Source organism: Balneola sp. EhC07 (assembly GCF_001650905.1).
GTDB lineage: Bacteria > Bacteroidota > Rhodothermia > Balneolales > Balneolaceae > Balneola.
The window spans coordinates 461373-576715 of the sequence record NZ_LXYG01000017.1 but is presented as its reverse complement, the minus strand read 5'-3'; the positions used below and the strand labels follow the sequence as shown (position 1 = coordinate 576715).

At 39.1% G+C, this 115343-nt stretch carries 89 protein-coding genes and 1 tRNA gene (2 of these 90 cut by a window edge); 58 read left to right on the top strand and 32 right to left on the bottom strand.

Annotated elements, in window-relative coordinates; genetic code table 11:
• On the bottom strand, window positions 1–1091 hold the beginning of the coding sequence (gene pbpC / locus A8B79_RS11780) for a penicillin-binding protein 1C (RefSeq protein ID WP_066222941.1). It extends 1225 nt beyond the left edge of the window; the window shows 1091 of its 2316 coding nt (coding positions 1–1091); its start codon is at window positions 1089–1091; its stop codon lies beyond the left edge, outside the window.
• 217 nt (window positions 1092–1308) lie between these two features.
• Window positions 1309–6861, bottom strand: coding sequence for an Ig-like domain-containing alpha-2-macroglobulin family protein (locus A8B79_RS11775; protein WP_066222814.1), 5553 nt, complete (start codon window positions 6859–6861; stop codon window positions 1309–1311).
• Window positions 6862–7113: 252 nt separating this feature from the next.
• Between A8B79_RS11775 and A8B79_RS11770 the strand changes: the two genes are divergently transcribed.
• The gene (locus A8B79_RS11770; RefSeq protein ID WP_066222810.1) at window positions 7114–8829 is read left to right on the top strand and encodes a DEAD/DEAH box helicase; all 1716 of its coding nucleotides are present in this window, start codon (window positions 7114–7116) and stop codon (window positions 8827–8829) included.
• A gap of 185 nt (window positions 8830–9014) precedes the next feature.
• On the opposite strand, the gene A8B79_RS11765 is transcribed toward A8B79_RS11770, so the two are convergent.
• Window positions 9015–9623: a transposase gene (locus A8B79_RS11765; RefSeq protein ID WP_066222807.1), complete on the bottom strand. Its 609-nt coding sequence runs from the start codon at window positions 9621–9623 to the stop codon at window positions 9015–9017.
• Window positions 9624–9879: 256 nt separating this feature from the next.
• Here A8B79_RS11765 and A8B79_RS11760 point away from each other — a divergent pair, with 256 nt between their 5' ends.
• The 3 genes from A8B79_RS11760 to A8B79_RS11750 are packed head-to-tail and all read left to right on the top strand — an operon-like array spanning window position 9880 to window position 13687.
• The gene (locus A8B79_RS11760) at window positions 9880–11490 is read left to right on the top strand and encodes a glutamate synthase-related protein (protein ID WP_066222805.1); all 1611 of its coding nucleotides are present in this window, start codon (window positions 9880–9882) and stop codon (window positions 11488–11490) included.
• On the top strand, window positions 11487–12860 hold the full coding sequence (locus A8B79_RS11755) for a DUF805 domain-containing protein (RefSeq protein ID WP_066222802.1): 1374 nt from the start codon (window positions 11487–11489) through the stop codon (window positions 12858–12860). The genes A8B79_RS11760 and A8B79_RS11755 overlap by 4 nt, the downstream gene beginning before the upstream one ends.
• Window positions 12860–13687, top strand: a complete 828-nt coding sequence (locus tag A8B79_RS11750; RefSeq protein ID WP_066222798.1) for a hypothetical protein — start codon at window positions 12860–12862, stop codon at window positions 13685–13687. The genes A8B79_RS11755 and A8B79_RS11750 overlap by 1 nt, the downstream gene beginning before the upstream one ends.
• Before the next feature lie 89 nt (window positions 13688–13776).
• On the opposite strand, the gene A8B79_RS11745 is transcribed toward A8B79_RS11750, so the two are convergent.
• Window positions 13777–14658, bottom strand: coding sequence for a LysR family transcriptional regulator (locus tag A8B79_RS11745; RefSeq protein ID WP_066222938.1), 882 nt, complete (start codon window positions 14656–14658; stop codon window positions 13777–13779).
• 82 nt (window positions 14659–14740) lie between these two features.
• Between A8B79_RS11745 and hutH the strand changes: the two genes are divergently transcribed.
• The 5 genes from hutH (at window position 14741) to hutG (ending at window position 20634) form a co-directional block, all read left to right on the top strand.
• On the top strand, window positions 14741–16303 hold the full coding sequence (hutH, locus tag A8B79_RS11740) for a histidine ammonia-lyase (RefSeq protein ID WP_066222795.1): 1563 nt from the start codon (window positions 14741–14743) through the stop codon (window positions 16301–16303).
• A complete protein-coding gene (gene hutU / locus A8B79_RS11735; RefSeq protein WP_066222792.1) occupies window positions 16281–17951 on the top strand; it encodes a urocanate hydratase in 1671 nt (556 codons plus the stop codon). Before hutH ends, hutU begins: the two co-directional genes overlap by 23 nt.
• Window positions 17952–18058: 107 nt before the next feature.
• Window positions 18059–18421, top strand: a complete 363-nt coding sequence (locus A8B79_RS11730) for an endonuclease domain-containing protein (protein WP_066222936.1) — start codon at window positions 18059–18061, stop codon at window positions 18419–18421.
• A 4-nt stretch (window positions 18422–18425) separates the two neighbouring features.
• The gene (hutI, locus tag A8B79_RS11725) at window positions 18426–19664 is read left to right on the top strand and encodes an imidazolonepropionase (protein ID WP_066222789.1); all 1239 of its coding nucleotides are present in this window, start codon (window positions 18426–18428) and stop codon (window positions 19662–19664) included.
• Window positions 19642–20634 carry a formimidoylglutamase gene (hutG, locus tag A8B79_RS11720; protein WP_066222787.1) on the top strand — a complete coding sequence of 331 codons (993 nt, stop codon included), beginning with the start codon at window positions 19642–19644 and terminating at the stop codon, window positions 20632–20634. The genes hutI and hutG overlap by 23 nt, the downstream gene beginning before the upstream one ends.
• A gap of 228 nt (window positions 20635–20862) precedes the next feature.
• Here the strand turns inward: hutG and A8B79_RS11715 are convergent, their stop codons facing one another.
• Genes A8B79_RS11715 through A8B79_RS11705 form a run of 3 tightly spaced genes read right to left on the bottom strand, consistent with a single transcriptional unit; the run spans window position 20863 to window position 22407 of the window.
• Window positions 20863–21822 (bottom strand): DMT family transporter, encoded by a 960-nt coding sequence (locus A8B79_RS11715; protein WP_066222784.1) that lies wholly within the window; start codon window positions 21820–21822, stop codon window positions 20863–20865.
• 23 nt (window positions 21823–21845) lie between these two features.
• Window positions 21846–22040, bottom strand: coding sequence for a hypothetical protein (locus tag A8B79_RS11710; protein WP_066222781.1), 195 nt, complete (start codon window positions 22038–22040; stop codon window positions 21846–21848).
• Window positions 22041–22074: 34 nt separating this feature from the next.
• The gene (locus tag A8B79_RS11705) at window positions 22075–22407 is read right to left on the bottom strand and encodes a TraR/DksA family transcriptional regulator (RefSeq protein WP_066222778.1); all 333 of its coding nucleotides are present in this window, start codon (window positions 22405–22407) and stop codon (window positions 22075–22077) included.
• 66 nt (window positions 22408–22473) lie between these two features.
• On the opposite strand from A8B79_RS11705, the gene A8B79_RS11700 reads away from it, so the two are divergent.
• The 7 genes from A8B79_RS11700 to A8B79_RS11660 all read left to right on the top strand — a co-directional run bounded on the left by A8B79_RS11700 (window position 22474) and on the right by A8B79_RS11660 (window position 37131).
• Window positions 22474–24486 (top strand): alpha/beta hydrolase family protein, encoded by a 2013-nt coding sequence (locus A8B79_RS11700; RefSeq protein ID WP_066222775.1) that lies wholly within the window; start codon window positions 22474–22476, stop codon window positions 24484–24486.
• A 290-nt stretch (window positions 24487–24776) separates the two neighbouring features.
• Window positions 24777–27005, top strand: a complete 2229-nt coding sequence (locus A8B79_RS11690) for a tetratricopeptide repeat protein (protein WP_066222771.1) — start codon at window positions 24777–24779, stop codon at window positions 27003–27005.
• 157 nt (window positions 27006–27162) lie between these two features.
• Window positions 27163–29409, top strand: coding sequence for a tetratricopeptide repeat protein (locus A8B79_RS11680; protein WP_066222765.1), 2247 nt, complete (start codon window positions 27163–27165; stop codon window positions 29407–29409).
• Between the two features lie 157 nt (window positions 29410–29566).
• The gene (locus A8B79_RS11675; RefSeq protein WP_066222763.1) at window positions 29567–31813 is read left to right on the top strand and encodes a tetratricopeptide repeat protein; all 2247 of its coding nucleotides are present in this window, start codon (window positions 29567–29569) and stop codon (window positions 31811–31813) included.
• A gap of 157 nt (window positions 31814–31970) precedes the next feature.
• On the top strand, window positions 31971–34226 hold the full coding sequence (locus A8B79_RS11670; RefSeq protein WP_066222761.1) for a tetratricopeptide repeat protein: 2256 nt from the start codon (window positions 31971–31973) through the stop codon (window positions 34224–34226).
• 157 nt (window positions 34227–34383) lie between these two features.
• On the top strand, window positions 34384–36636 hold the full coding sequence (locus A8B79_RS11665) for a tetratricopeptide repeat protein (RefSeq protein ID WP_066222758.1): 2253 nt from the start codon (window positions 34384–34386) through the stop codon (window positions 36634–36636).
• Between the two features lie 54 nt (window positions 36637–36690).
• Window positions 36691–37131, top strand: coding sequence for a hypothetical protein (locus A8B79_RS11660; RefSeq protein ID WP_066222755.1), 441 nt, complete (start codon window positions 36691–36693; stop codon window positions 37129–37131).
• Here the strand turns inward: A8B79_RS11660 and A8B79_RS11655 are convergent.
• Window positions 37108–37584 (bottom strand): DUF456 domain-containing protein, encoded by a 477-nt coding sequence (locus A8B79_RS11655; RefSeq protein ID WP_066222753.1) that lies wholly within the window; start codon window positions 37582–37584, stop codon window positions 37108–37110. The genes A8B79_RS11660 and A8B79_RS11655 overlap by 24 nt on opposite strands.
• A gap of 143 nt (window positions 37585–37727) precedes the next feature.
• On the opposite strand from A8B79_RS11655, the gene A8B79_RS11650 reads away from it, so the two are divergent.
• Window positions 37728–39257, top strand: a complete 1530-nt coding sequence (locus tag A8B79_RS11650; protein ID WP_066222749.1) for a peptide MFS transporter — start codon at window positions 37728–37730, stop codon at window positions 39255–39257.
• A 577-nt stretch (window positions 39258–39834) separates the two neighbouring features.
• Here A8B79_RS11650 and A8B79_RS11645 read toward each other — a convergent pair.
• Window positions 39835–40545, bottom strand: coding sequence for a hypothetical protein (locus tag A8B79_RS11645; protein ID WP_066222745.1), 711 nt, complete (start codon window positions 40543–40545; stop codon window positions 39835–39837).
• A gap of 29 nt (window positions 40546–40574) precedes the next feature.
• Here A8B79_RS11645 and mnmE point away from each other — a divergent pair, with 29 nt between their 5' ends.
• Window positions 40575–41966, top strand: coding sequence for a tRNA uridine-5-carboxymethylaminomethyl(34) synthesis GTPase MnmE (gene mnmE, locus A8B79_RS11640; RefSeq protein ID WP_066222742.1), 1392 nt, complete (start codon window positions 40575–40577; stop codon window positions 41964–41966).
• A 58-nt stretch (window positions 41967–42024) separates the two neighbouring features.
• On the opposite strand, the gene secG is transcribed toward mnmE, so the two are convergent.
• Entirely contained in the window at window positions 42025–42423 is a 399-nt protein-coding gene (gene secG / locus A8B79_RS11635) for a preprotein translocase subunit SecG (protein WP_066222740.1), read from the bottom strand.
• Between the two features lie 95 nt (window positions 42424–42518).
• On the opposite strand from secG, the gene A8B79_RS11630 reads away from it, so the two are divergent.
• The 3 genes from A8B79_RS11630 to A8B79_RS11620 all read left to right on the top strand — a co-directional run bounded on the left by A8B79_RS11630 (window position 42519) and on the right by A8B79_RS11620 (window position 45222).
• Window positions 42519–43442 (top strand): mechanosensitive ion channel family protein, encoded by a 924-nt coding sequence (locus A8B79_RS11630; protein WP_066222737.1) that lies wholly within the window; start codon window positions 42519–42521, stop codon window positions 43440–43442.
• A 193-nt stretch (window positions 43443–43635) separates the two neighbouring features.
• Window positions 43636–44292, top strand: coding sequence for a YitT family protein (locus A8B79_RS11625; RefSeq protein ID WP_082894160.1), 657 nt, complete (start codon window positions 43636–43638; stop codon window positions 44290–44292).
• 15 nt (window positions 44293–44307) lie between these two features.
• Window positions 44308–45222 (top strand): MBL fold metallo-hydrolase, encoded by a 915-nt coding sequence (locus A8B79_RS11620; RefSeq protein WP_066222734.1) that lies wholly within the window; start codon window positions 44308–44310, stop codon window positions 45220–45222.
• A 364-nt stretch (window positions 45223–45586) separates the two neighbouring features.
• On the opposite strand, the gene A8B79_RS11615 is transcribed toward A8B79_RS11620, so the two are convergent.
• Both A8B79_RS11615 and A8B79_RS11610 read right to left on the bottom strand, forming a co-directional pair.
• Window positions 45587–50128: a translocation/assembly module TamB domain-containing protein gene (locus tag A8B79_RS11615; protein WP_066222732.1), complete on the bottom strand. Its 4542-nt coding sequence runs from the start codon at window positions 50126–50128 to the stop codon at window positions 45587–45589.
• Window positions 50128–52110 carry a BamA/OMP85 family outer membrane protein gene (locus A8B79_RS11610; protein WP_153038429.1) on the bottom strand — a complete coding sequence of 661 codons (1983 nt, stop codon included), beginning with the start codon at window positions 52108–52110 and terminating at the stop codon, window positions 50128–50130. The genes A8B79_RS11615 and A8B79_RS11610 overlap by 1 nt, the downstream gene beginning before the upstream one ends.
• Window positions 52111–52207: 97 nt before the next feature.
• Here A8B79_RS11610 and A8B79_RS11605 point away from each other — a divergent pair, with 97 nt between their 5' ends.
• From A8B79_RS11605 to A8B79_RS11590, 4 genes are all read left to right on the top strand, one after another.
• Window positions 52208–53458, top strand: coding sequence for a M14 family metallopeptidase (locus A8B79_RS11605; RefSeq protein ID WP_066222723.1), 1251 nt, complete (start codon window positions 52208–52210; stop codon window positions 53456–53458).
• Window positions 53459–53496: 38 nt separating this feature from the next.
• A complete protein-coding gene (locus tag A8B79_RS11600; RefSeq protein ID WP_066222720.1) occupies window positions 53497–53955 on the top strand; it encodes a hypothetical protein in 459 nt (152 codons plus the stop codon).
• A gap of 136 nt (window positions 53956–54091) precedes the next feature.
• Window positions 54092–54676 (top strand): SCO family protein, encoded by a 585-nt coding sequence (locus A8B79_RS11595; RefSeq protein WP_066222718.1) that lies wholly within the window; start codon window positions 54092–54094, stop codon window positions 54674–54676.
• 5 nt (window positions 54677–54681) lie between these two features.
• The gene (locus A8B79_RS11590; RefSeq protein ID WP_066222716.1) at window positions 54682–55131 is read left to right on the top strand and encodes a copper chaperone PCu(A)C; all 450 of its coding nucleotides are present in this window, start codon (window positions 54682–54684) and stop codon (window positions 55129–55131) included.
• Between the two features lie 268 nt (window positions 55132–55399).
• Here A8B79_RS11590 and A8B79_RS11585 read toward each other — a convergent pair whose 3' ends face one another.
• Entirely contained in the window at window positions 55400–55903 is a 504-nt protein-coding gene (locus tag A8B79_RS11585) for a DUF411 domain-containing protein (protein WP_066222713.1), read from the bottom strand.
• 233 nt (window positions 55904–56136) lie between these two features.
• Between A8B79_RS11585 and A8B79_RS11580 the strand changes: the two genes are divergently transcribed.
• From A8B79_RS11580 to A8B79_RS11535, 10 genes are all read left to right on the top strand, one after another.
• Window positions 56137–57003, top strand: a complete 867-nt coding sequence (locus A8B79_RS11580) for a hypothetical protein (protein ID WP_066222706.1) — start codon at window positions 56137–56139, stop codon at window positions 57001–57003.
• Window positions 57004–57008: 5 nt separating this feature from the next.
• Window positions 57009–57671, top strand: coding sequence for a CDGSH iron-sulfur domain-containing protein (locus A8B79_RS11575; protein WP_066222703.1), 663 nt, complete (start codon window positions 57009–57011; stop codon window positions 57669–57671).
• Window positions 57664–58035 carry a DUF423 domain-containing protein gene (locus A8B79_RS11570; protein ID WP_066222700.1) on the top strand — a complete coding sequence of 124 codons (372 nt, stop codon included), beginning with the start codon at window positions 57664–57666 and terminating at the stop codon, window positions 58033–58035. Before A8B79_RS11575 ends, A8B79_RS11570 begins: the two co-directional genes overlap by 8 nt.
• A 6-nt stretch (window positions 58036–58041) precedes the next feature.
• Window positions 58042–58326 carry a DUF427 domain-containing protein gene (locus A8B79_RS11565; RefSeq protein ID WP_066222697.1) on the top strand — a complete coding sequence of 95 codons (285 nt, stop codon included), beginning with the start codon at window positions 58042–58044 and terminating at the stop codon, window positions 58324–58326.
• 73 nt (window positions 58327–58399) lie between these two features.
• Window positions 58400–60688, top strand: a complete 2289-nt coding sequence (locus A8B79_RS11560; protein ID WP_082894159.1) for a TonB-dependent receptor — start codon at window positions 58400–58402, stop codon at window positions 60686–60688.
• Window positions 60689–60704: 16 nt separating this feature from the next.
• Entirely contained in the window at window positions 60705–61769 is a 1065-nt protein-coding gene (locus tag A8B79_RS11555; protein WP_066222691.1) for an HmuY family protein, read from the top strand.
• A gap of 126 nt (window positions 61770–61895) precedes the next feature.
• On the top strand, window positions 61896–62942 hold the full coding sequence (locus tag A8B79_RS11550) for a hemin-degrading factor (protein ID WP_066222687.1): 1047 nt from the start codon (window positions 61896–61898) through the stop codon (window positions 62940–62942).
• On the top strand, window positions 62939–63826 hold the full coding sequence (locus tag A8B79_RS11545; RefSeq protein ID WP_066222684.1) for a heme/hemin ABC transporter substrate-binding protein: 888 nt from the start codon (window positions 62939–62941) through the stop codon (window positions 63824–63826). The genes A8B79_RS11550 and A8B79_RS11545 overlap by 4 nt, the downstream gene beginning before the upstream one ends.
• A gap of 5 nt (window positions 63827–63831) precedes the next feature.
• Window positions 63832–64923 (top strand): FecCD family ABC transporter permease, encoded by a 1092-nt coding sequence (locus A8B79_RS11540; RefSeq protein WP_066222681.1) that lies wholly within the window; start codon window positions 63832–63834, stop codon window positions 64921–64923.
• Entirely contained in the window at window positions 64920–65720 is an 801-nt protein-coding gene (locus tag A8B79_RS11535; RefSeq protein WP_066222678.1) for a heme ABC transporter ATP-binding protein, read from the top strand. Before A8B79_RS11540 ends, A8B79_RS11535 begins: the two co-directional genes overlap by 4 nt.
• Here the strand turns inward: A8B79_RS11535 and A8B79_RS11530 are convergent.
• Together A8B79_RS11530 and A8B79_RS11525 are read right to left on the bottom strand one after the other, a co-directional pair.
• Window positions 65717–67048, bottom strand: coding sequence for a PhoH family protein (locus tag A8B79_RS11530; RefSeq protein WP_066222675.1), 1332 nt, complete (start codon window positions 67046–67048; stop codon window positions 65717–65719). The genes A8B79_RS11535 and A8B79_RS11530 overlap by 4 nt on opposite strands.
• A gap of 167 nt (window positions 67049–67215) precedes the next feature.
• Window positions 67216–68079, bottom strand: coding sequence for a TrmH family RNA methyltransferase (locus A8B79_RS11525; protein WP_066222670.1), 864 nt, complete (start codon window positions 68077–68079; stop codon window positions 67216–67218).
• Window positions 68080–68171: 92 nt separating this feature from the next.
• Here A8B79_RS11525 and amaB point away from each other — a divergent pair, with 92 nt between their 5' ends.
• From amaB to A8B79_RS11510, 3 genes are all read left to right on the top strand, one after another.
• Window positions 68172–69680 (top strand): L-piperidine-6-carboxylate dehydrogenase, encoded by a 1509-nt coding sequence (amaB, locus tag A8B79_RS11520; RefSeq protein WP_066222666.1) that lies wholly within the window; start codon window positions 68172–68174, stop codon window positions 69678–69680.
• A gap of 552 nt (window positions 69681–70232) precedes the next feature.
• Window positions 70233–70760 (top strand): RidA family protein, encoded by a 528-nt coding sequence (locus A8B79_RS11515; RefSeq protein WP_066222663.1) that lies wholly within the window; start codon window positions 70233–70235, stop codon window positions 70758–70760.
• Between the two features lie 86 nt (window positions 70761–70846).
• Window positions 70847–72589 carry an ATP-binding protein gene (locus A8B79_RS11510; RefSeq protein ID WP_066222661.1) on the top strand — a complete coding sequence of 581 codons (1743 nt, stop codon included), beginning with the start codon at window positions 70847–70849 and terminating at the stop codon, window positions 72587–72589.
• 25 nt (window positions 72590–72614) lie between these two features.
• On the opposite strand, the gene A8B79_RS11505 is transcribed toward A8B79_RS11510, so the two are convergent.
• Genes A8B79_RS11505 through A8B79_RS11495 form a run of 3 tightly spaced genes read right to left on the bottom strand, consistent with a single transcriptional unit; the run spans window position 72615 to window position 75342 of the window.
• The gene (locus A8B79_RS11505) at window positions 72615–73955 is read right to left on the bottom strand and encodes a pyridoxal phosphate-dependent decarboxylase family protein (protein ID WP_066222658.1); all 1341 of its coding nucleotides are present in this window, start codon (window positions 73953–73955) and stop codon (window positions 72615–72617) included.
• A complete protein-coding gene (locus A8B79_RS11500) occupies window positions 73955–74827 on the bottom strand; it encodes a DUF3078 domain-containing protein (RefSeq protein ID WP_066222656.1) in 873 nt (290 codons plus the stop codon). The genes A8B79_RS11505 and A8B79_RS11500 overlap by 1 nt, the downstream gene beginning before the upstream one ends.
• Window positions 74828–74841: 14 nt before the next feature.
• Window positions 74842–75342, bottom strand: coding sequence for a phosphoribosyltransferase family protein (locus tag A8B79_RS11495; protein WP_235603677.1), 501 nt, complete (start codon window positions 75340–75342; stop codon window positions 74842–74844).
• Window positions 75343–75470: 128 nt separating this feature from the next.
• Here A8B79_RS11495 and A8B79_RS11490 point away from each other — a divergent pair, with 128 nt between their 5' ends.
• From A8B79_RS11490 to A8B79_RS11455, 8 genes are all read left to right on the top strand, one after another.
• Window positions 75471–75737 carry a YtxH domain-containing protein gene (locus A8B79_RS11490; protein ID WP_066222651.1) on the top strand — a complete coding sequence of 89 codons (267 nt, stop codon included), beginning with the start codon at window positions 75471–75473 and terminating at the stop codon, window positions 75735–75737.
• The gene (locus tag A8B79_RS11485) at window positions 75730–76884 is read left to right on the top strand and encodes a DUF2851 family protein (protein WP_066222648.1); all 1155 of its coding nucleotides are present in this window, start codon (window positions 75730–75732) and stop codon (window positions 76882–76884) included. Before A8B79_RS11490 ends, A8B79_RS11485 begins: the two co-directional genes overlap by 8 nt.
• 50 nt (window positions 76885–76934) lie before the next feature.
• Window positions 76935–77005, top strand: a tRNA-Gln gene (locus A8B79_RS11480).
• A 78-nt stretch (window positions 77006–77083) separates the two neighbouring features.
• Window positions 77084–78016 (top strand): ribose-phosphate diphosphokinase, encoded by a 933-nt coding sequence (locus A8B79_RS11475; RefSeq protein WP_066222645.1) that lies wholly within the window; start codon window positions 77084–77086, stop codon window positions 78014–78016.
• Window positions 78017–78039: 23 nt separating this feature from the next.
• Entirely contained in the window at window positions 78040–78732 is a 693-nt protein-coding gene (locus tag A8B79_RS11470) for a 50S ribosomal protein L25 (protein WP_066222641.1), read from the top strand.
• Between the two features lie 37 nt (window positions 78733–78769).
• Window positions 78770–79327: an aminoacyl-tRNA hydrolase gene (gene pth, locus A8B79_RS11465; RefSeq protein ID WP_066222639.1), complete on the top strand. Its 558-nt coding sequence runs from the start codon at window positions 78770–78772 to the stop codon at window positions 79325–79327.
• 31 nt (window positions 79328–79358) lie between these two features.
• The gene (locus tag A8B79_RS11460) at window positions 79359–81569 is read left to right on the top strand and encodes a sodium-translocating pyrophosphatase (RefSeq protein WP_066222636.1); all 2211 of its coding nucleotides are present in this window, start codon (window positions 79359–79361) and stop codon (window positions 81567–81569) included.
• A 300-nt stretch (window positions 81570–81869) separates the two neighbouring features.
• Window positions 81870–82538 (top strand): hypothetical protein, encoded by a 669-nt coding sequence (locus tag A8B79_RS11455; RefSeq protein WP_066222633.1) that lies wholly within the window; start codon window positions 81870–81872, stop codon window positions 82536–82538.
• Window positions 82539–82616: 78 nt separating this feature from the next.
• On the opposite strand, the gene A8B79_RS11450 is transcribed toward A8B79_RS11455, so the two are convergent.
• The gene (locus A8B79_RS11450; RefSeq protein ID WP_066222631.1) at window positions 82617–86000 is read right to left on the bottom strand and encodes an amidohydrolase family protein; all 3384 of its coding nucleotides are present in this window, start codon (window positions 85998–86000) and stop codon (window positions 82617–82619) included.
• Between the two features lie 148 nt (window positions 86001–86148).
• The gene (locus A8B79_RS11445; RefSeq protein WP_066222628.1) at window positions 86149–87984 is read right to left on the bottom strand and encodes a Xaa-Pro dipeptidyl-peptidase; all 1836 of its coding nucleotides are present in this window, start codon (window positions 87982–87984) and stop codon (window positions 86149–86151) included.
• Window positions 87985–88140: 156 nt separating this feature from the next.
• Here A8B79_RS11445 and pyrF point away from each other — a divergent pair, with 156 nt between their 5' ends.
• Together pyrF and rnhA are read left to right on the top strand one after the other, a co-directional pair.
• Complete coding sequence (gene pyrF, locus A8B79_RS11440; RefSeq protein WP_066222625.1) at window positions 88141–88980, top strand: orotidine-5'-phosphate decarboxylase; 840 nt, start codon at window positions 88141–88143, stop codon at window positions 88978–88980.
• The gene (gene rnhA / locus A8B79_RS11435) at window positions 88973–89428 is read left to right on the top strand and encodes a ribonuclease HI (protein ID WP_066222622.1); all 456 of its coding nucleotides are present in this window, start codon (window positions 88973–88975) and stop codon (window positions 89426–89428) included. The genes pyrF and rnhA overlap by 8 nt, the downstream gene beginning before the upstream one ends.
• A gap of 324 nt (window positions 89429–89752) precedes the next feature.
• Here the strand turns inward: rnhA and A8B79_RS11430 are convergent, their stop codons facing one another.
• Both A8B79_RS11430 and tsaD read right to left on the bottom strand, forming a co-directional pair.
• Window positions 89753–90064, bottom strand: coding sequence for a hypothetical protein (locus tag A8B79_RS11430; protein WP_066222619.1), 312 nt, complete (start codon window positions 90062–90064; stop codon window positions 89753–89755).
• Window positions 90065–90107: 43 nt separating this feature from the next.
• Window positions 90108–91091, bottom strand: coding sequence for a tRNA (adenosine(37)-N6)-threonylcarbamoyltransferase complex transferase subunit TsaD (gene tsaD / locus A8B79_RS11425; protein ID WP_066222613.1), 984 nt, complete (start codon window positions 91089–91091; stop codon window positions 90108–90110).
• A 137-nt stretch (window positions 91092–91228) separates the two neighbouring features.
• On the opposite strand from tsaD, the gene A8B79_RS11420 reads away from it, so the two are divergent.
• Together A8B79_RS11420 and A8B79_RS11415 are read left to right on the top strand one after the other, a co-directional pair.
• On the top strand, window positions 91229–91687 hold the full coding sequence (locus A8B79_RS11420) for a hypothetical protein (protein ID WP_153038428.1): 459 nt from the start codon (window positions 91229–91231) through the stop codon (window positions 91685–91687).
• Window positions 91688–92044, top strand: coding sequence for an MmcQ/YjbR family DNA-binding protein (locus tag A8B79_RS11415; RefSeq protein WP_066222607.1), 357 nt, complete (start codon window positions 91688–91690; stop codon window positions 92042–92044).
• Here the strand turns inward: A8B79_RS11415 and A8B79_RS11410 are convergent.
• Window positions 92028–92348 (bottom strand): DUF6787 family protein, encoded by a 321-nt coding sequence (locus A8B79_RS11410; RefSeq protein WP_066222604.1) that lies wholly within the window; start codon window positions 92346–92348, stop codon window positions 92028–92030. The two genes, A8B79_RS11415 and A8B79_RS11410, sit on opposite strands and share 17 nt — an antisense overlap.
• Window positions 92349–92494: 146 nt before the next feature.
• Here A8B79_RS11410 and A8B79_RS11405 point away from each other — a divergent pair, with 146 nt between their 5' ends.
• Window positions 92495–93154 (top strand): MIP/aquaporin family protein, encoded by a 660-nt coding sequence (locus A8B79_RS11405; protein WP_066222601.1) that lies wholly within the window; start codon window positions 92495–92497, stop codon window positions 93152–93154.
• On the opposite strand, the gene A8B79_RS11400 is transcribed toward A8B79_RS11405, so the two are convergent.
• Window positions 93135–94535: a sensor histidine kinase gene (locus A8B79_RS11400; RefSeq protein WP_066222598.1), complete on the bottom strand. Its 1401-nt coding sequence runs from the start codon at window positions 94533–94535 to the stop codon at window positions 93135–93137. The two genes, A8B79_RS11405 and A8B79_RS11400, sit on opposite strands and share 20 nt — an antisense overlap.
• A complete protein-coding gene (locus tag A8B79_RS11395) occupies window positions 94532–95233 on the bottom strand; it encodes a response regulator transcription factor (protein ID WP_066222591.1) in 702 nt (233 codons plus the stop codon). The genes A8B79_RS11400 and A8B79_RS11395 overlap by 4 nt, the downstream gene beginning before the upstream one ends.
• A 95-nt stretch (window positions 95234–95328) precedes the next feature.
• Between A8B79_RS11395 and A8B79_RS11390 the strand changes: the two genes are divergently transcribed.
• The 3 genes from A8B79_RS11390 (at window position 95329) to A8B79_RS11380 (ending at window position 97611) form a co-directional block, all read left to right on the top strand.
• Window positions 95329–96126 carry an SDR family oxidoreductase gene (locus A8B79_RS11390; RefSeq protein WP_066222588.1) on the top strand — a complete coding sequence of 266 codons (798 nt, stop codon included), beginning with the start codon at window positions 95329–95331 and terminating at the stop codon, window positions 96124–96126.
• A gap of 75 nt (window positions 96127–96201) precedes the next feature.
• Window positions 96202–97059 (top strand): TolB family protein, encoded by an 858-nt coding sequence (locus tag A8B79_RS11385; protein ID WP_066222586.1) that lies wholly within the window; start codon window positions 96202–96204, stop codon window positions 97057–97059.
• Between the two features lie 12 nt (window positions 97060–97071).
• Window positions 97072–97611 carry a hypothetical protein gene (locus A8B79_RS11380; protein WP_066222584.1) on the top strand — a complete coding sequence of 180 codons (540 nt, stop codon included), beginning with the start codon at window positions 97072–97074 and terminating at the stop codon, window positions 97609–97611.
• 4 nt (window positions 97612–97615) lie between these two features.
• Here A8B79_RS11380 and A8B79_RS11375 read toward each other — a convergent pair whose 3' ends face one another.
• A complete protein-coding gene (locus A8B79_RS11375; RefSeq protein WP_066222579.1) occupies window positions 97616–98536 on the bottom strand; it encodes a DUF58 domain-containing protein in 921 nt (306 codons plus the stop codon).
• Between the two features lie 92 nt (window positions 98537–98628).
• Between A8B79_RS11375 and A8B79_RS11370 the strand changes: the two genes are divergently transcribed.
• Window positions 98629–99186 carry a hypothetical protein gene (locus A8B79_RS11370; protein ID WP_066222575.1) on the top strand — a complete coding sequence of 186 codons (558 nt, stop codon included), beginning with the start codon at window positions 98629–98631 and terminating at the stop codon, window positions 99184–99186.
• Between the two features lie 99 nt (window positions 99187–99285).
• Here A8B79_RS11370 and recQ read toward each other — a convergent pair whose 3' ends face one another.
• The 5 genes from recQ to A8B79_RS11340 all read right to left on the bottom strand — a co-directional run bounded on the left by recQ (window position 99286) and on the right by A8B79_RS11340 (window position 109562).
• The gene (gene recQ, locus A8B79_RS11365) at window positions 99286–101922 is read right to left on the bottom strand and encodes a DNA helicase RecQ (protein ID WP_082894158.1); all 2637 of its coding nucleotides are present in this window, start codon (window positions 101920–101922) and stop codon (window positions 99286–99288) included.
• A 113-nt stretch (window positions 101923–102035) separates the two neighbouring features.
• On the bottom strand, window positions 102036–104864 hold the full coding sequence (gene carB / locus A8B79_RS11360; protein ID WP_066222572.1) for a carbamoyl-phosphate synthase large subunit: 2829 nt from the start codon (window positions 104862–104864) through the stop codon (window positions 102036–102038).
• Between the two features lie 206 nt (window positions 104865–105070).
• Complete coding sequence (gene carA, locus A8B79_RS11355) at window positions 105071–106186, bottom strand: glutamine-hydrolyzing carbamoyl-phosphate synthase small subunit (protein WP_066222569.1); 1116 nt, start codon at window positions 106184–106186, stop codon at window positions 105071–105073.
• A 564-nt stretch (window positions 106187–106750) separates the two neighbouring features.
• Window positions 106751–107092: a hypothetical protein gene (locus A8B79_RS11345; protein ID WP_066222564.1), complete on the bottom strand. Its 342-nt coding sequence runs from the start codon at window positions 107090–107092 to the stop codon at window positions 106751–106753.
• Window positions 107093–107153: 61 nt separating this feature from the next.
• Window positions 107154–109562 carry a penicillin acylase family protein gene (locus A8B79_RS11340; protein ID WP_066222561.1) on the bottom strand — a complete coding sequence of 803 codons (2409 nt, stop codon included), beginning with the start codon at window positions 109560–109562 and terminating at the stop codon, window positions 107154–107156.
• Between the two features lie 152 nt (window positions 109563–109714).
• On the opposite strand from A8B79_RS11340, the gene A8B79_RS11335 reads away from it, so the two are divergent.
• Window positions 109715–110080, top strand: coding sequence for a four helix bundle protein (locus A8B79_RS11335; RefSeq protein WP_066222557.1), 366 nt, complete (start codon window positions 109715–109717; stop codon window positions 110078–110080).
• 76 nt (window positions 110081–110156) lie between these two features.
• On the opposite strand, the gene fsa is transcribed toward A8B79_RS11335, so the two are convergent.
• Complete coding sequence (gene fsa, locus A8B79_RS11330) at window positions 110157–110816, bottom strand: fructose-6-phosphate aldolase (RefSeq protein ID WP_066222554.1); 660 nt, start codon at window positions 110814–110816, stop codon at window positions 110157–110159.
• Window positions 110817–110993: 177 nt separating this feature from the next.
• Here fsa and A8B79_RS11325 point away from each other — a divergent pair, with 177 nt between their 5' ends.
• Window positions 110994–112388, top strand: a complete 1395-nt coding sequence (locus tag A8B79_RS11325; protein ID WP_066222551.1) for an efflux RND transporter periplasmic adaptor subunit — start codon at window positions 110994–110996, stop codon at window positions 112386–112388.
• Between the two features lie 3 nt (window positions 112389–112391).
• Window positions 112392–115343, top strand: partial view of an efflux RND transporter permease subunit gene (locus tag A8B79_RS11320; RefSeq protein WP_066222547.1) — the 5' portion only. 177 nt of this gene lie beyond the right edge of the window; the window shows 2952 of its 3129 coding nt (coding positions 1–2952); the start codon lies at window positions 112392–112394; its stop codon lies beyond the right edge, outside the window.

Genomic DNA, 115343 nt, shown 5'->3' with positions numbered 1-115343 from the left:
TTCTGTGGAGAATAATCCGTGAATTTTGAGGGAATATCCTGCACTAAAGAATTCGGCAACATCTCTCCTTCATTTAATTTCAACATATATAATAATGGCTTGAGAATACTCCCTGTACTTCTCGGAGAACTGATCACATCTACGCTTTGTCCGTGTTTTCCTGAGTTACCTTTTGTATTACCAACATAAGAGATCACCTTTCCCGAGTTTACATCCAGCACCAATACCGCTGCATTTTGAATGCCATTCGATCTCAGCTTCTCATGATGACTGTCTACAATTTTGTTGATCCTGATCTGCAGGTTATTTTCTATCGATGTCTTTACTCTGCTCCCTTTTTCAGAGCCTGTATAAAATTTCGAAACCAAATGAGGAGCAACATTTGGCAGATCAAGTGGCTGTTCGGGTAATGGCTCTAACACTGAAAGTTCATATGTAAGAGAATCGATCTGCTCCTCTTCCATTAATCTTTTCAGTAATCGATCTCTTTTGGCTTTAAGCGCTTCTCTGTTTCTTCCCGGATGAATAAGCGCCGGACTATTCGGAAGAACGGCAAGTGTGACTGATTCCGCCCAAGAAAGATCCGCAGGAATTCTTCCGAAGTATCTCCACGAGGCTACTTCCAGTCCAACTACATTACCGCCGAATGGAGCATGGGCTGCATAAAGAGATAATATTTCGTCTTTTGAGTAACTGAACTCAAGTCGGGTAGCCTGAACCATTTCTTTCAACTTTTCCCAAACAGTGCGATCTGGATTTTCTTTTGCTAATCTGATGACCTGCATGCTTAACGTACTGGCTCCGCTTACTACTTCTCCGGCTTCATAATTCTGTTTAAGCGCACGTGCTATCGCAAAGGGATCTACTCCCAAATGAGATTCAAAATTCTTGTCTTCAAATTCAATAATTGCCGTTTTAAATTTTTCAGGCACTTCTTCTGAAACCGGAAATCGCCATTGTTCATCATCTGCAATTTTTGCCCCAATCAGAGTTCCGTTTTTGTCTTCCAATATCGTAGAATAAGAAGGATTGAATAATGGATCTGGGAGGGAGTTGTAGTAGAGGATTCCTAAAATTAGGATTATCGCCATGACCAACCCTCCTCTTGTTCTCCTCCCAAGAGGAGAAACTCGTTGGCTCGGTTCAGTATCTGAGCAACGAGCTTCCCCTCCATCGGAGGGGATTGAGGGGAGGGTTGGTGCTCTCATCGATATTAGATTCTTAAACCACTTCATCATTCAATATTTAAGTCCCCTCTTGAGAGGGGATTTAGGGGTGTGTCAATATGATTGAAAGTTTTCTTCATGTTTATTCTTCAACAGGAACTACATTCACCCACTTTCCGGCATTACGGGCACTGATAGTTTCATCATACATTGCATAAGTAGTTAGCGAAGGCAAATAAAACTTCCCGGCATAACTCGCATTTAATTGTACACGAAATGTTTTGGATTGCTTTGCTCTCAGATCAAAATAAGTGTAGATGCGGTCATCTCTGATATCCTGATATTCGAAACTTGCAGTAGGCTCACTGAAAGAAGCGTCGTCCATTCGAGTATTTCTGATCTCCCAACCGGATGGAAAGATCTGACTCAACGCCATTTCTTCATAATTACCACGAAGTCCCGGATTTGAGATCGTAACCTCAGCTATAAAATCGCTCCCTTGTTCAATATTATCAGTATCTATCGAATTCCTATCCAGATCTGTATATCTGATCTTTTGATTCAAACTATTTGAATTGGTGATATCATCACCCAAAAGCGGGGTTCCTTTCAAAATCAATCGGGCAAACAAAGTTCCTTCAGATTCATTTTTAAACACCAATTTGTTTTCTGAAAGCTCATTCATTTTCAAATTGATCTCAGTGATGAAAGCCTGAGATCCGATCTTTCCTTCTCTCCTTCCGTTTAAAGTGTATGAAGCATTTATATTTCCTGACGAACCGCTTTCTTCCAGAAACTTAGATATCGCAATTAATCCGTAAGCCGTTGTTTGAGTGCTGAGCCATCTATGTGAGCTTAATTCCTGAGAAACACTTCTCGCCACCAGAGATGCATCCTGATTCCTCTTCAGCAAACTCAATGCTTCAAGGATCATGGCACGATCCCGGAGTGAAGAACCATAACTTCTGGAAAGCTCTCTGTAATCTTCCACTTCAGTGGATGCTCCTTCAACAATATCATTCCCGGCTTCGGGCTGACCGGCTAAAACATAAGCTGCAGCCAATCGCCATTTTGCTTGAATAGATAGGTTTTCTCTTTCTCTCAAACGATTCATGGCTCCGAGATCCGCGGAATTAGCTAGAGCCAGTGTATATAATCTGTACGATTGAATCAGATCTGAACGATAATACTCATTGTTCTCCGTCCAGGTTCTGGCTCTTTGTCTTTGAAACCGATTGATGCGATCCATCACATTTGAAGAAACATAATATCCTTTCTTTTGGGCTTCCAGAAGAAAGTGATATCCGTAATTTGTTCCCCAAGAGTTGGCATCTTCATGTCCGGGCCAGTAAGATAAACCTCCACTTGATGTTATAAACTTTTCAATTCTTTTTATCGCCCCATTAATATTGGTTTGAATATTCTTTTTGCGCTCCTGGTCCAGTTCCATCACATCACCAACAAACAACTGAGGAAATGCAGAAGAAGTGGTTTGCTCAATACAACCGTGAGGATAACGGATCAAATAATTCAATCTCTTCCCAAAATCCACAGGCGGAATTCTGGAGATCTCCAGTGTCGCTTCATTCGTTCCTGCCATTCCCTGCGGATCAAATATCACTTCCCAGTCAGAATCAGATTCCACAGTTTCGGATCTTATATCCACGAAAGGTTGATTGGGATTTCTTACCGCGATCTCTATTTCATGATAAGCACTTTCGTTTCCGCTGATAACTTCAACCCGAACTTTACCAACACCAATAGCAGGTTTTGTTTTCAGTTTAAAGGTAACCAATTCATCGCCCGGTTCAGAAAATTGAACTGAAGTTGTTGATGAGCTTTCAATAATTTCAAAAAGTTCATTGGTCTCAACTTTTACCTGAACGTCTTTAACAGATTCCTTCATCGCAAAGACATTTACCGGAAGATCTACCGTTTCTCCGGGACCTAAAACTCTCGGTAGCGTTGCCAAAACCATAACCGGTTTCCGAACCGGAGTTGTGGTTTCCGTTTCTCCGTATGCGCCGTCTTGTCCGGCGATGACCATAGTTCTTACTGATCCAACATAATTCGGAACTGAAATTTGATGTCGATTCGTTTTCCCTTTCTCCAAATAAAAAGGACCTAGAAATCGAACCATGGGCTTAAAGCGATTTGCTTCGTTAAGCGGATCTTCAGATGCTTTGAGTTCTCCATCACCTCCAACAGCCAAAATTCTGGATAATGATCCTGCATAAACATCACTTACCGAACCAAAAATATCCCAGGTTTTTATTCCCAATGCTTCTCTGGCATAGAAATAGTCATGAGGTTCAGGAGTACTGAAATTAGTGAGATCCAGCAAGCCTTCATCCACTACGGCTACGGTGTATGTCATCGCTTTTTTGTTCGATTCCGAAACTTCAATTATTGCATTGGTTTCAGGCTTCAATTCTTCAGGGAGCTTGACTACCGGTGACAGTTTAGTAGTCGGATCTTCTACTTTGATTGGAATTACGCCATACATTCTGATCGGAAGATCGTTTTCTGTTTGACCGTGAGATTGCACATGCATAACATGAGCATAAATCGTGGGACTCATATCTCCCGAGGTTTCAAAACGATACTCGGTACTTCCCTTTCTCCCATCTATCCATTCTGTGCTGAGGATCTTTGATCCGGTTTCTAAGCTGACTAGAATCTTACTTCCTTCGCTGCTTGGAATATTAAGCACTGCCTCATCTCCAACATCATATATTTCTTTATCAGAACTGAAGGTCAACCTCGCTGGACTCACACCCGAACCACTTCCTCTGTACCAACTGAAGTAAACGATCTGACTGGCTGAATGTCCTCCGTCTTTATTCTTAACACGAACTAAATATCTTCCGCCACCATCATTATTGGAGATGTTGACATCAAAAGATCCTTTTCCCTCTGAGTTAGTTGCAACCGTTCCTGATCTTACTTTTCTCACATTTCTTCGTTCAAAGTAATTACTCAATTCTTCCCGACTACGCTCCCACCACCATCTCCATCTTATATTATAAACTTCAAACTCGAGCTGTTGATTTGGAATTGTATTTCCATCCTTATCCAGAGAAACAACTTCAAAACTGTGATCCTGATTTCTTTCCAACCAATTTGAATACCTGTCCTCGCTCGTTCGGGGTGTTCTTAAACCAATCAATGTTTCAAACGGATAATAATAAGTAGTAGAACTCCCGACGCTAAAATTACCTGATGGTTCAAATACTCTTGTTTTCAGATTTACTCTGATTCGGCTCGGCCCTTCGTTCAATTTTTTAAAAGTATAATCCAATTGTGCTTCGCCTGACCGATCTAAATTTCCATTAAATATCTGGGTTGGAGAACCTGAGAAGGAAATGGATTCATCAGAAAAAGAGAATTGAGGATATTTTGAAAAAGTAGCTTCAGATCGACTCATACTCATTTCAACATCTGCTTTCAAATTTCTAGCTATTGCACCGTGTAACCAGCGTGAATTCAAAGTTGCGTTCAATTCCGGATCATCAGCGGTGACAACATCATTGTCGAAATCAACTTCTACTTTTAAACGATTTGGTTTAACAGTTTCAATTTTGATGGTTTTGGCGAAAGTAAGCCCTCCAACTTTTGCAGAAATTCTCCAGTTACCTGTTGGTGCCTGCTTCTCGGTTGATGTTTCATAAACATAAAATCCATTTAGTGACGTCGTGAATGTTTTGCGATTCACTACTTGCCCTGATGGATTTCTCAACTCAAAACTTACCGGATGATCTTCAGGCAACACATCATTTTCATCTTCCAGAATAAAAGAAACAAACAAAGTGTCTCCCGGTCGCCAAACACCTCGCTCTCCGTATAAAAATCCTTTAACACCTTTCTGTACCTGTGCTCCGGAAACATCGAAATCACTCACTGACAGAGAGGTCCCATCATCTAGTCTCAAATATCCTTTTTGATTTCCTGAAGTAGCTACTAAGTAGTATGGATTTCTTGGAGATGATAATTCAACTTTTCCGTTTTGATCTGTATTAGCTGACGCCAGCATTTGTTGCTGATAATCAAACAATTCAACTTTTACTCCTGCTTTCAGATCTGTGGTCTTGAGGTCCGTCACAAAAGCTGTAAGACTTCCCTGATCTCCGCTTTTTGCAATTATCCCTAAATCAGAAGCGAGAATATTTCTGACTTTACTTCTTTGATTATAGTAGTAACTGACATCACATGGATTGTCACGTTCTCTCCAATTATAACCTCTTGGATAAGAATTGCTTCTGTAGTTGTTCCAGAATTGCTCTTCATCAGTGGATGAATACGTCCAGCTTCTATCCGTAACTTGAGCAGTTGTTTCAGAATCATTTTCCCCACACTCATAAACCGCCTGATGTTTTCTGAAATCAACTTCTACCTGATAGAGCGCTCCGGGTTCGGGTTCAATGATTTTTGACAGATCAAGTGCATAGTTATTCCAGTTCCCGGCCTCCACTGTTCCTAAACTTGAAAGTGGAATTGCTCCGCCAAATACCTGACGTCCAACACGTTCAATTCTATATTGGTCATTCGCTGAAATACCATATTCCTGCAGGTATTGGCCCATATTATTCTCGAAAATCCTGATGATTCGAACATCTACGGCTCCTAAGCTCACCGCTTTAAACGGAAATAACAGATTATCAGAACTTGGGATAATGGTGCCTTTTCCAAGTAATTCCAGTTGTGGTTTAGGCTGATTGAATTGAATTTCTCTTGTGATCTCAGTTTCTAATCGTCTTCCGGCTTCGTTTTTGATTCCTGAATTAATGGTAAGTGTTTTAACTCCTGTTCTTCGTTGTCTTGGAGTGATCACCAGCGTATTCCCGTTAATGATGGTGTTGATCTCATTCATGTCCTGAACCTGAATCAATCCCTGTAAATTTTGTGTGGCATCTAAACGATCAGAAAAAGTAAGTTCAACCCTTGGATTGTTATCCGTAAAAACCCGTGTAGCTAAAAGTTCAAATACAGAATTATCTGTAATTTCTATGACCTGATTTCCTTTTGTGTCTGTTCCTATCGGTTTGCCATCCCAACTTAATTTCAATTCACTTTTTTGGTCGTCTCTCCGTATTCCCGAAATCTCAAAATCATGAACCGTTCCTGAATTGTTTTGAGTCCAACTTAGTTCGAGATCATTATTTCCTTTTTGAGATATGGATAGCACACGATCTATATTTTTTTTCCAGGCTTTATCTGCTGTATAAATTGTACCTGAAAGCTTCATGCTCGTTTCCGTTACTATTTCCAGTTCGCCTAAAACCACTTCCATCTGCTGTTTCATTGTATTTACAACAAATGAAAACTTTTTCTTGTCATCGGGTACTTCAAACAACTTTGACAACTCAAAAGAAACCTGATATTCCTGTCCCTGCTTAAATGGGTCGTTAGGTTTAAACACAATTGTTCTATCGTTCACCAATTCTGAGTAGCCATTTACTGATGGGGAAAGATCAAAAAGTCTCAACGAGCGGATATTGATCTTCTCAGAAACAGGTTTAGTAAATGTAACCGCGATCTCGCTATGCGAACTAATTTCGCCGGAAGTATATCCCTCAATAAATTCTGCAAATTGTTCCGGATCTGAGATCTGTTCTGGCGATTCCGGTTCTGAACAAGCGATGAATAAAGAAATTAGCAGAAACAGGGATAGTAAGCATCGGCGATGGTGTGGCATAGCAGTAGTAATTTAGGTTTTAAAAAGATAGGTCTAATTTTAGGTATGTTAGTTTCCCAAAAAAGTTCCGTAAGGGCAAATAAAGAAATTGATAAATCTGATTTTATGCACTCTTTTTAACTAAAACCGCTTTTTAGAAACGAAGCTTATCAACTCTCCTTCACATTTTGTATATTTGGGCTTGCTTAGGGACGATCTAAGCATTTGATCTTTGAAAATTGAATTATAACGCCAAACGAACGAGGTGGAACATTGTCTTTTGAACAATATGACCTGAGTCCTGATCTATTGAACGGACTGGTTGATACACGAATTGAAAATCCAACCCCTCTCCAGCAAGAAGTTATTCCACAGGCCTTAGAAGGCAAGCACCTGCTTGTTAAGAATGAAAGTGAGGATAACGGAGCATTTTTGATCCCTGCACTGCAGAAGTTGATAGCAAACGGAGAGGTAAGCGGCACGCGAATATTAATTTTAACACCATCTATAGAGCGAGCGAAAGCGATTGATGAAATGATTTGGGCGATGGGGTATCATGCACAAGTGAGCAGTACTTCATTATCCATGAAAGGTGACAAAGTCGCACAAGAACAAGCTGTTTTAGATGGAGCGCCCGTGATTGTAGCAAATCCCGGTCGATTAGTTGACATACTGGAAAAAACCAAAAAAACCTTTACCGATCTCGAATGTGTTGTGATCGATGAAGCGCATAATATGGAAAACTTTAGCCTGGTAGGTAGGGTAAAGTCTATCTTTGAATTTATTGAGAACCAGCCACAGGTACTCATTTTTTCCGGAACTATGAATAATGCTACTAAGCAGCTAGCCGAAAATGCGCTTAAAAATCCTGAATTAATTGGATTTCAGTCTACTGATATTGAAGAAAAGAAAGCCGTTGAGCCTGCTGAAATCAACGAAGAAGAAGTAAAGGAAAAATTAGAGCAAGCTTCTGTAAAAGTGGTTCTGAATCCTGAAGAGAAAAATACAAATGAAGAATCTTCTGAAAACGAAGATTCAGCTCAGGAAAAAGCAGAAGATAAAAAAACAGAACCGGTAGAAATTGATCAGAAAGAAGTTGAAGCTAAACTGAAAAAAGCTTCTGTTAAGGTCGTTCTGAATCCTGAGAAAAAAGAGCCTGAAAATAAAACTGATTCTGGTTCTGACTCTAACTCTGACAAAGCTCCTGTCGAAAAACTTAAAGAGGCATCTGTTTCCGTGGTCTTGAAGAAAGATCAAACAGATGAGCCTTCGGTTCCAAAAAATCTGGAACAAGGTTATATCAATGTGCCGCCAAGAATGAAAATTTCTACCTTGATGGCACATCTGGAAAACAGTAAGGTTGAACGTATCGTTGTTTTTACGGCTTCAAAAAGAACTGCAGACCGACTTTTCAGAATTATTCTTAAAAAGAGCTGGGGTGTAGTAAGTGTTGATGAAAGCATCAACAAAGAAACTTTTAACGAACGCTTCCAGAAGTTCACTTCAAATGAGATGAAGATCCTGATCGTTGGTGGTATGTCCGCAACTGATATCGAAATTGATAAAGTCACTCAGGTAATCAATTATGATGTGCCAAATGAAGTGGAAGAATACCGTTACCGGGCTGAACTGGTAGGTTCTAAAAAAGCCGGACAAATGGTTTCATTGGTTTCAAAAATGGACAGAGACGACATTGAGAAGATCACTAATGAAGTTGGATACGCTCCTGAAGAAATAAAACTTCCTGAAGAAGTTAAAAAGAAGAAAAAAGGAAAGAGCTCCAACAATAAGAAAAGAAATAATAAACAGAGCAAACCCCATAATAAAACTCGTCGCGGTTCTTCAAACAACAAAAGAGCTAAAAAGAAGAAAGAAACTGCCGATAAGAGTTATGGATTACCCAGACCTAGTTATGATGGACTTTCGGGTGGACGCGAAGGCGACCGCTCCGGTGGCGTATTCGGTTGGGTGAAAAAATTATTTAATTAAAACAGAATTATCTGTTAACACTTTGTACCCCTAAAGCCTCTCGTGATTGATTTCCGAGGGGCTTTTTTTGTTCCACCATCTGTTGGGCTTTGCACGGCTGATGGTTCGTTGATCTAGCCACTCCTTGGTTTCTACTCAAGTCCATCTCCCCGCTTTCAACGAAATGATGGATTGATAACAATTTATTAGAACATTTTTTGAGAATAGTATGGAGGTATAGTTTTGTAAGATAGCTTTTCAAAATCTTTTTGAGACTTCGGTAGATGAAGTAGCTCTTTTGTGAATCCTATGTCACATAAATTTCCATTTCTTAAGCCACCATAATCTCTATACGAAGAATACGCCCAATCTTCTAGATTCTTTACAAGTCCTGCCCTTAAAGGATTTTGATGAATATAAAGAAAGCAGTTTAACAGGTAATCATCATGCTTATCTCTTTCTTCATCCATAAGCTTTGCTTTTGTTCTTTTTCGAAACAAAGATCCTGTTCTTCCAATTCTTCTATTTATATCCTGTGTATAAGAGCTTAATAAGGAACCTATATCTTTATTTATAGCATTCAATTTTTTTGATCTGGTATTCGACTCATAAATCTCCTTATAATTACTATTTATATTAATCAACCAATGAAAATGATTAGGCATCAAACACCAGGCTAATACTTTGCAGTGAGGTAATAAAGTAATTTTCATTTTCTTTAGGAATAGAATGTAGTCGTCTTCTTCAAAAAAGATTGGTTCTCTATTATTGCCTTGGTTGTAAATGTGATAGTTGTGGCCTGCCAAAAATTCCATCTAAAAATAAAACTCAAAAAAGCTAAATCTGCAATTAAATCTATTACCCATTCCACCATCTGTCGGGCTTTGCACGGCTGATGGTTACCTGATCTAGCCACTCCTTGGTTTCTACTCAAGTCCATTACCTCGCCTTCAGCGAAATGATGGATGAACCATAAAGGCTCTTCTAAATTTTATAACATTTACCTTAGTTCCTTTTATCCCTGAGCAAATTTTGGTTTATTCCTCTACTTAAATAAACCAATCTATTTATATGTTGCCTAAATCTATACTGAAGTGGGATGATCTTGAAGAACTTACTCCCGCCTATGCTCTTGTTTCAAATGTTGATCTTGTTATTGTTCGGTATGGCGATGAAGTTTCCGTCCTTTTTGGGCGATGTCACCACAGAGGAGCTTTACTTGCTGATGGACATATCGATGGAGACAACCTAATTTGTGGAGTACATGGCTGGGACTATCGTTACAAAACCGGCATAAGCGAATACAATAATGATGAAGCACTTCATAGTTTCAAATCCTGGGTAGATGATGGACAAGTTTGGGTGGATGAAGAAGAAATTGAAGAATGGGAAAAGGACAATCCTCAACCTTATCAACGCGACCAATATTTAGGAACCTATCAGGATATTCACGGAACAGACGATGAGCCATTCAATGGAGAAATTCAGGGACTGGCAAAAAACCGGATTAAAGAAGGTGCTCATGGAAGCGTAGAAGCCATGGGTGTTAGCCGACAAGAACTTCCTGTTTGGGATGATATTCAGTTTCAAACCGCACAACTCTCTCCTGCTCCTCAATTTGAAGATGTTGAAGTGAAGACTAAGCTGGTCATTGGACCAAAAGCTAAAAAACCGCTCGAATTAGATATACCACTCTTTGTTTCTGACATGAGTTTTGGTGCTTTATCCGAAGAAGCAAAAATTGCACTGGCAAAAGGAGCTGAAATGGCGGGAACGGGAATCTGTTCAGGCGAAGGAGGAATGCTCCCAGAGGAACAAGCCGAAAACTCCAGATATTTTTATGAGCTGGCTTCTGCCAAATTTGGTTTTTCAATGGATAAACTCAAAAAAGTACAGGCTTTTCATTTTAAAGGAGGGCAAGGAGCTAAGACAGGTGTAGGTGGACATCTTCCCGGAGAAAAAGTAAAAGGAAAGATCGCCGAGGTACGTGAACTCGAAGAAGGCACATCCGCAATATCACCACCTAAATTTGATGATTTGGTTACTCCTGATGATTTCAAAAAAATGGGTGATGAGGTTCGGGAAGTAACAGGAGGAATTCCAATTGGCTTCAAACTTTCAGCAAATCACATTGAGGAAAATATTCAATTCGCACTTGATGCCGGAGCTGATTACATCATACTGGATGGTCGTGGCGGTGGAACCGGAGCCGCACCAAGCGTGCTCAGAAATCATATTTCAATTCCAACTATTCCCGCGCTAGCCAAAGCCAGAAAATATTTGGATGGTAAAGGGCTCGGACCGGATGAAATCACTTTGATTGTAACCGGAGGATTACGAACCGCTCCTGATTTTGCCAAAGCTTTGGCTCTTGGAGCTGATGGAATTGCGGTATCAAATGCAGCCATTCAAGCTATTGGCTGTTTAGGAATGAGAGCTTGCCATACCAATAACTGTCCGGTAGGAATTGCAACTCAAAAAGATGATTTACGGGCACGCTTTGAAATTGAAAAATCAGCTGCAATGTTGGATAACTTCTTTCATGGATCAACAGAGCTTATGAAAATTCTGGCAAGGGCATGTGGTCACACCAGTTTTAAAGACTTTTCTCCTTACGACTTAGTAACCTGGAAAAAAGAAATGCATCATCTATCCGGTGTTGAATATGCGGGGGTTTTATGAAAGAAATTCTCTCTCTCTTATTCAAACTAGAAGGACGAGTTGATCGAAAGACTTATTTAATTGCCGGCTTCGGATTGATGTTTGGTAAATACTTAATTGATTCTCTGGTCATTTTCTTCCTTTACGATATCTATTGGTCACCTATTGACTATTTATCGCCTTTTATCTCTATGGATAGAGGTTTTATTTACACACTTAGACCTTCCCAGACCTTTTATATTTTCTTTTTGATATGGACTCTGCCTTTCATCTGGATCGGGGTCAACCTCATGATGAAAAGACTTTTAGATGCCGGAAAATCTCCTTGGTATGCATTATTCTTTTTTGCCCCCATACTCAACTATCTTGTAATGCTCGCATTGACAATGCCTGAGTCTGCACAAATAATTACTAAAAAAATTCAATCGGAATCCAAAGAATTAACAAACTCAATTTCGAATGCATTGTATGGGATACTCGCAGGAATTGTAATTGCTGCCATTGCTTTTGTTTGCAGTATCTATCTATTTGATATTTATAGTACTACTTTATTTATATCCACTCCTTTCTTTGTAGGTATAACGGCATCTTATTTTTTAAATAAAGATGGATTGGTTGGACAAGGGAAGTCTTTTTCACACACAATGTTCACTTTAGCTTTAGCAAGCGGAACTGCTATTTTATTCGCAGCGGAAGGTTTTGTATGCATTCTTCTTTCAGCTCCTATTGCATTAACTGTAGGTGGTATTGGAAGCTTTTTCGGATATCATGTTGCTCGATTACATGCCAACAGAAAGCAACTTTTGGTGTTATTTCCATTGCTTTTACTTTTTGGCCTTAGTGCAGATAAATTATTTACGAATAATAGCACCATGTCCATCACAACTCAAATTGAGATTGAAGCTTCAAAAGAGATCGTTTGGGATGAATTCATTGACTTCAAAACTATTGAAGATGAACCCAGCGGTTTTTTTAAACTTGGATTGGCTTATCCCATTAGTGCTCGTATTGAAGGTGAAGGTGTTGGAGCAATCAGATATTGTGAGTTTTCTACCGGAGATTTTGTAGAGCCCATTACAACGTGGGACTATCCGAATTTAATTCAGTTTGATGTATTAGAGCAACCTCAACCTCTTCAGGAGTGGAGCCCATATGGTAAAATAGTTACTCCCCATCTTGATAATTATTTTCGCTCAATAAAAGGAGAGTTTAAACTTGAAACACTTCCGAACGGAAATACTGTTATTATTGGTACCACTTGGTACAAAAATGAAATGTATCCTGCATTGTACTGGAAGGTTATCGCTGACAAAATTCTTTCTGACATCCATTTAAGGGTTCTGAAACAAATCAAAACTCAATCTGAAATCAGATCAAAAAGGGACAATTAATGAGATTCTCCACGAACATACTTATTGATAAGATCAATACTGCCCAGCTAGCACTTCATCATGCAGTTCAATTTATAGCTGCATCAGGGAAGTATTTGTTGGAAGAAAAGGAAGATGACAGCCATACCAATATGAGTTGGGATTCGGGGAATAAGATCTTCTACGGAGACTCTATTAACAACCGCTCCAGAGTTGGACTCCATGTCCCGACTTTAAGTTTAAAAGTAACCGGCCCAACGGGAATCGAATTGGCTTCACTTTCTTTGTCGGATAAAACGAAGCAAGAAGGATTATTGTGGCTACGTCAAGCACTTCAACTAAAGCAAATTGATTCTTCTGATCTTGAGCTTAAAATGCATTATGAGATTCCTGAAAATCCAACCGATGAGGCTAAACCTTTTCCGGAATTAGATTCTATAGTTCTTGAAGAATTGGCTAACCATAGGAGTATAGCTGATAAGTTTTGTAATGACATTTTCTCTCAGCATGCTAAGTCCTCACCCGCACGAACCTGGCCTCATCATTTTGATCATGGAGTGTATGTTCCTTTTCGGTTTAATGATAATGGTGAAGCGAATCAATCTTTCAGTGTAGGTTATGCCGTTGCTGATTCTGTAATTGGGGAACCCTATTTTTATGTGACCCAATGGAAAAAAGATGAAGAAATAGATTATTCGGAAACTCCTGAACTGGAATGTGGAAAATGGTTACCCGAAAAACTGAAAGGAGCCGGATTATCTCTTTCTGATATTTTGAATATGGATGATCAGGAAAAGCAGATACAAGAATTTATAAACAAGGCTGTGGCATTTAGCAAAGACGTCTAAACAATACCAATTTGTAGGGGCAATTCATGAATTGCCCCTACAAATTGGTATTTAGGTTTGCTAGTTTTGAAACCAGATAAAACTAATCCTCAACCCAATGTCCGGATCACTTTTTCCAGTATCGGATTTCTACTCTCTTCCTTCCAAATGGCTGATAGCGTTGTTCTTTGAGGGATTTTCTTCAAGTCGATGAATTTTATATTCAGATCAAAACCTTGTTTTAAGGAACTCGGCACAATTCCGACTCCCAACTCATTTTCCACCAAACGAAAAATGGTATTTGCATGAACTGACTCGTGCGCTACTTTCGGAGTAAAGCCTTGATCTTCAAAAATACTCATGATCTTATCATAGTAACCATGACTGTATTGGCTGGAAAACAAAATGAAACTCTCTTCTTTCAGATCAGAAATATTTTTAAAGTTTCCTGAAGATATCGAGTGCGACTTAGGCAATACCAAGCAAAAGGTTTCTTCAAAAACATCCAGCTTCTTTAATCCTTCCGGTAATCTCATTGTTCTGATAAAACCCAGATCCAATTGGTCATTTCTGATCTTATCCACCTGATCCTGATTGGTCAGTTCAGTAAGTACAAAATGAATTCCCGGAGAATCTTTGTTGATCTTTTTGAGTAGCGAAGGAATCACACTCTGCATAGCTGATCCGACAAATCCGATTCTTATTTCTCCTTCATCCCCTTTTGCAATGTGACGAATGTTATCTTTTATAAATCCCAGATGATCAAACAGAAACTGAGATTCTTTGAGTAGATATTCTCCGGCTTTTGTCAGCGACACATTTCGTTTATCCCTTTTAAAAAGCTCAACCCCAACATATTCTTCCAATTGCTGAATTTGCCTACTTAATGCAGGCTGAGTGATAAACAGTTTTTCTGCCGCTTTCCTGAAATGAAGTTCTTTCGCAACCGTTTGAAAATAATTAAGATGTCTGAATTCTATTTGATTACTCATAAGCATCAATATATACATATAAAGTATTTTAAAACATCATTTCAAAAATATATTTTCATTCATAATCTTAAATCAGTAGCACATGTTTAATCTCGGAATTGACACCATATCCATCCAAAACGTAATCGATATTTGCGATGGGAAATTACCCTTCCAGCTAAATAATGAAGCGCGAGCTAAAGTTGTAAAAAGCTCTGAGAACGTATCTCAAATTGTTGAAAGTGGCGATGTCGTTTATGGTGTAAATACAGGATTTGGTCCACTTTGCAACACTATAATATCAAAAGAAAATACAGCCAAGCTTCAGGATAATATTTTAAGAAGCCATAGTGTAGGCGTTGGTGATGCTATAGACCTGAAAATCGCCAAAGCGATGATGATCCTGAAAGCTCATAATTTAAGCGTAGGATTTTCCGGGATTCGGGAGGCTACTTTAGATCGAATTATTTTCTTCATCCAAAATGACATAATTCCTGAAGTTCCTGAACAAGGCTCGGTTGGTGCTTCCGGAGACCTCGCTCCTCTCGCTCATCTGTTTTTGCCGCTGATCGGATTGGGGAAAGTACATTATAAAGGCGAATGGAGAGAAACTCCTGATGTATATAGCGAACTGGGATTAGATCCCATCAACCTAAAAGCCAAAGAAGGATTAGCGCTGATCAACGGTACACAGTTTATTGCAGCACATGCTGTTTGGGGAGTGTACAATCTGCATCATTGCCTGAATGCTGCCGATATAATCGGAGCGATGAGTTTGGAGGGAGTTTTAGGAAGTGACAGTCCATTTGATGAACGTCTTCACGAAGTTCGTCCATTTGATGGCTCCCGTTTAGTTGCTCACCGACTTCGAGCTCTACTTCAAAATTCAGAAATGGTGGCTTCTCATGAAAATTGTGGTCGAGTTCAGGATCCGTATTCCATTCGTTGTATGCCTCAGGTTCATGGTTCCAGCAGAAATGCCTGGCTTCATGTTAAACAAATGGTCGATATTGAGATCAATTCTGTAACCGATAATCCGATCATCCTTTCTGCAGAAGAATCTATCAGTGGAGGAAATTTTCATGGTCAACCGCTTGCAATGCCCTGCGATTATCTGACTTTGGCTGCTCATGAAGTTGGTAATATTTCTGATCGTCGTTCTTATCTATTATTGAACGGTGAACATCCCGGACTACCAAAATTACTGATGACTGATATTGGTCTAAATTCAGGCTTCATGATTCCTCAATATACTTCAGCCGCTTTGGTAAGTGAAAATAAAGCGCTTTGTTTCCCGGCTTCCGCCGATAGTGTTCCAACATCTCTTGGACAGGAAGATCATGTAAGCATGGGCTCTATCAGTTCCAGAAAACTAAATCAGGTTATTGATAACGTAGAAAAAATTCTCGCTGTTGAACTCGTGAGTGCGGCTCAGGCATTTGATTTCAGAAAACCCATGAAATCCGGTCCAATTCTGGATACGTGCCATGAGCTGGTTCGGGATCATATCGATCACGCCGACGAAGACCGGGTTTTTGCTAATGATATCAGAAAAGCACTGGATCTTATTCAATCTCACATCATTTCACATAAAGCGGATGAGATCGCAAACAAATTAAATATAGACTTAAACGGATCATACGATGAACAATTCCGAGTTTCTTAAAAAATACGTCCAACATCCTAACTATACAATTCCAACCGGAACTACCCTGAATGCTAAATCTTGGCAGACAGAAGCTCCGCTTAGAATGTTACTTAATAACTTGCATGAAGATGTTGCTGAAGATCCTGCAAACCTGATCGTTTATGGTGGTAACGGTCAAGCTGCACGAGACCGCAAATCTCTGGAAAAGATCGTGGAATGTTTACTTGATCTGGATGAAAACCACAGCTTGTTGGTTCAATCCGGAAAACCCGTTGGGATAGTTCGTACGCACCCTGAAGCTCCAAGAGTTTTGATCGCTAATAGTAATTTAGTTCCTGAATGGGCAACTTGGGATCATTTCAACGAATTGAAAGAACGTGGTTTGATGATGTACGGACAGATGACTGCAGGTTCATGGATCTACATCGGAACACAAGGAATTCTTCAGGGAACCTACGAGACTTTTGTTGCTTGTGGAGAAAAACATTTTAATGGTGATCTACGTGGCAGACTTTTAGTTACCGGTGGACTTGGAGGAATGGGTGGAGCTCAGCCACTGGCAGCTACCATGGCAGGAGCTACATTTTTAGGTGTAGATATTGATCCGGCCCGAATCGAGAAGCGCATCAAAACCCGCTACATCGATAAAATGACTCATTCATATGAAGAAGCCATAAAATGGGTTACGGAAGCAAAATCCAACAAAGAAAACCTTTCGGTCGGATTAGTTGGTGATATCGGAGATGTACTTGAGCGATTGATAGAAGATGGAATAACACCCGATATTTTAACGGATCAAACTTCTGCTCATGATCCGATCAATGGATATGTGCCTCATGGAATTTCTTTGAAAGAAGCACAGGAACTCAGAAAATCTGATTCGAAATCCTACGAAAAGAAATCAATTGAAAGTATGGCACGACACGTTCGTCATATGCTTACTTTACAAGATCGTGGAGCCATCACTTTTGATTACGGTAATAATCTACGTGCTTATGCTCAAAAAGGTGGAGTTGAAAATGCGTTTGATTTTCCGGGATTTGTACCGGCGTACATTCGTCCACTTTTCTGTGAAGGAAAAGGTCCTTTCAGATGGGCCGCTCTTTCCGGAGATCCTGAAGATATTTATGTAACCGATCAGGCTTTAAAAGAAGCTTTTCCTGAAAATCACAATCTGATAAAATGGCTGAATGAAGCTAAAGAAAAAGTAGCTTTCCAGGGATTGCCTTGCAGAATTTGCTGGCTTGGAATGGGCGAACGCGAAAAAGCAGGCTTGATCTTCAACGATCTGGTAAGAACAGGAAAAGTAAAAGCACCTATCGTAATTGGTCGTGACCATTTGGATTGCGGATCGGTTGCATCCCCAAACAGAGAAACGGAAGGAATGAAAGACGGCACCGATGCAGTAAGCGACTGGCCACTTTTAAATCTGATGAGCAACGCAACCGGCGGAGCAACCTGGATCAGTTTCCATCACGGCGGCGGCGTTGGAATGGGATACAGCCAACACGCCGGAATGGTAGTTCTTGCAGATGGAACCGACCGCGCAGAAGCATGTATTCGTCGTGTGTTGTATAATGACCCTGCGATGGGAATATTTCGACACCACGATGCCGGTTACGAAAAAGCAACGGAAGTTGGGAATGAACATCAAATGATAATATAGACCCCTTCTGTCTTCCCCTTATTAAGGGGAAGGACTCGTTGTTTAAATTAAGATATATTTAGAAAGTTCTCCTCCTTATGAAGGAGGAGACAGAGGAGGTCAATAACATGAGTATCAAAAATCCAAGAAATAGCTTAGAACAAAGAAGAACTCTTCGGCGATCGATGACTGATGCAGAGACTTTGTTTTGGGAAAGAGTTAGAAATAAGCAGATTCTGGATACACGATTCAAAAGGCAATATGGAATAGGCCCTTATATCTTAGACTTTTATGTTCCAAAAGCGAATCTTTGTATTGAAATAGACGGTGGTATTCATAATCTGGAGGAAGTAAAGAGAAAAGACTTAAACAGAGATGCTTTTCTTGAAAGAAATGGTATACATGTCTTAAGGTTTAAAAACAGTGAAATTGAAAATGATATAGATAGAGTTGTAGAATCAGTTAAATTAAAAATCCAAACATCACTCTAAATTAATGAGCTCAAAAACTCTATACGGTCCTTTTAAACAGCTTTTAACCATGAACGGGTTACCGTTAAAAGGTCCGTTGAAGGACGAACAATTGGAGATTATAACGAATGCGGGAATTGTTATTCAGGATGGAAAAATTCTGGATTTGGGAAGCTATTCTGATCTCAAAAATATTCATCCTGATTCTGAAAAAAAGTTTAACAACAACTCAGAACAAATAGCACTTCCTTCTTTTATTGATTGCCACACTCATATTTGCTGGGGTGGAAATCGTGTAAATGATTATTCAATGCGTGTTGCAGGAAAATCGTATTTAGAAATTGCAGCTTCCGGCGGAGGAATCTCTGATACCGTTACTGAAACCCGAAAAGCATCTGAAGATAAACTAGTTGAGTTAATTCTTGATAGAGCCAAACAACATTTACAGAGAGGAATTACAACTATTGAAGTAAAATCCGGTTATGGTTTAAATCTGGAAGACGAGTTAAAAATGCTTTGGGCGATCAAGAAAGCGAATGAGAAAACTCCCGTTAGATTGATTTCCACTTTTTTGGGAGCTCATATCAAGCCCAAGGATTTTGATGGAAGTCATGGAGAATACTTAGATTTTCTACTGCAAGAAGTCGTACCAATTATTGTTGAAGAAAAGCTTGCCACACGTGCAGATATCTTTGTGGAAGAAGGTGCATTCGATATTGACGTAGCGAGAATCTACGCAAAGAATTTAAAGCTAAAAGGTTTTGATATAACTATGCATGTTGATCAGTTTCATCCGGGCGGATCAAAACTGGCGATTGAAGAAGGATGTGTTTCAGCGGATCACTTAGAGTTTACTGATGATGAATCTTGTGAACTATTTGGCCGATCCGAAACGGTTGCCGTTGCTCTTCCCGGGGCTTCATTAGGTTTGGGAATGCAATTTACTCCTTGCCGAAAATTATTGGATAATAACGCATGTGTAGCTATTGCCACCGACTGGAACCCCGGTTCTGCACCAATGGGAGATCTGACCACTCAGGCAGCTATTCTTGGAGCATCAGAAAAACTGACGATTGCAGAAACATTAGCAGGAATTACTTTCCGCGCTGCTCGAGCATTAAGAATTGAAGGCGGAATTCTAAGAAAGGGTGATGATGCCAGTTTCACCGTTTTTGAAACCGATGACTTTAGAAATATCTTTTATCAGCAGGGACAACTTAAGCCATCAGCAACTGTAATGAATGAGCAAAGCTTTGAATTTTAGTTCGAAGTTATATCAACCTACAGAACCTGAGATCTGGAATGGCCGGATTGATTCCATATCTGATTTTGACCAGTTCAGATATCACCAAGTTGTACATTGTATAGATCTGAATGATATAAGGACAGAAAATCAAACCGTTCTTTTGGGATTCGCTTCTGATATTGGCGTCCAAAGAAATGGTGGAAGAGTTGGAGCTGCAAAAGGACCAAGTCATTTCAGAAATTCTATCGGCTCACTTTGTTGGCATGGGGATGAAGACGGATTTATTGATGGTGGAAATATTATTCCGGAAAATGAAGACTTGGAAACTGCTCATCAGGAATTAGGAAAAGCTGTTCATCATATTTTAGAATCAAATAACAAACCTTTTGTTATTGGAGGTGGACACGAAACCGCCTTCGGTCATTTTTTGGGAGTTGCCTTATTTCTGAAACAGAAAAATCCAAAAGCTAAACTCGGCATTTTAAATATTGATGCTCACTTCGATTTACGACCACACAACGGAATTCCGCACTCAGGCTCTCCATTCCTTCAGGCTCATGAGCATGCAGAAAAGATCGATCTTGATCTGAAATATTTTGTCTATGGAATCAATCAGGATAACAACACAAGATCTCTGTTCAATAAAGCTGATGAACTTGGTACAAAGTTCTGTTTGAATACTGAGATTTTCAACAATGAGAAAAAGGGTTTAGAAAAAGTTCAAAACTTCATTCAAAGTCGGGATTTCATCTATCTGACTATTTGCCTAGATGTGTTCGAAACTTCATTAGCTCCTGCAGTAAGTGCTCCTGCATGGAATGGGTTGAAGTTGAACCATGCTTTAAATCTTATTCAGGTTTTGAAAGATTCCGGAAAAATGCTCTCGTCTGATATTTGTGAACTAAACCCTGAATATGATTTGAATAATCAAACTGCAAAAACAGCGGGAAGTTTGTTTAGTGCTATTATAAACTCTTCCAAAGTTTAATGAGCAAAAATATTCTTAGATATGCACTAACAACTTTGGAAGAGTTGATTAAAACCAACCAGCTCCCGCAGCCCTAAAGGGCTTGCTTGCATAAACTTTTGCTCTCGTTCCGAACGAGGATCTGAGGTCCTGCCTCAATGAAAGCACAGCTTTCTTAGTTCCGCAGCGGAGCTACGGAACTAGCATAAAGGTCGGTGCAGTTGGAAACTTTTTCTGAGATCTTTAGCTTTATTTTGTCAATTTATCCGGAAGCTTCTCTTCCAAAACTTCGACCGGTACTTCCAGCTCTTGTACTCTTGGGAATGCTTTTTCTTTCTTTTTTGAAGATCGTAAAGCAACTACATTTCCAACCAAGATCATTACAGCTCCGCTTAAGCTGATTGTTGTCCATGTATAATCTTCCAGAAAAGTAGAAATTGTAAGTGCTATGACCGGAGCAATTAAGGAAACATAAGCAGCTTTACTGGCTCCGATGTTTCCGATCAATGTCATGAAAGCGCCAAATGCGATTATTGAACCAAATATTGCCAGATATAACAGTGACAACACATAGCTTTGTGACACTTCAAATCTGATCTCTTTCCCTAAAATAACGGCGATTACAAACATAGCGATCGCACCGTAAACCATTCCAAAAGCGTTGGATTGAATGACCGGTATTCCGGCTTTTTGATTTCTCGCTGATGTAATATTTCCCAATGAAGCCAGGTAAGTGCCTCCCACTGCGAAGCATAAACCGATGATCTTACCATCAGTAAATGAAAAGTGAGAAAGATCTTTCCAGAATACCATTCCTGTTCCAACCAGTCCTAAGAATCCCCCGATAATTACTTTGTTTTCGAAAGGAGTCTTCAGAAAAATCCGCCCATTCAGGATATTCAGGAAAACCAATAGAGAAAAGATCAATCCTACCAAGCCGCTGGTTAAATAAAGCTCAGAGGTATAGACTAACCAGTAATTAAACCCAAAAATGAGAAGCCCTTGCAATAAAATGAATTGGTGTTCTTTTCTGGTGAAGTTCATCTTCATTTTCCACAGAGAACAAACGATCAGCATCAATACACCTGCAATACCAAAGCGATAGGAAACAGACAGCATCGCATCCACATTCCCAACCTGAAATTTGATCACATACCAGGTCGATCCCCAGATGAGGACAGGTGTTATAAACAGGAGAGCGTTTTTCATTTTCTGATTATACGCTTTTTCTCCTAAAAGACTTCAACATCAAAAATATTTTCTGAATGGGATGCTTCAAAATTTACCAATCCTCCAAAAAGATCTAGGACGTTTTCTCTGTTTAGAAATGACTCCTCATCAAAATTACCTGGAGAATAGAACAATCGTTCTTTATTGTTTCCTCTGTTATAAATGTGATAGTATTTATTTGGCTCGAGTTTTAGCATTGCTACCTATTTAACTTTTTCCAGTTAATAATACCTAACCAACACAATCCACACATCTGGTTACATGTGGCATATATTCCAACCTCCCAAATGGAATTTCATTCCCGCATTTTTGGCAATTTCCAAAGTCTTTATCACCTGATCTTTCTAATGCCTTTTCTAATCTTTGAAGGATCTTTTTCTTCTCTCTTAAAGAAGCCTCATTAATGGTTTTGTTGTTGATGGCATCCATTCTGGAAATTCTACCAATCGAAGCATCCAAAGGAATGGGTTTGATCAACTCCTGAAGTTCTTCAATATCAATTTTTATAGATTCAATTCTGTCTTCAATTACCTTGAGTAATTTTGATTTCTCTTCGGAGTTCATCTGCAATACATCTATTTATTATATTCCTTCATGATACTAAAACTAAATAACACAAAATTTGATCAGATGGATATCTTAAAAAGATCTTTATGGTTTACAGCATCAATTATTCTGCTTTTCTCTACTGATGTATTATTCGCTCAATCGGGATTAACTCCTACTCAATTAGCAAAAATTGAATCTGTTGGCAACGTTTATATTTCTGAAGATGGACAATTCGCAGCATACACATTATCAGTCCCGGCTGATCCTTTCAAAGAAAATATTGCTGAAAGTACTCATTTATATCTGTTGGATATCGCCACAAAAAAATCGATTCCATTGATCACCGATAAAAATGTAAGAGGAATTTCTTTTAGGCCGGTTAAGAACACACTCACCTATTTGGTAAATGGAGACCTGATTGAATACTCAGTCGAAGAAAAATCATTCATGAGAATCTTCGATTTTGAACAATCCATTTCCGGATATGAGTGGGCTTCTGATGGAGATCATATTGTGTTCAGAGCATCGGAACCCAGACCGGAAAAAACATCTCCCCTTCCTTATGCTCCAGAGATCTATGAAGAAAACCTCAGTAACACTTGGGCTTATATTCAGAATGTAGCTAAAGAGGGACACACACCTCATCGAATTCCGGTACAGGGAAATGTATACTCTGCTTTCTGGAGTCCCGATCGTTCCAAAATTGCAATGGCTGTAGCACCTTCTTCTTTGGTGGATGATTCATTCATGGAACAAAAGATCCTTGTCGTTGATCACCATTCCAAGGAAATATTAGCTGAAGTTGATCACACCGGAAAGCTGGGATCGTATGTCTGGAGTCCTGATGGCAGCAAATTAGCATTAGTTGCTGCAGCAACCATCAACGATCCGATTGCCGGAAGAATTAAAATTGCGGATACTGAAACCGGAGCAGCTACTCTTCTCCAAAAAGATTACCCCGGAATGTTTCATCAACTGATGTGGAAGGATAACAATGAATTATATTTCCTATCCAGTAAAGGTGTACAATCTGAGTTTGGTACTGTAAATGTTGGATCCGGAAAAATGGATGTCATCAATAATTCAGAAGATGTTATCATCAACGCATTTTCGATGGCCGGAAATGGAACTACTTTGTTGGATGCAGAAACCTCCTCTCATCCTGATGAAGTGTACCTGATGAGCAAAAACATGAAGAGCGCTTCACGAGTAACCAACAGCAACCCTTGGTTAGATGAAGTTGAACTGGGACAACAAAAAGTAGTTACCTACACCACCAAAGATGGAACGGAAATTCAAGGTCTCTTGATGTATCCGGTTGGATATGAAGAAGGAACTCGTTATCCGTTGATCAATGTAATTCATGGCGGACCGGAATCTCATTACGACAACGGTTGGTTAACCACTTATTCAATGGCTGGACAAGTAGCTACCGCTCAGGGGTTTGCAGTTTTCTACCCAAATTACAGAGGAAGTACGGGACGTGGATTGGAGTTCGCAATGAGCAGTCAAGGCGATCTTGCAGGAGCTGAATTTGATGATATTGTAGAAGGTGTTGATCATTTGATCGAAATTGGATTGGTTGACAGCGACAAAGTTGGAGTAACCGGAGGTTCTTACGGTGGATATGCCACTGCATGGATGAGCACCAAATACAGTGATCGTTTTGCCGCGGGAGTAATGTCGGTTGGAATCAGCAACAATATTTCCAAATGGGGAACCAGTGATATTCCTGAAGAACTGTATCACGTTCATGCCCGCAAAAGAATCTGGGATAACTATCAGGGATATTTAGAACGCAGTCCGATCTTTCATGTTGATAATGCCAAAACTCCACTTTTGATCATGCATGGAAAAGAAGATACCCGCGTTGATCCCGGTCAGTCTTATGAACTTTACAGACATATAAAAACCCGAACATCAACTCCTGTTCGATTGGTTCTTTATCCCGGTGAAGGACACGGAAACCGTAAAGCGACAGCTCGTTTCGATTTCAATTTAAGAATGATGCGTTGGTTCAATCAATATTTGAAAGGCGAAAAAGAACGACCGGATACTGAGTTGGATATTGAAACTACGAATATTGAGAATTGATGGGAGTCTATCCTTAAAATGGTTTTTGAATCACGGATTAGTTGGATTAAAAGATGGCACGGATTTTATGCAGATATTAAAAATCCGTGTTAATCCAAAAATCTGTTTAATCCGTGATTCAAACCTATTTACTAATTTCCTGCCCAACCCTCGCTTCGATGCTCTGCGTTAGAGCGTTTTTATTTACGAACTTCGTTAGCTAACTAACCATTTCCATTTTTAATGCTTTAAACAAGCAAGTCATCCATTTTTTTAGTTTATTTACATGATTTAAAATTTGGGTGGGGTATATGGATTTTCGCAATCTTATTGCTGAGCTGAAACGACGGAATGTTATTCGCGTCGCCACTGCTTACGCCATAGCAGGATGGCTTATCATTCAGATCTGTGCTACTACCTTTCCTTTCTTAAATCTGCCGGAATGGTTGATTACTGCCGTTATCATTTTTGTTCTGATAGGCTTTCCTCTCTCATTAATATTTGCATGGGCTTTCGAATTAACCCCCGAAGGGCTAAAAAAATCTAAAGAAGTGGAAATTACCGAATCTGTAACCAACAGAACGGGGAAAAAACTGAATGGGATTATTATCACTGTGCTTTCAATGGCGGTGATCTTTCTTTTGGTGGAACGCGTGTTTTTCGCTGAAGCTGCTTTTATTCAAAACCAATCAGAAATTGAATTTGAAACAGCCTCCATCGCCGTACTCCCTTTTGTAGATATGTCTGCCGGACAAGATCAGGAATATTTTTCGGATGGACTTTCTGAAGAACTACTCAATGCCCTTGCCAAAGTAGAAGACATGAAAGTAGCCGGACGTACTTCTTCCTTTAAATTCAAAGGAAAGAATGAAAACCTGAAGCTCATTGGTGATGAATTAAATGTCCAACATATACTAGAAGGCAGTGTTCGAAAATCAGGAAACCGAATTCGAATTACGGCTCAGCTTATAAAAGCTGACGATGGATTCCATCTCTGGAGTGAAACTTTTGACAGAGAGCTTACAACTACCAATATTTTTGATATTCAGGAAGAGATATCCCGAACAGTGCTAAAAGAACTGAAGGTACGATTGCTCGATGAAGATGAAGCTGAATTGGATAACGTTCCCACTCAGGACATTGAGGCATATCAAGCTTATTTGAGGGCCAATTCCTTTATAGCAGAAAGAAATATCGATAAGATCAATTTGGCAATCGACCTATATAAAAACGCACTCAATTTAGACCCCACCTTTTCTGAAGCTTATGCCAGATTAGCTATCGCTTATAATCTGCAGGGATATTATGGGAATGTTCCGTTTGATCAAGTTCAGGAACAGGTAAAAGAAAATGCTGAAAAAGCGTTATCAATCAACAAGAACGAAGCGAACGCTCACGCAGCTTTAGGTTTGTACTATTCAAACACTTTTGAAACTGATAAAGCAATAGGAAAATATGAACAAAGCATTGGATTAAATCCTAATAATCCTGATGTCTATAATTGGTTATCAATAGCATATAACGAGAAAGGAGATCTAAAAGAGAGCAATGAAGCTTATAAAAAAATGTATGCTGTTGATCCTCTGTCTCCGCTATCAATATATAACAGGGCCAGTGTTCATTTCTATGAAGGAGAATATGATGATGCATTAGCTTTATTCCAGAAGAATATAGACGACAACCCTGAATTTGCACTAACATATGCCGGTTTAAGCGTCTTAAAAGCACTCCCTCCTTATGGACAACTGGACGAGTCCTTTAAGTATTCTACAACTGCAAGAGCGTATGGAAGAGATTCAAGGGCTTTAGGCATCCTCTTATTAAGGGCATTAGATCTTCAGTTAGAGGATTTGGCTGATTATTATTTTACTCAGTTAAAAAATCAATACGGGAGCAGCTATGAGTATATAAGTTATATACCCTATTACTCTATTTTCAAAAAAGATTATAGCTATCTCCGGGAAGATATGTTCGAGTATATTGATGAAAATGATCTAACGATTCCTTCATTCTCTTTCTATATCTCATTATTGCATTATGGAAATAAGACAGGTGATTATGATCGTGTTTTAAATGAATTCAGAAAATTTGAGCCCGGTTTTTTTGAAGAAGAAATCCCTGCGCTTGAAATCCGGAACTTTTCCCAAGCGCGATTACTCGCCGACGTATATAAGAACATGGGAAATAAAGAAAGGGCTACACAATTATACAACGCGCATTGCAAAGCGGTTGAAGCTAATAAAAATGAGCTTGACCTTGGTGAAGATGGTGAAGCATACCTTGTCGAAAAGTATATCTGTTTAATCAATCAGGAAAAGTACGAAGAAGCCCTACCCTATTTTGAACGGGTGTTTTTAGAACTCAATCGGAAGTTAGCTGCATGGTACTTATTTGAAACCTTACCTTCTGAGGTCTATGAAATAGAAGGCTATCAAAAAGTGATCGATGAAGTACATTCTGAACTCGATCAGCAAAGAAGTAATGTAATTCAGTTTTTGAAAGAAGAAGGCGAATGGAAAGAAGAATGGGAAGAGAATTAAAAATGAAGAATGTAAAATTAAAGATTATCCCGTCTTCCAATCTGTCACTTCGAACGGATGTGAGAAGTCTAGAGGTATTGTTCCCTTTTAGTGATCCTTTAGATGTCTCACATCCGTTCTACATGACAATACAAGAATTTTTAATTCGTAAAACGTCATGAACATTTCAAATTTCATACAAGAACTAAAGCGCCGTAATGTTTTTAAGGTTGCGGCAGCCTATGCTATTGCGGGATGGTTAATCATTCAAATTGCTACTTCTGTATTTCCCGCGTTCGAATTTCCTGGTTGGACTACTCAATTCGTTATTATTCTCGTTGGAATTGGGTTTCCACTTGCTCTTATTTTTGCCTGGGCATTTGAGCTAACTCCTGAAGGTCTTAAAAAATCTCAGGAAGTGGATATTACTGAATCCGTAACCAACCGTACCGGTAAAAAACTTAACGGGATAATAATCACCGTTCTTTCGATGGCTGTAGTTTTTCTATTAGTGGAAAGGGTCTTTTTTGCCAAAGCCTCTATTTTGGAAAACGCTTCCTTTGAATCCAATTTTGAAACCGCATCCATAGCTGTACTTCCATTTGAAGATTTTAGTTTGGGTGGCGATCAGGAATACTTTGCCGATGGTTTATCAGAAGAATTATTGAATGCCTTAGCTAAAGTTGAAGAATTGAAAGTAGCCGGACGTACTTCCTCATTCAAGTTTAAAGGTCAAAATGAAAATCTTTCTTTAATTGGGCAAGAACTAAAGGTCGATCATATTTTAGAAGGAAGTGTTCGTAAAGCCGGAAATCGTATTCGAATCACAGCTCAGCTTATCAAAGTTGAAGACGGGTTCCATGTATGGTCAGAAAATTTTGATCGCGAACTAACAATTGAAAACATCTTCGATATTCAGGAAGAGATCTCCCGAAAAGTTATGGAGGAGCTTAAAGTACGCCTTCTACCGCAGCTGGAAGAAGATCTGAAAACAAATCCTACTGATGATATTGAGGCTTATAACGCTTATTTAGCGGCTACCCAACTGGAGGTAACCGACGAATTAGATGATCTCAGAAAAGCTGTAGAAAAGTATAAAGAAGCTATACGTATTGATCCCTCCTTTTCATTAGCCTATGCCAGACTTGCTTATGTATATGGAGATCTGAACTGGAAAGGAAATCTTTCTTTAGAAGAAATGAAAGATCTGATGCGGGAAAATATTGATCGCGCTTTACTGATCGATGGCAACGAAGGTAAAGCTTATGAAGCACTTGGCTACTACTATCTGAATATAGAAGACAATCAAAAAGCACTGGAAACCTATGAACGTGCGATCGAATTATTGCCGGGCGATTCAGAGGTGCTAGTAGGGTATCATGATGTGCTCCATGAATTTTCACGACACGATGAATCACATAAGATACTTGAAAAGGCTTACCAAATTGATCCGTTAAATCCTGATATCGCAGCTCATCTTGGCGGCCATTATGTGAATTTGGGGGAAGCTGAAAAGGGACTGGAACTGTTTGACAAGGTACTGGAACGGTATCCGGATTACAAAGGCGTAAAACTGAGAAAAGCGCAGGCTTATGCTGGCATAGGTGTTGGTGAGATCGGTAAATCTTTTATTAGTACTTATCAATTATATAAATCTGATCCTGAAAATGTTGATTTGATCGTTTCTCTCCATGATTTAGCAGAAAGTTTAGGCTTTGAGACATTTCAGGAGTATATGATCATTAAAATGGGAGAGCTTTATCCTAACAATCAGCAGTATTACTTCATGTATGCCAATTACTATTCAGAGCATGGCAAAATCGATGAAGTGATTGAACTTGTAGATACCCAAAGAGGAATATTCTCTGATAACTTCAATAAAGAGATCGACACCTTTAAGTCCAGACTTATTTATATGAAGGGGGAAAAAGAAAAAGCCTTAGAAATGTATGTTGAGATCAACCCCATTGTTATTCAGGATGAAATTGTATTAGCTGACGATGATGAAGCTATGGATATTGCCGGATATCTATCATATTCCAACGGATTAGGATTAAAAGAGGAAGAAAGGTTTAAAAATCTTACTCGTATTTATTGCGATTACCGGTATAAAGCGCTTGAAGAAGCTGAGTTTGAAGCTTCAAGAAAATACAGAGAATGGGATGTAGCTGAATGCGAATTTTATAAAGGTAATGTGGACCGGTTTTTAGAATTGATCCGAAAACAATATTTCGAATATAAAATTGCTTTTGGCTTTCCTCCCTATTTCAAATACTCCAGAAACATGAATACGCTAAATGGTATTCCAGAATACGAAAAGCTTAAAGAAGAAATTCTAGCTGATATTAACCTCATGAAAAAAGAAGCTATCGACTATCTGAAAAGTACAGGCGATTGGAAAGAAGAATGGGAAGAAGGGAATTAAAAATGAAGAATTTAAAATTAAAGATTATCCCCTCTTCCCTTCTGTCACTTCGAACGTATGTGAGAAGTCTAACGGTTTTATGCGGGTTTAGTGATTCTTTAGATGTCTCACATCCGTTCGACATGACAATAGAAGAATTTTTAATCCGCGAAGCATTATGAACATCTCAAATTTCATAGAAGAACTAAAAAGGCGTAATGTCTTTAAAGTTGCGACTGCGTATGCTATTGCAGGATGGTTGATTATTCAGGTTGTTTCTACCGTATCTCCACAACTTGGTTTCCCTGACTGGGTAGCACCCTTTTTTACCGTTTTGGTTTTAGTTGGTTTTCCTCTGGCCCTGATCTTTGCCTGGGCATTTGAATTAACGCCTGAAGGACTAAAAAAATCCCAGGAAGTGGACATCACTGAATCCGTAACCAACCGTACCGGTAAAAAACTTAATGGGATTATTATCACTATTCTTTCCATGGCAGTGATCTTTCTTTTGGTAGAACGTGTATTCTTTGCGGAGGCTTCTTTTATAGAAAACCAATCAGAACTTGCTGATTTTCAAACAGCTTCCATTGCTGTGCTCCCTTTTGTGAATATGAGTGGAGATGAAAACAATGAATATTTTTCTGATGGTCTTTCTGAGGAACTGCTCAATGCTCTCGCTAAAGTAAAAGAAATGAAAGTAGCCGGACGTACTTCTTCATTTAAATTCAAAGGGAAAAACGAAGATTTAAAAATCGTTGGGGACCAACTTGGGGTTGGTCATATTCTGGAAGGTAGCGTCAGAAAAGCTGGAGGTAGAGTTCGAATAACTGCTCAGCTCATTAAAGTGGATGATGGGTTCCATATGTGGTCAGAGACTTTTGACCGGGAACTTACAGCAACAAACATTTTTGAGATACAGGAAGAAATTTCGCGCACGGTATTAAGTGAATTGAAAGTACACCTGTTGCCTGAAGATGAGTCTGAGTTGGAAAACATTCCAACATCTGATATTGAGGGATACTCTATGTATCTGAAAGCAAACCAGCTTGTGGTAAACCGGGATATAGATGAGATAAATGTTGCGATAGATCTCTACAAACAAGCTCTCAGTATTGATCCCTTTTTCGCTGAAGCACATGCACGGTTAGCTATTGCCTATAATTTACAGGGATATTATGGGAATGTCCCCAGAGAACAACAAATTGAAAACATGACACCTCATGTTGACCAAGCTTTCTCGATAGATGAAAACTTAGCTGAAGCTTATGCTGCCTTAGGCTTGTTACATGACATGAAAACAGATTTTGAAGAATCAGAAAAAGCCTTTTTAAAAAGCCTGGAGTTAAATCCTAACCTATCAGATGTGTACAATTGGTTAGGAAACCTGTACATGGATGAGCTAAATGATTTCCAGAAAGGAAATGATCAATACAAGAAAATGTATAAGGTGGATCCTTTGTCTCCTCTATCTATCTACAACCGGGCCCAAGCCAGTCAATTTGAAGATAAATATGAAGAAGCACTTTCGTTTCATGAAATAAATAAAAAAAACAATCCCGAATTTGTTCCTACATACTTAGGATTGGCATTCCTGAAATCCGACCCGCATTATGGGCGATTGGATGAGGCATTTATGGCCGTACATAAAGCCTACCAACTCGACAATAACTTTACCCGCTCTTTAAATATTATGGCTACGAGGGCTCTGGAACTTGATCTGGAACCAGTTGCCAGACATTATATGGAGATATTGAAAAGAAACTATTCTGAAAGTTTAGATTATATAAACCGCGCAGGAACATTTGCTTCTTATACATCTGATTATTCGTATGTAGAGGATGGACTGTTACCACATATTGAAGAATCTGATCTTGTACCTGGTTCTTCAGGGTTTTATTGGACAATGACTGATTATGCTATTTATAAAGATGATCCTGAATTTGCACTACAGTGGTTCGCTAAATTTGATTCCACTTTATTGACCCCAAAAGACCTGACAATTAGTATGCAAAATCTATGGCATACATTGCCTCTTCGTGAACTTTACAAATTCACAGATGAAAAAGAAAAAGCAGACTTATTATTAGATAAGTTCTGTGCTTTTAGCACATCAAATGTGGATCTCTATCCACAAAAAGAAGAAGATAATTGGTATTTATTCGATCAAGCAACCTGTCTTTTGGAAAGAGAGCAAATTGACGCCGTCATTCCAATCATTACAAAACTTTATCTGGAAAGAAATAATCGCGGAAATGAATACAGGTCACTTAAAAAAGACAAAAAATTCCAACTTGCAATGGAGCACCCTGAGTTCAAGAAAATCATGGACGTTGTATTTGCTGATCTGAGAGATCAAAAAGAAAACCTTATTGCTTACCTGAAAGCTGAAGGCGACTGGAAAGAAGAATGGGATGAAGGGAATTAAAAATGAAGAATGTAAAATTAAAGATCATCCCTTCTTCCAATCTGTCACTTCGAACGAACGTGAGAAGTCTAGAGGTTTTATACCTGTTTAGTGATTCTTTAGATGTCTCACATCCGTACAACAAGACAAAGCTCGAATTTTCAATTCGCCAAGCGACATGAACATCTCGAATTTCATACAAGAACTAAAGCGGCGTAATGTATTTAAAGTAGCTACTGCTTACGCTATTGCCGGTTGGTTGATCATTCAGGTATTTGATACAATTGCACCGCAACTCGGATTCCCGGAATGGGTTGCTCCTCTTGTAACTACGTTGGTACTTATTGGCTTCCCGTTAGCGCTTATTTTTGCATGGGCTTTTGAACTCACCCCTGAAGGAATAGAGAAATCAAAAGACATTGAAATAACAGAGTCAGTTACCGAATCAACCGGAAAGAAATTGAATAGACTCATCATAGGTGCTCTATCTTTTGGATTAGTATTTCTTTTAGTGGAACGGATCTTTTTTGCTCAATCTACCATTTTTGATTCGGATGTATCTAAGATTGAAAATGCATCCATTGCCGTTCTCCCTTTCGTAAATATGAGTGCAGATCAATCCAACGAATATTTCTCAGATGGACTTTCAGAAGAGTTATTAAATGGACTTGCTAATATTGAAGGAATGCAGGTTGCGGGACGTACTTCTTCATTTAGTTTTAAAAATAAAAATGCGGATTTAAGGGTCATTGCTGAACAACTCGGAGTAAAGCACATTCTTGAAGGTAGTGTCCGTAAAGATGGTGATCAGATTAGAATCACTGCTCAGCTTGTTCAGGCTGATAACGGTTTCCATCTTTGGAGTGAAACCTATGACCGGGAACTGGAGGGCATTTTTGCCATACAGGAAGAAATTTCCCGTAAAGTTGTGCAAGAACTAAAAGTACGCCTACTCCCTGTTGATGAAGAAGAAATTGCAAAGCGTCCTACAGATGATATTGAAGCTTATAACGCTTTCCTTAAAGCAACGCAATTAGAAGTAAGTCGTAGCCCGGAAGATCTGGAAACAGCTATCACGCTTTATGAACAAGCAATAGAAATTGATCCAACATTTACAGAAGCCTACGCTCGTTTAGCAATTGCTTATGGCTTGTTAAACCAATATGGAAACTTGTCATTTGCTGAGATGCTTGAAAAAATGGATACCAATATTAATAAAGCATTATTGATCAACCCAAACCTTGGAATTGTATATCGGGCACTTGGTTTTTATCAGAACCAGCGACTTGAAGAAAATGCGCTAATAGCCGCTGAAAATGCATATCGAAAAGCAATTGAATTAACCCCAAACGATGCGTATGCCTATAACAGTTTATATATAGCTATCAAAAGCCGAAGTGAAGAAGAAGCATATAGATATTTAGAAAAAGCGTATCAACTAGACCCTTTAAGCAATCCGATCGCAGTAAATTACGCTTCACTTTTTCTGGTAAGAAAAGAATATGAAAAGGGAATTGAATTGCTGGACAAAGTAATTGCCAGAGCCCCTGACTATACCTCTGCTCACCGCGCAAAAATCTCTACACTGGCATTAATTCCTAATGGAGATCTAGATAAAGCTTTTATAGCCGCACATAAGGCTTTAAAAGAAAACCCTGAATCTCTGGAAATATTAAGTTTAATCGTTGGTCTCTCTTCTGACCTAGATCTGATTCCGGTAAGAAAATACTATTCAGATAAAATGTTAGAGCTTTATCCCAGCAACTTTGAAGCTATAGGTGGTATGTTAGAAACCCAAACATTGATGGGGCAAAGCGAGCTGGCTCTTAGTACAATGGATGCTATGAAAACTCAATTTGGTCCTCAGGTTGAAAAATTTATGACTTCTTCTTATTCCAGCAACCTATTCATACTAGGGAGAAACGAAGAAATTTTAGAAATGATAGATAAACATTGGCCGGAGATTGCAAACAAAACGTTTGACTTTGACTCTTACAACAACGATTTGTTAAAAAGAGATGCATTAGACCTGGTATTTCTTTATGCGACCGTGTTAATTGATGAAGGCAAAGAAAAAGAAGCTCAATTCTTTATTAATAGTATTTGTGAAGACTATAGCGCCAAAAATCAGGGCAAAGAAACCACTGATTCCGATTTAGATCCTAACGATTTATGGATGTCAATGAATTGTAATCTTATTAAGGGAAATGTAAAGGAAGGAATAGATCAACTCAAAGAATATTACTTCGAGCGAAAGGGAAAAAGAGCATATCCTTTTGCTTTTCTTAGCGATGTATTTCTGCTTTATAAAGACCATCCCGAAATGATAAAAACCAAAGAACTCATTTTAGATGACATTCATAAAATGCGGAGCGAAGTGATTATCTACCTCAAAGAAGAAGGCGACTGGAAAAAAGAATGGGAAGAGAATTAAAAATGAAAGATTTAGAATTAAAAATTACTTCCCCTTTCACTCTGTCACTTCGATCGAATGTGAGAAGTCTAGAGGTTTTATGCCGGTTTAGGTATTCTTTAGATATCTCACATCTGTTCGACATGACAATACAAAAATTTTTAATCCGCGAAGCGTTATGAACATTTCGAACTTTATAGAAGAACTAAAACGTCGGAACGTCTTTAAAGTAGCCGTAGCTTATGCTATTGCCGGATGGTTGATCATTCAGATCGTTACTGTAATTGAAGCACCTCTTAACATCCCCGATTGGTTTGATACCGTCGTAATTGTATTTGTTGGAATAGGATTCCCACTCACACTTATTTTTGCATGGGCATTTGAATTAACACCGGAAGGAATCAAAAAATCCAGAGAAGTTGAGATTACAGAATCCGTTACTGACCGAACCGGAAAAAAACTGAATGGCGTTATTATTTCAGTGTTATCCATTGCTTTATTTTTTGTAGTTATCGAAAGAGTTTTCTTTGCCAAAGCTTCCATTTTAGAAGATGCAGGTGCTGTAGCTAAAATTGAAACAGCATCTATTGCAGTACTTCCATTTGTAAATATGAGTAGTGATAAAGAAAATGAGTATTTCTCTGACGGACTTTCAGAAGAATTACTCAATGCTCTCGCCAAAGTAGAAGATATGCAGGTAGCAGGACGAACTTCTTCTTTCAAATTCAAAGGGCAGAACGAGAATCTGACTGAGATCGGGAGTGAACTTGGAGTTGCTAATATTCTGGAAGGCAGCGTTCGCAAGTCAGGAAACCGACTTCGAATTACAGCTCAGTTGATCCGTGTTTCTGACGGCTTCCATATGTGGAGCGAAACCTATGATCGTGAATTTACGGTCGACAATATTTTTGATATACAGGAAGAGATCTCCTTACATGTAATGGAAGAACTAAAAGTACGCTTACTTCCTAAAGATGAAGCTCAGTTAGCCAGTCGTCCAACCATGGACATTGAAGCGTACAATGCCTTTCTGGAGGCTACTCAGCGAGAGATCACCTACCAACCGGATGATATTGAATATGCCATTCAAAAATATAAAGAAGCGATTCGACTCGATCCTACCTTTGCGGAAGCTTATGCTCGTTTAGCTCTTGCATACAATAACCTTCATCAGAATGGAAACATAGGTGCGGACGAAACCAAAGTGCTAATGAGAGAGAATGCGGAAATGGCAATCTCGTTAGACAAAGATCTTGGAAAAGCTCATCAGGCACTGGCAGATTATTATGGTTTTGAATTTCAATTCGAAAAAAGCGAAGAAACGCTCAAAAAAGCTGTTGAACTTGCCCCCAATGATGCTTCTATACGAATGGATTACAGAAGTGCACTGGGAAGAAATAATAAAGTTCAAGAATCCAGAGCTCAATTATTTAAAGCCTATGAACTGGATCCGTTGAGTCCGTATATATCCAATTCCTATGCACGTCATCTGGCAGATGTGGAAAACAGGTATTATGAGGCAATGGATATCATTGATCGCAATATCAAACGAACTCCTGATTATAATGGCTCTTATTATGCCAAAGCATGGTTACTGCGTGATGTTCCCTATGGAGAACTCGATAATGCTTTTACCTTTGCTTATGAAGGACATCTGCAAAACCCGGATGACATGGATTTTATGTGGATGGTCTCAGATATCGCTCGAGATCTTAACATGCTGAATATGGCTGAATATTTTGGGGAGAAAATCTCTGAAAAGTATCCTGAGAATCATGCAGGTCCTCGTAACCTTTTGAAAACCAGCCAGACCAGAGGAGACTTTGAGACCACGAAAAAGATAGTCAATGAACTAATTGAAACATACGGAGAACGAACAGTGGAATTCTTTGTGATTGATCTGTTGGCTTATCATTATGAGAAAGAAGAATATCAGGAAGGCTTAGATTTATTGAAAATGAGATTTTCTGATTTTCTTGATGAACCCGGGAAAGAAATAGTTAATGAGGATCAACAAACTGCTTCGATCTTTTATCTCACATTAGCTGATAAAGCAGGGAAAGTGGAGGAAGTTGAAATGATCGCTGATCGATTATGTGAATATAAAGATAAAAGATTGACCGAAATGGAAGAGAGTGGTCACATAGAAATCTATAACGAATTAGATGTTAAACTATGGTGCCAGATCGCAACAGAGCAATATGACGAAGCTGTAGCTGCGATGGAAAAATTCTATTTCGAATTAAACTCCAAAGCAAATTATCCATTAATTATCACATCCGAGATTCCTTTTTTCCGGATAAAAGAGTCACAAAATTTTGAAGCGTTTGAAAAGAAGATTTATGCTGATCTTGGGATAATGCGTGAAAATGTAGTCCAATTCTTAAAAGAAAAAGGTGAATGGCAGGAAGATTGGGCTGAAGAGAATTGATTATTTTAAGATTCAATTGCTAAAGCAATTACCTGTTATAAAACTATTATCTGAATGAGTACAAAATTAAGTCCGGCAAAAACAAAGTTATTCTCCTGGCTTTTCATTTTGACCGGCTTGTTTTTTATTCTGATTGGCATAGGAATTATTCCTGTTGATGATCCAACACTAAATGCTCCAAAATGGGTGGTTGGCTTATGTGGATTTGTATTTTCATTAGCCGGAGTAATAATACTTATTGGAGAAAAGTCACCAATTAATCACCTGTTATCCGGCTTATTGGTTCTGAGCTTTGGTTGCATCGGGGGTTGGATCGCATTTTATGGTGAAGCAGCTCACTTTTCAGGTGGAACTCCTTTTTTAAGTAATACACAAAATGTTTGGATTGCCCGGACCTTATTTGGAAGTGGTTCTCTTTTGTGTTTCGCTGTTGCCTTCTACACGATACTGCAATATCTCAAAAAAGATAGCTCAGAGAATAGCCTTAAAAAATGAGAAAGCAATCATTGCTGCAACGGTAACTTTGATAGCGGTTCCGGTCAAAAACCCTATAAAAGATCCCCAAGCTGATTTAAGTGCTATTTTAACATCTTGTTTATAGATCATTTCTCCCACAAAAGCTCCAATCAGTGTTCCCAGAAAAAATCCTAATGGAGGAAAGAATAACATCCCTAATATCATTCCAATTGTACTTCCCGTAACCCCATAGACCGTGCCCCCAAACTTCTTGGTGGTGTAAGCAGGAAGTGCGTTCTCAAGTATTAGTATAGTCAAAACAACAATTGCCCAGGCTACTAAGAAGAATGTGCTGAACTGGGCGACTCCGCTAAAGTGAAGCACTAAAAGTGCAGCGTAACTGAAAGGAAGTCCCGGTAGCACAGGAAGAAAAGCTCCTGCTAAACCCATCAGGATTAACACCACACCAAGACCAATAAATAATATTTCCATGAGTTATCAAATTTATGAACTGGAATGTACACGTTATTTATTGTTCTTTGTTGCAGATGTCTGAACAATCGGTTCTTGCACCATTGTAACTCTTTAGGTATCATCATCGGTCTTTTTTATACAAAACTTTAAATAAAGAATTTATGGCAAATGTAGCAGAACAAAATCAGGAAATGATGTTCGGGCATCCTAAAGGGCTTTTTTACTTATTCTTCGCTGAGTTGTGGGAACGATTCAGTTTCTATGGAATGAGAGCTCTGTTAACCCTGTACATGGTTAATGAGGTTTTTGAGGCATTAGCTTCAAGAGATATTGCCGCCGCCGCTGTGTATGCTTCATATGGGTCTTTAGTTTATGCTTCTACTGTTATTGGAGGCAGGGTTTCTGATACCATCTTAGGCATGAGGCAGTCTATCTTTCTTGGTGGAATTTTAATGGCACTAGGGCACTTTGTGCTGGCTATTCCCGGTAACCTCACCTTCTTTCTGGCACTTGCTTTCATTGTGGTTGGAAACGGCTTCTTCAAACCAAACATATCCACTTTTGTAGGTTCTTTGTATAAAGATGGCGATGCAAAAAAAGATTCCGGTTTCACTATTTTCTACATGGGTATTAATATTGGTGGATTTGTTGCTCCACTCTTATGTGGATGGCTCGGTCGAGAATATGGATGGCACTATGGTTTTGGACTCGCAGGCATAGGGATGCTTACAGGTTTGGCTTTCTTTTGGAGCGGGATTAAGAAAAATGTTTTTGGTGATAATGGATTGCCACCAAGTCAGGAAGTATATGAGAAGAAAGTTTTGGGTATCCCTCAAAAATACTTTGTTCCTATCTTAGCTTTTCTATCTGCTCCTGTAATAGCTTATTTATTGTCAGCCTACCAGGATATTGGTGGTGGAAACACCTTTTTAGGTGATCAAAATATTGTGAATGTAATCTTTAAGATTGTTGGCGTTGGAATCCTCTTGTATTTAGGATATATAATGTCTCAATGTACTCCCGATGAAAGAAAGAAACTGATTGTTGCAGTCTTCATTACTCTTTTCATGACAATTTTCTGGGGTTTCCATGAGCTTTCAGGTAGTGTTATTACATTGTTTGCTGCGAGAAACGTAAATCTGGTTTGGATCGATGCTGCACAGACCAATGCTCTAAATTCGATGTGGATCATTATTCTTTCAATTCCGATCTCTCTCTTGTGGGGTTATCTAAGTAAGAAAAAGAAGAACCCACCTACTCCTTATAAATTTGCTACAGGTTTAGCATTAGCAGGGATTAGTTTTTATGTACTGGCTTTGAGTGGAAACAGTGCTGATGAATCCGGAATGGTTCCATTTTCATATTTAATGATCATGTACTTCTTACTTTCGGTTGGTGAATTATTTATGTCGCCGGTCGGATTGTCTAAGATCACTGATCTGTCTCCTAAACGAATCGTAGCTTTTATGATGGGAATTTGGTTCTTGTCATCAGCTTATGCCTTCCAGGTTGTAGGTTTTATCGGAAAACAGCTGGCTATCGAAAGTACAGATATCAATGTGGGTGGACTTCAAACATTAAACACGTATCTGGGTGGTTTTGATCTGATCGCTAAGTACGCTCTTGGAGCTTCTGTGATCGTGTTTATTTTATCCCCAATACTTAAACGCATGATGGGCAACGTTCATTAATTGAATTTATCTATAAATTTAAAAGGCTTCTTTCTTCATGGAGAGAAGCCTTTTTTGTTTCAATGAACCTCTTTATCCCTTTGATTTTAGCAATTTGATCTTCTTTGTGGATGTTATATAATTCGTTGACAAAATCGTCCTTTTTTAAATCCTGACAATTTTAGAAAAAAGCTTCCAGCTATATCGACCTTTAGAATTGTTGGCGAGCAAAGAACGCAATGAAATCGACGGCTCCTCAGGAGCAATCGTTACACTCAGGCTGGTTCTTGAATATGTATCATACGCAGGAAGACCTTTTGTAATGATTAGTCGATGCAATGGAGTTCGCGCCAATAATTCTTGTCGGGAGCTTTTGGTACTGGAGCCTGTGCTGAGGAAGCTCAGTAGCGGTACAAAAGTACTTTAACATGTATTAATTACTAGATGGATTATAGAAACCCGGGGATAAATCCCCTTCTAGCTTATGTTCTTGTCTTAAACTCGTACATAAACAAGCAAGGACTTTAGTCCTGCTAACAAACGAAAAAGGATTGGCTCCTACTTTTGTCTTGATATCCCGTTCGAACGGGACAAAAGATCAAAACCTCTTTGCAACACCTAATGTCAGATAAAGAACATCACCATCAGAATAAATAAATCCGGCATCAAGTTGGAAAGACGGGTCTAAGAAGTGAACCATGCCTGCTTCGATCAAATCACTGGAAAAATTCTCATCAAAAGTAACAGCATATCCGAAATAAGCTGCCGTGTTTTCATTCACTGAAAAGCCCGGTGTGATATTAAAATTGAAAGAACCGTTACTCAGTCCATCAAAAAAATCACCGTACCCGAAATTAGAATTTAATCCCCATGTTTCGTTGATCGAATAATCCGCTAACAACATGAACCGAGTTAAGTAATATTCATAGTCATCATTAAAAAAAGGAAGGTTTGTGCGGCTAAGTAAAGACAGATTCAATTTTTCATTCTGAAAAGAACCCAGACTATATTTAAAAGCTAAGGATTGTACCCCCACTCTTGGTTTATCAACTCCTTCAATGAACAACAACGATCCTGCGTTAAACTGAATTTCAAGATCTTCACTCAATCCCGTTCTTAAAAAGATCTGTCCGATATCAGAAAAGTCACCGCTGATAGAGGCTCCGGATTCTAGATAAACGGTCTTTGCAGGAACAGTGAACGTTCCATAACCTGCTCCCGGACGGTCAGCAGAGATATTTTGTGCTATTGCAGATCCTGAAAAAATAAATACTGCGATAACTAAAAGTGTGACAAGTCGATTATTCATAGTAGATGATTTAAGCTTATATTTGACCTATGAATGATACAAAGAAGAACAATTCAATCATACAGAAATCAGCGATAGCAGCCATTGCAACCCCTGTGGGAGAAGGCGGAATTGCGGTTATTCGCGTTTCCGGAAAAGATGCTATCTCACTAGTAAATAAAGCCTTTCAGGGAAGAGATCTTACTTCTTTAGACTCACATACCGTCCATTTTGGCAAGATCATCGATAAAAATAAACTGCCGGTTGATGAAGTATTGGTCACTCTATTCCATTCCCCAAGATCTTACACCGGTGAAGAAACCGTCGAGATTTCCTGCCATGGCGGAGTTTTAGTTACTCAAAAAGTTCTGGAAACCATACTTAGCCTGGGAGTGAAAGCAGCAGAAGCCGGAGAATTCACCCAACGCGCGTTCCTGAATGGAAAATTGGATCTGGATCAAGCCGAAGCCGTTGCTGATATCATTCATGCAAAAAGTATAAAAGCCGTGGATGCGGCTCATCAACAGCTGGAAGGTAAACTGGGAGATTATGTCCGAACCTTTCGTCAACAGATCATTGATGCCACAGCAATGATCGAACTGGAACTGGATTTTATTGAAGAAGACGTTGAGTTTGCCAATAAAGAGCAACTTCAAAAATTGCTGGAAGACGTGGATGCAGAACTCACAAATTTATTGGATACCTATGAAACCGGACGCTTGGTAAAAGACGGTGTTAAAACCGTGCTGATCGGGCGTCCTAATGCCGGGAAATCCACGCTACTGAATACCTTAGTTGGCTCAGACCGTGCTATTGTAACAGAAATTGCAGGAACCACCCGTGATACCATTGATGTGGATTGGAACTTTGATGGCTTGTTATTCAAACTCATAGATACAGCCGGACTTCGGGAAACTGAAGATCTTGTGGAAGCAGAAGGTGTTAAGCGTTCACAAAAAGCTTTTGAACAAGCTGATCTGGTTATTTACCTGAAAGATCTGTCTCAGGCTTTCACGGAAGATGAGAGAAAGGAAATTGCAGCTTTTCAGAAACGAGCGGGCGAAACTCCTTTTATCCTGATCGGCACCAAAGCTGATATTGAAGCAGATCGGGAATGGCGAACCGAATTTGATCTGAAAATATCAGCGGTAGAAGAAGAAAATATTAAAGCGTTAAAAACTCTGCTGAAAAACCGAGCTCTTGAGAATAAACACTATGATGCTTCCAGTTTATTGGTCACTTCTTCCCGTCACCGGGATGCTCTTCAAAAAACCAAGGAGCATATTCAAGCAGCACTAACCGGTTTAGAAAATGGCTTAACTGGCGATTTTCTTTCTATTGATCTGAGAGCAGCTCTAAACGAATTGGGAACAGTTACCGGCGAGATCACCAATGAACATATTCTGGATTCTATCTTTTCCCGGTTCTGTATCGGCAAATAAAAAAGCCCTTACTCTTTCGAGCAGGGCTTTAAATTCTTTCAAAAAGGAAAACTAAATATTAGTTATCCCCTTCTTCTCCTGAATCATCAGAACTTCCTGCATCATTACTCTGAATAGGAACCGCTGATTGAGTTTGAGAAGGAGCGTTCAGATCCTGAACCGGAGCTCCACCATCCTGAAGGATACTACGAGTTGGTCCGTCTCCTGTACGATCTATAGCAAAATTAGCAAGAATACAGAGCACCAAAAAAGCACCTCCGAAAATTCCGGTCGCTTTAGAAAGTAAATCAGCAGTTCTGCGGGCTCCTAAACCTGAGTTTCCACCGAGAGCGCCACCGCCCCCACCGCCGCCGCTAATTCCGGATAAACCGGATCCTTGACCATTCTGTAATAAAACAACTAATATTAAAAGTGCGCAGATGATAGTTATTACTGCAACTAAAATGTTATATAGCATGATAAAATCTTAAATTTTTCAGAGCATTAAAGATATTCAAATTTCTATATTATCCCAAGCGTGTAACTGTCATTTGATAAGGTTATTATCCATTCATGGAAAATTTTTTTAACAGCATAGCAGATTTTTTTCAAAGCTCACCGGTTCTCACAAGCCAAATCCTTAAAACGCTTGTAGTTATATTCATTTTATGGCTCATTCGTTCTTTAACACTCCGTGTTGTACATAAAAATGTAGAGAGTAAGCGCACTACTTATAAATGGAGAAAAAACCTTACCTATATTTCTGCATTTATCGGAATAATTCTTATTTCTCAGATCTGGTTTAGTGCTTTAGGAGATCTCTCAACCTATTTCGGTTTACTTTCAGCCGGTTTAGCGATTGCCCTTAAAGACCCCGTTACAGACCTTGCAGCGTGGTTATTCATCATCTGGAGAAAACCGTTTGACGTCGGCGACAGAATAGAACTGGGTAAATCTAAAGGTGATGTGATCGATATTCGCCCGTTTAAATTTACCATCCTTGAAATTGGTAACTGGGTGGATGCAGACCAAAGTACCGGTCGGGTCATTCATATTCCCAACCATACCGTTTTCACAGAACAGCTTGCAAATTACACCAGCGACTTCCAGTTTATCTGGAATGAGATTGGAATTATGGTCACATTTGAGAGCGACTGGAAGAAAGCAAAGGAAATTCTGAGCACGATCGCTGAGGAAGAATCCAAAGATTTTATTGAGCAAGCAAAGGAACAAATAAAAAGAGCGGCAAAATCTTATCTCATTGAATACCGCTATCTCACCCCCATCGTATACACCAATGTTAAAGACAGCGGAGTGATGTTGTCCATTCGTTATTTAACGGATCCGAGACGTCGCCGCGGAAGTGCTCAGGCGATCTGGGAGCGAGCTCTGGATGAATTTTCGCAATCCGACTCCATTGACCTTGCTTATCCTACTATTCGGGTTTTTAATAATCCAAAAGAGGGCAAACCGGATACAGGTGGACCTACTGAATAAGTAAATCACAAAAGACAAATCACAAATTTCAAAATACAAAACCAATCTTTTGTGCTTTGGTTGCTTACACTCTTCAAACTTATATTCAAATCATCAACAAAGACTATCTTTGATATAGCATAAAACTTATTAGCCGGGGTTAATTCAAAGTTGAATAAACCTTAACTTTGGAGCTCATTAAACATCAAGAGTAATGGCTCCTCCTAACGACAAGATCACTGAACAACTTATTGAAGAAGGCATCGATCCTTCTATCCGTGAACATACTTTGTTAGAAGATCTGATGGCTATTTCGGTAGCTTCGGTACTTCTTTCTTTTGGGATCGCTTTGTTTTCAGAAATGAATTTTTTGATCGGAGGAACGGCCGGAGTAGCTTTCCTTACTCAGTATGCAACCGGATTTTCTTTTGGTGAGGTTTTCTTTGTGATCAACATTCCTTTTTATGGTCTCGCTTTATGGAAACTTGGATGGAAGTTTACCCTCAAAACTTTTGTCACCGTTTTCCTGGTTTCTCTTTGTTCAGATTATGTTCCCTTAGTTTTCGAATTTGGAGATATAAATCCGATTTACGCAGCTGCACTCGGAGGCTTTTTAATTGGTACCGGTTTACTAATGCTGTTCCGGCATAAAGCCAGTTTAGGTGGCTTGAATATCGTATCTATTTATCTACAGAAATTCCATGATATCAATGCCGGCCGGTTTCAAATGTGTGTGGATGTAATCATTATCGTAGGTGCAATTTTTCTGGTAGATGTGATGGCTATTGTTTATTCTGTGCTAGCATCAGTCTTTCTCAACCTGATTCTGGCTGTGAATCATCGTCGTGGAAGGTATCTGGCTTTAGACTAACCAAACGATATTCTTATGAACAGAAAAGACTTTTTGCTCCGCTCGGCAATGATGGGCGCAGCTACTATGCTTCCTATTCAGAAACTGGCTTTTTTACTTCAAACACCATTTACAACTCTGCGCCGGAATGTCGGCACATTTGTTGGCAGAGGCGGAACTATCGGTTGGCTGGCTACAAAAAATTCACTGGTTGCTGTGGATTCTCAGTTTCCAGACTCAGCACAAACTTGTTTGGATGGCTTAAAAGAAAAGACAGATCATGTGATGGATTATCTGATCAATACTCATCATCATGGAGATCATACAGCAGGAAATCCCGTCTTCAAAGGTTTTGCAAAGCATATAGTGGCGCATCAGAATGTTCCGGACCTCCAGAAAAGATCAGCGGAAAGCAGAGGGCAGGAAGCCGTAGATGCTCTGGTGTATGCTGATTTAACCTACATCGATAAATGGAGTGAAGAAGTTGGAGATGAAACGGTTCATTTGATGCATTTTGGTCCGGCTCATACAGGAGGGGATTCAGTAGTGTATTTCGAGAAAGCTAATGTTGCTCACATGGGAGATCTTATGTTAAACAGGGCCTATCCATTTATTGACACCAATGGCGGAGCCAATATTACCAACTGGATCCAGGTTCTGCGCAAAACCGTTGAGGAGTTAGAAAATGATACCATTTACATCTATGGACACGGAAATTCGGAATTCGGAATAACAGGAAACAAAGATGATCTGATCTTGAAAAGTAATTTCCTTGAAGCGCTTTTGGAATACACTCAAAAAGGGATCAACGAGGGCAAAAGCAAAGAAGAAATTGCTAAAGCTGAAGTGATTCCGGGTTTTGAAGTATTTAAGGCGCCGGGTTGGGGATTAACGCTAAGCAGAAACATTGAGGCTGCTTATACAGAACTCTCATCATCTTATGACCGATAGTTGTTATGGAAAACTCATCCCGTACATTAGCTGAAAAAAACTCACAAAAAGCCTCGACAAGCAAAACCCGTTGTTTGTACTGCGGTCATGAAGCTGAACTGATATGGGTTCATGGTCACGGGCAATGTTCAAATTGTGGAATAAATACCGAAGAATGCTGCCGTGGTGAAAGCTGTGAACCTTTTCGGAATTGAGAATTCTTGAATGAAGGATTAAGAATTATTCTAGTTCTATAACCTAAGAGGTTTTACTTGCCACTAATACACAAAAACACGAATTAATAATTGAAGTTTTGTGCTTTTGTGTTTCCGTGGCATTTTCCTCATTTCGTAACTCTGCTTCCACACAAATCTAAAAAATAAAATCAATAATCATATTGATATCTGAAATCGATACCACGGCGGTTGGAGTCTTCGCCTTCAGTAATGATCAGATCCCAGGTTTTTGAAAGGGCATATTCCAAAATGAATAATGTTTTGGGATCAGAACTGGTGATCTCATTTACAATAGCAAAGAACGTTCGGTCATTTAAGTACCAGCCGGTTTTTATAGACGTACCCGTTTCATTTCCCACTCTGGTGTTGTCGATCTGTACAACATCCACGCCAAGTTCTCTGGTCGCCAGAGCTTCCACTTCATCCAGTAAAACTCCTGTAAGCAAGTCCGTTGGCGAAGAACCTCCATTCTGAACCAAAGCATTCTGCCAGGAATCAAAAGCATAACAAGGTTTATTAAACAAGGTGTAGCAGTAAATATCCTGTTGCTCCATAGGCGGATCACTTTCAAAAACATACTCAGGTTCTTCAGCTGTTCCCTTTATGATATAATACAATGTTACTTCCTGTTCTCCTTTTCTGGATATCGGAACATAGGCGCTTTTTACGTTCAGGTCGGGATTCGCCGGGGGGCCGCTGAATATCAATTCTGCTTCTTCCAGCTCAAAACGTTTTCCTAATGGTCGCACATAACCACTTGTACCTCTGAGGCTACCGAATAATGATAGATCTCCTTTTGTTTCTTTCTGAGCATCCAAATCACCTTCTATCTCAATTTCCAGATCTAAATACCTCCGGTTTCTGACAAAAAAGTTCCGCTCTATCGCAAACTCCATTTCGATCGATAATGAATCATAATAACTCACATTAGTTGCTTCTTCTCCTTCAAGCGTGACATCCTCCACCGTTTTATCACCGAAATCGTCCAGAACTATGAAACCGTTTTTTACTGCAAATCTACCGGTTGCTTTCGGCGTGGATACAGGACCACTCAATCTGGAATCCAGATCTACCACTAAATTGTATTCATCAGTATTGGCAAGCTTGAACTGATTGGCCTTGGCTTCTATATCGAGCGTAGTTGGATATAACCCGTCGAGAGCGATGATTCCGTTTGCATTAAAACTTCCTTTTCCACTTTTAGCCGATAATTGTTTAAGGGATATTTTGTCCTTGGAAAACTCTATTCTGGATTTAATTCCATCAACTTTTATACCGGCTATCGGCGATTCGAACGACGTTTTTGTTAAATCGAAATAGCCGTTTGTGGTGATCTCGTCTTCTGTTCCTTTCAGTGATAATTCTCCATTCAATGAGCCTTTCAGATTTTTGGTGTACTCTTTGTTTACGAAGTCATTGAATACTGCAAGATTGAAGTTTCTAGTTCTTATTTCTGCAGATACAGGTTTGTTTTCATCTACCGTATTGAGCTCAAATGTTTTAAAGTTGTAAGAAAATGGAAAGTCGATATCTATATCAGCGGCTTTTTGCTTGGCGGCCAAAATCTCTGTGTTTATAAAGATATTTTCTTTTTCCTGGCTGTAATTAAACTCCGCAAATACGGAATCCAAACGAACATCTGAAAGCACAGGATCCTGAATATTAAACGAACCTTCAAAATTTGGTGTCCCCGCTGTTCCCGAAAGCGTTCCGTTAAAACTTATAATTCCTTCCGTTCCTGTGATCTCAAATTTCTCCAGGGCTGATTTGAATCTTGATAAAGGGATTGGACGGATAATCAAATTACCCTTCACTGATTGATCATAAAATTCATTTGAGAGTTGTTCCGGATCGGAAAGGTCTAAGGGAACATCCAGACTTCCTGAAATAACTTCTTTGCGATCCCAGATCAATGATAAATTGGATTGTATCCTTTTGTTCTTTGCATCAAAATTGATGCTGAATATATCTGCCTGAACACCCTCGTATTCAATATTCTGCAGTTCCAGATTTCCGTTTCCGGTAAGAGTTGTTGCCGTTTTATTAATATTTGCACGACCTGAAAGAACTCCATCTATATATCTTTCGCTGAAAATGATTTCCTGTAAGATGCCGAAATCGAAATTTTCTCCTACAAACCAGATCTGTTGATTCACACTATCAGCATATGGCACAGCCAGTGAAAGAAAAGCACCATTTGGAGAAACAAGTTCTAATGAGTCTGTTCTGATCTCGCCATTTTTGACCGAAATATTAAACGAGTTCTGAAGTTTAAGGCTATTATCATTCGTTTTAAGATCCAGCTTATCCATAACTACTGCTATATGCATAGAATCAGTAAGTAATTCGTACGTCCCTGCATTATTTATTCTGCCATTTACATTATCCTGAATCTCAATAGAATAACTTCCAAAAAGCGAGTCCGCCGTTCTGGTTGAATTAGTCGTGACTTTTATATCCTGCAATAACGTTTCATAGATCTTGGGGTCTTTAATATCAATTTCAAAACTCCCTTCCTCTCTCTCTTTCAATACAAATTCTCCGCTTCCGGTCATACCGCTTGCAAGAAATAACTCATCCACTACTATATTTTGAAGATCGAACTCAGTTTTACATTCCAAAATACCTTCTTCGTTTTCATAAACATCCGCAGAAAGACGGCCTTGAGCTTGTAAAATTTCCAGATCAGCTAGTTCCGCAAAAGGTTGAGTATTTTTGAGTTCAAGATCAAATGAGAGTACATTTTCGGGATCCTTCTCATCACTTATATTTCTTCGTCCACTGAAACTTGCATTAGCAATATCACTATTCAAAGTGGCTTCAGAAACTTTAAGAATCCCTTTTTCAATAGTGTAGTTACCATTTAGCACATTAATTGCAGCTCCGTTTACAAAGCTTGTATCTACTTTTGCGCTACCCTCTAAAACAAGATTCTCCGGGTTCGACCCACGACCTTTACCCGAGACATCAAAGTCTATATCAGTTGGAAAGTCCGACAGCATCAATAATTCAGATATATCTAAACTTTGGGAAGAGACCTGATAGCTAAACGACGGTAGTTCAGACAGAAATTCCGTTGCGTTAGCTTTAAAATTAATATCCGAAGTTTGTATGCGTGTAAACCCTTCCGCCTTCACAGAGTCTTTTGATACACTCGCATCCAGATAAAGATACTTAATCTCCTCATCACCGATCACCAGTGGGTTTGAGGTACGAGACGCAAATCCTCCACCGTAATTTCTCTGAAATTCTTCGCTCCTCGGATCTCTTATGGTGTTTGCGATCGTAAAGTTCCATGGCGTTTCTGAAAGTTCAAATCCGTTACCATCACCTGTAATATTGATTCTGATATCTGTTCGTGGAGCGTCCTCTGCCCAATACTGTGCATTAAAACTGTCCAGCCATAACCCAAATCTCCAACTCGTTGTATCATTGAAAACATTTTCTATGGTTGTGTTGGCTCGGACATTTTCTTCTCCACTTGTAGTAACATCCAGATTTGCCAGTATTTTTCCTTTTTTCAGGCTACCACTTCCAAAAAAACGTCTAAAATTATACTCTTCGTAGCGGATTCCTTCTATGGTAAATCCCCAGGTAATATCTGCTTTTTCATATTCCTGACTAACTGCTCCGTCCATTGTAATCTGGAATAAACCTGTTTGCACATCTACAGAATCATTTGTTAATGCTGCGATGTCAAAGTTATCACCTCTGATCCCAAATTGGGTAAGCGTGATCTTTTCTTTCAAATTAAAGGTAGCAGTAGCTTCAAGGTTTCTTGCAAAATCTGCATCAGCATTCAATTCTACATTAATACTTTCACGATCTCCTTTTACCTTTACTTCAACTACCACTTCCTCTTTTGGGATTTCAGTTTCAGCATAAGCTCTTACGTCTTCAGTAGAAAGCGGATCGAGTTTTATATCGGAATTGAATACGGAATCTTTCAGATTGGCAAACCCATTAGCTTTAAAAAGAGATCTTCCTGTATTCAGAACCAGATCCTGAAGCGAGATTTGTTGATTCTCATATGATCCTGAAGCTTTAAAGGAAATCGACTCCGGTAGTCTGCCTTCTTTGATCTCAAAATTTAATTTTGATAGTTGAGCTTCAATTTCTTCTGTCAATGCAAAACTCGCCCGAGCTTCAATGCTTTGAATAGAAACAGATGAATCCGGAAGTAAGTCAGGAGAATACAGAGAAACATTGCTCCTTTTGATATTTATATCTGCTATCTCGAATTGAAATGAAGATTCTTCGGAAGTGGTATCAGGTTTAACAATTTCCTGAACATTAAATACCGCCGTAGAATCTTCTGTATATCCTGTTTGTCTTGCGTGGATGTTTGCTTCGGCAACTGATATTTGCTCGATGTGAAATGTCCCAGACAGAAAACTCAATACATCATATTTTGCGTACAATGTATCTACATATGCTACAGAGTCAGCCTCACCTATATGAATGCCTGTTAATCGAATTTCTTTCCACAAATCTCCGCTTATTTCGTTGATGGAAAAACCAACAGTAAGATTCTCATTGCCAATTTCTTCGATCTTATTCTTGGCGAAATTTTGTACAGTCTTTGTTTTCAGTGACAGACGTAATCCTGCAAGAAGTAAAAACAATACTAAAATTACCCAGAGCAAGCCCTTCAGTATTTTTACAAAGATATTTGTTGACTTCTCACTCATTAAAATGCCTGCCCTATACTAAAATGAAAATGCCACCTGTTCCAGGCAGAGCTCATACTATCGTCTCCCTGATAGATATTCAGATCTTCATCAGTAGGATTCACTTTGTATCCAAGATCGACGCGAATAGGCCCGATCGGAGATTCATATCTGACTCCTCCTCCAACTCCAAACTGAATCGGTCGGTTTTCAGTTGTACGAATTGTTTTCCAAACCTGACCGCCATCTATAAATCCTGCAAAACTTAATCCTTTTATAAATCTGTCAACGTCTTGTCTCAGCTCGAAATTAAAACTTAATGTTGCTTTACCCCCGGTTGGCACATAGCCCGAAAAAACACCTAAGGAATCAAACACTGCTTCTTTTGGACCCAACTCTTGTCTCCCCCATCCACGAACTTCACTTGATCCTCCATTATAAAACCGGATATCAGCCGGCAAGGAATCCTGTTTGGCGTAATAAATAGATCCTCCATTTACTCTTGCAGCTGCAACCAGGCTCTCATTTAACTTTTTATATCCTCTTATATCTAATGATGCTTTCTGAAAAGAGTAAGTAGCTTCGTTAAACAAACCCGATAATTCTAAAAATGGCTGAACAGTAAAGCCATTGCCACCTCTTGGAAGTCCTTTCCTTGCATAAACGCTAAACTTGAATGATGAAATATTATAGTTTAAAATGCTGTCGGGACTGACCACAGAAGTTCCATCTTCATTTTCTTTAACATCAAACTCCCGGTTCAGCGTAAAATCATAGTTGAAAGTTCCTGTAACCGACTCACTGTAGTTATATCCGAAGCTATTCCTGATACCTCCTGTGTCAATGGAATAGGCTCGTTCAATACGTCGCTGAACAAATGGCGAAATAGTAATACTGCTTTTAGTATTGTATACGTAAGGAAACAAATAGCTTGCTCCCAATCTCAAATCAAATGCAGATAGTTTTGTATTCAAAGAAAATAATTCTCCTTTCCCTCTGGCATTTCTATGACTCCAGGATGCTTGTGCCCGAAATAATTTGTAAGAATTTAAAATTGTTAATCGGTCATCATTAAATCTGTCATAGTTTCCTATTCCAAAAGTAGCAGCGAAAGATCTTAAACTTCTTTCCTTCACTCTTGCCAATACATTTATAGTGCTGTCTTGTTCCTGATCCGGTATTGAAATTAGTGCAAACCTAAGTAAGTGATGGCCAAATAATTCTCTTTGCGCTTCCCGCATTGCATCATCACTAAAATATTCGTTTTTATCGACCCCGGTTTCCCGTCTGATATATTTTGCATCCAGTGTAGTTTCTCCTTCTACAAATATAGAATCGAATCTTGCTCTTGGCCCAGGATAAGTAAGCATTGCTACACTTGCTTTTTTTGCAGTAGTATCTACTTTTGTTTGAACCTCAGTTTCCGCATATGGATATCCCAGGTTTCTCAATATATTTGTGAAGTCCGATTCCACCTGTGCTTTTGACACCGGTTGATAAATTTTTCCTTTTCGGTAAGGCAAGCGATTGAGTTCTTTTTTAAACTTCTCACTACCATAGATAACTGAACTGTCTCTCATAGATGTTTGCAGAAGTACCTGAACTGAATCTATTCTAATTGGAGTATTTTCAACTACCATAAATATGAGTTCTTTCTTCCACTCTTTATTTTTGGACTCCAACCTGTAGTTCACATCTACTTCATTAAATCCGCGGCGCTGGTAGAATCTTTCTAATCGTATTACATCTCTGCGAATTTCCGTTTCCGAAACATAAAATCCCTTTTCATTAAAAAAAGTGATCTTCTTCCAAATAGAAGGGGCTTCATTGGAAATGTACCTTTTGAGGACTATGTCATTGTACGTGTTATTTCCTTCAATTTTCACATTCCAAATACGATCCGGTTTTCCTTCATCCTGAGCTATAAGCGGAAACAGAGGTACGGTTACGAACATCAAAAAGATTACGTAAATTCTGATATGTTGAGTAAGTAATTTTTTCAATGTTTAATTAATAGCCAAATATTTAATCTGCAATCTTGTAGACTCAGCAGTTATCCCTTTATTTCTTTAATGTGTTCAATAGAACTAACAATGTACTATGTATAAATATTTAATTCTTTCTGTTTGTTTTCTCTTTCTATTTAACTGCAAATCGTCTGAGGAGTTTACGGGTTTTTCCTACGATCCCCCTAATGTAACGGATACTCAAGATAAAAAAGTCCATCCTCAACACAGAAGAATAATTGGTGCAGGAAACCCGGTCGTTTGGGTCTCAAACAATTTCGAAAGTGCTAGGCTAAGTGATTTTTATGCCATTAATGACAGCACATTTGAAGTTTTTATTGAGCCGGAAAACGCCCCGATAAACAACAGTCCCTGGTACGCATTCAAAATTTGGAGCGACTCAACCAGATCTGCAGTTATACGTCTCAATTACAACAACGCTCGTCATAGATATGTTCCTAAGATTTCCGCCGGTGATTCTACATACACATTGGACATGAATAAAGCTGTTTATGATTCGGCTTCAAAGACTCTGGACTTTCAAGTCAATCTTTCAAAAGAACCAATTACTGTAAGTGCTCAACCCATTTCAAACACAAAGTCTTTTGATGACTGGTTGATGAAAATGTCTCAACATTCATATGCCTCAATTAGTGAAATTGGAGTCAGTAAACTTGGAAACCCGATCAAAGAACTGACAATTAATGAAACAGATCCTAATAGTAAGGCCGGTGTTCTAATCATAATGAGCCGGCAACATCCACCTGAAGTTTCAGGCTATTATGCGGCCCGGTATTTCATAGAAGAACTGATTTCGGATTCAGAACTTTCAAAACAATTCAGATCTGAGTTCATAGTTCGTTCATTCCCTTTGATTAATGTCGATGGTGTTATAAATGGACATTGGCGACATAGCGCTGCCGGAATTGACTTAAACCGGGATTGGGAAAATTTCAATCAGCCGGAAACCAGGGCTGTTAAAGATGCTCTGTTACCTTTGCTTCAGGACCCTATGAAAACTGTTTATTACGGAATTGATTTTCATTCCACTAATGAAAATATCTTCTACCCTATAGAACAATCTGTAAAAACATTTCCTGATGATTTGACTCAAAGATGGACCCCCTTTATTCAGCAAGACAACGAATCTGTCAAGTTTGTTACGGAAGAGTTTGATACAACCTCTCCTATTTCAAAAAACTGGATCTATAAAACTTTTGGGGCAGACGCCGTGACTTTTGAAATGAGTGACGAACTTCCTCTTGAAACCATAGAGCAAGTAGGTAGGTCTGCTGCAAGAAGTCTTATGAAATTATTGCTGGATGAAAAAAGCAAAGTCCAATAAAAAACTTTGCTATATCTCACTTTTTTTTAAATTGCTACATGAACGGATCTAAAATACTTACCGAAGGGCTGAACAACTGGAAACTGAGGCTTATCCTTAGTGCGCTCTTATGTATCATGGGGCTTGCCGCTTTGATCAGTATGATTCTGGGTTTATTTATCAATTTGAGTATTTATGATAAATCTATTGTTGCCATTGCAATCTGGATGGTGGGTATTCCTACCTATCTCATTTTAAGTGGTCTTGCCAAAATAACCCCGCAATCTATAGCTTTGTTCATCAATGAAAGTACTGATCAAGTTCAGGGCGACCTGCAGATTCTTTTAAAAAATACCGATGAGCTTGATGAAGCTTCAAAAACCAAACAACAAGAGCTCATTAGTTTTTTTCAGGATAACCCACTACATAAATTCCTACCGGATAAACCTGTAAAGCAAGCATATCTATTGATGGTTACTTCCATGCTGGTCAGTTTTGGGATTTGGTTTATTTCTTAAGTTCAATTACCGGGAAAGAAATTAAAACCTTATTACATGATAAATTTGGAATACATCATTCAACTTTAGAATTTAATTACCGACCTTGTAATGCTTAAATTCAAAATTGTAACTCATCAGCATTAATACCCCTCGAATGAAATCTCAATTCCTCTCATTTATTTGCATTCTTTTTATCTTTTTTACTTCGTGTAATACCGGGCCAAAAGTAATAGACGATCTTTCTGATAAATCTTTTAACGTCATTAACCAAAATGGGGAATCGGTTACCTTTCCTGACGATTATCAGGGCAAGTACGTTGTTGTTGGGTTTATTTATACTAATTGTCCGGATATATGCCCGTTAGTAACTCAGAACCTGATCAAAGTTCAGAAAGAGTTTAATAGTCCTGATGATATTCAGTTTTTAGGAATCACATTTGACCCGAAAAGAGACACTCCTGAAGTTTTAAAGAACTACAAAGGACTTTTTAATCTGGATGATAATTTCGATTTCTTAACAGCTGATTCAACAACCATAAGTGAGCTAATGGATAGTGTAAGAGTTCGTTCTCAGGTTTCATTTACACAAGTAAGGGAAGATGATAAAGAAGTATACTTTATGAACCATTCTGATAAAATTATGGTGCTGGACAAAAAAAGCAGAGTAATTTTCGAATACGGCGGAAGTATGACACCCGTAAACTACATTGTTGAAGACCTTAAAACTGTAAGGAAATAATTCAAATGAAAACCTCTGTTGTTCTACTTTTTACAATATTGCTTTTTTCAGGATGTGGAGATGAGCCGAAAAAAAATCCTCCTCAAAAATCTGAATCTGATAAAATTAAAAACTGGGCCAGGCCGGGTGTTCAGGGACAAATGAGTGGAGCTTACTTTGTATACAAGAATCCCCTTAGTAGTGCTGACACGCTTATTTCTGTTTACAGCCCTCAGGCTATGATGACACAAATTCATGAATCATATACTACCGAAGATGGCCTTGCAGGGATGCGGGAAAAGAAAGAGATCGTTGTTCATTCAGATGAAACTCTGGTTTTAAAACAAGGCGGTTTGCATGTTATGCTGATGAATCTGAAAAAAGATCTATCAGAAAATGATTCTGTAGAAGTCGCTCTCGAATTCACAAAAGCCGGGACTGTAAAACTCAAACTACCTGTAAAGAATAATAAATAAAGCCCGAACTTTTCACCATTCGGGCTTTCTGGGTTGATTAAGAAAATGAGCCGGGTTAATTGCTCATTCTTAAATACGCAAAGCCCGTTAAGTCGGATTGTATTTTATTATAATTTGTTGTCAGGTATCCGTTTAGAGTAGTTTTATAGCCGAAAAGCATCTTTACTCTATCAAATGAAGGGGATTTAAATCTACCTCAGTTAACTGAATGGCATAAAAAAAGACATACCTGAGCATGTCTTTTTAAATAATTTGTGTAGAGAAATGTTTAGTAGGAAGAAAAAACTTCAGTAGAACCGTCCTTCTTGACAAGATATACATCGTAGCTGTCTGCTTCTCTTCCCGGTACTTCCATACCCGGAGAACCAATAGGCATACCCGGAACGGTAAGTCCGATAGCACCTTCAGGTTTTTCTTCTAAAAGTCGGTTAACATCTTCAATTGGAACATGCCCTTCTACAAAATACTCTCCAACCATTGCTGTATGACATGATTCAAATCTTGGTGGCACACCTTTCTCTCTTTTTACTTCCATCAAATTTGGAATAGGCTTTTCTATTACCTCAAATTGATCATCATTCATTAAAGCAGCCCATTTGGTACAGCATTGGCATCCGGGGTTCTTGTACATTACCACTTCAATCTTGTTTGTAGAAGCAGAAGAAACCGTTGCTGAATACTCATCCTCTACTTCATTTTTTGGCCAGAATAGTGCCGCTCCGAAACCTATTGTAAATAAAAGTCCAAATATTAAAATCTTGTTGTTGCTCATGATCAAATTTCCTTTAAAAGTTGACTTAAAATACAAAAATTTAACGATGTAATTTAGATTTCTCCCTCAAAGATTTTTAATCGAGAAAACACCTTTCCTGACACCTCTTTTTGTAAAAGCTGATCTGTTTTATTCCCAGAATTAACTTTAGCCTTCTTTTATACTGTCTCTTTTTTTTGTCTAGATTAATCAACATCTTGAATCTATGCCATCAAATTAAAATTCTCATCGCCATGACCACCAAACATCCTTTTCTTTTAATATTCTTTCTGCTGTTCTTTTCCATTACTGCAGCTGCTCAAACATCAGAATTCAAGGCTACATTTATAAAAGCTCAACAGGAAAACAAGCAAGTAACGGTTACATTGTCTAATGGAACTACTTATGTCGGTGATGTAGTTTCTGTAGATGACGAATCAGCCGGTGTACAGACCAAAGACGGTGTATTTAATTTCAGATACGATCGAATTCAAAGTGTCAGAATTTATAACCCCGATGACAAAACTTCCGGTTGGCGTGACAATCCTGCGAAGAACAAGCTTTTTATAACACAAACAGGCAAAATGTTAGATAAGGGCTCGGGCTATTATCAAAATACATACATCTTCTTTTCTAATTTCTCTTATGGAATTACAAACGGAATCAGTATTGATGCCGGATTTAGTATGATTCCGGGCTTAGGAATTGATAACCAAATGTTCACAGCGGGTGCTAAAGTAGGAACCTCATTAAATAGTACTCTTTACGTTGCAGGAAATATCAAATACTACAAATTCTTTGATATCGACGAAGGCGTTTCCTCTCTGTTTGGTTCTATTACATATTCGAAAAGCAGCTTAGATCTAACCGCCGGTACCGGTGTAGGCTTGGCAGAAGGAAGTTCATCGGATGCACTCTTAATTTTAGGTGGTCAATACAGAATCAGTGACCGTTTTGCATTTATAAGTGAAAATATCTTTTTTCCAACCGGTGAAAATGAGTCCACAGCTTTAGTCTCATTTGGTGGTAGAATCATTGGTACAAAAAGTGCTTTTGATCTGGGTTTCTTTGGTATAGAAGAAACGCTTATTCCTTTTGTAAGTTATACTCTCAAATTTTAAAATTTATGCAATCAAAAAAATTCTCTTACGAAAATAAGGAACTCGAAGTAACATGGGATCTTAAACGCTGTATTCATGCTAAAGAATGCGTGCATGGATTACCTAATGTATTTGATCCCGGGAAAAAACCATGGATCGATCCGGATAAAGAACCTGATTCTGACAAAATTGTAGAAACTATTGAGCGCTGTCCAACCGGAGCTCTTCAATATCATTTCAAGAATCAAAGCAATCCTGAAACTCCCCCTTCATCCAATACAATAATTATCGATGAAAACGGACCTCTTTTCGTTCATGGTAATATCGTTGTTCAGGATAATGAGGGTAATGAGCTACTCAGAGAAACCCGTTTAGCTTTTTGCAGATGCGGAAAATCATCAAACAAGCCGTTGTGTGACAACTCTCATATTAAAGCTGGATTTGAGGCAGACACCTCCTACAATCCGGAACGATTAGAGTTGGAACCGCTGGAAAATGAAGGTGGCGAACTCCTGATCAAACTAATTGAAAATGCACCTTTTGTTGTAGAGGGGAATTACGAAGTGATAGGAGAAAACCAATCTACAAAAACATGTAAGCGTATGAGTTTCTGCAGATGTGGCGCATCAGAAAACAAACCATTTTGTGATGGAACACATCGCCAAATAGAGTTTAAAACTAATGAGTAATCCCACTATTCTCATACTAGCTTCTTTCCTCGCTGCACTTGCAGTAGGATTAGGGGCTTTTGGAGCTCATGCTCTTGAGGAATCGCTCTCTCCTAAAAGACTGGACACATGGAACACAGCGGTAACTTATCACATGTGGCACGCATTGGCTCTAATCGGGTTAGCTCTTGTATCCAAAGTTTTTGAAGTTGATCTGACTTGGTCTTTAAATCTGATAGGAGCCGGAATCTTTGTTTTCTCCGGAAGTTTATATCTGCTTTGCTTAACCGATACAAGCTGGTTAGGTGCTATCACACCAATTGGAGGAATTTGCTTTATACTTGGTTGGGTATTAGCAGGATGGAAATTTATAACTCAAATCTGACTTTAAATGAAAGCGATCTGGAACGGAAAAATATTAGCTGAAAGCGACAACACTGTTGTGGTTGAAAACAATCATTACTTCCCAGCTGATTCTATCAATGAAGAACTCTTTACTGATAGTGATTACAAAACAACCTGTCCATGGAAAGGATTGGCAAGCTACAAATCCATCCAGGTTGATGGCGAAACCAATCAAAACGCCGCATGGTACTATCCTGATCCCAAAGATGCCGCTAAAGAAATAAAAGATCACTTCGCTTTTTGGAAAGGAGTCCAGGTTTTAGAAGGTTAATTCTACGTCTTCATAAAATCTTCATATTTCTTTCTTTTATTTGGATTGAATCTAAATAAAAGAAAATCTCTTTTTGAAATTAATCAAACGCCTAGTACCATTTTTACTCGTATTAGGCTTTAGAACTATTGTTTTCCCTCAATCTGGATCTATCATCGGGAGAGTCACGTCTAGCAATGGAGACTCTATCTCTGGGGCATCAGTTTATCTAAGTGAATCGAAATGGCATATTACAAATGATGATGGAATGTATTCCATCTCAACTATAACTCCAGGAAATTATTCACTCATAGTAACGAGTCTTGGCTATACAAAGAAAACAATCCCTGTTGAAATAAAAGCCGATCAAACTCTATCGATCAATGTTACACTAGAAATAAAAGTATACAAAGAAAAAGAAGTTTTAATTACAGCATCTAGGTCGGAAAAAAGCTTAGATGAAATTAGCGTTCCTGTTGCAATCGTTGATCAAGAAGAAATTGAAACAACCGGTAGTATCCGATTGACGGATATTCTAGATGAGCAAATTGGAATGAACGTCGTATCAAATCATGGAACAGGAATACAAGTTCAAGGTTTCGATCCTGATTACACGCTTATTCTTATTGATAACCAACCCGTTATAGGACGAACTGCAGGCACTTTGAACTTAGAGCGCCTAGCGGTAGGTAATGTTGAGCAAATTGAAATTGTTAAAGGTCCTTCTTCTGCGTTGTGGGGTAGCAACGCTTTGGCAGGTGTGATAAATATAATCACTGAAAAAGCAGAACAACCAATTAAGTGGAATGTAACCGGAAGATATGGAACGCATGATTCTTACGACGGCTCATCAAACTTATCTTTTAAAAAGGGGGATTTTTCAGGGCAAATTTTTGGAAATATAAATTCTTCAAACGGATACGACCTTAGTAAAAATACAGTAGCGCCTACCATCCCGAAGTACGATAACTATACTTTTTCTGGTGAAGCTGGATATCGTTTATCTAAAAAGTTCTCTGTATCTCTTAACTCTAGATATTATAGGGAAAATCAAACTTATGATGATAGAATCGATATTTCTAATCAACCAGAAGATCTCAATGGAACTGAGTTTCAGGAGAACTTTAGTGTTGCGCCAAGTATCAAACTACTAATATCTGATAAACAGTTATTTGAAGCTACTGCATTTTTTAGCAGCTTTGAAAGTGAAAGCAATCTCGATTTTCAAAGCACCGGTGAATCATATTTCAATGATTCCTTTGGCCAAACTTTGAATAAATATGAAGTCCAAAGTTCTACTTTCTGGGATAATCAGCACACAACTATTGCCGGAATAGGAATGAATCGAGAGGATCTAACGGCTGATATTTATGCAGACGTTCCATTCTTTGACAGTTATTTCGGATTTGGGCAACATGAATGGGACCTAAATAAAAAACTTTCTCTTACCACTGGATTCAGATTCGATGCTCATAGTGAATACTCTTCTCAATTAAGTCCTAAGTTTTCAGCTTTATACAAACCAAGTAAATTAATTCATATTCGCGGTTCTTTTGGTGGTGGATTCAAAGCACCTGATTTTAGACAATTATTTTTAAACTTCACTAACCCAATTGCCGGTTATAGTGTTTTTGGAACATCTACCGTACAAGAGGGAATTGACCAACTTCAACAAGATGGACAGATTGAAGAACTTTATGTAAACCCTAGTGAACTCACAGATATTCAATCTGAAAGTTCTATCGCTTACAATCTAGGTTTCGACTTATTCTTAACAGATAGAATCACTTTTAAGATCAATGGATTCAGAAACAACGTAGACGAACTCATTGAAACGCAGCGAATAGCTCTTAAAACAAACGGTCAATCCGTATTCTCGTATGTGAATTTGAATAAAATTTACACTCAGGGAGTTGAAACAGAGCTTAGCTACAACCCCGATTTCATTTCTGGTTTAAACATTTCTGCCGGCTACCAATATCTAGATGCTCAAAGAGAAATAACTTTTGAACAGGATGATGTCCAAAATGGGCAAGTAGTAACCGTTACTAAAAAGATATACATCCCTCTTTTCAATCGCTCTAAGCATACGGCAAACTTCAAACTGTTTTACGCATTCGAAAAAATTGGTCTGGATGCCAGCCTCCGAATTCGACACCGAGGTAAATACTGGTTCAGCGATAACAATGTTAACAACAGCCCTGATGAAAATGAGTACGCTGAAAATCACACCATGATTAACACTTCTATTGCAAAACAATTAGGGAAGAGTTTCAAAATCAGGGTTGGCATTAACAATCTCAATAATTACAAAAATGAGATTTTACTGCCCTCAAACCCCGGCACTACTTTTTATACACAATTAAATATCAACATCTATTAAATACATATTTCTATTTATGAATTCACTAAATAATAAACTAACTCTACTTGTCACGGTATTAGCCTTTGGCTTTTTTGCATGTGAGGACTCAGGCTCAAACGGACCAGCTCCAGTCGAAGGACAAATGGCTGAAGATATCCCTGCAAATGTAAACACAATGAGTGAATTTACAGCGAGTGATGTACAAGACAATCCTGATAATAAAGAAAACTATACCTTCTTTGATTTTGAAACGGGAGCTACTGTATCAGATTCTCTTTCTGCGGATTGGGATATTGCTTTTAGTGGCACAACAATACTAGCTAACTCTGGTAATGATGGTGGAATTCAATTAGTTGAAACAGCTTATGATGATGTCGATACCGCTCCTACTACAGGTTTTGAAGCAAGCAACACTAGCTGGTATACATATACTGGAGAAGCACCTAACGGTCCTAAACATGCTATTTTTCCAAACGAAGACGAAACGCTCATTATTAAAACTTCAACAGGAAAATATGCAAAAGTTAGAATGATCAGCTATTACGAAGGTAATCCTGATACCGAATCTGATGAGTTTGAAAATATGCTAACCAGACCCGCTAGTCAGTATTTCACATTCGAGTATGCACTACAAAACGCTGAATCCACTCAATTGTATCATGAAGATAGTTTCACTTACTATGACCTAGAAACAGGTGAAATGGTTTCAGATTCTTCTTCGTCACAATGGGATATCGGATTTAATGCTACTACAATCATCGCAAATACCAAGAACAGTGGTGGAATTCAATCTTTAAATATAGCCTATAGTGATGTAGATGAAGCTCCAATTTCTAGTTATGAAGAAAGTGTAACAGACTGGTATTTATATACAGGTGAAGCACCAACCGGCCCTAAGCACGCTATTCTTCCTAAAGACAACCTAACATTAGTCCTTAAAACAGCTAGTGATATTTATGCAAAAATTAGAATTATCAGCTATTACAAAGGCAACCCTGATACCTCTTCTGAAGACTTTATTAATTTCATAAGGCCAGAATCCAGATATTACACGTTTGAATATGCTGTTCAAACTGATGGATCTACAAGCTTCGAATAAATGTAATATCTGTATTTCTAATACAATTGCTCCCCTTATAAAAACCCGTTTATGATAAATGGGTTTTTTATATCTCCAAAAAATTACTAATTTAGACTCATTCTAAATAACTAAATGTAACATCTCTTGGAAAATACAAAAGCATCGCTAAAAAAAGATTGGCAAGAACTTAAAAAAGAACACCCAAAAATCAGAATAAAAAATGCTGCTGACAAACTTGGTGTTAGTGAAGTAGAACTAGTGGCGACATTAGAAAATGCGACTCGCTTAAATGAAGACTGGCCGGGCATTTTTATAGATATAGAAAATTTGGGCTATGTGATGGCTCTTACTCGTAACGAATCTGTTGTTCATGAAAGAAAAGGAGAATACCACAACATTAGCTTTAATGGACATGCTGGTTTGGTATTAGATCCAAACATAGATCTTAGAATCTTCCCCGGACAATTCGGTTTTGCCTATGCGGTACCTGTGGAAAATCCAAGAGGAACACTTCACAGCATTCAGTTTTTTAACAAACAAGGTGTTGCTGCTCATAAAATTTACCTAATGAATGAAGAGCATCTAGATGACTATTCTAACTTGGTAGAAAAATTCAGCCATGAAGATCAAAATGCTGAACTAAAGATCACCCCTGCTCCGCCAACTAAAAAAGAAGATACTTCAACCACTATCGATAGAGAAGCTTTCTTGCAGGAGTGGTCTGAGCTACAAGACACACATGATTTTTACGGATTACTTAGGAAATTCAAAGTAGACCGAACTGATGCATTCGAGATCGCAGAAGGACGTTTTACTCAACCTGTAGAAAACAGTACTACTGAGGCACTGCTTTATAAAGCAGCTGAACAAGAAGTTCCTATTATGGTATTTGTTTCCAGTGGAGCTGTAATCCAGATTCATTCAGGAAAGGTTGAAAACATTAAGAAAATGGATAACTGGTTAAACGTGTTAGATTCTGAATTCAATCTACATTTAAGAGACGATCATATCAGCAGATCTTGGATCGTTGAAAAGCCTACAGTAGATGGTATCGTAACCTCCCTAGAAATCTTTGACGCTGAGAATAACAATATTGCCACATTCTTTGGAGCGAGAAAACCGGGGATACCTGAATTGGAAAGCTGGAGAGAGCTCATTAACGGATTAAAGCCTAAACAAGTTCTTTCATGAAATCACTAATCATTTCTTTTATCATCTATAGCCTTTCTGCTACGATTGCCGACGCTCAAACCACCGTTCAAAGTTCTGACGATGTTACCGTAATTATTACTAATACCGACAAAATTATCACTATGGGTGGTTCTATTACAGAAACCGTATTTGCTCTTGGTCATGGCGAAAATGTCATTGCCACAGATCAGTCCAGTACTTTTCCGAGACAAATTTTTCAATTACCTAGAGTTCCATATCTAAGAAATCTTACCTCAGAAGGTGTATTATCTCTTGGAGCAAGCTTAATTATTTCCAGTAGTGACGCCGGACCAAAATCTGCTATTGATCAGATTAGAAGCGCCGGAACAGATATGCTGTTAGTAAAAGAAACAGAGTCTCTTGAAGGTGTTATTCATAAGCTATCCGTAATAGGTAAAGCATTAAACGCCGAAGAGAAAGCTAACCAACTCATGGAACAGAATAAAACTACTTTCACAAAAGCTGCAGAACTTAGATCTACTTTGAAGGAAAAACCAAAAGTAATGTTTGTATTAGCTGTTCGTGGAAGTAGTAACTTTATGGTTGCAGGAAATAATACAGGAGCCCAAGCCATGATCGAATTTGCAGGTGGCAAAAATGCTTTCGATTCATTTTCTGGATATAAGCAAGCATCTCTGGAATCCATTATAGCAGCCAATCCTGATTATATCCTTATGATGCAAAGTCGTTTTGATGAAATAAGTACCGGACTAAAGCAAACACCTGGTGTAAATGCCGTAAAAGCGGTTACTAACGATAATATTATTGGAATGGAAGGTAACTACCTATTGGGGTTTGGGCCTAGATTTGGGTCAGCAATTCTAGATTTAATGAAATTAATTCACCCTGGGGTTAATATTTAACTCAAGTGTCTGTTAACAATAGATCACATTTTTTAAATCTCTCAAAATTCAGGAAAAGCAATGCTTTACTCGCTGGACTTTTAATTGCACTTATATCTTTTGCTATACTATCAGTAGGAATTGGGGCTGTTTCTATAGAGCCTTCTGTTGTACTTAAAATTTTTGCAAACAAATTAGGATTTTTAGACTTCGCTGAGGATGAGCTAGTCCAATCATCAGCTATCATTTATAGTATAAGGTTACCGAGGGTTATTCTCGCCATATTGGTAGGAGCTACACTCGCTATTTCCGGAGCTGCATTACAAGGTTTATTTAGAAACCCACTGGCGGATCCTACGCTCATCGGAGTTTCTAGTGGATCAGCTCTTGCGGCAGCTTTTGTTATTATTCTGGGAGCACAACTGTTTAGCTTTTTACCTTATTATTTATACTCTGCGCTATTACCTATTTCAGCTTTTGTTGGAGGTCTTATCGCCACCCTCCTTGTGTACACTATTTCAACGAGTTCCGGAAAAACAAATATTGCCACAATGCTTTTAGCCGGCATAGCTGTTAATGCTGTTGCCGCGGCGGGCATTGGTTTTCTGGTTTTCTCAGCTGATGATGTTCAAATTCGTGACCTAACTTTCTGGACATTGGGAAGTTTAGGTGGTTCTGTTTGGAATACTGTCGCTAAATCAGCACCACTTCTGCTTATAACAATCATTGGATTACCTTTCTTTTCAAAGCAAATGAATGTGATGCTTTTAGGAGAACATGAAGCTCGTTATCTGGGAGTTAATACCCAATTTGTTAAAAAAGCAATCATTCTTCTAGCCACTTTAGGTATTGGGGCTTCCGTTGCTGTTTCCGGAATTATAGGATTTGTAGGATTAGTAGTGCCTCATTTGTTACGCTTAATGATTGGGCCGGATCATCGATTTTTGATGCCGGGCTCTATCCTTTTGGGGGCATTGCTATTGCTAGCCTCAGATCTTTTTGCACGAATGGTTGTTATTCCAGCTGAATTACCAATTGGTATTGTTACTTCAGCAATTGGGGCTCCATTCTTTTTATGGCTTTTGATTAGAAATCGCTCTATATCCGCACACCTATGATTTCAGCGAATAACATATCGGTTACTACACAATCAGGAAAAAAAATTCTGGATGATTTTTCAGTTTCTGTAAAGCCCGGAATCCTGACCTCAGTAATAGGCAAAAATGGAGCCGGTAAATCTACTTGCCTTAAAGCAATTTGTGGTGAATCAGATTATTCTACAGGAAATATCTTCTTTAAGGATCAAAATATTGCTGATCTAAAACCCTCATATTTAGCCAAGCATAGAGCTGTTGTTAGCCAAAAAACGACCTTAGATTTTTCCTTCTCCGTTGAAGAAGTAGTTAACCTTGGCCGCTCTCCACTCTCTGGATATTTCAGTTCATCAGCAGACCGGGAAATTATTGAAAGCTGTTTGCAAAAAGTTGGGTTACTATCGCTGAAGAATCGTTCTTATGTTACACTTTCAGGGGGAGAACAGCAGAGGGTTCACATAGCAAGGGCTCTCGCTCAAATTTGGGATGCTTTTGAATCAAATGAACCCTCTTATCTGTTTTTAGATGAACCATTGGCTAGTTTAGATGTGGCTCATCAGCATGAGATCATGCATTTATTAAAACAGCTTTCCTCAAAAAATGTAGCTGTATTTATTGTGATTCATGATTTAAATCTAGCCGCTCAATATTCTGATAATATTATCATTCTTAAAAATGGGCAGAAACTTACGGAAGGATCACCCTTCGAAGTTTTAACAGAAGAAATCATATTTGATGCTTTTGACCATCCTGTGAATATTATTCCTCATCCAAAAACAGAATGTCCACTAATTATTTCTGAACGTGTTTTTGATAACTAGAGCAACTCACTAGCAATATTCGCCAGATCTGACCGCTCTCCTTTTTCTAAGTTGATATGAGCATACAAATCGCTTTTCTGCATACGATCAACTAAATAAGATAGTCCGTTGCTTTGAGTATCTAAGTATGGAGTATCAATTTGGAAAATATCTCCTGTAAAAATGACTTTGGTATTTACTCCCGCTCTGGTAATAATGGTCTTCACTTCATGTGGAGTTAAGTTCTGAGCCTCATCAATAATAAATACCACGTTCGATAAACTTCTGCCACGAATATAAGCCAGTGGTACAATTCGTAGTTTATCCGTTTGGATCATCTCATCAATTTTTTTGTACTGCTTACTGGTTTCTTTGAATTGATGTTTGATGAAACTCAAATTATCCCAAAGTGGCTGCATATATGGATTGATCTTAGCTTCAGCGTCACCGGGTAAATATCCGATATCGCGATTGCTTAGCGGAACAATTGGTCTGGCCAAATATATTTGCTTGAAATCACTTCGTTGTTCTAAAGCACTTGCTAATGCCAGCAATGTTTTTCCTGTTCCTGCAGCTCCGGTTATGGTTGTGAGAAGAATATGCGGGTTTAAAAGCGCATGCATTGCAAAAGTTTGCTCCGCATTTTTTGGCTGAATTCCATACGCATTAATTTTATCAACCTGTTCGATATACTTTGACTTAGCATTGTACCAACCAAGTGCTGACGATCCATGACTTTTCATTATATAGTAATGATTGCTTGGCGGGTTCACTTCCATCACATCCTTTGGTTTGATCCTGCCTTTATCATAGAACTTACTTATCAGAGAAGGATCTTCAAGCTCCAGATCGGTTTTTCCTCTGTATAAATGATCAATGTCTTTAACCTGAACTGTTTCATAATCTTCAGCATCCAGATTTAATGCACGTGCTTTAAGTCGAAGATTTATATCTTTTGAAACAAGTACTACCTTTGTGTTTTCATTTTCATTTTTAAGGCGAAGAGCAGCGTTTATGATATGATGATCGTTTCGAGTAGCTCCAAAAACTTTGTTGGCATCTACATGTTTTCCGCCATTGGTAATAACTTTTAATTTCCCATGAGATCTCCCATTCAACGGAATCCAGTCCTGAAGCATATTTTCATCAGAAATTCCATCCAGGTAACGGATGAATTCACGGGCATGTAAGTTTATTACAGTATTTCCTTTCTTAAAGGTGTCCAGTTCCTCCAGGACTGTTATTGGGATTGCAACGTCATTTTTTTCAAAATTCTTAACGGCTTCATAATCATATAAAAGCACGGAAGTGTCGAGTACGAAGATCTTCTTCGCTTTCTTCTTAGGCATGGGCTAATCGTTTTGATTTTCAGAGATCGAAACCTCTTTATGTAGATGATGTAAAAGAACGGTTCACTCAATTAAATCAAACAAAAACCAATATGCAATGGATGTGGAAAACTCGTGATAAATTAATATTGAGTTAACAGTTCAAGACTCGCAAAGATGTTGATAACTCAGATATTAAGTTGATAAAGTGCAATACTTAAAGCGATAGCTGCATTCAAGCTTTCCACTGAACGGTTCTCTTTTGATGAAGGGATCATAACCCGTTTTCTGTCCGAAGTAATAAGCTTTCCATCAACTCCATTAGCTTCATTTCCAACTATAAGAACTGTTTTGTTGGTTGAATTTATTTTTGAAATCGGTAGAGCTCCTTCGTTTCCGTCTAGTAAAAGAATCTGCCATCCTTCTTTCTCAAATACTTCAAGATCTTTATCTAAATTCGAATTTCTATAACTCAAAACTCCAGTGGCTCCGGCAGTACTTCTCACCACTTTCGGATGATGCAGATCTACAGACCCTTTGCCAATTAAAATCGAACTAGCCCCAAACCAGGCTGCGGTTCTTACAATAGTCCCCAGATTTCCCGGGTCCTGAATTCTGTCTGTTGCAATGATCAATCCTTCTCTATTTGATAGCTCTTCAACGGAAGATTCTTTCGGAATTTCACAAACGGCGAGGATTCCCTGGCTATTCTCGGTATCAGATAGTTCGCTAAATGTTTTTGTGTCGATTAAGTAAGAGCTAATAGCTGTTAGCTGATAGCTCTTAGCTTCCTTATCAACAAAAACTTCCCTGACATTCAGAATCCCATTCTCTAAAACCTGCTCCACTGCTCTTTCTCCTTCTACAACAAATAGTCCCTCTTTTTCACGGTACTTTTTCTGCCCGAGTTTTCTTAAAAGCTTGATTTGATTATTTGATGCTGATTTCACGAGTTCTGAGTTCTGAGTTCTGAGTTCTGAGTTCTGAGTTCTGAGTTCTGAGTTCTGAGTTCTGAGTTCTGAGTTCTGAGTTCTGATAAAAAGATACTTCATAATCTATCACTTCTCATGTAACTAATACTAATTATTTGGAGAATGATTTTCTATCTTTAGTCAAATCAAAAAAACGAAGCTAAAAATAACTCATGGATTTTTTAAAGAAACTGGGAATTGAGGGAGTAAACGCAGGTACAAGTACCGGGCGAGTTTATCTGGAAAGCAAAAATCAAATTACCAGTTACACTCCGGTTGATGGAAAAACGATCGCAAATGTAACCACAACCACCAAAGAACAATATGAAGAGGTGGTTAATGCATCTCAGGAAGCTTTTAAAGTTTGGAGAGAAATGCCGGCTCCGCAACGTGGAGAGATTGTTCGTCAGATCGGAGATAAGCTTCGTGAATTCAAAGAACCTTTGGGAAAATTGGTTACTTACGAAATGGGTAAGATCTATCAGGAAGGCTTAGGTGAAGTTCAGGAAATGATAGACATTTGTGATTTTGCCGTTGGATTAAGTCGTCAGTTATACGGACTTACCATGCATAGTGAGCGCCCTAACCACAGAATGTATGAGCAATGGCACCCGATGGGAACAGTTGGAATTATTTCTGCTTTTAATTTTCCTGTCGCTGTTTGGAGCTGGAACGCCATGATCGCTGCGGTTTGTGGTGATACTATGATCTGGAAAGGTTCTGAAAAAACTCCTCTTTGTGGAATTGCTATTCAAAAGATCGTTGCCAAAGTATTGAAGGAAAATGATCTTCCGGAAGGAATCTTCTGCTTGGTTACCGGAGATAGAGAAGTTGGCGAATGGATGACAGAAGATGAGCGCATTCCATTGATCTCTGCTACAGGCTCCATCCGAATGGGTAAAGAAGTAGCTAAAGTAGTTGGCGGGCGTTTAGGTAAAACCATTCTTGAACTTGGTGGCAATAACGCCATTATCGTTTCTGAAAATGCTGACATTGAAATGGCAATCCGTGCAACTGTGTTCGGAGCTGTTGGAACGTGTGGTCAGCGTTGTACTTCTACGCGAAGATTGATCATCCATGAATCTGTATATGATCAGTTTAAAGAGCGTCTGTTGAGTATCTATGAAAATGTGAATATTGGAAACCCTCTGGAGCCGGATACTTTGGTTGGACCGATGATCGACCAGCTTGCAGTAGATGCAATGCAAAATGCACTCAAACAAGTAGAGAAAGAAGGCGGAAAAGTGATCTTCGGGGGTGAAGTTTTAGACAGAGATGGATTTTATGTTCGTCCGGCTATCGCTGAAGCTAAAAATGAATTCGAGATCGTTCAGGAAGAAACTTTTGCTCCGATTCTCTATCTCATCAAGTACAAAACTATTGATGAAGCGATGAGCTACCACAATGGTGTGAAGCAAGGATTGAGTTCTGCAATGTTCACACTGAATATGCGTGAGGCTGAAAATTTCTTAAGTACACACGGTTCTGATTGTGGAATTGCCAATATCAATATAGGTACAAGTGGTGCTGAAATTGGTGGAGCTTTCGGTGGTGAAAAAGAAACCGGTGGTGGACGTGAGTCCGGCTCTGATGCTTGGAAAGCGTACATGCGCCGACAAACCAATACCATCAACTGGAGTGAAGAATTACCGCTGGCGCAAGGTATTTCGTTTGATGTTTGACCTTCGGAATTATTGAATTAAAAATTAAGAATGAAGAATTGGTGAATCATCAATTCTTCATTTTTTGATCATAAGTGTAGTTTCTGATAAGTTCTCCCTTCTAAGAGATACCGACCAAACACTTGTGTGTGATCAGAGTGATGTTGTGCAATTTCTGAGTTACTAAATTGCACAACATCCTCCGTCTTCTGACCTATCCGGTCAGAAGCCACCTCCTTCAAAGGAGGATTTCAGAAAAAGATTCCAACTACACTGATCTTTAGAATTATTGGCGGGGAAGAACGCAATGAAATCAACGGCTCCGAAGGAGCAATCATTACACCCAGGCTGATTTTCACTAGTTCCGAATATCTTGTTCGGAATTCCATTAGGAAGCTCCTGCTTCCTTTTCATTTCAAATTCTAACCATCGTCCTTAACTCTTCCAGAGTTTTATCTCATCAAAAATAAAAGCTGATTCTTATTAACTCTGGAAGAGTTTGACCCAAGAAATATCATTTACTTTCACGTTTTCTGTTCTATATTCCTGAAAATCTTAATCAACTCAGGGAATATGAAATACATCTCAATTTTCTTCATTCTGATTATTGGAACTACTGTTCTTTGTGCCCAAAACCAATCCCCTGAACAAAAGTTACAAGAACTTGGAATTGAACTTCCGGAAATTGCTCCTCCCGTTGCTAACTATGTTAATGTAGTTCGGTCCGGAAATCTGTTATTTCTTGCGGGAAAAGGTTCTCAAAATCCTGATGGCTCCAGAATTACAGGAAAAGTTGGAGTAGATCTGACTATAGAAGAAGGATATGAAGCTGCCAAAAGTATCGCCTATCAACATCTTGCTGTAATTAAGAATGAGATCGGTGACCTCAGCAAAGTAGTTCGCGTTGTGAAAGTTCTGGGAATGGTGAATACGACTCCTGAATTTACCGCACATTCTCAGGTTATTAACGGGTATTCCGATTTCATGGTCAAGATCTTTGGTGAAAAAGGAAAACACGCCCGTTCTGCTGTAGGTATGAGTTCCCTACCTGTTAACCTGGCTGTAGAAATTGAAGTGATTGTTGAAATAGAAATCCCGTGATCATTGGTTTTTCTCGAGATGCCTAAAAATTAACTCCTATAATCGTTTAGCATAATTTCTTTAGCTATATTATTTAATATCTAACGATGGCGATGAAGTTAAAGAACATATTCCCGGTAAATGACAAAAGTAAAGGCGTCGAATTTCATTTATTTGAAATAGCGGTGTTTCTTACGGTTTTGATTTTTTCTTTTTGGAGCGTCTTTGGCTTTGTAGCAGAGTTTCAGCTTATAAATAAAATCCTATTTCTTTCTTCTTTTGTAGTCTATCTCTCCATTTATATAGCGCAAAAAGCGAAAGTCTCTTTTTCCATCGTTTCAGCAAGTTACTTTGGATATAGCTTTGTTTTAATGGCTTTCGCTTGGCTTCCCGGAGGCGGGATTCAAGGAGCAATTCTTCAGTTTATTGTATTAATTTTTATTGCCGGTTTACTGGTTCTTCCACTCCGAGCATACCTTATATTCATTCTCTCTATAGCGGCTATCGTTATTTCATTCTCTATTTATGAATATTATAATCCCGACGCTGCTTTCCCGTACTTAAGTGAAATTAATAGAATAAGAGACATTTCTATTGCCTCCATTATAGCTATAATGGTATTAGGCTTTTCTTTATATACATTCAAAAAATCTTATGTAAGGGATAAGGAATCGCTAAATAAAGCTATTAAAGAAATTGAAGTTGAAAAGATAAAGGCTCAATCTGCTGACAAAGCTAAATCACAATTCCTGGCTACTATTAGTCATGAAATGAGAACACCTCTTAATGGTATCGTTGGTATCTCAGAGTTATTAGGTGAGACTGATTTAAATCCTGAACAAGTAGAAATGGTGAAAAACCTGAGTTACAGTAGTAATATGCTTCACAGCTTGATCAGTGATGTACTGGATCTTACCACCATCGAAGATGAGAATCTTGAATTGAGTGAGAACGTATTCCAGCTAGAAAGTGAGATCAATGATATTTTGGAAATATTCCGTCCTAAAATCGATTCCAGAAAAGCTTTTCTTCATTTGCATCATGAACATGATGAACTAATACCAAAAATTTTATATGGTGATATTACAAGAATAAGACAAGTACTGGTGAATCTTGTAAACAACGGAATAAAGTTTACTAATGATGGTGCCGTAATTGTACAAACCAAATTATTAAGTAAAGAAAAGAACATTGCCACCGTCCAATTTACTGTTTCAGATACCGGGATAGGTATTTCAAAAGAGGATCAGGATAAATTATTTACAAAATTCTTCAGGACAAGACTAGCCAATACCATAGAAGGAACAGGATTGGGGCTTACCATAAGCAAAAGATTGGTCGAGCTGATGGGAGGAGAAATCTCATTCACATCACAACTTAAAAAAGGATCTACTTTTACATTTGAACTTCCTTTATCCATCAAACCAAAAAATCCTCAAAAAATTGAATCTTCAACTCATGATGAAGACTTAACCGATCTGAAAATTCTTATCGCTGAAGATGTTCCTATCAATCAAATGGTCTTGAGCAAAATGCTTAAGAATCTTGGTATAGAAAATATAGATATCGTTAACGATGGGAAAGAAGCCTTTGAAGCTGCAACGGATGATCAAAATGAATATGATTTTATTCTGATGGATATTCAAATGCCTAAACTGGATGGTTCTCAGGCTTCCAGAAAAATCATTGAGTTTTATAAAGGAGATCTTCCTTTTAAAATCATCGCTGTTACTGCTAATGTAATGAAAGATGATTTTGTGTTGTATAGAGAATCAGGAATGGTTGATGTCTTAAGCAAACCTGTGAACATAAAGATGCTTTCTCATACCCTTTATAAACATTTGGGTTAAGCTATAGAATAGAATACGATACTCTCTATAAATGAGATTCTATTCTGTTTACTAATTCTTCTACAAAAGCTGCTTGTTCGGGCTTCATAAATACACTTCTTAGAATAGTAACCATTTCTGAATCTGCTTTATATTCAGGATGTAATCTTATGAATTCTGAACTTGGAACTTTAAATAATGAAAGATAGAATGATTGGTCCTTCATTCCTGCATCAAATACTTTTTTGGATAGATCTGAAATCTGAGAAGTAGTTTTGCAGTCAGATGGGAAATAGCCCACTATATCCAGTTCAGGTTTTTTATATGGAACCAGTTTTCTGCTATCCTCCATTAACGAATAGCCCTTTAATGCCGCTTTTCTGCATTGCGCCATAACAGGACCAAAGCCTTCCTTTTCTTTTAAAGGAAAACATTGCAGTGTTGCCCATAAAGCTACTGCTGCTGCACCGGCTCTTGAACATTCTAAACTTATCTCTCCAAGATGAAGATCATCCGAAGTGAAATAGGTATATGGCGAATCATGCTTGTAAAACCGACCAACTTCCGGATCCTTAAAGAGAACAGAGCCACAACCGTAAGGCTGCAATCCATGTTTGTGAGGATCAATCACAATACTGTTCGCTTCCTGCATTAATTTCCATTGGGTTCCGTCAATTAAATCCGAATCTTTCAATGTTCTGAAAAAACCTCCGTAAGCAGCATCTATATGAATTCGAATTCCATGTTTTTTTGCCCAAGGGATAACCTGTTCCAGATGTTCAACTTCTCCCAAGCCTGTCGTACCGAGAGTTACTACAATTGTGCCGATCTTCTCCGGATCAACAGAAGACAGATCAAAATTTCTGTCCTCCAGTATTGGAATCTTAACAGAATCTACAGCCAGTACGCCGCACATTCTTTCATGTGTGTAATGTGAATTGGATGAAAAAGCGATCTTTTTGCCGGGATGAGATTCTCTTGCAATCCATAAAGCTTCCAGATTTGCAATAGTACCGCTTGCCGTCAAATGCCCCAGAAAGGTTTCTCCATATCCAAAAAAATTCGCTAGTTCAGCAACTACTTCTTTTTCCATTTCTGAAGAAGGCGGCCCTCCATCAAGAGCATGGTTATTCGGATTTATACTCATCGCCATTGCATAAGCAGCCCAAGCCACAGGGTGTGGTGGCTTCAGCATTTGGCCTGCATAAACCGGATGATGAAATGGATAATTACATTTTAGTTTTTGAGAAAGTCTGGAAAAAACTTCTTCAGCTTTTTCATCAGAAACAGAAAGCGTGGAATCCTGTTCCCATGCCCCAAAAGATAGCTTCCAATGCTGCAGGCGTTCAAGCCCTTTATCCAGTGCTTGTTTTGCCTGCTTATCCATTAATACAGGTTAACTGAGATTCCTGCAGAAAGAACCTGTTTGATCTGAACTTCACTTGAAAAATCATCGTCATAACGCATTTCAAACTGGAAAGAAGCACTGATTAAAGAGTTGATTTGTCCAACTAATTCGTTACTCCAAAAAACATCGGTTTCTGAAACCGGATCTGTGAAACTTGTAAATGTTTCTATGTTGCTTGAATACTGAATGTTTTCTGCAACAGTTGTTTGAAATGAAATACCGGTTGTTAAACCACCCTCTGATCTGAAAGTCTCCCCTTCAGGTAATCCATAATTAGGAGACAGATCTCCATCTGAAATAAACGTTTGCTTGAGAGCTAAACCTGCTTCTAACTGTAAACTTGGACTCGCATTATATTCCAAACCGGCACCTTCGGTAAGATAAGCCGGACTAAAAAATCCTGAGATCAATGAATCTCCGCCAGCTACTTTAGCATCATAATTGTACCCATCAGCGAACTGTGTTCTGAATTGGATTGCTCCATATCCTGCCAACTTACTATCTTCCTGTAAATCATAAGTATTTCTGAGTCGGATAGAGATCAGATCGTCTGATTTTCTTGTGCTTCCGTCTATTCTTGATTGACCATATCTTAAATTGGTTCGGAAACCAAAAGTGTATTGTTCTTTTCGATACATTTTAGTGTATACAGTAGAAGCTGCACCACTAACGGTATTAACACCTCCTTCACTCCAATTGCTGTATGAAGCCTGAGACCCATTCAGATTTGCAACCCAGGTTTGAGTCCACCCAACAAGAGTATCAGGTACAACAATAGTTTGCGCCTGCAAAGAATTTGCCGTAAAAAAAGTAATTGCGATTAGTAGTAACGTTTTGGTAAAAATTTTCATCGTAAAATTTATAATTAAGTATTTTTGAAGAGCACAACTTGCTCCGGTTTCTCTTTCGAAAGCATAACTTCAACATGCTCGCCCATCTTGGTAGGAACGGTCATCCCCGTGATGTTCGACTTTATTGGATACTTTCTGTGTCCCCTGTCTAACAAAGTAAGTACTTCTATCCGTTCAGGTTCTCCGGCACTTATTATTGCTGATACAGCATCAAACATAGTTTTTCCGGAGAAAATCACATCGTCAATGATAAGAACAAACTTTTCAGAACATTCGGGAAGCGGTTTATTGTGAGTCAGATTCTTTACATCGTATTGTATCAGATCAATCGCTGATTCATTATGAAATGGTTTCAGGTATTCAAACAATACCTTGGCTGTAGCAAACCCCCTTTCATTTAATCCTACGATCACCAGCTCTTGTTCAGGAGTTATTCTCTCCCAAAGTTCTATTGCCATTCTTTTTAAAGAACGTTCAATTCTGGCTTTATCCATTAATACAATTTGCCGTTTCATCTGCACATATTTATTTTGATAAAAGATAAGAAATAAATGCCCTTGAATGCGAAGTTATGAACATTTTCTAACCTAGAATTTATTACTTTACAGCGTTAACCTTTACCCAAAAAATTTGAGGTTCAATTATGAGCAGAGGATTAGGAACTTTACTTACCGGAATTGCTGCCTTCGCAGGTGGTGTTGTAGCCGGATTGCTACTAACACCAAAATCAGGGAAGGAAAACCGCCAATGGATCGAGGACAAAAGCCATAGAATTCTGGAAGATGGTGAAAAGAAAATTGGTGAAGTATCAAAAAATATAAAGAGAAGTGTTAAAGATAATTTACCGGATCTTTATGAAGCTACCGAATTACTGCATTTTGAAGATGAAGAATTAGAAGAAGATGCCTGAAGCCTCATTTCCATATTCTGAGCGAATTTTGCAATGGGTATGGAACGAGCTTTTGTTTGATAATACTTGTTTAAGAACAGAGTGTGGTAAGCCTATTCAAATCATCCATCAGGGAATCTTAAATCATTCAGATGGGCCTGACTTTAAATCTTCAAAATTACTGATCGGAAATATTGAATGGAATGGTTCTGTTGAACTTCATCTCAAATCAAGTGGATGGAAAGCGCACAATCATCATTCAGACCAAAATTATGATAATGTAATTCTTCATGTTGTAGCCGAAGAAAACCCAAGCCCGGTTTCTACATTATCAGGCAGTTCTCCCTTCACTCTTAACCTTCTTCCTTATATTCATTCAGATTTAGGAGCTTTTTTATCCAATCTCGATCATTCTAAAAAACTACCCTGCACTGGCAATCTTACATTTATCTCTGAAGATGTTTTTCATGAACAGATTGCACGATCTCATCAGGAATATTTAAACAAGAAAGTTGATGATTTTATTTCGTTCTACTCTTCTGATACATCTCAAAGCACAGCCTGGAAAAATGCTCTAATCGTTTCTGTGTTTGATGGCTTTGGGATAAGCCGAAACAGAGAACAAATGCGAACTCTGGCTTATAACTTGCTGAATTCGGAGTATGACACATTGCATGCTTTACAATCAAAAGCTGATCATATTGCTTTCAGTACCACTGAGATAAACTGGAATTTTAAAGGTACAAGACCACACAGCCATCCAGCACACAGAATAAAGACTGCGGTGCATTTTCTACATCTTATCAAATCCACTCCTTTTGAAGATCTTTTGAACGCCGATTCTTACAAACTCTGGAATGTGTGGTGCTCCGAAATTGGGGTACAGAACGCCGGGCACCCAAAAATTTTATACGCCACTGTTTTTCTTCCCGCACTTTACTTTCTTGGAAAGTTATATCATTCGGAAAAAATAACAGCAGCAGTTAAAGAAGAATGGAATTCATTTAAAGCTCCCATACCAAAAATTTTGCTTTCTGAGTTTGCACAGCTGAAAATTTCTCCCTCTTTTTATCAAAAAAAGCTTGGATCTATACATCAGTTAAGGGAATATTGTAAGCCAAAGAACTGCTCAGAATGTTTAGTGCTAAAAAAAGCATTTTCATCTTGATTGCTTTTCGATCTATCTCTATCTTTGGGGTCTGTCGAAACAACATTTTTTGCCCGGTCGTCTAATGGCAGGACAGCTGGTTTTGGTCCAGTCAGTGGGGGTTCGAGTCCTCCCCGGGCAACAAACACTCAATAAGATAACAACAGGAGCCGTCTTATTGTTTTATGTAATCCTGAAATTTTCAGTGCTAGCAGTTTAAATGGATACTCCTCTCGCAATATTTTCCGGACGAAGCAACCCCGCTCTCGCAAGAGCAATTGCTGAATCCTACGGAACAAAACTCGGTGACGTTACCATCAAGGAATTTTCTGATGGTGAATTATATGTCAAATTCGAGCAAAGCATCCGTGGCGAAGATATTTTCATTATTCAACCAACTCCCCCACCCGGTGATAACATCATGGAGTTGTTGTTAATGCTTGATGCGGCAAAACGCGCATCGGTAAAGCGAGTAACAGCGGTAATTCCTTACTTCGGATATGCCCGCCAGGATCGAAAAGATCAACCCAGAGTATCTATTGGTTCTAAACTCATGGCAAATCTGCTTGTTGAAGCAGGTGCAGATCGCATTTTGACCATGGATTTACATGCAGCACAAATTCAAGGATTTTTTGATATCCCGCTTGATCATCTTTATGCAAGCAGGGCTTTCATTGAACATTTTAAATCCAACCCAATTGAAAATCTGGTGGTAGTTGCCCCGGATGTGGGAAGCCTCAAAACATCACGAGCGTATTCTAAAAAGCTTGGAACAAGCCTTGCCTTTATTGACAAGAGACGTCCAAATGCTAATGAATCCGAGATCATGAACATTATTGGTGATGTAGAGGGAAAGAATGTGTTGATAGTAGATGACTTAATTGACACCGCCGGAACACTTACAAATGCAGCAGCAGCCATGAAAGAAAGAGGCGCGCTAAATATTACTGCAATTTGTACTCACCCGATACTTTCGGGACCGGCATACCAACGAATAGAAGATTCACCTATAGATGAAGTTTTAGTTACAGATACAGTAACCCTTCGCCAGCCTTCTGATAAGATCAAAGTGCTTAGCGTTGCGGATATTTTTGCTGAAGCTATTCAGCGTATCCATACTAATGATACTATAAGTGCACTCTTCGACAATTAATGAACAAGTAAGTAAATCCAAAAATGGCAAAAGCTGAATTTAAGACAATAGACGCCGAAAAACGTGAGCTTAGTAAAAAAGCTAATCGTGAACTTCGTGCTCAAAAAAGAGTTCCCGCTGTTCTTTACGGACCTGAAGTGAAAGAAAACCTTCACTTTTCTGTAGACGAATTGGAACTGGAAAGAATTTTAAGAACACAACAAACCAAACTTGTTGAATTATCCTTCGATAACACCGTGTACAAAACACTGGTTAAAAGAGTTGAGTTCGACCCAGTTACTGACAGACCTGTTCACGTAGACTTTTACGTTCTTTCTGATAATCACAAAGTAACTCTGAGAATTCCTGTTACTGTTACAGGTAATGCTCGCGGAGTTGTTGAAAATGGTGGACGTTTGTTCCAGCCAATGAAAGTAGTTCGCATCCGAGTGCTACCTGATTTCATTCCTTCTGAGTTTGTAATCGATGTAAGCTCACTTAAAATTGGAGAATCTTTCCACGTAGGTGAATTAGACCTTGATGGAATCACCCCAATTGATGCAGAAGGAAGAACCATTGTTACGATCAGACCTCCAAAAGGTGCTGACTTCCTAGATAGCTTAACCGCTGATGTTGAAGGCGATGACGAAGCTGAAGAAGGTGCTGAAGGCGAAACTCCTGAAGGTGAGGAAGGAGCTGAAGGCGAAGGTTCTGAAGAAGAAAAAACTGAAGAATAATTAAAGTGATTAAGGCGGGAATGCCCAATTCAACACCATGTCCATAATCGTAGGATTAGGAAATATCGGTAGCGAATATGATGGCTCCCGTCATAACATCGGCTTTGATGTTCTTGATGAACTGGCAAAAACGCTTTCAATTTCATTTGGTCTGGGTGGCGGACCTTTTGAAATAGCTGAGGGAAGACACAAAGGACGCAACATCGTTCTTGTTAAACCAACTACTTTTATGAATAGAAGTGGTACAGCAGTTAAGAAAGCGTTAGCTAAGTTCAACACAGATAAAAAAGATTGCCTGATCGTTTATGACGATTTGAATCTTCCACTTGGCACAAACAGAATGAAGCCAAATGGAAGTGCGGGCGGTCACAATGGGATTTCTGATATTATTGAGCGACTTGGAAGCAATGACTTCCCACGCTTGCGATTTGGTATCGGTGATAATTTTTCGAGAGGCAGACAAGTCGATTACGTACTGTCTCCTTTTGATGAAGATGAGCTTGAGGAAAAAAATCAGGCTGTACAACATGCTCACGACGCTGCCCTTGCTTTCGTGAATTTGGGTATAGAAAGGGCAATGAATTATTTCAATTGAATTACAATCATAAACTAACGAAAAGAGTATTATGCTAAACATAATCTATTTCTCAGCGGCAGCGGGTGTTATTGCACTTCTATTTACCGCATTAAAATCTTCTTGGGTAAGTAAACAAGAAGTAGGTACTGACCGAATGGCCCGTATCGCAGAAAGTATCGCAAAAGGTGCAATGGCTTTCTTAAAAGCAGAATATAAAGTGCTTTCAGGTTTCGTACTTGTAGTAGCTTTAATCTTAGCTTTTAGTGCTAATCCTGAAACTTCGAGCTGGATGGTTGCCATCTCTTTCGTAGTTGGAGCAATCTGTTCCGGACTTGCAGGTTTCATCGGAATGAAAGTTGCTACTAAAGCAAACGTAAGAACAACAAACGCTGCTCGTACCAGCCTTGGAAAAGGTCTTGAAGTTGCATTTGCAGGTGGTTCTGTAATGGGACTTGGCGTTGTAGGACTTGGAGTATTAGGACTTTCAGTTTTATTCTTCGTGTTCTCTCAAATGTTTGGTATTGACGGTGCCGGTGCAGTAAACAAAGTATTGGCCGTAGTAACAGGATTCTCTTTCGGAGCTTCTTCAATCGCACTTTTTGCTCGTGTTGGTGGCGGTATTTATACCAAAGCTGCTGATGTTGGAGCTGACCTTGTAGGTAAAGTTGAAGCAGGTATTCCTGAAGATCACCCGTTAAACCCTGCAACTATTGCAGACAACGTTGGTGATAACGTAGGTGACGTTGCCGGAATGGGCGCTGACCTTTTCGAATCTTATGTAGGTTCAATCATCGGTACTATGGTTCTTGGTGCTGCTTTCATGACTATTCCGGGATGGAGCGATAACTTCGACGGACTTTCAGCAGTAATGCTTCCTTTGGTTCTTGCAGGAACAGGAATCTTTACTTCTATTTTGGGAACCTTCTTTGTAAGAGTTAAAGATGGTGGAGATCCACAAAGAGCTTTGAACATGGGTGAGTTTTTATCAGCTGCTGTTATGTTGGTTGCTTCTTTCTTCATCATTAAATGGATGCTTCCTGAAACATGGACATTCTCAGGAATTGAATACACAAGCATGGGTGTTTTCTGGGCTACAATCTTCGGATTGGCTGCAGGATTATTGATCGGTTTAGTGACTGAGCATTACACAGGTACAGGTACAAAACCAGTTCTTTCTATTGTTAAGCAATCTGTAACCGGTGCTGCAACTAACATCATCGCCGGACTTGGAGTTGGAATGATCTCGACTGCAATTCCTATCATCATTATTGCAATCGCAATTGTAGGAGCTTACAGCTTTGCCGGACTTTACGGAATCGCAATTGCTGCTGTAGGTATGCTTGCAAACACAGGAATCCAACTAGCTGTTGATGCTTACGGTCCTGTTTCTGATAACGCAGGTGGTATCGCGGAGATGGCTGAACTAGAGCCTGAAGTTCGTGAGCGTACTGATAAGCTTGATGCTGTTGGTAACACTACTGCTGCTATCGGTAAAGGTTTTGCGATCGGTTCTGCTGCATTAACTGCTCTTGCACTATTCGCAGCTTTCATCACTGCTTACAACGCAACGCACGAAGTTAAGCTTCTTGCTATCGATGTATTGAGCCCGACTGTAATGGCTTCTCTTTTTGTTGGAGCTATGCTTCCATTCTTATTCTCTGCTCTTTCTATGCAAGCTGTAGGACGTGCTGCAATGAGTATGATTGAAGAAGTTCGTCGTCAGTTTGCTTCTATTCCTGAATTGAGAGCTGCTCTTGACGTTATGAACAAAAACGGCGAAACAGAATACGCTGACTGGACAGACGAAGACAAAGCAACATTTGATGCTGCTGATGGAAAAGCTGAATATGAAAAATGTGTTGAGATCTCAACAACTGCTTCTATTCGCGAAATGGTTCTTCCGGGACTACTAGCTGTGATCGTTCCTGTACTATTCGGATTCGTTCCGGGATTTGTAAGCGACGATCCTACTTTAGGAGCTCAGATGCTTGGTGGACTTCTTGCAGGTGTAACTTCTGCAGGTGTACTTATGGCATTGTTCCAGAGTAACGCAGGTGGTGCTTGGGATAACGCTAAGAAAATGATCGAAGAAGGCGTTACCATTGATGGTGTTGAGTACGGAAAAGGTTCCGAAGCTCATAAAGCCGGTGTTGTTGGTGATACTGTTGGTGATCCTTTCAAGGATACTTCAGGACCATCGCTAAACATCCTTCTTAAGTTGATGTCAGTTGTTGCACTTGTTATCGCAACAATGATCTAAGCTATTCCTAGCTTTTTGCTAATTCAGACAGAGTTTTAAACTCTGTCTGAATTATTTAGATTTTCAGATCCCACTCATGAGAAATTGTGAGTGGGATTTTTTTTGGTATCCACATGATGGAAAAATCTCCCCTTGAAGGGAGAGGATTTTATCTCTTCACCGTCATTCTGAGCGTCAGCGAAGAATCTTCACAAATAAGTTTCTAGCATTTACTTAACTTTGAAGGAAGACTCTTGAATTTCCGTACGGGCGGATCGCGATCCGCTCCCTACGATAAATATCTAATTATTTCTACGAATAATGAATAATTCCCAAATCCTAAAACTCATCTTTCATCACGATCAACGATTGGACCAATTAGCGGATCGAAATGCGAATCGTACCAAGGAGCAGATCGAATCTACTTTGGCTGATTTTATGAAGCCGGATCCTACGTATTCGAAATTATACTTTACTGCTACCGATCTGGAAAAAGAAGAATTTGGATTGAATGTTCTGGATAAGTACGAGGGATTTATCTCCGCTTTGGAAGAAGGACTAGATTCGGATAGTTATCAAACGCAGAAAGGGAATTATGACTCTCTTAATCAAGCTGTTGATAGTCTGGAATACGGAGAAGTGATCGTTACAGGTAATAAAGAAGCTGATTTCGATATCTCAACTCTTCACGTGGATACCAACTCCAATGTAGGTCATTTAAAAACAGAACTGAGAGAAGTCTTGGAAAGTGAATTTGTGGTGATCTATAAAGAACAAGCCAAAAATGGATTCGATCTTCATTTATTCTCCAAGAAAAATATCTACACTAAGTTCTTTTTTCCGCTACAAAGTATGTTGCCGGATGCTTTCCGCTTCTTCAGCATCAACGGAAAGAAATTCAGATCAGAGCGACATTTCTATTTTGAGACATGGACTCTCGCTCGTCCTCCTCACGGATTTGAAGAAGTTTTTCCTGAATCAGTTCTGTAAAAAAAGGTGTTGCAGTGTTTTGGTGTTATGGTATTTCCTTTAAAAAAGAGAATACCATAACACCTTCACACACTAACACTACTCTTTAACTCCCGGTACATTCATCGGACCTGTATTCTGCCACCAGAATGTTCCCAGTTCTTCTTTAACCGGAAATTCCTGATCTAACGTATTGGCATTATACAATCTTCCATTTTTCATAATGTAGCTTACAGAGTTCGAGTTACGAATATTTTGTAGAGGATCTCTATCCATAATTACAAAATCAGCAAGTTTACCAACTTCGATCGTTCCAAGATCACGTTCCAGCCCAATCGCTTTTGCGCCGTGAATAGTTGCAACTTTAAGAGCATCGTGCTCGCTTAGTCCACCGCTCTGGATAGCCCAAAGCTCCCAATGGAATCCAAGTCCTTGCAACTGACCGTGACTTCCTACTCCGGCAATTCCTCCCTTTTCTACGATGTCTTTCAGTACTTTCGATTGCTCTTCATGTACATATTCTTCTTCCATGAACCAACCTGCGTTTCTGCGACGAGATCTGGAATCTAAATTCTCGTGTGGCATAAAGTGATTCAGTTTCACGTTATCATGCGGACGCTCTGTTGCATAAAAATAGTTCTCCGTCCATGGACCACCATAAGCAACTAACAATGTTGGTGTATAAGCTGTGTTAGAAAATGCTACCAGATCCACAACATCTTTATAGAGTGGGAACACAGGGAAAGAATGTTCATGCCCCGGATAGCCATCAATTACCTGAGTCAGATTTTCCTTGAAGTCGAGAGAACCCTCGGTTGTTGGCATCAACTTTTGCTCACGGGCTGCTTCAATGATCCATTGACGTTGCTCTCGGTTTCCGGCTCCATACATTTTGATGGTTTTGGTATTGTAATATGAGCTATATCGCTTCAATACATCCTGTGCATGTTCAAGGTTTTTGATATTCTCGCTGCTGAACACTCCCGGACCTGTTGAATAAACTCTTGGTCCCAGTAATTCTCCTGCATCAACTAAATCACTGTACGTCAATACGTCAGTAGTTGCTGTTTGAGGATCACGAGTTGTGATCACACCAAAAGCCAGGTTTGTTAAGTACGACCAAAACTGACCACGGTGAAGATTTACCGGGTGACGGAAATGAGCGTGAGTATCCACAAAGCCGGGCACAATGGTTTTTCCACTCATATCCATGATTTCAGCACCACTTGGAATCTCGAAAGATCCTCTTGCTCCAACATTTTTGATCCTGTTATTCTCTACCAAAATATCAGCATTACGAATGATCTCATCACCATTCATAGTAATTGCAGTCGCTCCTCTCAATATGATCATTCCTTCCGGAGTATCACGCTTTGCCTGTACTTCAATTCTTTTTTCTAAAGGTTGATAGCCTTCATCTTTCTTTTTCTCTTTTTTATCCTCTGATTTTTCTTCAGCATCATCTCCTTTTTCCTCATCGTCTTCATCAGAGTCTTTGGCTTCTTCTTTCTTTTTCTTCTCCATTTCCTTAGCTACTTTCACGCTGTCTTCATAGGCTTCGGCATCATCCAGACTATAGCGAATATGAGCATTTCCGATTGACCAATGAATATTATTGGCTTCCCATCCCCATGCAGGAAATTGTGCTCCGATATCGGTTAATTTTTCAGTAGGGAAAGAACTTGAGCCCCCAACACGAATCGTTGGAGCATCGCCCCCAACTTGTGGCACAGTAACTACATAAAGATCGTATCCTAACTGAGCCAACGCCTGATCACCTTCAGGCGCCATTCTTATCCATGAAGCTCTTGGGCTGAAGCTTGATCCCGGAGCAGGACTTCCCTGAACCTTCAGATGTTCTTTTTCATCGGTTCCATCCCAGCGAATGGAAGTCAAACCGTTAAAGCTGGATAGAAAAATTCTATCATTTCCTTTTACGAAGTGAGGGTTTGATCGTCCGTTAGAGTATGCGATAAAGTTGTCTTCACTTCCGTCAGCACTTAACCATATTAAATTCGAAGTTCCTCGAAATGCGGTTCTTTGAGTAGCATTCCGGAAGCCTTCCGAATCACCGTTAACTAAAACTATTTTTTTACTGTCATTACTCCATGCCGGATGCTGATACACTCCGTTATCTTTGTTCAGTTGCTTTAATCCTTTTCCATTAGGCTTCACTTTATATACTTTTCCACCTTCCGGCTCCCATGTTACAAAAGCGATCCATTTTCCATCAGGCGACCAAACCGGTTGCGCCTGAGTTTCATCCAGATTTACTAGTTTCTTAGGAGTTCCGTTCGGAAATTCCATAGTATATACTTCATTCAACGCTGTAAAAGCAATCATCTTTCCGTCCGGAGATGGAACAGCATCTCTGATCTGAGTGATCGTAAATTCTTCACTATCCGAGATCGGATATTCGAAATCGAGTTCCGGTCCCAATTCAATTGTGCCGTTTACATTAAAAGGAATTTCAACCGCATCACCACCTTCAGTAGGAATCTTCCATATTTTTCCTCCATAAGACGCTACCACATATTTATCATCCGGAGTAAAGGAAATTCCCGGAAGTACATCTCTTGAAGCTCTCGATTCCTGATCGTCATGTTGAACCGGATAAGCTAACCATCGCTCACTACCTGTTTTCAGATCACGAATCACCAGTCCTGTATGCTCGTCGTGACGCGTTCCGTATACCAACCACTTACCATTGTTTGACGGAGTTGCCCGAAATGAAGAACCATAACGAGATGCCTGAGTGGCCATATCCCCTGTCTCACGATCGTAGGTAACAATCTGATACTGGGGCATAGAAGCATTGTAATTCCAGGCTCCGCTTCTTCTTGAAAACCAGATATATCTTCCGTCCGGACTGAAAGCCCCTTCTGTCATTCTCATATTTCCCGGTTCTCTAACTAAAGCTGTTCCCGAACCTCCATCAACATGGTACATCCAAATTTTATGACTCCCCGGTGAGTTTTTAGAGGCAATGATATATTTTCCATCCGGAGCCCATTCAGGAGATTGATATTCATTGCTTTTCCCTTTGGTGATCTGCTTTTTCTCCATGTCTTCGGATGAAAGATTGATCGTCCAAACTCCCTCTCCACCTGAAGCGTCAGAAATAAACACTACTTTGCTGCCATCAGGACTGAATCTTGGCTGACTATCGAACTGCATACCTTCCGTTATTTGTGTTGCTTCGCCACCTGAAATTGGCATAGTGTAAAGGTCGCCCAGAAAATCGAATACAATGGTTTCTCCATCGGGACTTACATCCAGAGCGATCCATGAACCTTCATCCAGATCGAATGAGAACTCTCTTCCTGCTTCTAAAGGAAGATCTCCGTTTTTGATTTTTTCTTCTGTAGAATCTGATTCAGCCGGTTCATCTTGTGCAAAAGATGTAACGGTAAAAACACCTGCGATCAGAAAGGTTGAAAGGATCAGCTTAAAATATTGATACAACTTTGTTGAAATGCTCATGATATTTATCAGTAGTTAGTTCGAATTTAACCGAACCAGAATCTACTTATTTTCACCGAGCTTCCATTAGCGCTTTTACAAATTTTAAGTGATTGTCCAGCTCCTTCTGTTCATTACATATTTAAAACAGCTCTGATATTGTTCTGAGCTATTTTTTAAAAGTGAATGCACTTTTTCCATTTACTACAGGTATTGAAATTGATGTTCCATCAAGATCTACTGTTATTTCTGTACCGGGATCAGGATGAAGGGTAAAGTCTTTATCACTGCTAAAGATCATTAATCCGATCTGCTGCCCTGCTTCTATTATCTGATCGTCCGGTTGTAAATCAAAAGTTACTGTATAAAAATTACCTGGTTTTAGAGGCTCGCTTTCAGATAAAGATTTATGATTTTGAGGATCTGCCCAGCCTCGTGTAATAATGTTATCTGTGATCTTAGCTCTGCGACCTTCTTCCCACGGTAACGCTACTAACCAAACTGATAAATTTGCAGCCGGCTTATTGCTTGCCAACTTCACAGTAATAGTTGAAACTCCTGAGATATGAACAGACTCTGATAATACCGGGGTCGTAAACATCAACCGATGATTGGTCCACTCAGCTTTTGCTAAAGATTCCCCATCAAATGAAACATTATCTACAAAGGTTTCTGTTCCCTGCTTTGTTGTACTACTTGTCACCAGACTTCCTCTTTCGGGAAAACCTGCCGTTGGTTTAAAAGTTACCATTTCGGCTTTAGGATGAGGGTAATCAGCATATGAAGTTGGTTTCAGACGATCATCATTTTCGCGAACTATCCAGGATTTCGGCAGTGATTCAACATCATTATCTACACCAAACAAGAATTTAGTAAACCATTTATTCATCAGCTCCATTGGAGGTTCTCCACCATGCCCACCCTGATGATAATACACCATATGTGGCACTCCCTTTTTTCGAACTGCATCATAAATTCGGTAGCTGTGTTCGGGCATCACATTCCAATCATTAAAACCATGCGCCATCAGTACCGCCGCTTTTAAAGGCTTCATATCATTCAGATAATCCCGAGAAGCCCAAAAGTCATTGTAATCACCTGTAACTCTATCCAGTCCATTCGCCATAATTTTGTCGCGATATACACGATTGTTATGCTCACGGAATTCGTCGCTTCCACTATGAATAAAATCATACAACACATCTACATCTTCTCCAAGATAACCTCCGGGAGAGCGAACTAAGCCATTAGATCTGTAATAATGATAATAAGAAGTGTTGGGCGCGATCGGGATAATAGCTTCTAAACCTTCAACTCCTGTTGTAGCTGCAGCTAATGGCAAGGTTCCGTTGTAGGAAGTCCCTGTCATTCCAACTTTACCCGTAGCCCAAAATGCTTCAACTTTTTCATTTCCATATGGAGTTGTGTAGCCATTCGCTCTTCCGTTCAACCAATCAATTACTGCTTTTGGAGCTAAAGACTCATTATCTCCTCCTACCGTTGGTGAGCCTTGTGATAGTCCGGTTCCCGGAGAAGATGAATGAACTACTATAAAACCTCTCGGAACCCAGTTCTTTATTTGTGAATTTGAAATAACAGGACGCTGTTCTCTGACTGCAATTTTAGGACCTTTAATACGTGCAGGTGGATTTTCTCCCAACTCATGCTTTACGTCCCAGAAAAAATCGAATGGTGGTCTTGGTGTTCCTGCATAATACGGGCTTGACTCATAAACGACCGGTAGTTTCAGATTTCCGGACTCTGTTTGTTTCGGTCTTGTAACAGAAACATGCATTCTGTCTGCTTTTCCGTCGCCATCAGTATCAAACTCTGTTTCCACCCACAGATCATGTCTCAACCAGTCATCAGGATTTTCGAATTCCGGTATAACCTGAGCTTGACCATCTTTAATAACAGGTACTTTTATAGTTTGAGCATATGCATCAAATACCAGTAATGAAGCAATCGCGATTACAAATAATGGTCTCAAATATTTTTTAGACATAAACACCTTGATCTGTTTTGATAATAATTGAGTTAATGTAATAGAAATTGATGAAAGTGTTTAGCAGAAGTAATTTTATTTTATCTTCTCAGATACTGTGCTTTAAAATTTAATTCATAAATATAGAATCTTATCTTCATTGAAAATTATTCTTAAATGACCTTCGTTCAAAAATTACAAGCAGCTGTATCAGACTCCGATTCGACCCTCTGTGTGGGATTGGATCCGAACTTATCGAAACTTCCGGTTTCAGTAAAAAAACTTTTTAACTCTCCTGAAGAACAAGTTATACATTTTTGTAAGATGGTGATTGATGCCACAAAAAATGACTGTGCTGCTTACAAACCCAATTTGGCCTTTTTTGAAGCTTTAGGTTCATCGGGATTATCAGTTTTTCATGAAGTACTGGCTCACATTCCTGAAAACCGTATTATTATTGCTGATGCAAAACGTGGCGATATTTCTACCACCGCCGAACACTACAAAAAATCTTTTTTCGATCAGTTTCATGTGGATGCCATCACCTTGAATCCGCTTATGGGTTTTGAAACGCTGGATGCTTTTACTGAAGACGAATCCAAAGGAATTTACGCACTTGCTTTGACGTCAAACCCCGGAGCAGATGACTTCCTGAAAAAGCCGTTTGAAGGTTTTGACATGATGGCTCAGTACATCGCTTCTGAATTGAAAAAAAGATCGTCCTCTTCGGATGCTCATTTGGGAATGGTAATCGGAGCTACACAAGCCGAGCTGTCCAAATCAGTAACTGATCTTCACAAAAAAGCATCTTTACTGATTCCCGGAATTGGAGCACAAGGCGGTTCTATTGAAGAGTTGGCTGCTTCATTGAATGAACATGAAGGCATTCCATTGATCAATTCCAGCCGCGGAATTATTTATGCAGGAAGCGATCACGAAAACTGGACGGAACACGTTGCTCACAAAGCCCAAGAAATGAAAGAGAAACTGAATATGATCACAGAAAGATATGTCTGATTTACCTGAAGTAATTGTATACACCGATGGAGCTTGCAGTGGAAACCCAGGTCCGGGCGGTTGGGGAGCGATCCTGATCTGGAATGGAAAAGAGAAAGAACTTTCCGGTGGCGATCCAGCTACCACCAACAACCGCATGGAAATGAAGGCGGTGATAGAAGCTTTAAAAGCCATGAAGAAACCATGTCATGTTAAAATTCACAGCGACAGCGCGCTTATCATTAACGCCATGACCAAAGGCTGGATCGAAAACTGGCAAAAAAAAGGATGGCGTAAAGCCGATAAAAAACCGGTGGAGAACAAAGAACTTTGGGAACAGATGTTAGCTGCGATGAAACCCCATAAAGTGAGTTGGATCAAAGTTAAAGGTCACTCAGGATTGGAGCTGAACGAACGGGTGGATCAATTGGCGGTTGCTGAATCGCTCAAATTAAAGATGAATAATTAAAAATTGGGTGTTACCAATTCTTAATTTTGGATTTTGGATGATGAATTTAATTCGAGGTCATTCCGAACCTTTTGCTGAAATTGATTCAGTATCGTTTCGGAATCTTATATCAGCGGCCCAACTAACGCAGGCCTCTCGCTTGAACTAGAAAAGGGATTTAAAATTCGAATCAAGCTTTTTAGTTGGAGCAGGAGCTCCTGTTTGTTTTCCCAATCAGGAGATTGGGAAAGAGGTTAAGAATAGTTTTAATATTTGTTTAAGTTAATGAAGCAATTTATATAAATGACAAGATAGTATAATCCCTTCTAGTGCTTTTGAAACAAGTCAAATATTAAGTAGTTGATATAAAAAACTCATTTTCTTTTTTAACCAGGCTGAAAAAACTTCTCCGAATCTCCAACCTAAGATAGCTAACACTAAAATATATCCTATTAAAAAAATATTATCCCAATAACGAAATACCGATACATAAGGAAATATTTTAATGAAAATAGAGTGTGCGAAAAATAGATAGTAGTGCAAACAAAAAATAAAGAGCTGAAATAATAGCGTGCCAAAAACAACGGCATTTAGTGAGTGCTTAATCTTTCTTTTAATTCCTGGTTCAGGAATCATTTCTTCTTCACTTATCTTCATTATTTGTCTTTAATTCATCATTCAAAATCTAAAATCCATAATTCTATAAAGAAGCAAAAGGTCTTATTTCCATACCATCAAACTCGCCGAGTTCGGCTTTCATTTTTCCGGTAATGGCGATCATGGCGGCGTTATCTGTGCAGTACGTAATTTTTGGAATATGAAGTGAAACTCCCATTTTTTCAGCCAGCTTTTCTGTTTTAGCCCGAAGCATGGAGTTAGCGGAAACACCTCCGGCCAGTGCTATCGTTTTCACTCCGGTTTGTTCTACTGCTCGCTTCAGTTTTTTGACCAATACTTCCGTTATGGCTTCCGAAACACTGGCACATAGATCATTCAGATTTTCTTCTATAAATCCTTCTTCCTGATCCTGAACAAAATACAATGCGCTTGTTTTCAATCCTGAGAAGCTAAAATCCAATCCTTCCCTCAACAATGCCTGTGGAAATTTGTGAAATTTGGTATTACCGGATTGAGCCAATTTATCCATAGTTGGTCCGGCGGGATATTCAAGTCCAAATACTTTCCCGATCTTATCAAAAGCTTCCCCGGCGGCATCGTCTCTGGTTTTTCCAAGGATCTCATGCTCGAACGGTGTTTTTACATGAACTAATTGCGTATGCCCGCCCGAAACAGTGAGTGATATAAACGGAAATTCCGGTTTGGCATCAATGAAGTTGGCGTAAATATGAGCATCCATGTGATTCACTCCAATAATCGGAATATCATTTGCCAGCGCCATTCCCTTTGCGAAACACAATCCAACTAATAGTGACCCCATCAAACCGGGACCTTGAGTTACTGCAATCAGATCGATCTCATTTATTGATAGCTCTGCTTCATTCAGTGCTTGTTGCACCGTTTGAGATATCGTTGTCTGATGAGCTCTGGATGCCAGCTCCGGCACCACTCCTCCGAATTTTACATGAATCGCCTGAGAAGCAATTACATTAGATTGCATGCCTCGTTCTGTTAGAACGGCTGCAGATGTGTCATCACAGGAAGATTCGATTGCTAAAATATTCATTCATCAAAGATAACCACATAATCACTTAACTGCATTTTACTTGTATCAATTACCGCAATATGTTTAATTAAAGTGTCACCAATTCTACTAATATGAAAATCAGGTCCTCACTCCCTCTCCTTTTGTCTCTTATTTTGATGAGTTCAACGTTGTACGCGCAGAATGAAGTGGAGACGGAACGACATTCCTTAGTCGGCATCAAAAAATTTGGCATCTCTGTTGAAATCGAAAAACCAATCGGTTTAAAAGAAGCGACTCTGAATCCGGCTCAGATACAAAAAAAGATCCATGAGAGTTTTGAATCCCTTCCGGTAACGCTGTTAAGTTTTAACGAGCTTAAGCAATCTTTTTATAATCCGTTTTTCTATGTTCATGTCAACATCATGAAAGCTGAAGATGGTATTTATCCTTTTTCGATAGAAATGAGATTTTATCAACCCATAAAACTCAGCTTAAAAAATGATGTAGAAAGTATGGCATCTACATGGCATTCCGGTTATGTAGGAATGGTTTCTTTTGACAGGGTTAATGAAATAGCGGGAGTTGTTGTGGAAGCCACTAAAGAATTTAAAGATGAATTTGAAAGGTTAAACTGAATGAATATTGAAGAATACAGAGATTTTTGTCTTGCGCTGCCCGGTGTAACTGAGGGATTTCCCTTTGGGCCCGAAACCTTGGTTTTTAAAGTAATGAACAAGATGTTTGCGCTCACAAATATTGAAAGTTACGATTTTGTAAATCTGAAGTGTGACCCTGAAAGAGCTCTTATACTAAGAGAAAGATATGAGGGAATCAGTCCCGGTTGGCACATGAATAAAGTTCACTGGAATTCTGTTAAAACATCAGCTGATGTTGAAGACGAACTTTTTACAGAGCTCATCCGACATTCATATGATCTGATCGTTGAAAGTTTGCCCAAGAAAACTAAAGAGGAGCTTAAACTTCTTTCTTAGACGTTTTTTTCCCCGGTATTAACCGTCCAAAAGTCTTCTTCAAAAAGAGTGTGAAAAATTCTCTTTGCCCAAAAATGGTTCCGTATATATAAAGAAATAAATTATATAGCGGTAAAATTGTAACTACCCAAATTAAAGCACGTTGCCAGAAAGGAAACTCATTCGTCACTCCTAAAAGATCGAATACAAATTCCCGGGCATACAAAGCGGTAAATCCTGTACATGCAAATACTATTAAGATCACAATCACCTGAAAGGTACTTTCTATTCCCCAGCGTGATTTCAGCTTGTCAATTATACTCATTTAAATTTTTTTACTTCTCATATTCCAACACTTAACTCGACAATAACGAGCCATTTAGTTTCCAAAGTTACTTAAAAACTAAACAAGTAATGCCGATAATTAGGTTGCAATTACAGAATACTCGAATTAGCTTCCGAAGCTAACTAATGAAGGACAAAATTGGTTTCTTATTGGGTTTAAAAAATAAAAAATACCTGGTTGAGTTTATTGGCAGTTTCTTTCTGGTTTTGGCTTATGGTCTATCAGGAGATGCTTTTGCTATTGGATTTATCCTGAGTGCGCTTATCTATATTGGTGCACTAACATCCGGAGCTCACTATAATCCTGCGATCAGTTTAGGTGCATTTTTTCTAAAACGAATTTCAGCGTCAGAGTTTTTGGGATATGTAATTGCTCAGATCATCGGAGCTTTTTTAGCTGCTGCAACAGTTCTTTTTATTTCTTCTTCCGTCTTTTATGTTGAAGCTCCGATAAACTCACTGTTCTATAATCAACTAGGAGTTGAAACACTCCTGACTTTTGTGCTCGCACTTGTAGCTTACGTTGCCTGGATCGGTAACCCCAATCATAAAAGTGTAGCTACTTATTCCTTTGTAATGGGTTTTGCATTGGTAGCACTTTTTATAATGTCTCAGAATATATCGGGTGGAATTTTTAACCCTGCATTATCACTTGGCACTTCTGTTTTGGATTATTTTCTGGGAGGTTCTTCTTACAAAGACATCCCTTTATATACTATTGGTCCTTTTTTGGGGGCAACTATGGCAGCTTTTATGTATAAATTTATTATCGAGGATGAGTACTGAGCGTAAAGCTGAATGTACTTCCGGCACCAACCTCGCTAGCTACCATAACTTCAGACTCATGAGCTTTTAAAATTCTTTTCACTACCGCAAGCCCTAAGCCTGTGCCTCCTTTATCCCTTGAACGCGCTTTATCTGTTCTGTAAAATCGATCAAACAATCTGTCGAGATGTTCCTGAGCAATCCCAATTCCTGTGTCCTTCACGGAAACAGTAACTGCATTTTTATGCTCTTTTAAAGACACAGCTATCTGACCCTCATTTGTATATTTGATAGCATTTGAAAGTAAATTCTCGATCACTTGCTCAATCTTATCCGGATCACCAAATACATTCGACGTCAGATCAGAATCCACAGTAATATTAATTCCTTTTTCTACTGCAATTGGCTTGTGGATCTCTATGAGACCATCTATAATTTGTTTGAGATCGAATTGTTTCTTTTCAACAAAATTTTGATCGAAATCGTATTTCTGAAGCGTTTTAATTTCCTCAAACAATCGAGTGATACGGTTTATTTGCCTTTTTGCTTGCTGATGATATTTCGCCTTATCCTCATTAGAGAGATCCTCTAATTCTATCATCTCCAGAGATCCTGAGATCGTATGAAGAGGGTTTCTCACTTCATGTGTGATATCAGCAAAAAACTGATTCTGCTTCTCATTCAGCTCTTTCAGTTTTTCGTTGTCAGATTTCAAAGTACCCGCCATTTGGTTCAGTGAATCAGCAAGTGTACCAAACTCGTCAGAACGTTTTAAATGAATTTCCCTATCTAAATTCCCTTTCGATATATCCAACGCAGCTTCTTTAAGTTGCGTGATCGGCTTGGCCAGATATCTCGCAAAATAAAAGCTCACGATAAATACAACCAGAATAGATCCTACCATAGCGCCGTATATCAAATGACGAATACTAGCCTCTGCTGCATATAACTCATCTTTTGGCTGGCTGATTCGCAAATATCTTGCCGCTGTTTCATTATTTTGAATCCGCTCAAAAGCCACCAGGTTTTCAAGCTCTTCTTTATTGATGATGACAGGTTTATCGTTAGCAATGAGTTCTGTTCTGACTTCATCATTCAAAAATTCCGACGCATCCATAAATCCCGTATCCGGATAGGCGATCAATTGCTTCCCAAGAGAATCAAACACCGCTACGTTATATCCGGTTAAATCAGATACAAACTTAGCTTCACTGAACAAGTTCTGATCCTGCCCGGGTCCTTCAAAAGAAGTTGCAAACGTATGTGCATCATTTTCAAATTTTTGGATAGCTTCTTCCAACAAAAATGAGCGTATACTTAAAATAGCATATGAGCTTATTACCACCACTCCAATACTGAGCAAGGTAATGTAAGTAACCGCTAATTTGGATTGGATATTCATCGCTTTAAATACTCTCTGTTAAAACCATACCCAACACCACGGTAAGTTTTTATAAGCTTTTCCTCTTCTTTCATTTTGATGCGAAGATTCTTGATATGCACATCTACAGTCCTGTCAAAAATATACTTCTCTTCATCTGTGATATGTTCTAAGATTTCAGCACGTGAGTACACTAATTTAGGGTGCTTAAAAAACAATTCTGCGATCAAGTATTCTGTATGAGTAAGATCTATCAACTCTTCATTGATGAACATCTGATTTGTTTCCGTGTCCAGATATACATGGTCATATTTCAGCCAATGTGCTTTTTCCGGATTCATGCGCCTCAATTGAGATTCGATCCTGGCTTTTATAAGATTTAAACTTGCGGGCTTTTTTATATAATCGTCTGCTCCCAGGTTCAATCCTTCAATTTCATCTACTTCTTCATCCTTTGCTGTCAAAAAAAGAACCGGGATATCAGCTAGCACGGGGTGCTGCCGAATATGCCTGCAAATCTCTTTACCATCATGATTTGGAACCATGATATCTAATATCGCCAAATCGATCTCATGAGCTTTATCTTCAATAAGCTCAAGAGCTTTTTTACCTTCCTGAGCCCATAATACTGAATAGTCCTTCAGTTCCAGAAAGTTGGCCAGCATCTCTCCTGATTCAATTTCATCTTCAACAAGTAAAATGGTTTTTGCTTCCGTCACTGTTCGGCTATAAATTTGTGTTCTCCTTAAAAATACTAATATTAGCGGTTCAAATTTAACGGAATACAAAAACTTTCCATTCTCTTACTTGATTAATGAAATACACTAACAAAACCGTCTGGATAACCGGAGCTTCTTCAGGGATTGGAGAAGCACTTGCAAAGGCTTATTACAAAAATGGAGCGAATCTAATTCTCTCTTCGCGCAGGCAAGATGCTTTGGAAAAAGTAAGGGCAACACTCAATGACGATCATTCCCGAATAAAAATTCTTACACTCGACCTTTCTCTATCGGATACTTTTGCCACTAAAACTGCAGATGCATTATCACTTTTTGGTTCGATTGATGTTTTGGTTAATAACGGAGGAATAAGCCAACGTTCTATTTTCGAGGAAACAGATCTTGATACAGTCCGCAAGATCATGGAAGTAAATTATTTCGGATCTGTTGGATTAACGAGAGAAGTTATTCCTCATATGATCAAACGAAAGAGTGGGCATATAATAGTTACCAGTAGTGTTGCCGGTAAAATAGGTACTAAATATCGAACCGCATATGCCGGAAGTAAACATGCCGTTCAGGGTTTTTTTGATTCGCTCCGTCAGGAAATGTACGAACACAATGTTGCAGTTACGCTGATCTGTCCGGGCCCCATTAAAACTAATATTACCAAAAATGCTTTAACCGGTGACGGAACTTCTTTCGGTAAAATGGGCGACATGCACGATACTGCTATGGATGCGGACGAAATGGTTGCAAAAATATGGAACAGACTTGTTTCAGAAAAAGATGAGATCGTTGTTTCAGGCTGGAAAGAGCGGATGGCTCTCTTGGTTAAACGTATTTCGCCTGCACTTCTGAATAGAATTCTTAAAAACAGTAAAGTAGTTTAGATAAAATCGATGAAGGTACAATTTATTACTTTGCTGACCTGCTGTTTCCTGATGATCTCAGCCTGTTCAAAGACAATGAATCCTGAAATTGTCTCACAAACTGAAACAAATTCCCAAATACAGCAATGTTCTGATAAGATCATTTTCTATTCAAATAGAACAAATAATGGTGATCTTTACGCTTTTGATCCGGTTTCATTTGAAACAGTTGCATTTTTGGTGGCTGATTCTGCAATTGGAGCGCCCGTATTTAATTCATTCAACAATACATTGATCTTTGCTCAAAAAAGTACAACCGGCAGAGATCTATACAGCAAAAATATTGACACAGATCAGATCACATTTCTGATTTCAAACCCGGCTGGAGATGAAGTCCCTGATTGGTCACCAATTGAACATAGCATTGTCTACTCTTCTGAAATCAGCCAGCAAAATTATTCACTTATTGTCAAAAATATTGACACCGGTCGAGAACAGGTCTTATATAAAAATGCCAAGCAATCCTATGATCCTGTATGGAGTCCTGACGGAAACCAAATTGCTTTTGTAGTAACAGACTCCGTTTTCAACGCTGACATCGCAATTATTAATTCTGATGGAAGTGGTTTCAGAAACTTGACCAATAATTTGAAGCTTAATGGCCATCCTGACTGGAGCCCTGACGGAAGTGAAGTACTCTTTTATATTTATCAGGATGGTGATGCTGATCTTTTTACTTTAGAGATCGAATCCGAGAGTTTAACACAACTTACCTTTGACTCCTCTAATCAACTTATAGGAAGATTTTCACCGGATGGAAAAAAAATAGCCTTTGGTGGAGTAGTTGATAATGATTGGGAAGTTTTCATAATGAACTCAGATGGAAACGGTAAAGAACAAATCACTTTTAATCCCGGTTTTGACGGGGACCCTATTTGGATTCCTTGTAACTAAATAAGTATTGCAATGCCTCAATTTAAAAATTTAATTCTGATAGCATTACTCAGCCTTGTTCCTGCTTTTTCATTTGCTCAGAACGAAACTGACTCAACAAAAATCTCAAAAAAAATTGAGACAACTTTTAATATTGCACCCGCCGGAGCTATAGAATATACAACCCCTCAAAAATACGGGGTCTCTTTTAATCTTTCTTTCGGTACAAAAACCCGTGAAATACGGTATTACGGGAACAATCCTCCTTTATCATCCCAATCTTTAAAAGGAGTCAATCTGGAAGCAGGCTTATACAGAGGAGGATATCGTTTTGGAGCGTCCTACGTTAATTTAACTTCTTCCATGGTCGGTGCTGCCGGTACCAGAATCGGATTCGTTTATTTAATGAACAATAGCTTTTCAACTGTATTAAAAAGTTCAAATTTGATTGGAATTGAAGCTGAACTCTATGCTTTTTATAAATTTAAAATTGGACTTTTAAAAGCTACAAATGAAGATGTATATATCCCGAGTTTAGGCTTTGGTTTTGCAATAGGACCTAATCTTTTTTAAAGATCTAGCCTAACCTTCTTCTTTTATTCAGATAAGCCAGCAATGCTTTATCAAAACCTGATTCCGTATCCATTTCTTCGTAATCGATCTCAAATTCACTACACGCCATTTTAAATTTCTTCGTGTGTTCTTCCACTTTGGCTATGTAATCTTCACGAATCTGAGCAGGCATTACCTCCAACTCGGCACCCGTTTCCAAATCCTCAAACACAAATTTGTTGTCAGAAAAATCCAGTTCCCGCTCACTTCTTTTTTCCAGCGTATTAAATAACAGAACTTCATGTTTGCGATGTCGCAAGTGTTTAAGTGATGATATCAGTTCATCATGTGCTTCTACATTTTCAAACAGATCTGTTATTATCACAACCAAACTTCGGTGGTTTAATCGCTCTGCTACTTCATGAATTACTGATGCGGTTGCTGTAGTTCTCTTGAGCTCATCTTTCTTTCCTTCCCTTATCAATTCTCTTTCAAGCTCCAGGTAAATTTGCCTTAAATGAGCGTATGTACCTTTAGCCGGGATAAAGCTCTCAATTTTTGAGGAAAAAGGGATAAGCCCACAAGCATCTCTCTGTCGGTGCATCAAATATAAAAGTGAAGCCGCATAGTGAATTCCATATCTGAGCTTACTCCACTCACCAAAATGTTTGAACAACATAGATGAGCTGGTATCCAGCAAAACATAGCATCGAAGATTTGTTTCTTCTTCATACTGCTTTACATAAAACCGTTCTTTCTTTGCGTACTGTTTCCAGTCAATGTGCTTGAAATCATCACCCGGGTTGTATGGTCGATGTTCTGCAAATTCAACGCTAAATCCGTGATATGGACTTTTATGCAATCCTGAAATAAATCCCTCTACAATTTTTTTTGCACGCAGCTCAAGCGATGATAATTTTGATAGTATATCCGGTTCTAAGATCATGATTTAGTTTACAAGTTCTACTCTATAAATGAAACTTTGGTATGGCTTAATAATTTTGAATTTTTAATTCTTAATTTTTAATTATTCAAGCCATGAAAAAAGTATTCATTTTAGCACTTCTATTTACCCCGTTTGTTCTTTTTGCCCAAAACTCAATTCAGTTAGAAACTCAGGCTTATCCGGCAGGTATTATTCCCGGTGTTCGTTTTGACTTTAATATTGGTAACAACTCTTACTTAACTTCCCGAATTGGATATAATTTTACGGATCGACAAGATTTTGGAAAAAATGATAATGAAGAAGGTGGGGGTCCGGGCTTTGGAATTGGTTATGTAAAATCTGATTTCATAACTCAAAATCTATCCGCTCACATAAGAACCGATCTTTGGTTTATGGATATTGATTGGAGGGATTCACAAACCATTTGTGGCATAGCACCTCCTTGCTTTGAACAAGATATAAACGGGACTAGCAAGATCATTATACTCCAACCAACGATTGGGATTGAATACAATATTCCTTTTTCCGCAAACTTGTTTCTGAAACCAAGCCTTTCTTTTGGTTATGAAATAAACATCAAAACCAAAGGCAGAGAAGTCGGTGAAGGTGCAATTCTATTGATTGGCTTGAATGTAGGACATCGCTTTTAAGAGTACTTTATAAACTCTTCCAAAGTTATACTTTCTTACTTTTCGTAAATGACCCCAATCCCAACTCTGGAAGAGTTGAGATTGGATTTTAAATAGAAACTATTGTTTCTCCTTAGCCAAATAATAAAGTTGCATTACTCTAAGCTCATCGTATCCGATCTTCTTATTCAAGTCGTCATAAACAGGGCGTAACATAAGTGGGTTTTTCTTATCAAAAGATTTCATTACCTGATCTCTTTGTCTAAGCGAAAGCTCTGAAGCCTCAAGTAATCCTTCCAATCTCAAAGTATTTCCATCATCCAGAAAATCCTTTAAATGCTTGAGAATGGTCATATCCTTAACCCCGTGTTCTTCAGCGAGTAATTCAACAGATTGACCGGCATTAAATGCCTCGCCAACGATCTCAAATTTTTGCCCGCCTGTCTTTTTCTTGATCTGCTTGGCTATAGATTTCTTCTTTTCTTGTTTACCATGTTCGGCTGCATAGTTTTTAATCACGCCAACGAACGAGTCTCCGTATTTCTCCTTTTTAGCTGAACCCACTCCGTACAATGGCTCTAAACTATCTTTACTTTGAGGATAGAAGTAGGACATTTCCACCAACGTTGTATCCGGAAAAACAGCGTATGGCGGGATATCCTGTTCATCAGCAAGTTCTTTTCGTTTTAATCTGAGTATATCGAAAAGAGCTTCGTCATATTCGTTTTCAATTTCTGATGACGTTCGAACTACCGCTTCTCCTTCAAGCGATGTTTTGCTTCTGTCCATAGTTCCGAACACATTTTCAGTTCCATCAAGAACAGCAAGTGCAGGCTTTTGCAGTTTTAATCCTCCAAATTCTCCTTTGCTGATATATTCCTGACGGAGTAACATTTTTGAGACCTGCATCCATTGATCTTTGGAAAACTCTAAGCCAATTCCATAAGTAGAAAGCTTCTCATGCTCATTCTCAAGAATCTTTTTAGCTTTTGATCCTCGTAGTATATCCGCAATATGAGTAGCTCCAAATTTCTCTCCACTTCGAATGATCGTTGATAAAAACTGTTGGGCTTGTATGGTCAGGTCTTCAACATCGTCATCTACAGAAAGACAGTTATCACACATCCCGCATTCATCTTTGGGGTAAGTCTCCCCGAAATAAGCCATCAATGGTTTTCTTCGACATTCCAAAGACTCCAGATATTTTTTCAACTGCTTCAAATGCTTTTCAGCAACTTCTCTTTCCTGTCCTTTTTTCTTGTTGATGAAATACTGGATCTTTTGGGTATCTGAAGAACCGTAAAGAAGTAAACAATCTGCTCGAAGTCCATCACGCCCGGCACGACCAATTTGCTGATAATATGACTCTATATTCTGTGGCATATCGTAGTGCACAATGAATCTCACGTTCGATTTATTGATACCCATTCCAAATGCTATCGTCGCCACAATGATCTGCACATCATCGCGGATAAAGGCTCGCTGATTTCCTGCTCTCATCCCATCGCTTAATCCCGCGTGATATGGCTTAACGGAATAGCCTTCATCTTCCAGCGTTTCTGAGAGCTCATCAACTTGCCGTCTGGAGAAACAATAAATGATCCCTGATTGCTTTTTTCTCGTGAATAAGAAATCAAGTAATTGATTAACCGGATCTTTTTTGTCTACTACTTTCAAAAACAGATTGTCGCGATCAAAACTTGAAATGAATTCTTCGGAATCATCAAATTTCAGAATATTCTTGATGTCTTCCTGAACACGTGGAGTTGCAGTAGCGGTCAAAGCCATACAAACTGCGTCCGGAAAATCCTCTCTTAAAGCTGCGATCTGTCGGTATTCAGGACGGAAATCGTGTCCCCATTCTGAAATACAGTGTGCTTCATCAATCGTAAAACAATCTACTTTCAGATTAGAAAGCATCTCTCTTGTCTTCTCCATCATCAATGTTTCAGGAGCAACATAGAGCATTTTCACTTTACCTGAAGTAATTTTGCGTACGTTAAAGTCGTAGACTTCCGGACGAAGTGAACTATTCAGATATACAGCATCAACGTCATATTCTCTGAGCTGATCTACCTGGTCTTTCATCAATGAGATCAATGGAGAAATTACGATGGTCAAACCATCAAACATCATTGCCGGAATTTGATAACAAAGAGATTTCCCTCCCCCTGTCGGCATTATTACCAATGCATCTTTTTTGTGTAAAACCTGATTTATTGCCTGTTCTTGCTGAAGTCGGAAAGCCTCATATCCAAAGGTTTCCTTAAGAATACTTTTTGCCTCGTTGATCACTGATTGCATTGATTTTTGATCGCTGATTTTTTGATTTAGACAATTCTCACAAAGAATTGCTTTTCTATTTGTTATTACTCTTTTCCACTCTAAACTCGGAGCACCGAAGTTAATCAATAATCCGACTTCAAGCCTGTAAGCTTTTAAATAATTTAAAATTTGTGAATAGTGCCTTTGCTCAAGTTCTTTAATCGCTTTTAATTCAACTAATATCTTATCGAAAACGACAAAGTCTGCTCTTCCGGCTCCAACTTTATTCCCATTATAAAATATCGGAAACTCTTTCTCCCTATCAAACCTTAATGAAGTGTTATTCATTTCATCAGCAAGAGCCCTCTGATAAATTACTTCCTGAAATCCATTCCCGATTTCTGAATGAACTTTCATCGCACACTTTAATACCAGCCCTGTTTCTTTACTGAACTTATACTCTTTACTTACAAACTCTTTTTCTTCAATCATCACCTTTACATTTATCTTACATATTATCCAGTAAGACAAATTCAGACGGATTCCTTACAAAAAAAGATCTTAATCAGCGAAAATCACGTCCTGATCAACGAAATCATCAATCCTTATTTGGACAGATAAAGACTCTTAAACTCAAATGGTTTTCTGAAGTGTTCATCTTTAAAGTCTTTAGCGAAGTAGATACTTTCACCCGTTGATTTCATTTCCGGACCGAGTTCCTTTTTTACGCCCGGGAATTTATCAAATGGGAATACAGGCTCTTTGATCGCCCAGCAATCCAGCTTGGATTTCAGATCGAATTCTTTGAGTTTTGCTCCCAGCATCACTTTTGTACCGATAGCTGCTTCAGGAACCTGATTCGCTTTCGCCAAAAATGGAACTGTTCTGGTTGTTCTCGGATTCGCTTCCAGCACATATACTTTCTCGTCCTTCACTGCATACTGAACATTTAAGAAACCAAGAATTTCCATTGCATCAGCAATTTTTTCCTGATGATCCCGAATTGTTTGCATCACTTCTTCGCTCAATGAATATGGAGGCAATACAGCTGTAGAATCACCTGAATGTACTCCTGCAGGCTCAATATGCTGCATCATTCCGGAAATATGAAGTTGATCTCCATCGTACACTGAATCCACATCCACTTCTATGGCATGCTCTAAATACTTATCAATTAAGAATGCATTCTCCGGATGGGTTTTCAGAATTCTGGTTACATATCGTTTCAGTTCTTCTTCTTTCACCGCGATTCTCATTCCCTGTCCACCCAATACATAACTAGGGCGAATCAACACCGGATATCCGATTCTTCTTGCGATCTTTAAAGCTTCTTCTTCATCAAAGGCCGTTCCATATTCCGGGAAAGGAATATCTAGTCTTGTAAGCAGATCCGAAAACTGTCCGCGATCTTCTGCAAAATCGATCATCTCAAAAGCGGTTCCAAAGATCTTGATTCCGGCATCAACAAAACGCTTTCCGAGTTTTAGCGCCGTTTGACCTCCAACCTGAATGATCACACCTTCCGGTTTTTCATGCTCGATGATATCCAACACTCTTTCCCAATACACAGGCTCAAAGTAAAGCTTGTCTGCAATGTCAAAATCTGTGGAAACAGTCTCCGGATTACAGTTTATCATGATGGCTTCGTAGCCCATTTCTTTCGTGGCTAAAACAGCATGCACACAAGAGTAATCAAACTCAATGCCCTGTCCGATCCTGTTTGGACCGCTTCCTAAAATGACTACTTTTTTGCGATCGGTGACTTCACTTTCGTTCTCACCTTCATAAGAAGAATAGTAGTACGGCGTTTTAGCAGGAAATTCTGCCGCACAAGTATCCACCAACTTGAAAACCGGCTTTAAACCTAAACTCTTTCTTTGATCGCGAACTTGTTCATCCGAAACCTCTGCACCGCTCTTGCTCAATAACCAGGCAATTTGTGTATCAGAAAAACCTGCTTGCTTGAGTTCAAAGAAATCATCTTTGTCGATGGTTTCCAGAGTTTGTCCTTCGGTTCTGTTTTCAAGCGAAACCATATATCTGATCTGCTGCAAAAACCATGGATCAACTTTAGTAATGTCTGCTATTTCTTCTACTGAAGCTCCAAGTTTAAATGCGTTTCTGATCTGAAGCGAGCGATCCCAATACGGCTTCATCAGGCGTTCGCTGACGTGCTTACGATCCAGTTCTTCGTAACCATCAGCACCAAGCCCGTCTCTGCCAACTTCCATTGATTGCCACGCTTTATTTAGCGCTTCAGGGAAATTTCTACCGATGCTCATCACCTCGCCTACCGCTTTCATTTGTGTAGAAAGCTCTTCATCAACACCAACAAATTTATCAAAATTGAAACGAGGCACTTTGCAAACCACATAATCAATACTCGGCTCAAAACAAGCGGAAGTATTTCCTGTGATCTGATTTTTGAGTTCATCCAGATTGTAACCTACCGCTAATTTAGTAGCCACTTTCGCGATCGGATACCCTGTTGCTTTCGATGCCAGCGCCGATGAACGACTTACTCTCGGATTGATCTCAATAGCTACAAACCGATCGCTTCCGGGTTCCATAGCAAACTGCACATTACAACCTCCCGCAAATGTCCCGATAGAGCGCATCATTTTTATAGCTGCATTTCTGAGGATCTGAAGTTGCTTGTCCGTTAAGGTCTGTGTTGGTGCAACCGTTACAGAATCTCCGGTGTGAACTCCCATCGGATCCATATTTTCGATAGAACAAATGATCACCACATTGTCGTTGGAATCGCGAAGTAATTCTAGTTCGTATTCTTTCCATCCAAAAATACATTCTTCAATAAGTACAGAATGAACCGGGCTCATTTCAAGCCCCCGAAGCACCATTTTATCGAAATCTTCTTCGTTCCAAACAATTCCGCCACCGGCACCACCCATGGTAAATGATGGACGAATCACGATCGGCAAACCACCTAATTCTTCTTTGATCTCTTTGGCATCTAACAGAGATTCTGCCTGTCTACTTTTACATTGCTCAATTCCGATCTCTTCCATTTTATCCCGGAAAAGCTGGCGATCTTCGGTTAATTCTACCGCATCAATGTCAACACCAATGATCTTTATTCCTCTTTCTACCCAGAAATTTTCTTTTTCCAGATCGCGACAAAGATTCAATCCTGTTTGTCCACCCATTGTTGGCAGAACTGCATCAGGTTTTTCTTTTTCTACAATTTCTCTGATCGAATCTGTAGTCATTGGCAACATATAAATAGAATCTGCCATGATTGGATCTGTCATGATCGTTGCAGGATTTGAGTTGATCAATACGATCTCATAACCCTCTTCCTGTAAGGATCGACAAGCCTGAGTCCCGGAATAATCAAATTCGCATGCTTGCCCAATTACTATAGGTCCTGAACCAATAATTAGAATTTTATGGATATCGTCGCGTCTTGGCATTTTTTCTTCTTAGTATGTTTTTGAAGATTATAGTCTTCTTTTGTTTTTGAATAATTTGAGCAATAAGTAAATCCCCCTTACAAGGGGGCTCAAAATCTCGTTCAGAGATTTTGCGGGGGATGTTTAAGTTGAGTAAACAATCAAATTAAACATCCCTCAGAACAAATCGGGAACTACCGATTTGTTCGTCTCCCCTCGAGGGGAGATTAAACCTCAATTCCTTTACCTTCTTTCATCATATCAATGAATTCATCAAATAAATAAGCCGAATCGTGTGGCCCGGGCGATGCTTCAGGATGGTATTGAACTGAAAACCCGGGGAAATTCTTAAACCTCAATCCTTCCACGGTACCATCATTTAAGTTGATATGAGTTACTTCTGCAACCTCATCTTTTACGCTTCCTTCTGTCACTGCAAATCCGTGATTTTGAGTAGATATCTCAACCAATCCCGTTCTTAAATTTTTTACGGGATGATTTGCTCCGCGATGACCTACAAACATTTTTCCTACTTCAATTCCTTCGCTTAAAGCCATTAGTTGATGTCCAAGACAAATTCCAAACAGTGGCTTACCTGTCGATTTAGCATATTCAACTGTTTCCAGTGCATATTCTGCGGTGGCATTAGGGTCTCCGGGTCCGTTACTGAAAAAGAATCCATCTGCGTCCCAATCTTTAATCTCTTCTAAAGAAGTTTTAGCAGGAAATACTCTTAATGTACAACCTCTCGCGTTCAGACTGTTGATGATGTTCTGTTTAATTCCGTAGTCAAATGCGGCTATTTTGAAATCACTTTCACCATTTACTGTCTGTGCTTCATTTCTGGAAACCTTTGAAGCCAGCTCAAGTCCGGTCATGTCTTCCCAGTCTTTCGCCATTTGAACTAGCTTCTCTTCATCCAATTCTGTGGAAGAGATAACGGCGTTCATCACTCCTTTTTCTCTGATGTGTCGAACCAATTTTCTGGTGTCTACGCCTGAAATACCAACTACTTCCTGATCTTCCAAATATTCCTGAAGACTACCATCTGCCATTGGATTGCTGAATTCATGAGAAAAAGCTCTGGTAATAATTCCGGCCACCATCACTTTTCTGGCTTCATCATCACGCGACATGGTTCCGTAGTTTCCAATATGCGGATAGGTCATCATCATCAATTGGCCATGATAACTTGGATCTGTGAATATTTCCTGATAACCGGTCATCGAAGTATTGAAGCAGAGTTCTCCGCCTGTAATACCTTCATGACCAACCGCCCATCCATGAGCTATGGTTCCGTCACTAAGTGCAAGGATTGCTTTTTTTCGTTTAGGAAGCGACATAAATTTAGTTAGTAGTTATTGGTGAAGAGTTTAATGTGGTTACTGACAAAGCTAACTTTACCCTTTTGACCCACCCCTCAATCCCCTCCGGGGAGGGGAAGCTCTTTGTTTTAGATAAAAATTTGATTCCGGAGTCTTCTCCTCCGAGGAAAGGAAATAGAGGAGAGGGTTTTTGGGAAGTTAAAGTGTCCTGAAATTTATCCTCTAAATAAAATATCAAAAAAAATCCGACTACGAAGACCGCGCCGGATTGGAAAATGATATGATAAAATGGGAATGGCATCAATTGCACGTCCTTAATTTTGTGGCGTGCTTTGCCGGGTTTTCAAAGCTGTAAATTGCTGACACTTTAATTTCTTTTGTAGCTTTGTTTAGAGTTCGATGAAGATAAGAAAGGTGAGGATTGGATTCAATTAGAAACCTATTCTATTTATGACAATCCTTATTCTTTTTTCCGATTAGCCAATCGAACTATCAGATAAATACTTCCACCAAAAATAGCTAGTGTTATCGCTATCATTATTAGTTCTGTACTTCCTAATGAACCCATAATTATATACTCCTTTATTTCTTATTGATACTTTGACCTAATAAACTTCCACTCAAAACCGCTAGTCCGCTTACTAAACCTCCTACAATTCCTGTAATTAAAATCACAAGTATTGGAGACCCAGCGCCCAGCATTTCAGCAATCCTTGTTGATAAAACTCCATCGTTGGCTAAATGGATATAAAGTGCCTGTCCGCTCCAAAGCAGAAATAGAGCAAGAAAACCAATTCCAAAGGCTTTTCCGGAAGACGGTTTCATTTGAAAGCCCAGAACAAATCCGGTTATCGCAATTCCCCACCAGGGAAGAACGAGGTTTATGAGATAGGCAGTGATTATTAAAAGTATCAGTAAGATCATTCTATTAGTATTTAGTACTTAGTATTGAGGAAAGCTTAAGCTAATTACTCAATACTAAGTACTATTTGAGTTCAAGTTTATATAAATATTCTTTGGGTTCTTCTTTCATGAAATTGAGTTCGAAGAGTTGTCCCGTTCTCCAAGGATCAACCATGAAATCGTAGTTTGGTGACCCCGGATTTCCGGAAGCTCCACCCGGATATAATCCATAACCTTTTACTTCAGGGCCAAGTTCAACAACCATCCTCCAGGAAGGACCAAATCCACCTCTGGTTGCATTTATAGCTTCGGAAGATCCTGAACTGAATAAATTCTGTCTGCCCAAACCCGGAATACTTGCTAAATGATCAATATCATTATCGATGAAATAACCCCATTTCCATTTATCACCAAACTCACCTAAGTAATTCTCAAGCTCGGCTACTGTTTCATGAAAAGATATAGTTACGATGTCGGATCTTGTTTCAATTTTATCGGTATCGATATCATCTATGAATTTAAAATTCGGTTCAGCTTTTATGATCTCCACAAAACGATCTCTGGAAGGATATCTGAGTGTAGCTTCTGTTGTTTCATATTCATCATAAAAAACAGCTCTGTAAAAATTACCTGACCAGTGACGAAAAAATGAAGGCGCTATTTCATCACCATCCATAAAATAATCCCACTCTTCCATTAATTGAAAAATTTCTGCGTCAATACTGGACAAGCTATCTCTATCCATCCATTCCAAAAGTGAAGGAAGCAAGGTTTCAGCATAATAGCTGTAACTGTCCATTTGCATTTCCTGCATGTCCTTTGCTGTGATATCCTGCATAGCCGCAAGTTTGTCATTGATTCGACGCCCTCTTTCAAAAGGTGCGAAATCATCATCCAGATAATATGGATAATCGGGAGCTGCTGACTCTTGGTTTGCAGAGCTTACGAAACCTCTTTCGGGATTTTTTACGTGAGGATTATGTTCGAACGGAATCCAACCTTGCCAATCATATAACGGATCTGTTCCATCACTTACTGTTCTTCCCTGATATTCCCACTTATTTGGTAGCTTACCATTAACCCATAAAGCAATGTCTCCTTCGTTACTTGCAAATACAAAATTCTGAGCCGGAGCAACGTAATGACTTAATGCCTCCACATAATCATCATAATTTTCAGATCTGTTCAATCCATAAAAAGCACGAATATCATTGGAAGCTTCATGAGCGATCCACCTTAGAGCATGATAAACGGGTTTTTGTTCTTCATTAATATTTGATTCTACTTTTGTAACCGGGCCGTGATGTGTGTAGATAACCGTATCTAATACTGTTTCTCTATCTTTAACTTTGATCGCTTCGATTCGCATTGTAGTTGGTTTCCACTTTCCATCGTGCCAATACTCCTTTTGAGTTTCATCTTTAAATTTGATCTCGTACCAATCCATAACATCTGTCCCGACATTCGTGACACCCCATGCTATATTTTCATTAAAGCCGATCACAATTCCGGGTGTACCTTGTAGTGTTACTCCATAGGTATTTATACCCGGAGCATGTAATTGAACTTCGTACCAAATAGAAGGAAGTGTTAAACTGAGATGAGGATCATTTGCTAAGATCGGATATCCTGATTTTGTTTTCGACCCTGAAACTGCCCAGTTATTACTTCCCACTCCTTCAGGTCGTTCATATTCTCCCAGCTCCACTGCTGATGCCGGTTTAAATAAAGTATCCGGAGCTTCAACGGGAATTCGTTCAAAGTCCCATTCTTTAGATGACGGAATGATCGGATCGTTTAACTCAGGTTTAGCTTCAAAGAATTTCTCAATGAAATCTGCACCAAAATATTCCATGGTGTTACTGGTTCGATCATCGTTATTTCCTCCGGCAAGTGTTCGGGTCATGTTTTTCAGAAGATGAGCAGTCTTGATTGGTGTCCATTCTTCCGGTTCAAAATCCAGAATTTTATACTCTAGCGGATAATTCTTGGGTTCCAATGATGATAAATAAGCGTTAACTCCATCTGCATACGCATTTACAATTTCCCAGGTTTTAGGATCTTGCTTCATCGTTTCCAGAGCTTTTTCAGCGCCATAAGGCATTCCTCTCCTTCGGGTGGTTTTGTCTCTGCTTAATGCTCTTTCCCCAATTTTTTCAGCTAATCTACCGGAGGCATCTAAGGTTTGAAGCTCCATTTGAAACAGTCTGTCTCTGGCAACAACATAACCTTGAGCAAAATAGAGATCGTATTCATTTTCAGCGAAGATGTGAGGCACTCGTCGTTCATCAAAATATACAGAGGCGTTCCCATCAAATCCCTCTAAAGCTAATTCATTGGATTCCGGGAGATCAATTTCGGCATTAGCCCAAAAACCGGACTCAGGGTCTACAAGTTTTCCGATTGGGGGAATTGTACCGAATTGGGTGTTTAGGGATACAATTGCTACTACAAGAATTAATGAAGGAAGCAGAGCTTTTAAATAGTTCATTTACTGGTGTTAAAGAAAGATGGTGTTATAGTGTGAGAGTGTTATGGTGCGACAGCGTTATGGTAGTTGTCCGAAAGTAATTTTAGAAATTCTGTAAGGAATTGGGTTTGAAACTGTCTGATTATAGAGAAAGGAATTTAATAAAGAAACTAATGCCTAAAATAACCGCTTTTGAAGAACTTACTTGTTGGAAAGAGGCCAGAACTTTAGTTAAAAAAATATATTCGGCAACTCACGAATCACCTTTTTCTAAAGACTTTGGATTACGAGACCAAATCCAACGAGCTTCCGTGTCTGTAATGACAAATATTTCGGAAGGGTTTTCAAGATATCACAGAAAAGAATCGGTCAGGTTTTTTGATTTTTCTCAGAGTTCTGCAGCCGAAGTTAAAAGTTTGCTCTATGTAGCAGAAGATCTTGGATATCTCTCAAATGAAAAGGCAAAAGAATTAAGAGAACAGGCGACTTCTTGCCAAAGATTGGTGTTAGGGCTTATAAAACATTTCAATAAACAATAGTGTTATGGTGTGACGGTGTTATGGTACTAGGGTGTTATAGATTACCTCGAAGCTATAACACCATAGCACCCTAACACTATTTCTTTAAACTAGCCTGCAGATCTTCCCAATCTTTTAGAAATCTGGCAAGTCCGGAATCTGTTAACGGATGCTTCAACATTCCCATAATTACATTCAATGGCATGGTTCCGACATCAGCTCCAACTTTGGCACATTCCACAACATGCATCGGATGACGAATACTCGCAGCCAGCACCTCTGTTTCAAATCCGTAATTCACGTAGATCTGCACGATATCTTCGATCAATTTCATACCGTCACTTGAAATATCATCCAATCTTCCCATAAACGGAGAAATATAAGTTGCTCCTGCTTTTGCTGCGATCAACGCCTGTGTTGGAGAAAAACAAAGTGTACAATTGGTTTTAATTCCTTCCTCAGAAAAAGTCTTGATAGCTTTAATTCCATCTTTGATCAAAGGAATCTTTACTACTACGTTATCCGCGATCTTTGCGATCTTTCTCCCCTCTTCGATCATTTCATTGTAAGTAGTTGAAACCACTTCTGCAGAAACATCGCCTTCAACAATATCACAGATCTTTTTGATATGGCCTTCGAAATCACGAACCCCGATTTTAGCACATAAACTTGGGTTTGTAGTTACCCCATCCAGTACTCCAAGGTCGTTAGCTTCCTGGATTTCTTCGAGATTTGCTGTGTCTATAAAAAATTTCATTCGGTAGTGAGAGTTTGTTGAAGTTTTGTCGCCTAAACATACGAAATCGAAGCATCCTAATCATTATGTAAAACGATATTTATGTTGCTTCTTTTTACATGACCGGTATGTAAGCCATGAACTAAATAGCGAACTTTACTGTCTATAAATCCACAAATTAAAATAACTTTTACGGACGTGACCAAACTTACTTTATCTGCAGTTTTACTTTTATCACTAACATTAATCGGATGCGGTAGTGACGCCGAAGATTCCAATCCGGCACAAAATGCACAATTTTCCGGATGGGGAGGCGGTGGATTTGGTGGTGATCGCGTAACCAGTGTAGAAACAGAACCGGTAACTCGTCAATCCATTTCAGAGCAAGTCAAATCTTTTGGTACAATAAAAGCTCAGGATGTAGTTGCTATCAATCCTCAAGTAAGTAATCGTATTGTCAAACTTTATGCTGATTTGGGTGATACTGTTCGGCAGGGTCAGATTCTTGCCAAAATATATGACCCCACTTTTAAAGATCAGCTTCAACAGGCAAAAGCACAATTGGAACAAAGTAAAGTAGCCATTGAACGCGACAGCACTCAATTTGCACGTCAACAAAGATTACTTGAGTCTAATGCAATTAGCCAGGCTGAATTTGATAACGCTTTTGCTACCTATCGCAACAGTGTTTCTCAATATCAATCAGCTGTAGCTTCAGTTACTCAGGCCCAAGAAAATTTCAATAATACGGAAGTTCGTTCTCCTGTACACGGAGTTGTAATTTCCAGAACCGGCGCCGAAGGAGATATCGCAAGTGCCGGACAAACCCTTTTTGAGGTTGCAAATCTTGTAGGTTATGAAACTAGAATATATCTCCCTGTTCAGGATTGGAAAGCAGTAAAAATAGGTCAGGAAGTTAATCTTAGAGTATCAAACGAAAAAGAATCATCAGCTAAAGGAGTCGTTTCCCGTAAAAGCCCGCAGCTTGATGCCACCACCGGTCTCGGCGAAGTGGTGATCACACTTACAGAAATCGGACCAAATATCTATCCCGGAGTACTCACTGAGAATGTGATTAGTATCGTTACCAAAGATCGGGCTATTGTAATTCCAAGAAGCGCCATGGTAGAGAAGGTTGAAACTATTGTAGAGCCTGAATCAAATACTATTCAACTTCAACGAACTTACTCAGTTTTTGTATCTCAGGGTGATTCTGTTGCTCAACTCAGAACTTTAGAATTGGGGATTGAGCAGGGAGACAGAATTGAAATACTTTCAGGATTAAATCCCCGGGACAATATCATTGTAACAGGTCAACAGAGTCTTCAGGATCGCGGATCTATAAGAGTTGCATCCGGTTCTGACTTTCAATCTCCCCAACAGCAACGAGTGGCTGGTGACAATCAAGCTGGTAATGGTCAAAACAGACAAGCTCGCCAAGGTGGCGGCAGACCCGGACAAGGCGGAAATCCCTTCCAAAATATGAGCGACGAAGACCAAGCAAAAATGAGACAGAGACTACAAAATATGAGCCAGGAAGATAGACGCGCTTACATGGATAGCCTAAGAACAGCTAACGCTTCAGGGAATTAAAAAATGGGTGGACTTTCAAAACTGGCTGTAGACAGGCCTATTACCTTTTTAATGACAAGCCTGATCTTAATTGGGTTTGGGATATTTGGTGTACTTCAACTTCGTTTGAACCTTTATCCAGATGTAAGCTTCCCAACCATAACTATTTTTACCGGTTATGAAGGTGTGGCTCCGGAAGATATGGAGACATTGATCACTAGACCGATTGAAGAAAATGTGGGAAGTATCAGCGGAATCAAAAGAGTTCGTTCTCTTTCCAGCCAAGGTGCTTCTGTAGTAAAATTGAACTTTAATTGGGGAACCGATCTTTATGAAGCTGAAAATGATGTTCGTAAGCAGTTAGGTTCAATTGAAAGATCTATCCCAAGAGACGCCGAAACTCCGTTGGTATTCAGTTATGATCCCAATCAGGAACCTATCATTGTATTGGCGTTGACTTCTGAAGCACGAAGTTCTCGCGACCTCAGAACTTATGCTACACAGATTCTGGAACAACGCATAGAAAGAGTAAATGGCATTGCTTCAGCAGAAACTTCAGGTGGACTTGAAAGACAGATCAATGTAGTTATAGATAATGAAAAAATGCGGTTGTATAACCTTACAATTGCACAAATTTCATCCAGACTAAGTGCTGAAAACATTCAGGTTCCGGCCGGTCAGCTTACAGAAGGTAATACGGTTTACTCGCTTCGCACCATGGGAGAATTGAAAAGCGTTGAGCAAATCAAAAATACAGTAGTAGCCACCAGAAATGGACAGTCACTCTTTTTGAGAGACGTTGCAGAAGTTGAAGATGGCATCGCACAACCAATAGGAAATGTGCGTGTGGATGGAGAAGATGGTGTCATTATCAATGTATATCGTCAGAGTGATGCAAATGTAGTAGTAGCAGCAGAAGCAGTGATTGAAAATCTGGAAGAGATCAAAAAAAGCCTGCCTGCAGATGTACAAGTTGAAGTTCTTACAAACAAAGCAGAATTCATTAAGCAGTCTATTGAGAATCTATTATTAACCGGCGTTCAGGCTATAATTTTGGTAGTTCTTATTCTGCTGGCTTTTCTTAGAAGTGGACGTTCTGCTCTTATAATTGCGATCTCCATTCCTGTATCTATTGTTACAACATTTGCTGTAATGGACTTTGCTGATCTGAGTTTGAATATCATCTCGCTTTCGGGTTTAACCCTTGCAGTTGGATTGGTAGTGGATGATGCAGTAGTAGTACTTGAAAACATTTTTAGATTCCGTGAAGAAGGCAAAGGACGTAAAGACGCCGCGATCATGGGTGCTAAAGAAGTAGCCGTGCCTGTGGTGATATCAACCTTGACCACCTTGGTTGTATTTCTGCCAATCTTATTTGTGCCCGGTATCGCAGGATTTCTTTTCAGAGATCTGGCATTAACTATTTCCTTCTCACTATCGGTTTCTTCATTGGTGGCTCTTACACTAATTCCAATGATGACTTCTCAATTCTATAAGGATGGGGAATTATCTATTGAAGCAACAAATAAAGTCGCTAATTTCTTCAGTGATCTTCTGAACAAACTCGAACAATGGTATTCCGAAAAGCTTGATAAAGCTCTTCATAAAAGCGGACTTGTAGTACTGGTTGCAATTGTATTTTTTGTTGCTACCCTACCGATCTTTAATATGCTTGGTGGTGAGTTTTTCCCTCGAGTTGATGAAAACGCATTTAATCTGGAAGTGACCAGAGAAGCAGGCGTTAGTTTGCTTGAGTTGGAGCGTTCTATCGGTCAGGTAGAAAGTATTATCATGAAGGAAGTACCTGAAGCCAGGATCATTGTATCTGATTATGGAGACAAAGATGGAATTGAGGGAGCCGATAATCCCGGCGGATTCACAGGTGCCGTTCGTGTTGAATTGGTACCAAAAGATGAACGAAGTCGTACACAGTTTGAAGTAGTGAGTGATCTGCTCAAAAAACTGGAGATCGTTCCGGGTGTCAGTATACAGGAAACTATTCAGGATCCATTAAGTCCTGATGGCGAAAATGGACTTATTGTTCAGATCTTTGGATTTGATGCTGAGGTAAAGAAGAATTTATCGGATGGTGTCAAAGAAAAGATCACCCAAATCGATGGCGTAGTAAGTGCTTACAGTACTGCTGATCAGGGCCGACCTGAACTTCGGTTGGTGCTAGACAGAGAGCGTATTGCTCTGGTTGGGATGAATACTAATCAGGTTGCCACTGCATTAAGTGATGCTGTTCAGGGAAATATTGCCACAAGTTTTGTAGATCAGGGTGTGGAATTTGAAGTAAAGGTAGAATTGGATCCCAAACAAAAAGCTGCCTCTACAGATCTGGAAAATATACAAATTCAAACTCCTGCAGGAGATTGGTTACCACTCAGAACTCTTGCCAGAATTGAACGCTATACCGGCCCAACTAATGTGACCCGAATCAATCAGGAAAGAGTGGTAGAGATCTTAACGGAGTTAGATGGAGTGGATCTTAAAACAGCCAGCGCTGAAGCCCGTGAAATTCTTGATGAAGTTGAATGGCCTGATGGCTACCGTTATGCGTTAGCAGGATCGGCAGAAGAACAAGCTGAGTCATTTAACTTTTTGCTTATTGCTTTTGCTATCGCAGGAATTTTGACTTATATGGTTATGGCTTCTCAATTTGAAAGTCTGATTGAGCCATTCATAATCATTTTTACTATTCCTTTGGCGCTGTCAGGTGTTTTGATCATTCTTGGAATTACCGGAACGGCGATCAGTGTAACTTCCATGGTGGGACTCATCTTGCTTTCGGGAATTGTTGTAAATAATGGAATTGTAATGATCGATTACATCAAGATCTTACAAGCAAGAGGTATTGATCGTCATGAAGCTATTGTGAAGGGTGCTACACGTCGTCTTCGCCCGATATTGATGACTGCTCTCACTACCATTTTATCCATGGTTCCACTTGCTCTGGAATTGGGATCCGGTTCT

Excerpts from the sequence above, each read along its gene's own strand:
- A8B79_RS11655 (WP_066222753.1), bottom strand. The coding sequence starts at position 37,584 with ATGGAAATATTATTTATTGGTCTTGGTGTGGTGTTAATCCTGATGGGT.
- carB (WP_066222572.1), bottom strand. The coding sequence starts at position 104,864 with ATGCCAAGACGCGACGATATCCATAAAATTCTAATTATTGGTTCAGGA.
- A8B79_RS11625 (WP_082894160.1), top strand. The coding sequence starts at position 43,636 with ATGGCTCCTCCTAACGACAAGATCACTGAACAACTTATTGAAGAAGGC.
- A8B79_RS11645 (WP_066222745.1), bottom strand. The coding sequence starts at position 40,545 with ATGAATAATCGACTTGTCACACTTTTAGTTATCGCAGTATTTATTTTT.
- A8B79_RS11660 (WP_066222755.1), top strand. The coding sequence starts at position 36,691 with ATGAGTACAAAATTAAGTCCGGCAAAAACAAAGTTATTCTCCTGGCTT.
- A8B79_RS11565 (WP_066222697.1), top strand. The coding sequence starts at position 58,042 with ATGAAAGCGATCTGGAACGGAAAAATATTAGCTGAAAGCGACAACACT.
- secG (WP_066222740.1), bottom strand. The coding sequence starts at position 42,423 with ATGCTATATAACATTTTAGTTGCAGTAATAACTATCATCTGCGCACTT.
- A8B79_RS11765 (WP_066222807.1), bottom strand. The coding sequence starts at position 9,623 with ATGGAATTTTTGGCAGGCCACAACTATCACATTTACAACCAAGGCAAT.
- hutG (WP_066222787.1), top strand. The coding sequence starts at position 19,642 with ATGAGCAAAGCTTTGAATTTTAGTTCGAAGTTATATCAACCTACAGAA.
- A8B79_RS11380 (WP_066222584.1), top strand. The coding sequence starts at position 97,072 with ATGCCTCAATTTAAAAATTTAATTCTGATAGCATTACTCAGCCTTGTT.
- carA (WP_066222569.1), bottom strand. The coding sequence starts at position 106,186 with ATGTCGCTTCCTAAACGAAAAAAAGCAATCCTTGCACTTAGTGACGGA.
- A8B79_RS11575 (WP_066222703.1), top strand. The coding sequence starts at position 57,009 with ATGCAATCAAAAAAATTCTCTTACGAAAATAAGGAACTCGAAGTAACA.
- A8B79_RS11390 (WP_066222588.1), top strand. The coding sequence starts at position 95,329 with ATGAAATACACTAACAAAACCGTCTGGATAACCGGAGCTTCTTCAGGG.
- A8B79_RS11450 (WP_066222631.1), bottom strand. The coding sequence starts at position 86,000 with ATGAGCATTTCAACAAAGTTGTATCAATATTTTAAGCTGATCCTTTCA.
- pyrF (WP_066222625.1), top strand. The coding sequence starts at position 88,141 with ATGACCTTCGTTCAAAAATTACAAGCAGCTGTATCAGACTCCGATTCG.
- A8B79_RS11475 (WP_066222645.1), top strand. The coding sequence starts at position 77,084 with ATGGATACTCCTCTCGCAATATTTTCCGGACGAAGCAACCCCGCTCTC.
- tsaD (WP_066222613.1), bottom strand. The coding sequence starts at position 91,091 with ATGAATATTTTAGCAATCGAATCTTCCTGTGATGACACATCTGCAGCC.
- A8B79_RS11510 (WP_066222661.1), top strand. The coding sequence starts at position 70,847 with ATGGCGATGAAGTTAAAGAACATATTCCCGGTAAATGACAAAAGTAAA.
- A8B79_RS11680 (WP_066222765.1), top strand. The coding sequence starts at position 27,163 with ATGAACATTTCAAATTTCATACAAGAACTAAAGCGCCGTAATGTTTTT.
- A8B79_RS11600 (WP_066222720.1), top strand. The coding sequence starts at position 53,497 with ATGAACGGATCTAAAATACTTACCGAAGGGCTGAACAACTGGAAACTG.
- A8B79_RS11345 (WP_066222564.1), bottom strand. The coding sequence starts at position 107,092 with ATGATCTTACTGATACTTTTAATAATCACTGCCTATCTCATAAACCTC.
- A8B79_RS11545 (WP_066222684.1), top strand. The coding sequence starts at position 62,939 with ATGAAATCACTAATCATTTCTTTTATCATCTATAGCCTTTCTGCTACG.
- A8B79_RS11470 (WP_066222641.1), top strand. The coding sequence starts at position 78,040 with ATGGCAAAAGCTGAATTTAAGACAATAGACGCCGAAAAACGTGAGCTT.
- A8B79_RS11385 (WP_066222586.1), top strand. The coding sequence starts at position 96,202 with ATGAATCCTGAAATTGTCTCACAAACTGAAACAAATTCCCAAATACAG.
- A8B79_RS11665 (WP_066222758.1), top strand. The coding sequence starts at position 34,384 with ATGAACATTTCGAACTTTATAGAAGAACTAAAACGTCGGAACGTCTTT.
- A8B79_RS11615 (WP_066222732.1), bottom strand. The coding sequence starts at position 50,128 with ATGAGTGAGAAGTCAACAAATATCTTTGTAAAAATACTGAAGGGCTTG.
- A8B79_RS11590 (WP_066222716.1), top strand. The coding sequence starts at position 54,682 with ATGAAAACCTCTGTTGTTCTACTTTTTACAATATTGCTTTTTTCAGGA.
- A8B79_RS11620 (WP_066222734.1), top strand. The coding sequence starts at position 44,308 with ATGAACAGAAAAGACTTTTTGCTCCGCTCGGCAATGATGGGCGCAGCT.
- A8B79_RS11430 (WP_066222619.1), bottom strand. The coding sequence starts at position 90,064 with ATGAAGATAAGTGAAGAAGAAATGATTCCTGAACCAGGAATTAAAAGA.
- A8B79_RS11745 (WP_066222938.1), bottom strand. The coding sequence starts at position 14,658 with ATGAGTAATCAAATAGAATTCAGACATCTTAATTATTTTCAAACGGTT.
- A8B79_RS11605 (WP_066222723.1), top strand. The coding sequence starts at position 52,208 with ATGTATAAATATTTAATTCTTTCTGTTTGTTTTCTCTTTCTATTTAAC.
- hutH (WP_066222795.1), top strand. The coding sequence starts at position 14,741 with ATGTTTAATCTCGGAATTGACACCATATCCATCCAAAACGTAATCGAT.
- A8B79_RS11710 (WP_066222781.1), bottom strand. The coding sequence starts at position 22,040 with ATGCTAAAACTCGAGCCAAATAAATACTATCACATTTATAACAGAGGA.
- A8B79_RS11775 (WP_066222814.1), bottom strand. The coding sequence starts at position 6,861 with ATGCCACACCATCGCCGATGCTTACTATCCCTGTTTCTGCTAATTTCT.
- A8B79_RS11630 (WP_066222737.1), top strand. The coding sequence starts at position 42,519 with ATGGAAAATTTTTTTAACAGCATAGCAGATTTTTTTCAAAGCTCACCG.
- A8B79_RS11400 (WP_066222598.1), bottom strand. The coding sequence starts at position 94,535 with ATGAATATCCAATCCAAATTAGCGGTTACTTACATTACCTTGCTCAGT.
- A8B79_RS11675 (WP_066222763.1), top strand. The coding sequence starts at position 29,567 with ATGAACATCTCAAATTTCATAGAAGAACTAAAAAGGCGTAATGTCTTT.
- A8B79_RS11760 (WP_066222805.1), top strand. The coding sequence starts at position 9,880 with ATGTTGCCTAAATCTATACTGAAGTGGGATGATCTTGAAGAACTTACT.
- A8B79_RS11570 (WP_066222700.1), top strand. The coding sequence starts at position 57,664 with ATGAGTAATCCCACTATTCTCATACTAGCTTCTTTCCTCGCTGCACTT.
- A8B79_RS11515 (WP_066222663.1), top strand. The coding sequence starts at position 70,233 with ATGAAATACATCTCAATTTTCTTCATTCTGATTATTGGAACTACTGTT.
- A8B79_RS11500 (WP_066222656.1), bottom strand. The coding sequence starts at position 74,827 with ATGAAAATTTTTACCAAAACGTTACTACTAATCGCAATTACTTTTTTT.
- A8B79_RS11460 (WP_066222636.1), top strand. The coding sequence starts at position 79,359 with ATGCTAAACATAATCTATTTCTCAGCGGCAGCGGGTGTTATTGCACTT.
- rnhA (WP_066222622.1), top strand. The coding sequence starts at position 88,973 with ATGTCTGATTTACCTGAAGTAATTGTATACACCGATGGAGCTTGCAGT.
- A8B79_RS11505 (WP_066222658.1), bottom strand. The coding sequence starts at position 73,955 with ATGGATAAGCAGGCAAAACAAGCACTGGATAAAGGGCTTGAACGCCTG.
- A8B79_RS11650 (WP_066222749.1), top strand. The coding sequence starts at position 37,728 with ATGGCAAATGTAGCAGAACAAAATCAGGAAATGATGTTCGGGCATCCT.
- pth (WP_066222639.1), top strand. The coding sequence starts at position 78,770 with ATGTCCATAATCGTAGGATTAGGAAATATCGGTAGCGAATATGATGGC.
- A8B79_RS11410 (WP_066222604.1), bottom strand. The coding sequence starts at position 92,348 with ATGAGTATAATTGACAAGCTGAAATCACGCTGGGGAATAGAAAGTACC.
- A8B79_RS11530 (WP_066222675.1), bottom strand. The coding sequence starts at position 67,048 with ATGCCTAAGAAGAAAGCGAAGAAGATCTTCGTACTCGACACTTCCGTG.
- A8B79_RS11555 (WP_066222691.1), top strand. The coding sequence starts at position 60,705 with ATGAATTCACTAAATAATAAACTAACTCTACTTGTCACGGTATTAGCC.
- A8B79_RS11705 (WP_066222778.1), bottom strand. The coding sequence starts at position 22,407 with ATGAACTCCGAAGAGAAATCAAAATTACTCAAGGTAATTGAAGACAGA.
- mnmE (WP_066222742.1), top strand. The coding sequence starts at position 40,575 with ATGAATGATACAAAGAAGAACAATTCAATCATACAGAAATCAGCGATA.
- A8B79_RS11595 (WP_066222718.1), top strand. The coding sequence starts at position 54,092 with ATGAAATCTCAATTCCTCTCATTTATTTGCATTCTTTTTATCTTTTTT.
- A8B79_RS11445 (WP_066222628.1), bottom strand. The coding sequence starts at position 87,984 with ATGTCTAAAAAATATTTGAGACCATTATTTGTAATCGCGATTGCTTCA.
- A8B79_RS11495 (WP_235603677.1), bottom strand. The coding sequence starts at position 75,342 with ATGAAACGGCAAATTGTATTAATGGATAAAGCCAGAATTGAACGTTCT.
- A8B79_RS11415 (WP_066222607.1), top strand. The coding sequence starts at position 91,688 with ATGAATATTGAAGAATACAGAGATTTTTGTCTTGCGCTGCCCGGTGTA.
- fsa (WP_066222554.1), bottom strand. The coding sequence starts at position 110,816 with ATGAAATTTTTTATAGACACAGCAAATCTCGAAGAAATCCAGGAAGCT.
- A8B79_RS11690 (WP_066222771.1), top strand. The coding sequence starts at position 24,777 with ATGGATTTTCGCAATCTTATTGCTGAGCTGAAACGACGGAATGTTATT.
- A8B79_RS11750 (WP_066222798.1), top strand. The coding sequence starts at position 12,860 with ATGAGATTCTCCACGAACATACTTATTGATAAGATCAATACTGCCCAG.
- hutI (WP_066222789.1), top strand. The coding sequence starts at position 18,426 with ATGAGCTCAAAAACTCTATACGGTCCTTTTAAACAGCTTTTAACCATG.
- A8B79_RS11715 (WP_066222784.1), bottom strand. The coding sequence starts at position 21,822 with ATGAAAAACGCTCTCCTGTTTATAACACCTGTCCTCATCTGGGGATCG.
- A8B79_RS11405 (WP_066222601.1), top strand. The coding sequence starts at position 92,495 with ATGAAGGACAAAATTGGTTTCTTATTGGGTTTAAAAAATAAAAAATAC.
- A8B79_RS11335 (WP_066222557.1), top strand. The coding sequence starts at position 109,715 with ATGCCTAAAATAACCGCTTTTGAAGAACTTACTTGTTGGAAAGAGGCC.
- amaB (WP_066222666.1), top strand. The coding sequence starts at position 68,172 with ATGGATTTTTTAAAGAAACTGGGAATTGAGGGAGTAAACGCAGGTACA.
- A8B79_RS11580 (WP_066222706.1), top strand. The coding sequence starts at position 56,137 with ATGACCACCAAACATCCTTTTCTTTTAATATTCTTTCTGCTGTTCTTT.
- A8B79_RS11455 (WP_066222633.1), top strand. The coding sequence starts at position 81,870 with ATGAATAATTCCCAAATCCTAAAACTCATCTTTCATCACGATCAACGA.
- A8B79_RS11525 (WP_066222670.1), bottom strand. The coding sequence starts at position 68,079 with ATGAAGTATCTTTTTATCAGAACTCAGAACTCAGAACTCAGAACTCAG.
- A8B79_RS11375 (WP_066222579.1), bottom strand. The coding sequence starts at position 98,536 with ATGATCTTAGAACCGGATATACTATCAAAATTATCATCGCTTGAGCTG.
- A8B79_RS11340 (WP_066222561.1), bottom strand. The coding sequence starts at position 109,562 with ATGAACTATTTAAAAGCTCTGCTTCCTTCATTAATTCTTGTAGTAGCA.
- A8B79_RS11730 (WP_066222936.1), top strand. The coding sequence starts at position 18,059 with ATGAGTATCAAAAATCCAAGAAATAGCTTAGAACAAAGAAGAACTCTT.
- A8B79_RS11585 (WP_066222713.1), bottom strand. The coding sequence starts at position 55,903 with ATGAGCAACAACAAGATTTTAATATTTGGACTTTTATTTACAATAGGT.
- recQ (WP_082894158.1), bottom strand. The coding sequence starts at position 101,922 with ATGATTGAAGAAAAAGAGTTTGTAAGTAAAGAGTATAAGTTCAGTAAA.
- A8B79_RS11755 (WP_066222802.1), top strand. The coding sequence starts at position 11,487 with ATGAAAGAAATTCTCTCTCTCTTATTCAAACTAGAAGGACGAGTTGAT.
- A8B79_RS11420 (WP_153038428.1), top strand. The coding sequence starts at position 91,229 with ATGAGTTCAACGTTGTACGCGCAGAATGAAGTGGAGACGGAACGACAT.
- A8B79_RS11485 (WP_066222648.1), top strand. The coding sequence starts at position 75,730 with ATGCCTGAAGCCTCATTTCCATATTCTGAGCGAATTTTGCAATGGGTA.
- A8B79_RS11490 (WP_066222651.1), top strand. The coding sequence starts at position 75,471 with ATGAGCAGAGGATTAGGAACTTTACTTACCGGAATTGCTGCCTTCGCA.
- hutU (WP_066222792.1), top strand. The coding sequence starts at position 16,281 with ATGAACAATTCCGAGTTTCTTAAAAAATACGTCCAACATCCTAACTAT.
- A8B79_RS11535 (WP_066222678.1), top strand. The coding sequence starts at position 64,920 with ATGATTTCAGCGAATAACATATCGGTTACTACACAATCAGGAAAAAAA.
- A8B79_RS11700 (WP_066222775.1), top strand. The coding sequence starts at position 22,474 with ATGGATATCTTAAAAAGATCTTTATGGTTTACAGCATCAATTATTCTG.
- A8B79_RS11370 (WP_066222575.1), top strand. The coding sequence starts at position 98,629 with ATGAAAAAAGTATTCATTTTAGCACTTCTATTTACCCCGTTTGTTCTT.
- A8B79_RS11670 (WP_066222761.1), top strand. The coding sequence starts at position 31,971 with ATGAACATCTCGAATTTCATACAAGAACTAAAGCGGCGTAATGTATTT.